Origin of the sequence: Sphingomonas sp. DC5200-1 (genome assembly GCF_049897245.1) — a bacterium.
GTDB classification, from domain to species: Bacteria; Pseudomonadota; Alphaproteobacteria; order Sphingomonadales; family Sphingomonadaceae; genus Sphingomonas; species Sphingomonas aquatilis.
Map to the genome: position 1 here is coordinate 1 of NZ_JAFCVW010000007.1, position 110,061 is coordinate 110,061.

123 protein-coding genes and 1 riboswitch (1 of these 124 only partly in view) are annotated in these 110,061 nt (G+C 65.1%); of the genes, 66 read left to right on the top strand and 57 right to left on the bottom strand.

The features are described 5' to 3' along the window. Positions 1-181: 181 nt before the first annotated feature. Positions 182-700 carry a hypothetical protein gene (locus tag ACP7A3_RS15270; RefSeq protein WP_231376781.1) on the top strand — a complete coding sequence of 173 codons (519 nt, stop codon included), beginning with the start codon at positions 182-184 and terminating at the stop codon, positions 698-700. Positions 701-740: 40 nt separating this feature from the next. Here the strand turns inward: ACP7A3_RS15270 and ACP7A3_RS15275 are convergent, their stop codons facing one another. Then, positions 741-1,145 (bottom strand): MerR family DNA-binding protein, encoded by a 405-nt coding sequence (locus ACP7A3_RS15275; protein WP_101750172.1) that lies wholly within the window; start codon positions 1,143-1,145, stop codon positions 741-743. Positions 1,146-1,217: 72 nt separating this feature from the next. Here ACP7A3_RS15275 and ACP7A3_RS15280 point away from each other — a divergent pair, with 72 nt between their 5' ends. After that, complete coding sequence (locus ACP7A3_RS15280; protein ID WP_017980773.1) at positions 1,218-1,985, top strand: glutaredoxin family protein; 768 nt, start codon at positions 1,218-1,220, stop codon at positions 1,983-1,985. Between the two features lie 21 nt (positions 1,986-2,006). Here ACP7A3_RS15280 and ACP7A3_RS15285 read toward each other — a convergent pair whose 3' ends face one another. The 13 genes from ACP7A3_RS15285 to ACP7A3_RS15345 form a co-directional block, all read right to left on the bottom strand. Further along, positions 2,007-2,333, bottom strand: coding sequence for a copper-binding protein (locus ACP7A3_RS15285; RefSeq protein WP_017980774.1), 327 nt, complete (start codon positions 2,331-2,333; stop codon positions 2,007-2,009). Further along, positions 2,333-5,470 (bottom strand): efflux RND transporter permease subunit, encoded by a 3,138-nt coding sequence (locus ACP7A3_RS15290; RefSeq protein ID WP_018251208.1) that lies wholly within the window; start codon positions 5,468-5,470, stop codon positions 2,333-2,335. Before ACP7A3_RS15290 ends, ACP7A3_RS15285 begins: the two co-directional genes overlap by 1 nt. Beyond that, positions 5,467-6,966 (bottom strand): efflux RND transporter periplasmic adaptor subunit, encoded by a 1,500-nt coding sequence (locus ACP7A3_RS15295; RefSeq protein ID WP_018251209.1) that lies wholly within the window; start codon positions 6,964-6,966, stop codon positions 5,467-5,469. Before ACP7A3_RS15295 ends, ACP7A3_RS15290 begins: the two co-directional genes overlap by 4 nt. After that, the gene (locus tag ACP7A3_RS15300) at positions 6,963-8,180 is read right to left on the bottom strand and encodes a TolC family protein (protein ID WP_426256571.1); all 1,218 of its coding nucleotides are present in this window, start codon (positions 8,178-8,180) and stop codon (positions 6,963-6,965) included. Before ACP7A3_RS15300 ends, ACP7A3_RS15295 begins: the two co-directional genes overlap by 4 nt. 897 nt (positions 8,181-9,077) lie before the next feature. Beyond that, positions 9,078-9,530 (bottom strand): DUF411 domain-containing protein, encoded by a 453-nt coding sequence (locus ACP7A3_RS15305; RefSeq protein WP_017980778.1) that lies wholly within the window; start codon positions 9,528-9,530, stop codon positions 9,078-9,080. 68 nt (positions 9,531-9,598) lie between these two features. Then, positions 9,599-9,964 carry a DUF305 domain-containing protein gene (locus ACP7A3_RS15310; RefSeq protein ID WP_018251211.1) on the bottom strand — a complete coding sequence of 122 codons (366 nt, stop codon included), beginning with the start codon at positions 9,962-9,964 and terminating at the stop codon, positions 9,599-9,601. Between the two features lie 160 nt (positions 9,965-10,124). Then, complete coding sequence (locus ACP7A3_RS15315) at positions 10,125-10,862, bottom strand: PepSY domain-containing protein (protein WP_017980780.1); 738 nt, start codon at positions 10,860-10,862, stop codon at positions 10,125-10,127. 25 nt (positions 10,863-10,887) lie between these two features. Then, complete coding sequence (locus ACP7A3_RS15320) at positions 10,888-11,472, bottom strand: c-type cytochrome (RefSeq protein ID WP_024310687.1); 585 nt, start codon at positions 11,470-11,472, stop codon at positions 10,888-10,890. 15 nt (positions 11,473-11,487) lie between these two features. Then, entirely contained in the window at positions 11,488-12,780 is a 1,293-nt protein-coding gene (locus tag ACP7A3_RS15325) for a copper resistance protein B (RefSeq protein WP_024310688.1), read from the bottom strand. Then, positions 12,777-14,810, bottom strand: a complete 2,034-nt coding sequence (locus ACP7A3_RS15330; RefSeq protein WP_018251213.1) for a copper resistance system multicopper oxidase — start codon at positions 14,808-14,810, stop codon at positions 12,777-12,779. Before ACP7A3_RS15330 ends, ACP7A3_RS15325 begins: the two co-directional genes overlap by 4 nt. Positions 14,811-14,877: 67 nt before the next feature. Then, positions 14,878-15,447 (bottom strand): RNA polymerase sigma factor, encoded by a 570-nt coding sequence (locus ACP7A3_RS15335; RefSeq protein WP_018251214.1) that lies wholly within the window; start codon positions 15,445-15,447, stop codon positions 14,878-14,880. A 10-nt stretch (positions 15,448-15,457) separates the two neighbouring features. Next, the gene (locus tag ACP7A3_RS15340; RefSeq protein WP_017980786.1) at positions 15,458-15,898 is read right to left on the bottom strand and encodes a periplasmic heavy metal sensor; all 441 of its coding nucleotides are present in this window, start codon (positions 15,896-15,898) and stop codon (positions 15,458-15,460) included. Then, a complete protein-coding gene (locus ACP7A3_RS15345; RefSeq protein WP_020486670.1) occupies positions 15,895-16,164 on the bottom strand; it encodes a hypothetical protein in 270 nt (89 codons plus the stop codon). The genes ACP7A3_RS15340 and ACP7A3_RS15345 overlap by 4 nt, the downstream gene beginning before the upstream one ends. A 127-nt stretch (positions 16,165-16,291) precedes the next feature. Here ACP7A3_RS15345 and copC point away from each other — a divergent pair, with 127 nt between their 5' ends. Genes copC through ACP7A3_RS15360 form a run of 3 tightly spaced genes read left to right on the top strand, consistent with a single transcriptional unit; the run spans position 16,292 to position 17,913 of the window. Next, the gene (gene copC, locus ACP7A3_RS15350; protein ID WP_026189136.1) at positions 16,292-16,660 is read left to right on the top strand and encodes a copper homeostasis periplasmic binding protein CopC; all 369 of its coding nucleotides are present in this window, start codon (positions 16,292-16,294) and stop codon (positions 16,658-16,660) included. A 4-nt stretch (positions 16,661-16,664) separates the two neighbouring features. Beyond that, entirely contained in the window at positions 16,665-17,591 is a 927-nt protein-coding gene (gene copD / locus ACP7A3_RS15355) for a copper homeostasis membrane protein CopD (protein WP_017980789.1), read from the top strand. A 52-nt stretch (positions 17,592-17,643) separates the two neighbouring features. Then, positions 17,644-17,913, top strand: coding sequence for a flagellar biosynthetic protein FliQ (locus ACP7A3_RS15360; protein WP_017980790.1), 270 nt, complete (start codon positions 17,644-17,646; stop codon positions 17,911-17,913). Positions 17,914-17,958: 45 nt separating this feature from the next. Here ACP7A3_RS15360 and ACP7A3_RS15365 read toward each other — a convergent pair whose 3' ends face one another. From ACP7A3_RS15365 to ACP7A3_RS15375, 3 genes are all read right to left on the bottom strand, one after another. Then, complete coding sequence (locus tag ACP7A3_RS15365) at positions 17,959-18,291, bottom strand: four-helix bundle copper-binding protein (RefSeq protein ID WP_017980791.1); 333 nt, start codon at positions 18,289-18,291, stop codon at positions 17,959-17,961. Positions 18,292-18,380: 89 nt separating this feature from the next. Then, positions 18,381-19,259, bottom strand: a complete 879-nt coding sequence (locus ACP7A3_RS15370; protein ID WP_017980792.1) for a DUF4396 domain-containing protein — start codon at positions 19,257-19,259, stop codon at positions 18,381-18,383. 70 nt (positions 19,260-19,329) lie between these two features. After that, positions 19,330-20,643 (bottom strand): type II restriction endonuclease, encoded by a 1,314-nt coding sequence (locus tag ACP7A3_RS15375; RefSeq protein ID WP_426256572.1) that lies wholly within the window; start codon positions 20,641-20,643, stop codon positions 19,330-19,332. A gap of 331 nt (positions 20,644-20,974) precedes the next feature. On the opposite strand from ACP7A3_RS15375, the gene ACP7A3_RS15380 reads away from it, so the two are divergent. Further along, positions 20,975-23,332, top strand: a complete 2,358-nt coding sequence (locus ACP7A3_RS15380; protein ID WP_371262954.1) for a heavy metal translocating P-type ATPase — start codon at positions 20,975-20,977, stop codon at positions 23,330-23,332. Further along, on the top strand, positions 23,329-23,712 hold the full coding sequence (cueR, locus tag ACP7A3_RS15385; protein WP_017980795.1) for a Cu(I)-responsive transcriptional regulator: 384 nt from the start codon (positions 23,329-23,331) through the stop codon (positions 23,710-23,712). The genes ACP7A3_RS15380 and cueR overlap by 4 nt, the downstream gene beginning before the upstream one ends. A gap of 52 nt (positions 23,713-23,764) precedes the next feature. On the opposite strand, the gene ACP7A3_RS15390 is transcribed toward cueR, so the two are convergent. After that, the gene (locus tag ACP7A3_RS15390; protein ID WP_017980796.1) at positions 23,765-24,286 is read right to left on the bottom strand and encodes a DUF6118 family protein; all 522 of its coding nucleotides are present in this window, start codon (positions 24,284-24,286) and stop codon (positions 23,765-23,767) included. Between the two features lie 212 nt (positions 24,287-24,498). On the opposite strand from ACP7A3_RS15390, the gene ACP7A3_RS15395 reads away from it, so the two are divergent. Continuing rightward, complete coding sequence (locus ACP7A3_RS15395) at positions 24,499-25,746, top strand: cytochrome P450 (RefSeq protein ID WP_426256573.1); 1,248 nt, start codon at positions 24,499-24,501, stop codon at positions 25,744-25,746. A 73-nt stretch (positions 25,747-25,819) separates the two neighbouring features. Here the strand turns inward: ACP7A3_RS15395 and ACP7A3_RS15400 are convergent, their stop codons facing one another. Next, complete coding sequence (locus tag ACP7A3_RS15400) at positions 25,820-26,236, bottom strand: MerR family transcriptional regulator (RefSeq protein ID WP_063690257.1); 417 nt, start codon at positions 26,234-26,236, stop codon at positions 25,820-25,822. Positions 26,237-26,298: 62 nt separating this feature from the next. On the opposite strand from ACP7A3_RS15400, the gene ACP7A3_RS15405 reads away from it, so the two are divergent. The 3 genes from ACP7A3_RS15405 (at position 26,299) to ACP7A3_RS15415 (ending at position 28,402) form a co-directional block, all read left to right on the top strand. Next, positions 26,299-26,715, top strand: a complete 417-nt coding sequence (locus ACP7A3_RS15405; protein ID WP_063690260.1) for a mercuric transporter MerT family protein — start codon at positions 26,299-26,301, stop codon at positions 26,713-26,715. Continuing rightward, entirely contained in the window at positions 26,715-26,936 is a 222-nt protein-coding gene (locus tag ACP7A3_RS15410; protein ID WP_078462360.1) for a GDCCVxC domain-containing (seleno)protein, read from the top strand. The genes ACP7A3_RS15405 and ACP7A3_RS15410 overlap by 1 nt, the downstream gene beginning before the upstream one ends. A gap of 263 nt (positions 26,937-27,199) precedes the next feature. After that, positions 27,200-28,402 (top strand): aspartyl protease family protein, encoded by a 1,203-nt coding sequence (locus tag ACP7A3_RS15415; RefSeq protein WP_338056400.1) that lies wholly within the window; start codon positions 27,200-27,202, stop codon positions 28,400-28,402. Here the strand turns inward: ACP7A3_RS15415 and ACP7A3_RS15420 are convergent. Next, positions 28,396-28,812: a MerR family transcriptional regulator gene (locus ACP7A3_RS15420; protein WP_004212867.1), complete on the bottom strand. Its 417-nt coding sequence runs from the start codon at positions 28,810-28,812 to the stop codon at positions 28,396-28,398. The two genes, ACP7A3_RS15415 and ACP7A3_RS15420, sit on opposite strands and share 7 nt — an antisense overlap. Before the next feature lie 78 nt (positions 28,813-28,890). Between ACP7A3_RS15420 and ACP7A3_RS15425 the strand changes: the two genes are divergently transcribed. The 21 genes from ACP7A3_RS15425 to copM all read left to right on the top strand — a co-directional run bounded on the left by ACP7A3_RS15425 (position 28,891) and on the right by copM (position 47,729). Continuing rightward, positions 28,891-29,517 carry a cation transporter gene (locus ACP7A3_RS15425; RefSeq protein ID WP_004212870.1) on the top strand — a complete coding sequence of 209 codons (627 nt, stop codon included), beginning with the start codon at positions 28,891-28,893 and terminating at the stop codon, positions 29,515-29,517. Beyond that, entirely contained in the window at positions 29,517-31,484 is a 1,968-nt protein-coding gene (locus ACP7A3_RS15430; protein ID WP_063690266.1) for an FTR1 family protein, read from the top strand. The genes ACP7A3_RS15425 and ACP7A3_RS15430 overlap by 1 nt, the downstream gene beginning before the upstream one ends. A 73-nt stretch (positions 31,485-31,557) precedes the next feature. Beyond that, positions 31,558-31,854 carry a hypothetical protein gene (locus ACP7A3_RS15435; protein ID WP_007406840.1) on the top strand — a complete coding sequence of 99 codons (297 nt, stop codon included), beginning with the start codon at positions 31,558-31,560 and terminating at the stop codon, positions 31,852-31,854. 59 nt (positions 31,855-31,913) lie between these two features. After that, the gene (locus ACP7A3_RS15440) at positions 31,914-33,191 is read left to right on the top strand and encodes a TolC family protein (RefSeq protein WP_017980803.1); all 1,278 of its coding nucleotides are present in this window, start codon (positions 31,914-31,916) and stop codon (positions 33,189-33,191) included. After that, positions 33,191-34,369 (top strand): efflux RND transporter periplasmic adaptor subunit, encoded by a 1,179-nt coding sequence (locus ACP7A3_RS15445; RefSeq protein WP_004212877.1) that lies wholly within the window; start codon positions 33,191-33,193, stop codon positions 34,367-34,369. Before ACP7A3_RS15440 ends, ACP7A3_RS15445 begins: the two co-directional genes overlap by 1 nt. Positions 34,370-34,372: 3 nt before the next feature. Beyond that, positions 34,373-37,618 (top strand): efflux RND transporter permease subunit, encoded by a 3,246-nt coding sequence (locus tag ACP7A3_RS15450; protein WP_017980804.1) that lies wholly within the window; start codon positions 34,373-34,375, stop codon positions 37,616-37,618. 53 nt (positions 37,619-37,671) lie between these two features. Further along, positions 37,672-38,160, top strand: coding sequence for a polyketide cyclase (locus tag ACP7A3_RS15455; protein ID WP_017980805.1), 489 nt, complete (start codon positions 37,672-37,674; stop codon positions 38,158-38,160). Further along, positions 38,157-38,531: a hypothetical protein gene (locus ACP7A3_RS15460; RefSeq protein ID WP_024310663.1), complete on the top strand. Its 375-nt coding sequence runs from the start codon at positions 38,157-38,159 to the stop codon at positions 38,529-38,531. The genes ACP7A3_RS15455 and ACP7A3_RS15460 overlap by 4 nt, the downstream gene beginning before the upstream one ends. Positions 38,532-38,576: 45 nt before the next feature. Then, positions 38,577-38,918, top strand: a complete 342-nt coding sequence (gene fliE, locus ACP7A3_RS15465) for a flagellar hook-basal body complex protein FliE (protein ID WP_017980807.1) — start codon at positions 38,577-38,579, stop codon at positions 38,916-38,918. A 31-nt stretch (positions 38,919-38,949) separates the two neighbouring features. Then, complete coding sequence (locus tag ACP7A3_RS15470) at positions 38,950-39,837, top strand: bestrophin family protein (RefSeq protein ID WP_024310664.1); 888 nt, start codon at positions 38,950-38,952, stop codon at positions 39,835-39,837. A gap of 5 nt (positions 39,838-39,842) precedes the next feature. Next, positions 39,843-40,226: a hypothetical protein gene (locus tag ACP7A3_RS15475; RefSeq protein WP_007406861.1), complete on the top strand. Its 384-nt coding sequence runs from the start codon at positions 39,843-39,845 to the stop codon at positions 40,224-40,226. A gap of 3 nt (positions 40,227-40,229) precedes the next feature. Next, entirely contained in the window at positions 40,230-40,916 is a 687-nt protein-coding gene (locus tag ACP7A3_RS15480) for a ZIP family metal transporter (RefSeq protein WP_426256574.1), read from the top strand. Then, entirely contained in the window at positions 40,913-41,521 is a 609-nt protein-coding gene (locus tag ACP7A3_RS15485; RefSeq protein WP_007406859.1) for a cation transporter, read from the top strand. Before ACP7A3_RS15480 ends, ACP7A3_RS15485 begins: the two co-directional genes overlap by 4 nt. Further along, the gene (locus ACP7A3_RS15490; protein WP_007406838.1) at positions 41,518-44,019 is read left to right on the top strand and encodes a heavy metal translocating P-type ATPase; all 2,502 of its coding nucleotides are present in this window, start codon (positions 41,518-41,520) and stop codon (positions 44,017-44,019) included. Before ACP7A3_RS15485 ends, ACP7A3_RS15490 begins: the two co-directional genes overlap by 4 nt. Further along, positions 44,016-44,765, top strand: a complete 750-nt coding sequence (locus ACP7A3_RS15495) for an HAD-IIB family hydrolase (protein WP_007406852.1) — start codon at positions 44,016-44,018, stop codon at positions 44,763-44,765. The genes ACP7A3_RS15490 and ACP7A3_RS15495 overlap by 4 nt, the downstream gene beginning before the upstream one ends. A gap of 113 nt (positions 44,766-44,878) precedes the next feature. After that, a complete protein-coding gene (locus ACP7A3_RS15500; protein ID WP_018251228.1) occupies positions 44,879-45,334 on the top strand; it encodes an MgtC/SapB family protein in 456 nt (151 codons plus the stop codon). Between the two features lie 119 nt (positions 45,335-45,453). Further along, a complete protein-coding gene (locus ACP7A3_RS15505; RefSeq protein WP_231731359.1) occupies positions 45,454-45,810 on the top strand; it encodes a hypothetical protein in 357 nt (118 codons plus the stop codon). 12 nt (positions 45,811-45,822) lie between these two features. Continuing rightward, positions 45,823-46,431 carry a DedA family protein gene (locus ACP7A3_RS15510; RefSeq protein ID WP_007406854.1) on the top strand — a complete coding sequence of 203 codons (609 nt, stop codon included), beginning with the start codon at positions 45,823-45,825 and terminating at the stop codon, positions 46,429-46,431. A gap of 245 nt (positions 46,432-46,676) precedes the next feature. Then, positions 46,677-47,027 (top strand): DUF3147 family protein, encoded by a 351-nt coding sequence (locus ACP7A3_RS15515; protein WP_018251229.1) that lies wholly within the window; start codon positions 46,677-46,679, stop codon positions 47,025-47,027. A 5-nt stretch (positions 47,028-47,032) separates the two neighbouring features. Beyond that, entirely contained in the window at positions 47,033-47,347 is a 315-nt protein-coding gene (locus ACP7A3_RS15520) for a hypothetical protein (RefSeq protein ID WP_206379108.1), read from the top strand. Then, positions 47,334-47,729 (top strand): CopM family metallochaperone, encoded by a 396-nt coding sequence (gene copM, locus ACP7A3_RS15525; RefSeq protein WP_050794225.1) that lies wholly within the window; start codon positions 47,334-47,336, stop codon positions 47,727-47,729. The genes ACP7A3_RS15520 and copM overlap by 14 nt, the downstream gene beginning before the upstream one ends. 21 nt (positions 47,730-47,750) lie before the next feature. Here copM and ACP7A3_RS15530 read toward each other — a convergent pair whose 3' ends face one another. The 4 genes from ACP7A3_RS15530 to ACP7A3_RS15545 all read right to left on the bottom strand — a co-directional run bounded on the left by ACP7A3_RS15530 (position 47,751) and on the right by ACP7A3_RS15545 (position 53,791). Next, positions 47,751-48,026 (bottom strand): hypothetical protein, encoded by a 276-nt coding sequence (locus ACP7A3_RS15530; RefSeq protein WP_143058621.1) that lies wholly within the window; start codon positions 48,024-48,026, stop codon positions 47,751-47,753. A gap of 121 nt (positions 48,027-48,147) precedes the next feature. Continuing rightward, on the bottom strand, positions 48,148-51,384 hold the full coding sequence (locus tag ACP7A3_RS15535; RefSeq protein WP_018251231.1) for an efflux RND transporter permease subunit: 3,237 nt from the start codon (positions 51,382-51,384) through the stop codon (positions 48,148-48,150). Further along, positions 51,381-52,535: an efflux RND transporter periplasmic adaptor subunit gene (locus tag ACP7A3_RS15540; protein ID WP_007406857.1), complete on the bottom strand. Its 1,155-nt coding sequence runs from the start codon at positions 52,533-52,535 to the stop codon at positions 51,381-51,383. Before ACP7A3_RS15540 ends, ACP7A3_RS15535 begins: the two co-directional genes overlap by 4 nt. Continuing rightward, positions 52,532-53,791 carry a TolC family protein gene (locus ACP7A3_RS15545; RefSeq protein WP_007406848.1) on the bottom strand — a complete coding sequence of 420 codons (1,260 nt, stop codon included), beginning with the start codon at positions 53,789-53,791 and terminating at the stop codon, positions 52,532-52,534. Before ACP7A3_RS15545 ends, ACP7A3_RS15540 begins: the two co-directional genes overlap by 4 nt. Positions 53,792-53,986: 195 nt before the next feature. Here ACP7A3_RS15545 and ACP7A3_RS15550 point away from each other — a divergent pair, with 195 nt between their 5' ends. After that, complete coding sequence (locus ACP7A3_RS15550; RefSeq protein WP_043058994.1) at positions 53,987-54,199, top strand: hypothetical protein; 213 nt, start codon at positions 53,987-53,989, stop codon at positions 54,197-54,199. Positions 54,200-54,351: 152 nt separating this feature from the next. Here ACP7A3_RS15550 and ACP7A3_RS15555 read toward each other — a convergent pair whose 3' ends face one another. Together ACP7A3_RS15555 and ACP7A3_RS15560 are read right to left on the bottom strand one after the other, a co-directional pair. Further along, positions 54,352-54,543, bottom strand: coding sequence for a DUF1289 domain-containing protein (locus tag ACP7A3_RS15555; RefSeq protein ID WP_037569978.1), 192 nt, complete (start codon positions 54,541-54,543; stop codon positions 54,352-54,354). Continuing rightward, complete coding sequence (locus ACP7A3_RS15560) at positions 54,543-55,667, bottom strand: nickel/cobalt efflux transporter (RefSeq protein WP_007406849.1); 1,125 nt, start codon at positions 55,665-55,667, stop codon at positions 54,543-54,545. Before ACP7A3_RS15560 ends, ACP7A3_RS15555 begins: the two co-directional genes overlap by 1 nt. A gap of 137 nt (positions 55,668-55,804) precedes the next feature. Between ACP7A3_RS15560 and ACP7A3_RS15565 the strand changes: the two genes are divergently transcribed. Both ACP7A3_RS15565 and ACP7A3_RS15570 read left to right on the top strand, forming a co-directional pair. After that, complete coding sequence (locus ACP7A3_RS15565; protein WP_007406864.1) at positions 55,805-56,074, top strand: metal-sensing transcriptional repressor; 270 nt, start codon at positions 55,805-55,807, stop codon at positions 56,072-56,074. Positions 56,075-56,142: 68 nt separating this feature from the next. Continuing rightward, a riboswitch (yybP-ykoY riboswitch) is annotated at positions 56,143-56,313 on the top strand. Positions 56,314-56,317: 4 nt separating this feature from the next. After that, positions 56,318-56,881, top strand: coding sequence for a manganese efflux pump MntP family protein (locus ACP7A3_RS15570; RefSeq protein ID WP_018251237.1), 564 nt, complete (start codon positions 56,318-56,320; stop codon positions 56,879-56,881). Positions 56,882-56,938: 57 nt separating this feature from the next. Here ACP7A3_RS15570 and ACP7A3_RS15575 read toward each other — a convergent pair whose 3' ends face one another. The 10 genes from ACP7A3_RS15575 to ACP7A3_RS15620 form a co-directional block, all read right to left on the bottom strand. Continuing rightward, positions 56,939-57,136 (bottom strand): hypothetical protein, encoded by a 198-nt coding sequence (locus ACP7A3_RS15575; RefSeq protein ID WP_018251238.1) that lies wholly within the window; start codon positions 57,134-57,136, stop codon positions 56,939-56,941. Continuing rightward, the gene (locus ACP7A3_RS15580) at positions 57,133-57,450 is read right to left on the bottom strand and encodes a DUF7673 family protein (RefSeq protein ID WP_018251239.1); all 318 of its coding nucleotides are present in this window, start codon (positions 57,448-57,450) and stop codon (positions 57,133-57,135) included. The genes ACP7A3_RS15575 and ACP7A3_RS15580 overlap by 4 nt, the downstream gene beginning before the upstream one ends. Before the next feature lie 20 nt (positions 57,451-57,470). After that, a complete protein-coding gene (locus ACP7A3_RS15585) occupies positions 57,471-58,124 on the bottom strand; it encodes a hypothetical protein (RefSeq protein WP_018251240.1) in 654 nt (217 codons plus the stop codon). Next, positions 58,121-59,056 (bottom strand): ArdC family protein, encoded by a 936-nt coding sequence (locus ACP7A3_RS15590; protein ID WP_042469543.1) that lies wholly within the window; start codon positions 59,054-59,056, stop codon positions 58,121-58,123. The genes ACP7A3_RS15585 and ACP7A3_RS15590 overlap by 4 nt, the downstream gene beginning before the upstream one ends. A 439-nt stretch (positions 59,057-59,495) precedes the next feature. Further along, a complete protein-coding gene (locus ACP7A3_RS15595; protein WP_056432825.1) occupies positions 59,496-60,119 on the bottom strand; it encodes a hypothetical protein in 624 nt (207 codons plus the stop codon). A 207-nt stretch (positions 60,120-60,326) separates the two neighbouring features. Next, positions 60,327-60,497, bottom strand: a complete 171-nt coding sequence (locus tag ACP7A3_RS15600; RefSeq protein ID WP_426256575.1) for a hypothetical protein — start codon at positions 60,495-60,497, stop codon at positions 60,327-60,329. 200 nt (positions 60,498-60,697) lie between these two features. Continuing rightward, positions 60,698-61,669 (bottom strand): ExeA family protein, encoded by a 972-nt coding sequence (locus tag ACP7A3_RS15605; RefSeq protein WP_007406337.1) that lies wholly within the window; start codon positions 61,667-61,669, stop codon positions 60,698-60,700. A 12-nt stretch (positions 61,670-61,681) separates the two neighbouring features. Then, a complete protein-coding gene (locus ACP7A3_RS15610) occupies positions 61,682-63,343 on the bottom strand; it encodes an IS481 family transposase (protein WP_007406365.1) in 1,662 nt (553 codons plus the stop codon). Then, positions 63,340-64,002, bottom strand: a complete 663-nt coding sequence (locus ACP7A3_RS15615; RefSeq protein WP_007406363.1) for a recombinase family protein — start codon at positions 64,000-64,002, stop codon at positions 63,340-63,342. Before ACP7A3_RS15615 ends, ACP7A3_RS15610 begins: the two co-directional genes overlap by 4 nt. Positions 64,003-64,185: 183 nt before the next feature. Next, positions 64,186-64,581 (bottom strand): MerR family transcriptional regulator, encoded by a 396-nt coding sequence (locus ACP7A3_RS15620; protein WP_007406344.1) that lies wholly within the window; start codon positions 64,579-64,581, stop codon positions 64,186-64,188. Between the two features lie 115 nt (positions 64,582-64,696). On the opposite strand from ACP7A3_RS15620, the gene merC reads away from it, so the two are divergent. From merC to ACP7A3_RS15665, 9 genes are all read left to right on the top strand, one after another. Further along, entirely contained in the window at positions 64,697-65,122 is a 426-nt protein-coding gene (merC, locus tag ACP7A3_RS15625) for an organomercurial transporter MerC (protein WP_133177339.1), read from the top strand. Then, positions 65,122-65,529 carry a mercuric transporter MerT family protein gene (locus ACP7A3_RS15630; RefSeq protein WP_158005333.1) on the top strand — a complete coding sequence of 136 codons (408 nt, stop codon included), beginning with the start codon at positions 65,122-65,124 and terminating at the stop codon, positions 65,527-65,529. The genes merC and ACP7A3_RS15630 overlap by 1 nt, the downstream gene beginning before the upstream one ends. Further along, a complete protein-coding gene (locus ACP7A3_RS15635) occupies positions 65,529-65,750 on the top strand; it encodes a GDCCVxC domain-containing (seleno)protein (protein WP_082450164.1) in 222 nt (73 codons plus the stop codon). Before ACP7A3_RS15630 ends, ACP7A3_RS15635 begins: the two co-directional genes overlap by 1 nt. 44 nt (positions 65,751-65,794) lie before the next feature. Continuing rightward, positions 65,795-67,141 (top strand): dihydrolipoyl dehydrogenase family protein, encoded by a 1,347-nt coding sequence (locus tag ACP7A3_RS15640; RefSeq protein ID WP_007406355.1) that lies wholly within the window; start codon positions 65,795-65,797, stop codon positions 67,139-67,141. Positions 67,142-67,640: 499 nt separating this feature from the next. Further along, complete coding sequence (locus ACP7A3_RS15645) at positions 67,641-69,176, top strand: DHA2 family efflux MFS transporter permease subunit (RefSeq protein WP_426256576.1); 1,536 nt, start codon at positions 67,641-67,643, stop codon at positions 69,174-69,176. Then, on the top strand, positions 69,173-70,633 hold the full coding sequence (locus ACP7A3_RS15650) for an efflux transporter outer membrane subunit (protein WP_426256577.1): 1,461 nt from the start codon (positions 69,173-69,175) through the stop codon (positions 70,631-70,633). Before ACP7A3_RS15645 ends, ACP7A3_RS15650 begins: the two co-directional genes overlap by 4 nt. Beyond that, entirely contained in the window at positions 70,630-71,079 is a 450-nt protein-coding gene (locus ACP7A3_RS15655; protein ID WP_426256578.1) for a hypothetical protein, read from the top strand. Before ACP7A3_RS15650 ends, ACP7A3_RS15655 begins: the two co-directional genes overlap by 4 nt. A gap of 72 nt (positions 71,080-71,151) precedes the next feature. Next, entirely contained in the window at positions 71,152-71,502 is a 351-nt protein-coding gene (locus tag ACP7A3_RS15660; RefSeq protein ID WP_426256579.1) for an SDR family NAD(P)-dependent oxidoreductase, read from the top strand. A gap of 40 nt (positions 71,503-71,542) precedes the next feature. Next, positions 71,543-72,082 (top strand): TetR/AcrR family transcriptional regulator, encoded by a 540-nt coding sequence (locus ACP7A3_RS15665; protein WP_426256580.1) that lies wholly within the window; start codon positions 71,543-71,545, stop codon positions 72,080-72,082. 79 nt (positions 72,083-72,161) lie between these two features. On the opposite strand, the gene ACP7A3_RS15670 is transcribed toward ACP7A3_RS15665, so the two are convergent. Both ACP7A3_RS15670 and ACP7A3_RS15675 read right to left on the bottom strand, forming a co-directional pair. Continuing rightward, on the bottom strand, positions 72,162-72,830 hold the full coding sequence (locus tag ACP7A3_RS15670; protein WP_426256581.1) for an IS5 family transposase: 669 nt from the start codon (positions 72,828-72,830) through the stop codon (positions 72,162-72,164). A gap of 131 nt (positions 72,831-72,961) precedes the next feature. After that, on the bottom strand, positions 72,962-74,524 hold the full coding sequence (locus ACP7A3_RS15675) for a DUF4403 family protein (RefSeq protein ID WP_426256582.1): 1,563 nt from the start codon (positions 74,522-74,524) through the stop codon (positions 72,962-72,964). A gap of 141 nt (positions 74,525-74,665) precedes the next feature. Between ACP7A3_RS15675 and ACP7A3_RS15680 the strand changes: the two genes are divergently transcribed. Further along, a complete protein-coding gene (locus ACP7A3_RS15680; RefSeq protein WP_298274866.1) occupies positions 74,666-75,238 on the top strand; it encodes a DUF4142 domain-containing protein in 573 nt (190 codons plus the stop codon). Positions 75,239-75,296: 58 nt separating this feature from the next. On the opposite strand, the gene ACP7A3_RS15685 is transcribed toward ACP7A3_RS15680, so the two are convergent. The 7 genes from ACP7A3_RS15685 to ACP7A3_RS15715 all read right to left on the bottom strand — a co-directional run bounded on the left by ACP7A3_RS15685 (position 75,297) and on the right by ACP7A3_RS15715 (position 82,447). Continuing rightward, the gene (locus ACP7A3_RS15685) at positions 75,297-75,728 is read right to left on the bottom strand and encodes a MarR family transcriptional regulator (protein WP_298274868.1); all 432 of its coding nucleotides are present in this window, start codon (positions 75,726-75,728) and stop codon (positions 75,297-75,299) included. A gap of 100 nt (positions 75,729-75,828) precedes the next feature. After that, complete coding sequence (locus ACP7A3_RS15690) at positions 75,829-77,256, bottom strand: efflux transporter outer membrane subunit (RefSeq protein ID WP_298808981.1); 1,428 nt, start codon at positions 77,254-77,256, stop codon at positions 75,829-75,831. Beyond that, the gene (locus ACP7A3_RS15695) at positions 77,256-78,782 is read right to left on the bottom strand and encodes a DHA2 family efflux MFS transporter permease subunit (protein ID WP_298280164.1); all 1,527 of its coding nucleotides are present in this window, start codon (positions 78,780-78,782) and stop codon (positions 77,256-77,258) included. The genes ACP7A3_RS15690 and ACP7A3_RS15695 overlap by 1 nt, the downstream gene beginning before the upstream one ends. Next, on the bottom strand, positions 78,782-79,984 hold the full coding sequence (locus ACP7A3_RS15700) for an HlyD family secretion protein (protein ID WP_298280165.1): 1,203 nt from the start codon (positions 79,982-79,984) through the stop codon (positions 78,782-78,784). The genes ACP7A3_RS15695 and ACP7A3_RS15700 overlap by 1 nt, the downstream gene beginning before the upstream one ends. A gap of 372 nt (positions 79,985-80,356) precedes the next feature. Then, positions 80,357-81,163, bottom strand: a complete 807-nt coding sequence (locus ACP7A3_RS15705; protein WP_298280166.1) for an NUDIX hydrolase — start codon at positions 81,161-81,163, stop codon at positions 80,357-80,359. 23 nt (positions 81,164-81,186) lie between these two features. Further along, positions 81,187-81,636, bottom strand: a complete 450-nt coding sequence (locus ACP7A3_RS15710) for a PaaI family thioesterase (RefSeq protein ID WP_046408747.1) — start codon at positions 81,634-81,636, stop codon at positions 81,187-81,189. Position 81,637: 1 nt separating this feature from the next. Then, entirely contained in the window at positions 81,638-82,447 is an 810-nt protein-coding gene (locus ACP7A3_RS15715) for an enoyl-CoA hydratase-related protein (protein WP_298808987.1), read from the bottom strand. 126 nt (positions 82,448-82,573) lie between these two features. Between ACP7A3_RS15715 and ACP7A3_RS15720 the strand changes: the two genes are divergently transcribed. From ACP7A3_RS15720 to ACP7A3_RS15760, 9 genes are read left to right on the top strand one after another with little or no spacing between them, the layout of a single operon-like run. Further along, positions 82,574-83,338 carry a FadR/GntR family transcriptional regulator gene (locus ACP7A3_RS15720; RefSeq protein ID WP_426256583.1) on the top strand — a complete coding sequence of 255 codons (765 nt, stop codon included), beginning with the start codon at positions 82,574-82,576 and terminating at the stop codon, positions 83,336-83,338. A gap of 46 nt (positions 83,339-83,384) precedes the next feature. Beyond that, on the top strand, positions 83,385-84,521 hold the full coding sequence (locus tag ACP7A3_RS15725) for an NAD(P)H-dependent flavin oxidoreductase (protein WP_046408745.1): 1,137 nt from the start codon (positions 83,385-83,387) through the stop codon (positions 84,519-84,521). Positions 84,522-84,550: 29 nt separating this feature from the next. After that, positions 84,551-85,723, top strand: coding sequence for a thiolase C-terminal domain-containing protein (locus ACP7A3_RS15730; RefSeq protein ID WP_298808991.1), 1,173 nt, complete (start codon positions 84,551-84,553; stop codon positions 85,721-85,723). Beyond that, on the top strand, positions 85,720-86,178 hold the full coding sequence (locus tag ACP7A3_RS15735; RefSeq protein WP_298808994.1) for a Zn-ribbon domain-containing OB-fold protein: 459 nt from the start codon (positions 85,720-85,722) through the stop codon (positions 86,176-86,178). The genes ACP7A3_RS15730 and ACP7A3_RS15735 overlap by 4 nt, the downstream gene beginning before the upstream one ends. 4 nt (positions 86,179-86,182) lie before the next feature. Beyond that, positions 86,183-87,403, top strand: a complete 1,221-nt coding sequence (locus tag ACP7A3_RS15740) for an acyl-CoA dehydrogenase family protein (RefSeq protein WP_426256584.1) — start codon at positions 86,183-86,185, stop codon at positions 87,401-87,403. Next, positions 87,404-88,498, top strand: a complete 1,095-nt coding sequence (locus ACP7A3_RS15745; RefSeq protein ID WP_298808998.1) for an acyl-CoA dehydrogenase family protein — start codon at positions 87,404-87,406, stop codon at positions 88,496-88,498. It begins immediately after the preceding gene. A gap of 17 nt (positions 88,499-88,515) precedes the next feature. Continuing rightward, on the top strand, positions 88,516-90,129 hold the full coding sequence (locus ACP7A3_RS15750; protein ID WP_426256585.1) for an acyl-CoA synthetase: 1,614 nt from the start codon (positions 88,516-88,518) through the stop codon (positions 90,127-90,129). Positions 90,130-90,134: 5 nt separating this feature from the next. Then, positions 90,135-91,730, top strand: coding sequence for a flavin-containing monooxygenase (locus tag ACP7A3_RS15755; RefSeq protein ID WP_298809004.1), 1,596 nt, complete (start codon positions 90,135-90,137; stop codon positions 91,728-91,730). Continuing rightward, on the top strand, positions 91,727-92,698 hold the full coding sequence (locus ACP7A3_RS15760; protein WP_298809006.1) for an alpha/beta fold hydrolase: 972 nt from the start codon (positions 91,727-91,729) through the stop codon (positions 92,696-92,698). Before ACP7A3_RS15755 ends, ACP7A3_RS15760 begins: the two co-directional genes overlap by 4 nt. Before the next feature lie 5 nt (positions 92,699-92,703). Here ACP7A3_RS15760 and ACP7A3_RS15765 read toward each other — a convergent pair whose 3' ends face one another. Further along, entirely contained in the window at positions 92,704-93,135 is a 432-nt protein-coding gene (locus ACP7A3_RS15765; protein WP_298809007.1) for a PaaI family thioesterase, read from the bottom strand. Continuing rightward, the gene (locus tag ACP7A3_RS15770) at positions 93,132-93,545 is read right to left on the bottom strand and encodes a PaaI family thioesterase (protein ID WP_298809010.1); all 414 of its coding nucleotides are present in this window, start codon (positions 93,543-93,545) and stop codon (positions 93,132-93,134) included. The genes ACP7A3_RS15765 and ACP7A3_RS15770 overlap by 4 nt, the downstream gene beginning before the upstream one ends. 113 nt (positions 93,546-93,658) lie before the next feature. Between ACP7A3_RS15770 and ACP7A3_RS15775 the strand changes: the two genes are divergently transcribed. The 4 genes from ACP7A3_RS15775 (at position 93,659) to ACP7A3_RS15790 (ending at position 97,861) form a co-directional block, all read left to right on the top strand. Continuing rightward, complete coding sequence (locus tag ACP7A3_RS15775; RefSeq protein ID WP_298809012.1) at positions 93,659-94,603, top strand: MlaD family protein; 945 nt, start codon at positions 93,659-93,661, stop codon at positions 94,601-94,603. 124 nt (positions 94,604-94,727) lie between these two features. After that, a complete protein-coding gene (locus ACP7A3_RS15780) occupies positions 94,728-95,405 on the top strand; it encodes a TetR/AcrR family transcriptional regulator (RefSeq protein ID WP_298809014.1) in 678 nt (225 codons plus the stop codon). Beyond that, positions 95,405-97,003, top strand: a complete 1,599-nt coding sequence (locus ACP7A3_RS15785) for an ABC1 kinase family protein (protein WP_298809015.1) — start codon at positions 95,405-95,407, stop codon at positions 97,001-97,003. The genes ACP7A3_RS15780 and ACP7A3_RS15785 overlap by 1 nt, the downstream gene beginning before the upstream one ends. Positions 97,004-97,183: 180 nt before the next feature. After that, the gene (locus ACP7A3_RS15790) at positions 97,184-97,861 is read left to right on the top strand and encodes a sigma-70 family RNA polymerase sigma factor (RefSeq protein ID WP_426256586.1); all 678 of its coding nucleotides are present in this window, start codon (positions 97,184-97,186) and stop codon (positions 97,859-97,861) included. 166 nt (positions 97,862-98,027) lie between these two features. On the opposite strand, the gene ACP7A3_RS15795 is transcribed toward ACP7A3_RS15790, so the two are convergent. The 3 genes from ACP7A3_RS15795 to ACP7A3_RS15805 are packed head-to-tail and all read right to left on the bottom strand — an operon-like array spanning position 98,028 to position 98,613. After that, positions 98,028-98,336 carry an SDR family oxidoreductase gene (locus ACP7A3_RS15795; RefSeq protein ID WP_426256587.1) on the bottom strand — a complete coding sequence of 103 codons (309 nt, stop codon included), beginning with the start codon at positions 98,334-98,336 and terminating at the stop codon, positions 98,028-98,030. Then, a complete protein-coding gene (locus ACP7A3_RS15800) occupies positions 98,234-98,449 on the bottom strand; it encodes a hypothetical protein (RefSeq protein WP_426256588.1) in 216 nt (71 codons plus the stop codon). The genes ACP7A3_RS15795 and ACP7A3_RS15800 overlap by 103 nt, the downstream gene beginning before the upstream one ends. Further along, positions 98,443-98,613: an SDR family NAD(P)-dependent oxidoreductase gene (locus ACP7A3_RS15805; protein WP_426256589.1), complete on the bottom strand. Its 171-nt coding sequence runs from the start codon at positions 98,611-98,613 to the stop codon at positions 98,443-98,445. Before ACP7A3_RS15805 ends, ACP7A3_RS15800 begins: the two co-directional genes overlap by 7 nt. A 137-nt stretch (positions 98,614-98,750) precedes the next feature. On the opposite strand from ACP7A3_RS15805, the gene ACP7A3_RS15810 reads away from it, so the two are divergent. Beyond that, entirely contained in the window at positions 98,751-98,909 is a 159-nt protein-coding gene (locus ACP7A3_RS15810; protein WP_298273798.1) for a hypothetical protein, read from the top strand. A 7-nt stretch (positions 98,910-98,916) separates the two neighbouring features. Here the strand turns inward: ACP7A3_RS15810 and ACP7A3_RS15815 are convergent, their stop codons facing one another. Beyond that, positions 98,917-100,719, bottom strand: coding sequence for a sensor domain-containing diguanylate cyclase (locus ACP7A3_RS15815; protein ID WP_298273873.1), 1,803 nt, complete (start codon positions 100,717-100,719; stop codon positions 98,917-98,919). A 223-nt stretch (positions 100,720-100,942) separates the two neighbouring features. Between ACP7A3_RS15815 and ACP7A3_RS15820 the strand changes: the two genes are divergently transcribed. The 3 genes from ACP7A3_RS15820 (at position 100,943) to ACP7A3_RS15830 (ending at position 102,711) form a co-directional block, all read left to right on the top strand. Continuing rightward, positions 100,943-101,107: a hypothetical protein gene (locus ACP7A3_RS15820; RefSeq protein ID WP_156477767.1), complete on the top strand. Its 165-nt coding sequence runs from the start codon at positions 100,943-100,945 to the stop codon at positions 101,105-101,107. Between the two features lie 201 nt (positions 101,108-101,308). Then, positions 101,309-102,067, top strand: coding sequence for a hypothetical protein (locus ACP7A3_RS15825; RefSeq protein ID WP_052814282.1), 759 nt, complete (start codon positions 101,309-101,311; stop codon positions 102,065-102,067). Then, positions 102,064-102,711, top strand: coding sequence for an RES family NAD+ phosphorylase (locus ACP7A3_RS15830; RefSeq protein WP_043061441.1), 648 nt, complete (start codon positions 102,064-102,066; stop codon positions 102,709-102,711). The genes ACP7A3_RS15825 and ACP7A3_RS15830 overlap by 4 nt, the downstream gene beginning before the upstream one ends. Positions 102,712-103,303: 592 nt before the next feature. Here ACP7A3_RS15830 and ACP7A3_RS15835 read toward each other — a convergent pair. Then, positions 103,304-103,882: a TetR/AcrR family transcriptional regulator gene (locus ACP7A3_RS15835; RefSeq protein WP_241769373.1), complete on the bottom strand. Its 579-nt coding sequence runs from the start codon at positions 103,880-103,882 to the stop codon at positions 103,304-103,306. A gap of 138 nt (positions 103,883-104,020) precedes the next feature. On the opposite strand from ACP7A3_RS15835, the gene ACP7A3_RS15840 reads away from it, so the two are divergent. From ACP7A3_RS15840 to ACP7A3_RS15850, 3 genes are all read left to right on the top strand, one after another. Next, complete coding sequence (locus ACP7A3_RS15840) at positions 104,021-105,010, top strand: zinc-dependent alcohol dehydrogenase family protein (protein WP_043061439.1); 990 nt, start codon at positions 104,021-104,023, stop codon at positions 105,008-105,010. Positions 105,011-105,111: 101 nt separating this feature from the next. After that, entirely contained in the window at positions 105,112-106,221 is a 1,110-nt protein-coding gene (locus ACP7A3_RS15845; protein ID WP_043061438.1) for an S-(hydroxymethyl)glutathione dehydrogenase/class III alcohol dehydrogenase, read from the top strand. Between the two features lie 394 nt (positions 106,222-106,615). After that, a complete protein-coding gene (locus ACP7A3_RS15850; RefSeq protein WP_043061437.1) occupies positions 106,616-106,879 on the top strand; it encodes a hypothetical protein in 264 nt (87 codons plus the stop codon). Between the two features lie 148 nt (positions 106,880-107,027). Here the strand turns inward: ACP7A3_RS15850 and ACP7A3_RS15855 are convergent, their stop codons facing one another. The 5 genes from ACP7A3_RS15855 to ACP7A3_RS15875 form a co-directional block, all read right to left on the bottom strand. Further along, positions 107,028-107,321, bottom strand: coding sequence for a putative quinol monooxygenase (locus ACP7A3_RS15855; protein WP_037093999.1), 294 nt, complete (start codon positions 107,319-107,321; stop codon positions 107,028-107,030). 111 nt (positions 107,322-107,432) lie between these two features. After that, positions 107,433-108,173 carry an SDR family oxidoreductase gene (locus ACP7A3_RS15860; protein ID WP_043061436.1) on the bottom strand — a complete coding sequence of 247 codons (741 nt, stop codon included), beginning with the start codon at positions 108,171-108,173 and terminating at the stop codon, positions 107,433-107,435. 18 nt (positions 108,174-108,191) lie between these two features. Beyond that, positions 108,192-108,368 (bottom strand): hypothetical protein, encoded by a 177-nt coding sequence (locus tag ACP7A3_RS15865; RefSeq protein WP_156477766.1) that lies wholly within the window; start codon positions 108,366-108,368, stop codon positions 108,192-108,194. Positions 108,369-108,378: 10 nt separating this feature from the next. After that, positions 108,379-108,675: a putative quinol monooxygenase gene (locus ACP7A3_RS15870; RefSeq protein WP_426256590.1), complete on the bottom strand. Its 297-nt coding sequence runs from the start codon at positions 108,673-108,675 to the stop codon at positions 108,379-108,381. Between the two features lie 71 nt (positions 108,676-108,746). Beyond that, complete coding sequence (locus ACP7A3_RS15875; protein WP_061780455.1) at positions 108,747-109,541, bottom strand: type 1 glutamine amidotransferase domain-containing protein; 795 nt, start codon at positions 109,539-109,541, stop codon at positions 108,747-108,749. Positions 109,542-109,654: 113 nt separating this feature from the next. On the opposite strand from ACP7A3_RS15875, the gene ACP7A3_RS15880 reads away from it, so the two are divergent. Continuing rightward, positions 109,655-110,061, top strand: the 5' portion of a protein-coding gene (locus ACP7A3_RS15880) for a LysR family transcriptional regulator (protein ID WP_043061434.1). It continues 529 nt past the right edge of the window; the window shows 407 of its 936 coding nt (coding positions 1-407); it begins with the start codon at positions 109,655-109,657; its stop codon lies beyond the right edge, outside the window.

Sequence of the window (110,061 nt, forward strand, 5' to 3'; positions counted from 1 at the left end):
ACCGTAGAACAGCGCGCCTTGCGCCACCTGCCGACCCATCATGTCCATACTCCCGCCGCCTGGCAGGAGTGAATCACGCCTTCCTCGTCGTCGCAAGCACGCGTTTTTCAACAGTCTCGAACGGTTTTGACACCATTCCTTGAGTAGCCAAGTCAGCTAATCGCTTAGTGACCTAGCCGTAATGGATAAGTTGAGTCACTGCTGTTTTCTGCTTTCGTTCTCCACGATACTGAATCATAGAATTGTTATGCCAATCGCGCGTGAACATCGCTGGCTCTACCCGATTGACTGGCGTGAACTATCTGCCTTCATCCGGTTTGGCCGCGCCAAAGGACGCTGCGAACATTGTCAGCGCCCGCATGGTCGTCATGTGCTGCATCTGGGCGATGGTGTTTGGTGGGATGAGGACATAAGCAGGTGGCGCAACGGGCAGGGCAGGTGCGTTCGCCGCCTGCCGCCGCCCGACGCCCTCTTATGCGCGCAACCTGGCTTCGTCGGCATTGATCCACCTTCACAAGTGCGGATCACGCGCGTGGTTCTTGCTAGCGCGCATCTGAACCATGATCCGAGCGATAACCGACCACGCAACCTCGCTGCACTCTGCCAGCGGTGCCACATGCGCCACGACGCCAGCGAGCATCGCCGACGTCGGTGGATCAACGCCTTCCGTATGCGTGCGATCGGCGATCTATTTGCCTGATCCGAAATCTCCTGCTGACCGCCTGGGAGCTAATCAAAGATCACTCAGTCGGTGAATCGAACGCTGTCAGGATTGGGCACGGCCCTGCCGATCCCGAGCCGCACTCGCTGGCAAGCCGACGCAGCGAAGCACGCGCCTGTTCAAGCTCGGCGATCTTCGCATCCAGCGCCGCCATCTGCTCATGGGCGAGCTGGCGCGCACGCGCGCGATCGTCGGTCGCATCCAGCGCCAGAAGCTCACCGATCTGCTCGAGCGTGAAACCGGCTGCCTGCGCCGAGCGGATGAAGCGAAGGCGGCGGGCGTCATCGGTGCCGTAGCGCCGGATGCCGCCTCCGGCGCCAGCCCCGGTCGGCCGGTCTGGCTCGTCCAGCAAACCGCGACGCTGATAGTAGCGCACCGTTTCGACGCCGACGCCGCCCTCGCGCGCGAGCGCCGCGATCGTCATGCCGGTCATGCCTTGACTCCGTACTATGGTACGGACCCTATATAGGCGGGGCGAGGATATTGGAGAAGCGGCATGGCGAGCGCCCCCGCCAAACAGGCGACGATCTACCGGATGGTGATGCCGGAACATACCTGCCCTTTCGGGCTGAAGGCGAAGGATCTTCTGCGCCGGGAAGGCTATGCGGTCGATGACCATTGGCTGATGACGCGGGAAGAAACCGACGCTTTCAAGGCGAAGCACGGCGTCAAGACGACCCCGCAGATCTTTATCGCCGGGGAGCGGGTCGGCGGCTATGACGATCTGCGCCGCTTCTTCGGCAAGATGGTCCGCGACCCCAAGGCCGTCACCTATCGCCCGGTGATTGCCGTGTTCGCGATGACGGCGCTGATGGCGCTCGCCGCCAGCTATGCGGTACTCGGCACGCCCTTCACGGTGCGGGCGGGTGAATGGTTCATCGCGTTCTCGATGTGCGCTCTGGCGATGCTCAAGCTCCAGAACGTCGAGAGCTTCTCGAGCATGTTCCTCAACTACGATCTGCTCGCGAAGCGCTGGGTGCCCTATTCCTATGTCTATCCCTACGCGGAAGGAGCGGCGGGCGTCCTGATGGCAGCCGGCGCGTTGACCTGGCTGTCGGTGCCCGTCGCGCTCGTTATCGGTACGATCGGCGCGGTGTCGGTGTTCAAGGCCGTCTACATCGACAAGCGTGAGCTGAAATGCGCGTGCGTGGGCGGGGACAGCAACGTGCCGCTCGGCTTCATCTCGCTCACCGAAAACCTGATGATGGTCGCGATGGCGCTGTGGATGATCGCTGCGCCGCCCGTGCTGGCGATGGCGCACTGACGCGAAGGTCGGCACGCGTCGTCAATGCGGGCTGATCGCCGTAACTTCTGCCGTCATACCCTTCGCCTTGGCGGTGAATGCGACCCGCTGCCCCGACCGCAGTCCCTTGAGCAGGGTCGGGGGGGATGCCCGGAAGGTCATCGTCATTGCGGGCCAGCCGATCGTCGGGATCGGGCCGTGCTTGATGGTTACGGTTCCACCTTTCGCGTCGACGGCAGTGATCGTCCCCGATCCGCTGCCGGATTTTACAGCCGATGCAGCCGGCCTGCTGCCTTGAGCAAGAGCGCTCGCTGCGATCGGCGTGACTAGTAGCATGAATGCGGCGCGCATGGAGAAAGTGGCTTTCATCAGATCTTCCTTTCGGGGCGGGTTGAAGCTCGCCGCCGCAAGAGCAAGTAGGCGGCTGGCAGGATGAACATGGAGAGGAAAGGGGCGGTCAGCATTCCACCGATCATCGGCGCGGCGATCCGGCTCATCACCTCCGATCCGGCGCCATGCCCGATCAGCACGGGGAACAGCCCGGCGACGATGACAGCGACGGTCATCGCCTTGGGACGTACCCGCAACAGCGCGCCCTCCCTGATCGCTTCCGATACTTGCTCGCCCGACGGTGACGGCCCGCGCTCGGCCAATGCGTGTTTCAGGTAGATCAGCATGACGACGCCGAACTCCGCCGACACGCCGGCGAGCGCGATGAACCCGACACCTGTGGCGACCGATTGCGCATAGCCGAGCAGCCATAATGTCCAGATGCCGCCGGTCAGCGCGAAGGGCAGTGTGCCCATGATAAGCGCCGCCTCGTCGAGGCGACCGAAGGTAAGGTAGAGGAGAAGGAAGATGATCGCGAGTGTCGCCGGCACGACGAGCATCAACCGAGCCTCGGCACGCTGCAGATACTCGAATTGTCCGGAATAGGCGATCGAGACGCCGGGGCTGAGCCGAACATCTTTGCCAACAGCACGGCGCAGATCGGCGACCGTGGAGGCCAGGTCGCGCCCGCGCACGTCGACATAGACCCATGTCGAGAGTCGACCATTTTCCGTCTTGAGCATCGGTGGACCTTCCGCGATCGACACGGATGCGACGGTGCCGAGTGTGATCTGCTGACCCGATGCGGTGACGATTGGGAGAGTTCGCAGTCCCTCCAGACTGTCACGCAGCTCGCGGGGGTAGCGGACGCTGATCGGGTAGCGGGCAAGGCCCTCCACCGTCTGGCCGATCGTCTCGCCGCCGATCGCGCCGGACACAATCTCCTGCACATCGGCGATGTTGAGACCGTAGCGCCCCGCGGTCACCCGATCGATATCGACATCGACATAGCGGCCTCCGGTCAACCGTTCTGCCAATGCCGAGCTGACGCCCGGCACGGTCCTGGCGACACGTTCGATGCTGCCGGCGATGCGGTCCAGCTCGGAGAGGTTGGACCCCGACACTTTCACCCCGATGGGACTCTTGATGCCGGTCGCGAGCATATCGATCCGATTGCGGATCGGAGGCACCCATACGTTCGTGAGGCCGGGCACGCGCACTGTGCGGTCCAGCTCCTCCACCAGCTTTGCCGGCGTCATCCCCGCGCGCCATTGATCGCGCGGCTTGAATTGGATGGTCGTCTCGAACATCTCGAGCGGTGCCGGGTCGGTCGCGGTCTCGGCGCGCCCGGCTTTGCCGAACACGGTTTTGACCTCGGGAACGGTTTTTATCAGCCGGTCTGTGCGCTGGAGCAGGGCCGAGGCGCTCGCGGCCGAAAGGCCGGGAAGCGCGGACGGCATGTAGAGCAGATCGCCCTCATCCATCGTCGGGATGAACTCGCCACCCAATCGGGTCAGCGGCCATGCCGTCGTCGCCAGTACCAGGGCGGCGATGCCGATCGCCGCCCAAGGCCGCGCCAACACGCGGTCGAGCGCCGGGCGATAGGCACGGGTGAGCACGCGGTTGATAATGTTGTCGTTCTCGGCCGGAATGCGTCCCCGGATCAGCCATCCCATCAGGACCGGCACGAGCGTTACCGACAGGATCGCCGCTGCCGCCATCGCATAGCTCTTGGTGAAGGCGAGCGGGGCGAACAGCCGTCCCTCCTGCGCTTCGAGCGTGAACACCGGCACGAACGACAGCGTGATGATGACGAGGCTGAAGAACAGCGCCGGCCCGACCTCGGCCGCGGCCTCGGTGATGACGCGCCAGCGTTCCTCGCCCGCCAGTGCCACGCCCGGATGGTCGTGTTCCCATCGCTCGATCCGCTTGTGCGCGTTCTCGATCATCACGATCGCGGCATCGACCATCGCGCCGATCGCGATGGCGATACCGCCCAAAGACATGATGTTGGCGTTCACCCCCTGCACACGCATGACGAGCAAGGCCGCGAGCACCCCCAGAGGCAAGGTGACGATCGCGACCAGCGCAGACCGGACATGCCACAGAAACAACCCGCAGATGATCGCGACGACGACGAACTCCTCGATCAGCTTGCCCGTCAAATTCTCCACCGCGCGGTCGATCAATTGCGAGCGGTCATAGGTGGTGACGATCTCGACGCCGGGGGGAAGGCTCGCTTTCAGTTCCGCGAGCTTGGCCTTGACGGCTTCGATCGTCTGCCGTGCATTCTTGCCCTGACGCAGGATGACGACTCCGCCCGCGACCTCGCCTTCGCCGTTCAGCTCGGCGATGCCGCGGCGCATCTCGGGGCCGATCTGGATCGACGCGACGTCGCCCAAGGTAACGGGGACGCCGGCACCGGCGACCTTGAGCGGGATCGCGCGGAAATCGTCGACGGTGCGCAAGTAACCTGACGCGCGCACCATATATTCGGCTTCGCCCAGCTCGAGGACGGACCCGCCGGCCTCCTGATTGGCGCGGCGAATGGCATCGACGGCCTGAGTGTGCGTGACACCGAATGCGGCGAGCCGCGTCGGGTCGAGCAGCACCTGATATTGCTTCACCATTCCGCCGATGCTCGCCACCTCCGCAACGCCGGGCAGCGTTTTCAGTTCATAACGTAGGAACCAGTCCTGCAAGGATCGGAGCTGCGACAGGTCACGGCGGCCGGTGCGGTCCAACAGCGTGTATTCATAGACCCAGCCGACCCCCGTCGCATCAGGACCCAGCGCGGCCTGCGCGCCTTGGGGAAGCCGTCCCTGCACCTGGCTCAGATACTCCAGCACGCGTGAGCGCGCCCAATAGAGGTCGGTCCCATCCTCGAAGAGGACATAGACGTAGCTGTCGCCGAAGAACGAATAGCCGCGCACGGTTTTCGCGCCAGGCACGGACAGCATCGTCGTGGTGAGCGGATACGTCACCTGGTTCTCGACGATCTGCGGGGCTTGGCCCGGCCAGCTCGTGCGGATGATGACCTGCGTGTCGGACAGGTCGGGGAGCGCATCGACGGGGGTGGCACGCATTGCGAACACCCCGGCCATGGCGAGCGCGATGGCCGCCAGGACGACGAGGAAGCGGTTCGCGACCGACCAGCGGATGATCGCGGCAATCATCGCCCAGCCTCGCGCGTCATGCGGCGCAGCGTTGGACCATCGGCGGGTTGATCAAAGCCGAACCGCACCCGCTCACCCTTGCGATACCCACGCACCAACGCGGGATCGGCGACGCGGAACGTCATTGTCATGGCCGGCCAGCCGATCGCCGGAACGGGCTGATGGGACAGGGTGACGGAACTGCGATCGATCGCCTCGATGCTGCCGACCGTCTCGTAGATCGACGCGGTGGGTTTCACGGCCGGCTTTGTTGCGGGTGACGCTTCGACACCAATCGGACGCGCATCGAGGCCAGCGAGGCTCGCTTCGGAGTCGATCAGGAACTGGCCCGACGCGACAACCTTCTCACCCTCGGTCAGGCCGGCGACTATCTCGGTTTTGCCGCCGCCTTCTGCGCCAGTGCGAACCTCGGCGGGTCGAAAGCGTCCACCCGGCCCTGCCAACATGACGAGTGTGCGCCGGCCGGTCCGGATCACGGCCTCACTCGGAACAAGGAGTGCATCGCGGCTCCCCTGGTCGAGCGCCACGCTGGCGAACATACCGGGGCGCAACCGGCCGGCACGGTTGGGGAGCTCGACGCGGATTGTGAGCGTGCGGCTCGCTGCCTCGGCCTGGGGCAGGATCGCAGCGATGCGGCCCCTGAAGCTTTCGCCCGGGAAAGCCGCCAGCGTGGCGATGACGGGCGTGCCGATCCGCAGGTTTCCTGCGAGGGCCTCAGGGACAGCCGCGTTCAGCCACACGGTGGCGAGGCCGTTCACCTCCGCCAGTGTCTGTCCTTGCGCGACCGTCATCCCCTGTCGGACGCCGAGCGTCTTGATGACGCCCCCCACGGGCGTGCTGATCGTCGTCACACCTTGCGGTCGGCCGCGCCACTCCGCCGATGCAATCGATCCGGCGGGCATCCCGAGAAGCAACAGGCGCTCTCGTGCCGCCCGCGTGAGCCCGGCATCCCCGGTGCGGCGCACGGCGAGATACTCCGCCTGCGCGCCCGCCCATTCGGGCACAAGGATATCGGCGAGCGGGGCGCCTGCCGGCACGACATCGCCTGGCGCGCGCGCATAGACGCGCTGAACGAAGCCGCCGCTGCGTGCCTGCACGACCGCAACGTTGCGGTCATTGAACTCGATGCTGCCGGTTGCCGAGGCCGAGTTTGACAACGATCCGCGTTCGACCGTGACGATCCGCGCGCCGACCCGCTGGAGGCTGGCCGGATCGATCGCTACGCCCGGTGCGGCGCTACCGCCTGCGCCCTCGTCGGCATAGCGGGGGATCAGTTTCATCCCCATCGACGAGAGACCCGGGCCGTCGTGCCGCTCCCCCGGGATCATCGGATCATACCAGTAGAGGATCTTCTTCTGCGGGGCTGGGGATGCCGTTTGATCGGCAGCCGAGGACGTGCCAAGTTTCGCGAGCCCGAAGCCCACGCCCCCTGCGACCAGCACCAGCGCGCTTACCGCGGTGACAAGGCGGGCGCGGGTAATGGTAGTGTCGCTCATCGATCGGCGCTCCCGAAGGTAATGGTGAGGCGGACAGAGTCTGCGGCGACGAGCGCCTCACGGTCGAGCACGGTCAGCTCGGCGTCGGCGAGCGCGGTCTTGGCTTCGATGGCATCCGCAAGACTCGCGCGACCGGCAGAGTAGCTCGCTATCTCCAGATCGGCTCGCTTCCGAGCGAGCGGAAGGAGCACGTCGCGCGCGCGCTGCCATTGGCTGTGATGCATTTGGTGGTCCGCCAGCGCGGCCTCCAGATCGACTGCCAATGTGCGCCGGGTTTCTTCGCGCGCGGCCTCGGCCTGCGCCTGTGCGGATTTGCGGGCTTCGATGCGCGGGTTCTGACGCGATCGAGCGAACAGCGGCAGGCTCATCGAAACTCCCGCCGACACCATGTCGCCATACCGGGGGTCACGGCGTTGATAAGCTACCTCTACCCCCCAATCGGGTCGCTTCTCCGCTCGCGCCGCATCCACGTCGGCCTGGGCGCGCTGAATACCGGCCTCGGCGAGAACCATGTCGGAGTGAAGGCTGAGCGCGTCCCGCAGCCGCGCCGGAGCCAGATCGATCGCGGGCATATCGCCGGCAATCTCGGGCGCCGATACGCCGGTCCAGCGAGCCAGCATCGCGCGGGCGCGCGCAACGGCGGCCATCAACTCGTCGCGGCGGTCGTCGAGTGCCGCGATCTCCTGATCGGTCGTCAGTGTCTGACCAGGGCGGACCGAACCGGTCGTCACGGCGGCCCGCGCAGCGGAAGGGAGAGATCGAAGGAATAGCAGAACGGTGTCGAGGGCAGCTAGTCGACGCTCGGCATAAGCAAGGTCGATCCATGCCTGCCCCGCTCCCAATCGCACCTCCCGGAGCTTGGTCGCTTGCGATGCTTCTGCCGTTGCGATCACGGCGCGTGCCTGCGCTTGCGCGGCATGACGCTTGGCAAGGTTGGGTAGGTCCTGTTGGAAACCGACACGCCCCATCGTCATGTCGTCTCTGGATAGGGAGAAGGCGGGTGGCCCAGAGACAGGATAATTCTCGATTCCGATCGACACACGGGGGTCCGGAAGGCTTCCCGCCGCACGTGCATCGGCTTGGGCGGCGCTGACCCCCGCGCGACCGGCAACCGCTCCCGGGGCGTTGGCAACCGCATCGCGCAGCGCTTGGTCATAGGTAAGTGTCTGCGCGTGCGCGGCGCTCGTCGTGAGCGCGGCGACCGCGAGCATCATGGATGCGCGCATCCCTCTAGTCCCTTCATGTCATAATGATGGCCGGGCTCCAAATGGTTGATCGGAGCCCGGCACCTGTTCAGGCTCGCCAGCTTAAGTTGACTGGCCGCCCTTCATTGACATGCAGGCGTCGCGACCGCGTTCCATCATCGGGCACACGCAGGCGCTCGACTGGGGAACGTCCGTAACCCATACGCGACGTGGGGCTTGAAGCGGCGCCCGCGGGCCCGGCTGGTAATTGGAACGCCACTCCCAATGACCATTGCTTTTATTTTCAGATGTGGCCGCCGTCGCTGCCGACGCGGCGAGGCTAGCGGCAAATACCGCCAAGATGAACGTTTTCATGTCACTTTCCAATTTGATCGAGATTTAAAATCGGCAGAGCCGCAACCGGCGAACGGCTGCAGCCTGACACGGCTTGACTCGATCAAACGGTAGGCGGTTCGGGCTCGGGAGCGACGTTGAGGCCGGCAAGTGCCCGGCTGGCAGGCCAGATAACGATTTGAGATGCGATCGAGCGCTTCAGCACTCTTGCCGGCTCCTCAAACGTCATGGGAACAACGCATCCCATTTGGGCGATACACGCCAGCGTCAGTCCTTTGCATGGGTGTTCCGATGACGGATCCGGGGTCGCCATACCCGCGCAATCCATGCGGGATGGGGTGACATGGCTCATCGCCATCTTGGGTGAGAGCGATGGGCCGGCCGCATACGCAATTCCTTGGCCCAAAAGGCCAAGCAACGCTCCAACAAGAAGCAAGAGAGAAAGACGAGCTTTCAACACCCGGATACTATCCCAATTGTCAACGCCGAGGTCAATACGGGTGGTTTGCCGGGTGCCGTAGTGCCGGCATGAAGCGCCGGGGAAGATTTGCCGCTCACAAGACAACTTGTCGTTTAGGCGCCGTGGCTAGCAAAGACACGCCGGCCAGCGGCACCGAACGCAATGACGTCATAGGGCTGGGTTCTCATGCCGGGCACCTCCATGCCCGGTGAGCCCATCGGCATTCCGGCCACGGCCAAGCCGCGCACGCCTTTAGGATGCTGGGCCAGCGCGCGCTTCATGTCCGCGATCGGGACATGTCCCTCAAACGCCATGCCGTCGATGATCGCGGTATGGCAGGACGCGAGGTCAGCGGGCAGGCCGATCTTACGCTGCAGCACCTCACGGCGATCATCGTCGATGATCTGGACCTTGCGGCCGAACTGCTGACGCACCTGCGCCGCCCATTTCTCGCAACAGCCGCAACCCGGATCGCGGTGCATGGCGATGTCGGCCGCGGCCGATGCGACCGCTGGGATGGTCATTAGCAAGGCGGCGACGGCGCCACGAACACCATTCTTCATCATCAGCTCCTAAAAGGAAATCCCCGCCCTGCCGGGGGGTAGGGGGATCGACAGGGCGGGGCAGCGCTCCCTTATTGCGGGCGCTTGCCGTGCTTGCTGAGCCACGCCTGCAGCTCGGCAATATCCTTTTCCTGTTTCGTGATCGTCATCTGCGCCATGCGCTTGGTCTCGGCGTCGCGCGCGTCACGCACCGCAACGCGCGACATGGCGATGGCGCCTCGGTGATGCTCGATCATCTTGCGCGTCCACATTTCGGCCGCGTCGCCCTGCTTGGCCGCCATCATCTTCTGATGCATGTCCATCTCGGCCTGGCCGTAGGGATTGCCGGCCATCATGCCCGCCATGTCGTCGTGGTTCATGCCGGCCATCTGACCGTGGTTCATGCCCTGCATTCCGCCGCTCTGCTGCGCGAGGGCGGGCGTGGCGAGCAGCGCCAAAGCTGCGAATGTTGGTGCGAAGCGCATTATTGATCTCCCTGGGTTCTAAGACTTCTACGCGTGCGAGGCGGCTATCCCTCACCCGGGGTGCTAGAACGCGCGAGAAATTGTCAGGAAACAGGACTTTATTTCCGAGGGCTACGCTCCTGAGCCGCGTATATTATGCCTCGATCACGATGTTGCGACGCCGCGTTTTGGGCCATCGCATGTAGAGAAGCACTGCCCCCCCTAACCAAAGCGCAAGCCCACCGATCGCGAAGGCGAGCAGCCAGGGCGTGTTGAAGTTCTCGTGATTCGTCCAATCCATGATGTGAAGGCCCCAGAAGAAGTCGTAGAGCCGCCAAGTGCCGGTTCGGACAGCCGAGATCCGACCGGTGTCGGCCGCGACAAAGACGCGGGTGGAATCGAGGTCGGCGAACGCGACGCGCCAGGCGGGGAGCGTGCCGCGATATTCGGGGCTGGCGCGCTCGATCCGCTCTACCTTCGCCGCTGGTCGAGCACCGCCACGCCATGCCAAACGCGCGATCTCCTCGGCCTCACGAGCCGTTGGTGCTGGCAGCGCTTGGCCCGTCGCGGCGTCGAACAGGCGCGTTCCCTTGGCTGTCGCGACCTCGGCGACCGGGCGGCCAAGCCACATGCGATAGGTGATGGCCTCGATGGGCGCATCTGCTGCGCCTACGATCGCCGATGGTGGGGCGAACGTGCTGCCGCGGGGAAGGGGCGCCGCGGCTTTGCGGTCAACGAGGTGATCGCCATGCACCCGATCGATCGGCAGGAAGCTCATCAGGGCGCCGCTTGCGAACCATAGCAGGAGCTGCGCGCCGATGATGATCGCGAGCCATTTGTGCGTGCGGCTCGCGAGTAGATGCAGCCTCAGTTTCGCGCTTTTCAGAACCACTCCTCCCTCAACCTCGTCGCCGGGGTCACTTCATACCCGGCATGTCCTTCATCATCTCGTCGTGATCGGCCGGGGCGCTCGCGACCAGTGCCTTATACTGTTCGGGCGTCATGCCGGGGAGCTTGCGGACGAACGCGACCATATTCCAAATTAGGGGGTCGGGATGCGTCTTGCCCCATGCCGGCATGGCGCTGAGCTTCACCCCGTGCTTGATGATCCAGAATTGCTGGGCGGGGGTGAGATCTTGAGCGCGCGCGAGTTCCGGCGCCTGTGGATAGAGGCCCTGGCTCATCTCGGATTTCTCGACGCCGGGGCCGAGATGGCAACCGGAACACATTTCTCCGTAAAGGCCCGCGCCGACTGACACGCGCTGCGCCGATGCCAGATCGGCCGGGGGTGTTATGCCGCGCGCGCGTGCCTCAATCGACCGATCGCGCAGGCGTTCGAGCATTGAATAGACCGCCGGCGTGTGCGGTTCGTCGGCCGCGATGTTATACACGCCAAGGTAGATAAACGCGGCTGCGCCCAGCGCCAGGACGATCGCCAGGGCGCCTACGAACGGCAGGCTCGGGAAGTGCTGCCTTATCGAGCGCCTGCCGTCTTGAGCCATCTGTTCCTCCATCGATCAGAACCAGACACGAACGCCGGCGACGATGCTCTTGGACGTTGCGCGATCCCCATCGGCGCGCGCGTAGCGGGCGGTGTCGCCGAAGCGGCGATCCCATGACACGCCGACATAGGGGGCGAACTCGCGCCGGATCTCATAACGCAGCCGCAATCCAAGCTCGGCGTTGGATAGGCCCGATCCGATCCGGTTTTCCGGCACGTCCTGCGCAGCGAAATTGAGCTCGGCGCGCGGTTGCAGGATCAGCCGCTGGGTGATGCGCTGGTCGTAATAGCCCTCAAGCCGCCCTAGCAGGTCGCCCTTGTTGGACAGGAATACCGCGCCCTCTAGCTCGAAGAAGCCCGGTGCCAGCCCCTCCAGCCCGACGGTCGCATAGGTGCGTTTCGGGGACGGCCCCAAATCCTGGCGGACACCCGCTTGTAGATTGAAATAAGGGCCAATGGTCCGGCTATAGAGCGCCTGCACCTCGGCGCTCTCGATGCCCTCGCGGAAGGCTCCCTCGCCCTCAGACTTGATGAAGAGGCGGTTGATGTCACCCCCGAACCACGCCTCGCCATCCCAGCGATAGCCGTCACGACCGTTGCGGAATTGATACTCAGCGAGGTTCAATAGCACCTGGCTGAAGTTTTGACCGCCGTGATGCTGCTGAAGGTGATGGCGACCCATCGCCATCGCGTCCGCGCCGTAAACGCTGTCGGCCGCATGGTCGGTCGGCAGGGGCGGGGCGGGGGCGTTTCCTGCGGGAAGCGCGGTGCCAGTCTGCTGCACCCCATCGGCCGCCATGCCTGGCATTCCGGCCATTCCCGACATGCCCTGCATGTCGTGGCCGCTGTGCTGGTCGGCTGGCATGGTCATCCCCGGCATCGCCGAATGGTCCATGCCCTGCATCGGCTGCTGGGAGCCCTGAGGGACCGTTTGGCCGTTTCCGGGCATCTGCATCCCCGGCATGGCTTCCATGCCCTGCTGTGAGCCTTGCGGAGCCGCATGGTCCATGCCGGGCATAGACGAGTGATCCATGCCCGGCATGGTCCCGTGATCCATACCATTCATGCCGGCCGTTGGCGCGGCGCGGCGTTTCGTCGTCGAAGCTGATGGTCGCCTCGCAGGAGCTGACCTAGTCTTGGCCGGCTTGCCTTTGGCCGTGGGCTTCACCACCGGCTTCTTTTTCGCAGGCATCGGCATGGTCATGCCCGGCATTGCCGAATGATCCATGCCCTGCATCGACTGAGCGGCGACAGGACCGGCGATGCCGAGCATGGTGGTGGCGGCGAGCGCCGCGGTCAGCCGGTTCATGCCGCCTCTCCCGCGAACGGGCGAACGGTGACGACGCGCATCATGCCTGCGGTCATGTGGTAGAGATTGTGACAGTGGAACGCCCAATCGCCGGGTGCATCGGCGGTCAGATCAAAGGTCATCTTGCCTCCAGGCGGCACGTTGACGGTGTGCTTGCGCGGCGCATGATTGCCGTGCCCCGTCACCAGCTCGAAGAAATGGCCGTGGAGATGGATGGGGTGCGGCATCATCGTATCGTTGACCAACGTCACCCGCGCCCGCTCGCCTTTGCGGAACGGGATGGGGTCGGCGGGATCGCTCAGCTTCTGCCCGTCGAAGCCCCACATGTAGCGCTCCATGTTACCGGTCAGATGGATCTCGAACTGACGCGACGGCGCGCGCACGTCGGGGTTGGGCGCGAGCGAAACGAGGTCGCGATAGGTGAGGACGCGGTGATCCAGGCCCTCCAGACCCTGGGGCGGTTCACCGCTACGGTCCTTCGGCATCGGGGAGATGGTCTGCACGCCCGGCCCCATCTTCACGCCCGGCGCATTCTTCGGGTCGCGCATGTTCATGTTCATGCCGCCACCCGACCCGTGGTCCATCCCGGCCATGCCGCCAGCCTGGCCCGATCCGCCCGACATGGCACTATGGTCCATGCCGGCCATGCCAGCACCGCCCGCTGCCATTTGGCTATGGTCCATCCCGGGCATTACAGCGCCGCCCATCTGGCTGTGGTCCATGCCCGACATGCCGGACATGCCCGCCATCGCTGCGCCTGCCGCGACCGTCCCGTGATCGGTCGGCCCCTTCCAGCCCGTCAGCTTCCAAAGATTGCGCGAGGCGTTCTGCATCAAGGTGGGGTCCGGCCCGCGCGTGGCGACCGGGCTCTCGTCCTTCATGCCGGACATGCCCTGCATCCCGCCCATGCTCCCCATGTCCATGCCCATATCGGTCATGGTCAGCAGCGTGCGCGGACGAAGCGGCGGGACCGGGGCGACCATCCCCTCACGCGGGGCGAGCGTCGCCCGGCCCATGCCGGAGCGATCGATAGCCTCGGAGACGAAGCTGTAGGCCCGGTCCTCGGGCGTCACGATCACGTCGAACGTCTCGGCAACGCCGATCTGGAACTCGTCGATCTTCACCGGACGGACATTCTGCCCATCGGCCTGCACGACGGTCATCGGCAGGTCGGGGATGCGGACGTTGAAGTTGGTCTGCGCCGCGGCGTTGATGATCCGCAAGCGGACCCGCTCGCCCGGCTTGAACAGCCCCGTCCAGTTGTCATACGGCCCGTAGCCGTTGACCAGGAAGGTATAGGTCGAGCCGGTGACGTCGGCGATGTCGGCGGGGTCCATTCGCATCTTTCCCCACTCGATCCGGTCCTTGAGCGGCATTTCCCGACCCGCGAGCAAGCCCGCGAGGGTCGGCCGCTGATAGTTGAAATAGGCGCCGCCCATCTGCTTCAGCTTCCGGAAAATCTGCTCGCCGGTCATCTGGCTGTGGTCGGACAGCACGATCACATGCTCGCGGTCGAACGCGATCGGATCGGCACCGGCCGGGTCGATCACGATCGGCCCGTAAAGTCCGCCCTGCTCCTGCTCGCCGGAATGGCTGTGATACCAGTAGGTGCCCGACTGGATGATCGGGAACTCGTAGATGAAGGTCGAGCGCGCCTTGATGCCGGGGAAGCTGATGCCGGGCACGCCGTCCATCGCGAACGGCACGAGCAGCCCATGCCAGTGGATCGAACTGTCCTCGTCGAGATTGTTGGTGACGGAGAGGCGGACCTTTTGCCCCTCCTTCAAGCGAATGAGAGGGGCCGGCACCGTGCCGTTGACGCCGATTGCGGGCGTCGACTTGCCGTCGACGGGAAGTCTGAAACTGTCGATCGTCAGCGCGATGTCAGTGCCCGAGACGGTCGGCAGCGGTTTGACGATCCCGCCCGAGACAGGCTGCGCCCACGCGGGCATATAGGCGGTCAGCGCCATGCCACCGCCAGCAAGGGCGGCGCCGCGAAGCATCTGGCGGCGATCGATAGTGCGGCTCATACGGTCCTCAAGGCTCTCGAACGGGAGTGTCCCTCTAGCCTTGATACGCAGCTCAGGGCGCTATCCCTCAGCGCCCGCCCAATCGCTCCAGCAACTTCGATCGCGCGCGATAGAGGCGGGTTTCTACCGCCTTTTCGCTGATCGACAACACTGCCGCGGTTTCAGCCTGGCTCAACCCCTCGATCGTGCGCAGCACCAAGGATTCCTTCAATGCGGTCGGCAAGCCCGCAATGGCGCGCGTCACGCGGTCGAGTTCCTGTCGGTCGCCCGTCGCGTCGTCGATCGCCACCTGGTCGTCTGCAATGGCTTCGGCTTCCGGGCCGATCGGTGCGGCGAACGCCAGAAAGCGCCGCACGGTGCGCTTGCGCCCCCAATCGCGGCACTTGTTGATCGCGATCGTCGATAGCCACGCGCGCATCGATCGATCGCCGTCGTAGCGGGGCAGGGCCTGATGCGCCGCGACGAAGGTCTCCTGCAGAAGGTCCAGCGCCTCGTCGGCCTCGCCGACGCACGCGCGCACCATGCGGAAGATTGACTGCCGATGGCGGCGCATGATCTCGGCGAAGGCGGCTTCGCGCCCGGCGATGCTGAGGGTCGCCAGCTCGCCGTCCGTAAGCGTGGTCCAGTCGAGGCTCACGCGCCGAACCTCAACGTGCGTCGTCGGTGAGCGCCTTCACCACGGCCTGATCGAACTGGCCGGTCTGATTGGGCCGCAAGAGCTGGCGCATGGCGAAGATGTGCGCCAGCGTCGCTTTCTGGAGCTCGCCCATGACGGCGTGGCTCTGGTCGACCGCTGCGGCGACGCGCGGCCCGTTGCCATGCTCGGCCTCGATCGCTTCAGCGAGCCGGGCATTGTTCGCCCGCAATTCCAGCTCGAATGCGCGCCGCTGCACGGCGAAACGCTGCTCCAGCACTTCAAGTCGCGCTTCCTGGTTGGCGTCCAGCGCCAGCTTATGATGCAGCACGTCGTGCAGCTCCGAGCCGGGCTGGGCACGTGGCGGAAGTAGCGCCCGCCCCACGAACACACCGATGATCGCGGCGATGAAGCACGCGACAATGCCAAGCAGAAGGCGGATGCGGCCGCTCATTGCACGCCGACGAGCAGCGTGGAGGGCGCGAGCGGCGACACCGGCCCCAAGGGCGATAGCGAAGCCGCGCTGGCTTCCTTCGCGGGCACACCGGCACCGAAGATGCCCATGACGAGCGCCGCAGCGATCGTCATTGCCCCAACGCCTAAGCCGGCGCGCGCCGCTGGACGTGCGGCGACCCGCGCCAGCACGCGATCTTCCATGCCATCAAGGCTCGCGGGCACGGGTGCTTGCGCCAGCCTCATCAATACTGCGTCGAGGTCCATGTCGTTCACTCCACCCCTCTAGCATGGATTACGCAAGCGACGCGCCCATCCCTCAAATCCATCCGTGAGGGGTGGTCGATCGGGGCGCGTAATGAAGGACAGGAACCCTCCTGTCGAAAGGCCCCCTATGCGCCGCCTATCCGTTCTGACTGCTGCTGCCGCTCTCGTCATGTTCGCCGGAACGGCGAACGCCCATCCTAAGCTGGTGTCGGCATCGCCGGCCGCCAATGCGACGGTCGCGAAGCCCGCTCGTATCGAACTTCGTTTCAGCGAGAAGCTGATGCCAGCCTTCTCCAAGGCCGATCTCACGATGGCAGCGATGCCCGGCATGGCAGCCATGAAGATGGCCAGCGCCTCCGCGCTCTCGTCCGATGGCCGGACCCTCGTCATCACCCCGAAATCGCCGCTCCCATCGGGTCGGTATAGCGTCGCGTGGAATGTCGTCTCGACCGACACCCACAAGGTCGCAGGAACCTACGTCTTCGCGGTGAAGTGAGGCGATGGGGGACTGGTCGCTTATCGGCGTCCGCTTCGCGCTCTACGTGACGCTGGCTGCGCTGTTCGGCCTTGCCGCATTCAGCCTTTATGGGCTGCGGGCGCGCGAGCGCGGCGACGCGCTCGCGCTGCGTCCCTGGTTCATCGCCAGCGCTGGCCTGAGCCTGTTGTTTTCAGGCGCCTGGGTCGTGCTGATGGCCTCCTCAATGGCCGGAACGCCGGCCTGGCCGATCGACCGTGAAGCAGTCGGCGCGCTGCTCACCGGCTCTGCGATCGGAGCAGCATGGAAGCTGCGCATGGTCATGGTGGCCCTCGCGGCGCTGGCAGCGCTGGTCGCGGGCGGGCGCGGCATCTGGCTGAGCATCGTCGCGCTCTGCTCGGCCGTGGCACTCGCAACGCTGGCGTGGACCGGACACGGCGCGATGGACGAAGCCGTGATGGGCTGGGTCCACCTCATCGTCGACATTCTCCATCTGATCGCCTCGGGCGCTTGGGTTGGCGCACTACTGGGGCTGCTCCTGCTCGTCTCCCGACCCGCGGCGCGCGTAGACGCGGCGCATCTGGGGCTGACGCACCGCGCGCTGCACGGGTTCGGCGCGATCGGGACGGTTGTGGTCGGCACGATCCTCGTCACCGGCCTGGTCAACGGCTGGATGCTGGTCGGGATCGGCAACCTCGCCACGCTTCCTGCGACGCTCTATGGTCAGCTCCTGATCGCAAAGCTGGCGCTGTTCGTCGCCATGCTAGGGCTCGCCTCGCTCAACCGCTTCCGGCTCACGCCGGCATTCGAGCGGTCGATCGCAGCGGACGATCACAAGGGCGCCCTCGGCGCGCTGCGGACAAGTCTGGCGATCGAAACCGCCTGTGTCATCGCGGTTCTCGGGCTGATCGCCTGGCTCGGGACGCTCGCGCCGCCTGCATCGGCGATGTGATGCGCGGCCGGGGAGCCCTCGCGGTCCCCGGCCGTTCACGGGGCCGCGCCTGATGGATCAGTCGATCCTGCTCGACGAGACGGGGAGGATGCTGGCCGTGGCCGGCCTGATCTGCGTGGTGCTGCTCGTGCCGATGATGATCGTCGGGCTGATAATCAGCATCATCCAGGCGGCGACGTCGATTAGCGAACAGACGCTGAGCTTCGTGCCTAAGCTGATCGCGCTAGGCGTATGTTTGGTGATTTTCGGGAGCGCAGCGACCGAGCTCCTGACCAAGTTCACGGCCGAGCTGTTCGCTGTGATCGCGAGCATGGGCCGTTGATATGCAGATAGCTGCGCGGGCGGGCGACCGCCCGCGCAAGCCCCGCTATGCCGCCATCCGATCGCAGGAATCGGCGCACTTCCGGCACGCTGCCACGCAATCCTCCATGCCGCCCAGGGCCTCGCAGCTCGCTGCGCAAGCCCGGCAGATCTCGGCACACTCGCGGCAGATATGCTGATGGTGGGCGGACTTGCGCGCCATGAAGTCGATCGCAACCGCGCAAATTTGCGCGCAGTCGGCCATGATCTTCATATGCTCGGGCGCGGCGTGCTGGCCGCCCATTTCGAGGCAATGGTTCATCGCCATGTGAAGACAGGTCACATGGCATTCGTGGCAGGCGTCCATGCACGCCTTCATGCCGGGGTCGATCTGGTGCATCGCATTATCTCCGTATGAGCCCCCGCCTGTTCCTAGATACGCGCGCCGCGCGATCACCCCTTGCCGCGATCTCCGTCGTTCGCGGCAAGTTACATGGCCCACCGACCGAACAGCGTCGCAACGATGATGCCCGCGCCAAGCATGATGAGCGTCAACACTGTCATCGCGGCGATCTGAGGTCCGGTCACGCGCGCGCCGGCCGCCATGCCGCTCATCCCTGCCATTGCGTCGTGTCCCATGTCCGGCATCGGCGTGGCCGATTGCCGGTCCGCGCCGACTTCGTGTCCGCCATGCCCCAGCGCGCGCACCGTGCCCATGCCGTGCTTCAAGCGCACGCCAACCAGCCAAAGGTTGATCGGATAGGCGACTGCGAACCCGACGAGTGTCGCCAGCGACATGACGCCCCAAAAGCGGAGCGAGCTGGCGTGCATCGCGGCCATGTCGCGGCTCATCAACACCACCATCGTCGGGATCATGCCGGCCATGACGGCATTCATCGACAGCCATTCGGGGATGAACGACATGCGAAGCGCGCCCCAATAGGAACCGCCCGCCATGTCGCGCATGAAAAGCGCCTGGAAAATCAGCAGTCCGAACGCGAAGCCGAACACATATTCCGCGATCACGTCCTGCCACATCGGCAGGCCGAGCGCCGTGGTGATCGCGGCTGCGGCGATGACGCCGGTTGCATCGCCCGCCATGCAATGGATGGCCGAGCCGAACGCCTGCTTCCAGAGCGGTCGAACGAAATCCTCGTGCCGCTCGTTCGCCGGCTCCTGGCAGGACAGGACATAGGCCGCGGCCATGATCGGGCCACCATAGAGCGTGACCAACAGCCACCCCCATTTCATCACGCGCAGCTCGGGGTTGCGGGTGAAGGCATCCCACGCGACGTAAGCGACCGAAAGGGCGGTCAGCACGAACCACCCGATCAGCACGGCGTCGAGCCAGGGGGCCGGGGATGGCATCGTCACGGCAGCACTCCTCTACATGCTAGAGGATACGCGGCTCTCCGGATCATCCCTTGCGCGGAGCGGGCTAGGCGAGCTTGCTGGAAACGGCCTTGATCGCTTTCAGTCCCGATCCGAACCGCGCGATGGCCTCCCGGTTCTTCTCCAGCTCGCCATAGGGCAGGTAGGATATGTCGAGGTCGGCTACGCGGCTGAACGCGGGCCGCTGCAACTGCGCGCGAACGTCCGTCTCGCGCGCGTCGGGCGCGACAAGGAACAGCCCCGCGGTCGCGTGAAGGTCGCCACCGCTCAAGGCCAGGTCGAGCATCCTGACGATGCCCGAATAGATCGAGGTCGAATGCTCCACCTCGAACGCCGCGGCGACATGATCGCCGGCCTTCTCAAGCCACAGCACGTCGATCAGCCGGATCGAGTCAGCGCCCTTCGACGTCGCGATCGTGTCGGGCAGGCGCTCAAGGCATCCTGCGCCCAAGGGTGATCCGTCGAAGGCGCGGCTGCGGTCGTTCGCGGCGATCCATACGTCATAGCCGAGCGCCAACCCTAGATCGCGAAGCCATGCCTGGATTTCGGTATGGGTGCGCTCGTTCTCGCCCTCGCGCTGAGCGGCCTTGCTGAGCGTGCGCGCTTCCTCGCGCGCCGCCTCAAGCCGCTGCCCCCAGCTCGCCAGCGTCGCGCCGCTCACGTCGAGGGGCGGAGCCGGATAGCGATCGGAGCCGATGTCGAACAACAGACCGCCGATCGCGCCTAAATCATTCGATAGCAGCTCGCGGAAGCGGTCGTTGAGATCGAGGATGCCGGTCCGCATCGCCAGAAAATGCTCCCAGCTCCCGAGCTTCACATTCGCCCCCGTCAGCGCGTTGTAGCCCTTAACGATTGCGGTGTTGAAGGGCGGCACCAGCGTCGGGTGAAGGAAGTAGAGGAGGTTGGCGACCGCCGGACCCAGCCCCTTGATCTTCAAACGGTCGATCGCGTGGATATGGCTGATGATCTCCTCGGCCGTGTCGCAACAGGAACAGGCGTCGAGCAAGCGGCCGAACGCGCGCTGATTGTCGGGGCTCTCGTAAATGTCGGGGATGCGGAGCTTCGGCTTCCAGATGTACGCATGGTCCGCGCCCTTGAAGATTTGCCGCTGCTCGGCGACGGAATGGACGACGGTTTCGAGCGACGATCCGCGGTAGGCGACGCCGAACGTGCCGCGCTCGATCTCGCCGACAACCTGGGTGATGCCGCGCCGGATTGATCGGAAGTTCTTCAACCGCTCGTCCCAAAGAAACCAGCTCCGATAGGTCGCGCCCTGATCGTCACGCCAGCGGGCAATTAAGCGGCGCACCAGGCCGTCATGGTCGGTGCCAGTAGAAAGACTGTCGATCTGCGCTGCCATATGTCCCCGATTGCCCCCGGCCCGCGTTTGGCGAGCTAGTAATAGACCTAAGCTGCGGCCCTTATGGCGTCGAGGGTGTAGAGCTGGCCCCCGCAATATGAGGGCAACGCCGCTCCCGCGCGTAGATTCAACATACACGCCAGCGGTGCCGACAGGGCCTTGACCCTAACACGGTGTCATACCCTACATGCTCTCGGGTCGAAGGAGTCTTGCCATGAACGACCCTCATTCCCATTCCCAAGCCGGGGGTTGCGGCTGTTCGAAGCCTGCGCCTGAATCGGTCTCCACGCCCTCATCCTGTTGCGGGGGCGGCTCGGCCGCTCCCGCAAAGATCGAGCACGAACATCATCACACCGAAGCGGGCGGCTGCTGCTCGGGCAGTAAGGACAACGATGCCGCAGCAGCAGTGATCGACGCGGTGTGCGGCATGACGGTCGATCCCGCAAAAACGACACACCATGCCGAGCACGCTGGTCATGCCTATCATTTCTGTAGCGCAGGGTGCCGGAGCAAGTTTGTCGCCAATCCTGACGCCTATCTGAGCGATAAGCCGAAACCGGAGCCGATGGCGACGCCGGGGGCGATGTGGACGTGCCCGATGCACCCGCAAATTCGCCAGGAAGGGCCGGGAACTTGCCCAATCTGCGGCATGGCGCTCGAACCCGAAGAACCGTCGCTCGACGATACTCCCAACCCTGAGCTGGTCGACTTCACGCGCCGACTGTGGGTGGCGGGCGCGCTCACGATCCCGCTGCTCGTCGTCTCGATGTTCGCGGAAATGTTAGGCCTGCATGTGGTTAGCCCTGCGGCCTCGCCTTGGGTCCAGCTCGCACTCACCGCGCCGATCGTGCTGTGGGCGGGCTGGCCGTTTTTCGAGCGGGGGTGGACATCGCTTCGTACCCGCCATCTCAATATGTTCACACTGATCGCGATCGGCGTAGGTGCCGCCTTCCTCTATAGCGTGGTCGCGACGCTCGCGCCGGGCATCTTCCCAGCGACCTTCCGCACGCATGGGAGCATGGTTCCCGTCTATTACGAGGCGGCCGGCGTCGTGGTGACACTGGTGCTGCTCGGGCAAGTGCTCGAACTGCGCGCTAGGGCGGCGACAGGGCGCGCGATCCGCGCTCTCATGGATCTCGCCCCCAAGACGGCGCGACGCTTGCAGCCTGACGGTTCTGAAGAAGAAGTCGGGCTTGCCGACGTGGCAACCGGTGACCGGCTGCGGGTCCGCCCCGGTGAAGCCATCCCGGTCGATGGCGTCGTGGTCGAGGGTCGTTCGTCGGTCGACGAAGCCATGCTCACCGGCGAACCCGCGCCGGTCCTCAAGGAAGTCGAGGCGATCGTTACCGGGGGCACCGTCAACGGGACGGGCAGCCTGGTGATGGAAGCCCGCGCGGTTGGTTCGGACACGATGCTCGCGCGTATCGTCCGCATGGTCGCGGAAGCGCAGCGAAGCCGCGCCCCGATACAGGCGGTCGCCGATCGGGTTTCAGGATGGTTCGTGCCGCTCGTCGTGCTGATCTCGATTGCGACCTTCATCACTTGGTCGCTGGTCGGCCCTGAGCCGCGCATGGGCCATGCCCTGCTTAACGCCATCGCAGTGCTGGTGATCGCCTGCCCGTGCGCGCTCGGGCTCGCCACGCCCATGTCGATCATGGTCGGCACGGGACGCGGCGCTCAGGCCGGCGTGCTGGTGAAGAACGCGGAAGCCTTACAGGGGCTGGAAAAGGTCGATACCCTTGTCATCGACAAGACGGGTACGCTCACGGAAGGCAAGCCCAAGCTGATCGCGGTCGAGACGGTCAGCGCGGTCGGAGAGAACGACATGCTCGCGCTTGCCGCGGCCGTCGAAGGCCAATCCGAACATCCGCTCGCGCACGCAATCGTCGTTGCCGCCAAAGAACGAGGATTGCAGCTCGGCACAGTCGCGGACTTTGCCTCGCAAACCGGGCTGGGTGTCAGCGCCACGGTGGGCGGCCGCTCGGTCGTGATTGGTAATGCGGTGCAAATGAGCCGGATCGGCGCTGATCTCAAGCCGGTCGACGCCGCGGCCGATCGTCACCGTGGCGAAGGCGCGGGCATCATCCTCGTCGCGATCGACGGGGCGCTCGCCGGTCTGCTCGCAGTCGCCGATCCGGTGCGCGCATCGGCGCGCGACGCTATTGCCGCGCTTCGCAAGGAGGGCCTGCGGGTCGTCATGCTCACCGGCGACAATCGTGGGACGGCCGATGCTGTCGCGCGCGCCGTGGGCGGTCTTGATGACGTGCGCGCCGATCTGCTGCCGGAAGACAAGGCGCGTATCATCGGCGAGCTGAAAGCGAGCGGCGCAAGGGTCGCAATGGCGGGCGATGGGATCAACGACGCCCCGGCGCTCGCCGCCGCGGATGTCGGCTTGGCGATGGGAACGGGAACAGACGTGGCGATCGAAAGCGCCGGCATGACGCTCACGCGCGGCGATCTCTCGGCGATCGTGCGCGCCCGCAAGCTCGCTCGCGCGACGATGCGAAATATCCGCCAAAACCTGTTCTTCTCGTTCTTGTTCAACGGAATCGGCGTGCCGGTTGCGGCCGGCGTGCTTTACCCGGTTGCCGGTATCCTGCTGTCGCCGATGCTGGCCGGTGCAGCGATGGCGCTCTCGTCCTTCACCGTGGTCCTGAACGCACTGCGGCTCAACGCGGTAAAGCTGTGAACATCGGAGCGGCGTCGGACGCCAGCGGCGTCTCCCAACGCATGATCCGCCACTATGAAAAGATTGGTTTGGTGCCCGCGCCGCCACGGCGCGGGAACTACCGGGACTACGCCGACGCTGACGTTCATCGGCTGCGATTTATCGCCAACGCGCGCGACCTGGGGTTCCCGATCGAGGAAATCCGCACGCTGCTGGGGCTGTGGTCGGATCGCGATCGGTCGAGCGCGGAAGTGAAGACGCTGGCGGAAGCCCGCGCTGCCGAACTGGGCCGCAAGGTCCGCGTCTTGGACGCCATGCGCCGCTCGCTTACCGGGCTCGCCCAAGCCTGTCATGGCGATGATCGGCCTGATTGTCCGATCATCGAACGCTTGGCTGAATAACTTGCGCGGCTAACTTTTACTCCACTTGAGCGTGATCGTGCGTCGCACCGTTTCACGCGTTTCGCGCTGCGGCTTTGCCGCACCCCTCGATCGCCGCGCGGTTGGCCGTCACGATCCTGTCGGCCCCGACGATGGCGCGGAACGCGGTGGGACTGGCGCTCTGGATCATACGCTGCCCGGCTTCCCAGCGGGGCAAGTCGAGCGTCCGCGCCGCCATGCGCTCGGGCCATTGCCAGCTCGCCGGTGCGATCTCGCGCGCGACCAGGCCCGGCACGATCGCCCATGCGAGGATGCCGGCCGCCACCCCACCCAGGGCAAACCATAGCTGCCGATTCTTCTGGTCGGCGCGTGTCCATGCGGACCCGGCGATGGCGCGAAGATCGGCCATGATGCGGGCCTTGTCCTCGCCCGCCTTGGCGAGCGCCGCCTGATCCTCGCGCCGGGCGGCGCTGCCCGCCGCGGCGATGCGCTGCGCCATCTGCTCCGGCGTCATCGCCAGCGCCGGGGCCGCTTTCAGGAATTGGCCGATGCGCGCGACGTTCTCGCCTGCCGTGTTCACGTTCTGCTGGAGCACGCCAAGCGTCTCGGTATGGTCGGGTATGTCGATCGCCGCGCTCGGCCGCCAAGCCCTCCACGGCGCAGCGCCAGCTCGCCGCGCATGGCCTCGAACGCCTCGGCCGCGCCTGCTCCGCCCTGATCGTCCTCGTTCGTCACCTGTCGTGAGCCTGCAACCCGTGATATTCCTCCGAGTTAATCAAAGGAGACCCAACAATCACCGGACCGGTCATGCCTAAGACACCACACACGAAAGGCCCGGACGAAACCCTTTCTCTCCTCGCCGATCCCTATCGGTTCATCTCCAGGCAGTGCCAGCGCCTAGGCGCAAACGCTTTTGAATCCCGTTTCCTGCTGAAAAAGACCAACTGCCTTAAGGGGGCCAAGGCCGCCGAAATCTTCTACGATACGACCCGCTTCGAGCGCGAAGGTGCCATGCCGGTCGCTATTCAGAAGACACTGCTGGGCCAAGGCGGCGTTCAGGGTCTGGACGGCGAGACCCATCGGCACCGCAAGCAGATGTTCATGGGCCTGATGACACCAGAGCGCGTGCGGGCGCTGGCGCAATTGTTCGAGGCCGAGTGGCGCAGGGCGGTGCCGGGCTGGACGCGCAAAGGAGAGATCGTCTTCTATGACGAGTTGCATGAGCCGCTGACGCGAGCGGTATGCGCTTGGGCGGGAGTTCCTCTTCCGGACGATGAAGCCGGCAACCGCGCGGGCGAGCTGCGGGCGCTGTTCGACGCCGCCGGCTCGGCGAGCCCAAGGCATCTTTGGTCACGGCTGGCCCGTCGTCGCGTCGACGCATGGGCGAAGCGGATCATTGAAGGCATTCGGGCCGGGAGCATCGGCTCGGGCTCGGGGACCGCGGCTTACGCGATAGCCTGGCATCGCGACCGGCACGACGATCTTCTTTCGCCGCACGTCGCAGCGGTCGAACTGGTAAATGTCCTTCGCCCGACCGTCGCGATCGCAGTATACATCACCTTCGTCGCCCACGCGCTGCAAACCTGTTCAGGGATAAGGGCGGCCTTGGCTCAGGAGCCGGACTATGCCGAGCTCTTCGTCCAGGAGGTCCGCCGATTCTATCCCTTCTTTCCCGCTGTGGTGGCGCGCGCGCGCCAAGATTACGAGTGGGAGGGGATGGCCTTTCCGGAAGGGCGTCAAGTGATGCTGGACCTTTATGGGAGCAATCACGACGCAGCGACCTGGGCCGACCCCCAGGAGTTTCGCCCTGAGCGTTTCAGGGCTTGGGACGAAGACTCCTTCAACTTCATTCCGCAGGGCGGCGGCGATCACTATCTCGGCCATCGCTGTCCCGGCGAATGGATCGTCCTCGCGATCATGAAGGTGGCGGCACACCTCCTCGTCAACGCGATGCGCTATGACGTACCGGACCAGGACCTGAGCATCGATTTCGCCAGGCTGCCAGCGCTTCCGAAAAGCGGCTTCGTGATGCGCAGCGTCCACATGGGTGGCTAGCGCCGCGTGCCGTGGTGATGGTGATCGGCTCCGTCATCGACCGTTTGCGCGGAACCGGCGCGCGATGCGACATCTACCCAGACGAAGGTTGGTCCAGCAAGTCGATCACGGCGCAACTCGCCGCCCCGTCGCCTTCGCAACGGTCGATGGTCGCAGCCAGCAGGCTTTCTAGTTGCGCCAGATCCTCCATCTTAGCGCGCACACGCTCTAGATGGTGAGCCGCGATCTCGCGGACCTCACTGCATGACGCCTGCGCAGAACCGCCAAGAGACAGGATCGCGCGCACCTCGGCCGGGGAGAAGCCGAGTTCGCGCGCGCGACGGACGAACCCAAGTGCGCGGACGTGACCGGTCCCATATACCCGCCGCCCGCCGCTTGTGCGGGGTGGCGTTGCGAGAACACCAACGCGCTCGAAGTACCGGATCGTCTCGATATTCACGCCAGTCCGGCGAGACAGCTCGCCGATCGCAATGCTTTCCTCAACGCGCATATACCGCTTGCTCCTGTAGTCACTACAGGATGCATAACGGGCTAACCCGCTAGAGGCGATAGATGAACCAAGAGAGCATCCCGCGTGAAACCCTAAGCGCACCAACGTCACGACGTCGCGCCGACACGGGGCTATCCGCCCTCGGCGCGCTTGCGAGCTTAGCCGCTGTTCTAGCTGCGGCGTCATGCTGCGTCCTGCCCCTCGCACTCGCGGCGCTCGGCCTGGGGGCGGGCCTGTCCAGCAACTTCGCCGCGCTGATGCCACTAAGGTGGCCGCTAACGGCGACCTCGCTCATCGGCTTGGCTGCTGGGTGGTGGGCCTACGCGCAGCGTCGGAGGTCCTGTGCTGGGGACCGGTCCTGCACAATGCCGCTGCCCTCGCGCGCGACACCTATCCTGCTCGCGATTGGAACGGTTCTGACGCTTATCGCGTTCGCCTGGGACCTCCTAGAAGCGCCGCTGATGAACGCGCTTTCCTGATGCAGCTCACCTCAACCCTGACCTGTCCCAAATGCGGCGGGGTGGCCACCGAAAGGATGCCCACCAACGCCTGCCAGTTTTTCTATGATTGCCGGCATTGCGCGGTGGTGCTGCGGCCCTTGGCCGGCGACTGCTGCGTGTTCTGCTCATTTGGCGATGTCCCATGCCCTCCAATCCAGGAGGCGAAAGCAAACGGGACTGTGACGGGCTGCTGCGGGTGAGGCGATAGCTTCACGTTCCTTCGTGAACTGGGGTCCTGCTCGCCCAAGGTCGCGCAAGCGGAAGTTGCCTACTTCGGTCTTATTCGACCGGTTCTGACCTGCCTCAACTGCTCATTTTCGAGAGGGCATTTGAACAGGATAGCATTTCGGGCGCTTAAAAAGCCCTTGCTCCTCCAGTGGCTGGAGCATGTAACCGCAATTTGCTCTCCTGCGGACGGGGGGCTGGAGGTGGCTTTTTGACGGCCCGTGCTGAAGCAATCGGTATGTCTCGACGCTCATTAGTGGCGCGGCTGCTGGCCTGTGGAACCGGCTTGGTGCTCGGTTCTCCAACGCTCGCGCGACGGACTTCCCGGTCTGCGGGCTCGTGGAACTTTGGCGCGGCTCACCTCGAATGGGAGCCGCTGGAAGTCGGCACGGGTGATACCCTCCTTGTTTTGGCGCAAGTGGGCGGCGTGCCGGTGCGGGCGGTGCTCGACAGTGGCAGCGGCGCGTCGATCATGAGCACGGCGCTCGCGGCGAAGCTCGGCTTGAACAATGGTGAGCGGCGCATGATTAGCGGGCTGAGCGCCAAGGCCCCGGTGCTGCTGGTCCGCGACATCGACGTACAGCTCGCCCGCGAAACCCGTCGTCTCCCCTTTGCTGTTGTCGGTGATCTAGGTGCTGTGTCGGCGGCCTTCGGACGACCGATCGATATTCTCCTCGGTGCCGATATGTTCACGGGCAGCTGCATCGCGCTCGATTTCGCGAACAGGCGTATGGCGGTCGTCAAGTCGGGGACGTTCCTCGCCGGCCCTGATTGGCGCGCTGCCGCGCTCGGGCGCGGTGCCAAGCAGGAGCTGTTCATCCGGGCCTCCGTCGAGGGCCTGTCTCCCGTGCCCTTGATGATCGATCTTGGCAGCTCGGCCGCGCTGATGCTCTCGTCGGCCTATGCCCGCGATCAAGGGCTGTTGAACGGGAAGCTCGTCTCGACCGCGGCGATCGGCGGCGTCGATGGCGTGCGAGTCAACGATGCTTTCACAACCCAGAACATCAACATTGAAGGGCTTGGCGTCTCGAACGTCCCCACACTCGGGATGAGAGCTTGGCTCTCCACCAGCACGGTTGGCAATGTCGGCCTACCGCTGATCGCTCAATTCGACGTGGTATTCGATGTGACGGCCGGGTTCGTGTGGCTCCGGCCGATCGATCCTCGTCACCGTCTGCCGATGCTGAAGGATCGTAGCGGTCTTGGCCTCGCAGCTTCACCAACGGCGCTTACCGTCGTTCATGTCGCGGCGAACAGTCCTGCGGAAAAGGCTGGCTGGGCGGTCGGCGACCGGATCGTGGCGGTGAACGGCCATTCGATCGATGCGAACTATACGCGTGGGGAGCTCTGGCAAGTGCGCTCCCGGCCTGCTGGCACCCTCGTAAAGCTGACGATGGCCTCGGGTGATGTGCGCGACCTCAGGCTAGCCGACTATTACTGATCGGCTTGAGGGTGGCCTTTGCCGATCGCCTTCATGATCCGACAATCGGCCATGCGCGCCTTGGTGCAGCTCTGGCTGAGCATTGCCAACTCATCCCGCAACACCGCGAGTTGCGCCAGCCTCTCCTCCACATCCTTGAGGTGCTGAGCAGCGATAGCTGAGGCGGCACCACAATCCTGGTCCGGGTTCTGCGCCAGCCCCATCAACGATCGTATTTCGTCGACCGAAAAGCCGAGCCGGCGACCGTTGCGGATGAAGTGCAAACGCTCGATGTCGCTGGCATCATAGGTTCTACGGCCCGACGCCGTGCGCGGGGCGGAGCGCAGCAACCCGATCGACTCATAAAACCGGATCGTCGTCACTTTTGTCGACGTCTCGCTGGCGAGCTGCCCAATCATCACCGGCTTCATCATGCCATCCTTGCTAATGCGAACGTGTCGCACATTTCGCTTGCTTCTACAGCGACTGGAGGTGGTAAGGAAGGCCGCATGAATGCTTCTACCGAAAGCTGCGGGTGCCACGGGGAGCCCGCGCGCGCGCAAACCGATCCGGCCTATCGCCGTGCGCTGCTGACCGTCGTGGTGCTCAACCTCGGCTTCGGAGTCGCCGAGCTGTTCGGCGGGTTCATCGCCGATAGCCAAGCGCTGAAAGCGGATTCCCTCGATTTTCTCGGGGACGGGTCGATCAGCCTTATCGGTCTTCTCGCGCTTGCCTGGTCCGCACGGGCGAGGGCAAAGGTCGCGCTGACGCAGGGGTTGTTTCTCGGTGCGCTTGGCGTGGGCGTAATCGGTTTCGCGATTTGGCGCGCCCTGAACGCAACCGCGCCGGATGCCGAACTGATGGGCACAATCGGCGTTGTCGCGCTCGCGATCAATGTCGTGTCCGCCTTGGTGCTTGCGCGTTTCCGGGAAGGGGACGCCAATGTTCGCGCGATCTGGCTGTTCAGCCGCAACGACGCGCTCGCCAATGTCGCGGTGATCGCCGCGGCCGGTCTGGTGGCGTGGACAGGAAGCGCCTGGCCGGACCTCGCCGTCGCCGGCCTCATCGCCCTCCTGTTCCTCCACTCCGCTTATGAAATCGTCACTGGCGCTCGGCGCGAACTGGGAGAGCGGTAGTGCGTCTGCTCACCTTGATCCGGGCAATGCTCTCGCTGCGGCTGCTCGCCGCGCTCGCTGCGCTGCTGATCCCTGCTGCGGCATTCGCCGAACCCGGCGACGTGCAAACCGCATGGCGGCTGCTCGACTATATGGCCGTCGATTATGGAGGCGCGGTCGCGAACGGTCGGATCAAGAGCGCGTCGGAATACGCCGAAATGAATGAGTTTGCCGCGTCGGTCTCGACACGGCTTCAAGGCCTGCCGGCGAAGCCGGAGCGCCAAGCCCTCATTCAGCGGGCCGCCAACCTCCAAGCGGTAATCGCGGAAAAGGGATCGACTGAACAGGTGGCAACACTGGCGCACGGGCTCGCGGCCGATCTGCTGCGCGCCTACCCGGTGCCGCTCGCGCCCGATAAGGCTCCGAACCTCGTCTCCGGCCATGCCCTGTTCCAACAATCCTGCGCGTCCTGTCACGGCATGACGGGCAACGGCCGTGGCCCCGACGCCGCCAAGCTCGCGACACCCCCGATCGCCTTTACCGATGCCGAACGTGCGCGCCAGCGCAGCGTCTTCGCGCTCTATCAGGTGGTGACGCAGGGCATCGACGGGACGGCGATGCAGAGCTTCGCCGATCTGCCGAACGATCAGCGCTGGGCGGTAGCATTCCGAGCCGGGAGCTTCGCCTTCACGGACGCGCAGGCGCGCGAAGGCGAGCAGCTTTGGAAATCCGACCCGACACTTCGCCGGCGCATTCCGGACCTGAAAGCCCTGGTCGCGCTCACCCCGGCCGGGCTCGGCGCGGCAATCGGCGGCGCCAAGGCTGAAGCCGTGCTCGCGTTCCTGCGTCGTCATCCCGAACAGGTGATGCAACAGGCTCCCGGCTCGCTCGTGGTCGCCCGCGCCAAGCTCGCCGAAAGCGTGGCCGCTGCCCGGCGTGGCGATGCGCGCATGGCGAAAGAGCTGGCGCTCTCGGCCTATCTCGATGGGTTCGAGCCGATCGAACCAACGCTCACCGCGCGCGACGCGACGCTGATGGGCCGAATCGAGGGCGCCATGGGGGAGTTCCGCGCCGCGATCGACCGGGGCGCATCGCCCGATGATCTCGCGGAGAAGGTCACGGTGCTGGGCGGCTTTTTCGATGATGCAGAAGCGGCGCTCGCGCCCGATGCCGCCACCGAGGCGTCCACGTTCCTGGGCGCGTTCACGATCCTGCTGCGTGAAGGGCTTGAGGCCCTGCTCATCGTCGTCGCCATGATCGCATTCCTGCGTAAAGCCGACCGCGGCGAGGCGCTGCGCTACGTTCATGGCGGCTGGGTCAGCGCGATCATCGCGGGCGGAATCACCTGGGCGGTCGCCACCTATGCAATCGGGATCAGCGGCGCGAGCCGGGAGCTGACCGAAGGGTTCGGCTCGCTGTTCGCCGCGGTCGTGCTGCTCTCGGTCGGGATTTGGATGCACGGTAAGGCGCAAGCCGATCAGTGGCAGCGCTATATTCGCGAGAAGATGTCGCGGGCGCTCTCGGGCGGGTCGGGCTGGTTCCTGTTCGGACTCGCCTTCGTGGTCGTCTATCGCGAGGTTTTCGAGACGATCCTGTTCTATGCCGCGCTTTCGGCGCAAGGTGACAACGGGATGCTTCTCGCGGGGGCCGGGTCGGCGATTGGACTGCTCAGCCTGATCGCTTGGGCCATGCTTCGCTACAGTCGCAAGCTGCCGATCGCGCAGTTCTTCCGCTATAGCTCCTGGCTCATGGCCGTTCTGACCGTCGTGCTTGCGGGTAAAGGCGTCGCCGCGCTTCAGGAAGCCGGCCTTATCAACATCGCACCGCTCGCGGACGTGCCACGGCTGTCGATGCTCGGCGTGTTTCCCACTTGGCAATCGGTGCTGGCGCAACTCCTGATGGCGGTCGCCATTGCGGTCGGGTTCGCCTGGAACGGGCGCGACCGATCCCGCTCGGGTTCCGGCTCAGTGACCCTTGGTTCGAATTAGTGCAATGACATGAAAACCCTTCCGTGATAGAGGCAAGCTAGTGCGAGCCTTTTTGCCTTTCCTGACATGCCTGATGCTGGTCCTGACCAGCTTCTCCGGCATGGCCCATGCCGCCGATCTGGCGGGGGGAAGCATCGCGGGCGTTGAGTTCACGGTCCATACCGCCGGTGACATCGATCAGGTGCCATCGGACTCGGACAAGAATGTCCCGCATCATCACAATTATTGTCACGGACACGACGTCGGCGCGCCTGCGCGCACGACGATGGAATATACCCCCGTCCTCACAGTGCCCAAGCCGACAATCTCCGCCTCTGCGTCGCTCGACGGCCGCACCGGCATGGTCCATTTGAGGCCCCCCCAAGCCTGACGTCCGATTTGGGCGTGCGTTGGCGCGCCCTGTCGATCATCGTCAGGAGTCCTATTTTCATGAATCGTATCCTCGCGGCCATGCTGGCCGCAGCGTCTTGCGCCACGATGGCGCAGGCGCAGGTCGGACCGTCCGCGCCTGTTGCGCAGGATGCGCCGGTCTACACGCTTGACCAAGCGGTCAGTGCAGCGGGCGGTTCGGCCCCTGCTGCGGAAGCGGCGACAGCTGGAATCGACGCGGCCCGTGCAGGTCGCACAGTCGCCGGCTTGCGGCCCAATCCGGTGGTTCAAGGCCAAGTCGAGAATGTCATCGGCTCCGGGCCGTATCGGGGGGTCCGCAGCGCGGAAACCACGGTCGGCTTTGCGATCCCGATCGAGCTAGGCGGCAAGCGCGGCGCCCGCGTCGCGGTCGCCAATGCGCAATTGTCCCGGGCCGAGATCCAGGCCGCGATCATCGCGGCGGATGTCCGGCTTCAGGTAACGCAGCTCTATGTCGAAGCGGTCGCGGCCGATCGCCGGGTAATGACAGCCCGCGATCAGGCCCGGATCGCCAGCGATGCGCTGCGGGCCGCGAGCGTTCGCGTGCAGGCAGGGCGGGCATCGCCACTCGAGCAACAGCGCGCGGATGTCGCGCGTATCAATGCCGACGCCAATGTGGAACGGCAGCTTCGCTTGGCCGAGGCGGCCCGCGCCAATCTGGCGCGTCGGATCGGACGGCCGATCGACGGCCTGCTCGATGACACGCTGCTCGATCGCCTTCCCGGTGTGAACGTCTATGGGCCGTTGGCACCGGTCAACACGACCGGCACACTCGCGCTGGCGGCAGCCAACGCGGATTTCTCCATTGCCGAAGCCGGCGTGCGGCTCGCGCGCGCCAATCGCGTGCCTGACCTGAACGTCGGGCCGTCGATCCGCCGCCTGGAAGCGACCAACGACATGGCGGCGGTGTTCAGCGTGTCGATCCCGATCCCGGTGTTCAACAATGGTCGCGCCGCGATTGCGCAGGCGACCGCGCAGCGGACCCAGGCGGATGCGCAGCGCCGCGTGACCGCGCTCGACATCGAACAGGCGATCACGGACGCGCAGGCGCAGGCGGCCAATGCCGCAACGACGGCTCGTGCGGCGTCGGGGCCGGCGCTGGCGGCTGCACAGGAGGCCGCCCGCATCGCGCGGATCGGCTATCGCGAGGGCAAGTTCGGCCAGCTCGAATTGCTCGATGCTGAACGCACGCTCGCCGAAACGCGGGTCGCCGCGATCGACGCGCTTGCCAATTACCAGAATGCCCGCGCGCAAGTGGAGCGACTGACCGCTCCTGCGCCCAATGGGGGGAATCAGTGATGAAGAGCTTTTATCTCGCGGGCGCGGCGTCGCTCGCCCTGCTCTTGGCTGCCTGCGGCGGCAAGGATGGCGGAAACGAGGCAACTGCCGAAGGCGCAGCTGCCAATGAGACGGCAGCGGGCACGGAAAAGGGCGGTGCTGAAGGCGGTCATGCCGGTGAAGGCGTTGTCACATTGGGTGCCGACCAGATCGCCACAGCGGGCGTCCAGGTCGGACGGCCGATCATCGGCGGGGCCGGGACGATCGAGCTGCCCGCGATCATCGAGGGCGACCCACAGGGAACGCAGGTCGTCTCGGCCGCAATTGCGGGACGCGTGGTCGCGCTCACCCGTAACCTCGGCCAATCGGTCGGACGCGGCCAGACCATTGCTGTCATCGAAAGCCGCGAGGCGGCGCAGATCAAGGGCGAGGTCGAGGCGGCGCGGGCGCGGCTTCAGCTCGCTAATTCGAACCTCGCGCGCGAACAGCGGCTGTTCGCGCAGAGAGTCTCCCCTGAACAGGATCTGATCGCCGCCCGCACAGCGGCGACGGAGGCGCGGATCGCCCTGACGCAGGCGCAGAGCATGGTTTCGGCGGCGGGTGTCGGCGGCGGCGGGCTCAACCGGCTCGGCATTGCCGCGCCGATCTCGGGCCAGATCATTGCGCGCCCCGTGACGCTGGGACAAACGGTCGCGGCGGATGCCGAACTCTATCGCATCGCCAACCTGAGCCAGGTGTCGATCGCGCTTAATCTCAAGCCCGAGGATGCGGGCCGGGTGCGTCCCGGCAATACGGTGCTGGTGAAGGCGGCAGGCCGTCAGGCGACCGCCCGCGTGACCTTCGTGTCGCCGGCGCTTGATCCGCAGACGCGGCTCGTGCCGGCGCTCGCCACGCTCGACAATCGCGGTGGCGAATGGCGGGTCGGCGAGCCTGTGACGGCAGCCGTGCAGCTCACGGGCAGCGGCGGGAGCGGGGCGGTCCGCGTGCCGACGACGGCGGTCCAGAGTTTCGAGGGCAAGTCGGTCGTGTTCGTGCGCACGCCCACCGGCTTCAAGGCGACCCCGGTCCAGCTCGGCGATGCGTCGGGCGACACGGTGATCGTCCGGTCGGGCCTGACCGGCAACGAACAGATCGCCACCACCGGAAGTTTCACGCTCAAGGCCGAGATCGGCAAGGGCGAAGCGAGCCACGAGGATTAAGCCATGATCGCCCGTATCGTAACCTGGGCGGTCGAGAAGCGCTGGCTAGTCCTGCTCCTCACCGTCATCGTCGCCGCCATCGGCGCCTTTTCCCTCTACCGGCTACCGATCGACGCGGTGCCGGACATCACCAACAATCAGGTCCAGATCAACGTCCGCGCGCCTGCCCTCTCGCCCGAGCTGGTCGAGAAGCAGGTGTCGTTTCCAATCGAAACCGCGCTCGCCGGCACCCCCGGCCTGGAATATACGCGCTCGTTGAGCCGCAACGGCTTCGCGCAGATCACGGCGGTCTTTTCGGACGCGACGGACATCTATTTCGCCCGCCAGCAGGTGGGCGAGCGTCTGCGGGGCGTGCAAGAGAATCTGCCCGACGGCGTGAACCCTGAAATGGGTCCGATCGCGACAGGCCTGGGCGAGGTGTACATGTACACCGTTCGTCTCGATCATCGCGAGGACGACAAGCACAAGCCCGGTGAACCGGGCCAACAGCCCGATGGCAGCTACATCACGCCAGAGGGCGAGCGACTGACGACCGAAGAGGACAAGGCGACCTACCTGCGCACCGCGCAGGACTGGATCGTGACGCCGCTTCTGAAGACCACACCGGGCCTCGCCGGTGTCGACTCGATTGGCGGTTACGCCAAGCAGTTCCTCGTCGTGCCCGACGTGCAGAAGCTGGCCTCGCTCGGCATCACGCTGACGGACCTGGGAAATGCGCTGGAGCGCAATAACACCAGCGTCGGCGGTGGCTTCGTCAATCGCAATGGCGAAGGTCTGGCTGTTCGCTCGGATGCGCTCGTTCGCAATGCCAGCGAGTTGGCCAGGACCGTGATCGCGACACGTAACGGCGTGCCGATCACGGTCGAACAAGTTGCGACTGTGAAGACGGGTCAGGCGATCCGCATGGGTTCGGCATCGGAGAACGGTACCGAAGTCGTCGTCGGCACGGCGATCATGCGGATCGGCGAGAACAGCCGCATCGTGTCGACCGCGGTCGCTGAGAAACTGAAGACGATCAACGCTTCGCTGCCTCCTGACGTCGTAATTCAGCCGGTGCTGAACCGCACCGAGCTAGTCAATTCGACGATCAAGACGGTCGCGAAAAACCTGTCCGAAGGCGCGGTGCTGGTCATCGTCGTGCTCTTCCTGCTGCTCGGCAACTTCCGTGCGGCCCTGATCGCGGCGCTGGTCATCCCGATTACCATGATGCTGACCGGCTTCGGGATGCTGCGTGCCGGTGTCTCCGCCAATCTGATGAGCCTCGGCGCCTTGGACTTCGGTCTGATTGTCGATGGCGCTGTCATCATCGTCGAAAACGCGCTGCGCCGGCTTGCCGAGCAACAGCATCATGAAGGACGATTGCTCAGCGTCAAGGAACGGCTCGCGACCGTGGCTTCCGCTGCGCGTGAGATGATCCGTCCCTCGGTGTACGGGCAGGCGATCATCATCCTTGTCTATGTGCCGCTGCTCACGTTGACCGGCGTGGAGGGCAAGACGTTCGTGCCGATGGCGCTCACCGTCATCATCGCGCTCGCCTTCGCCTTCATCCTCTCTCTCACCTTCGTGCCGGCGATGATCGCGATCTGGCTATCGAAGAAGGTTGAGGAGAAGGACGGCCGCATTATCACGTGGCTGAAGAAGCGCTACGAACCTGGTCTTGATCGGGCGATGAAGCGTCCGACCGTGACGATCGGGGCGGGTGTCGCGAGCCTTGTGGTGGCGGCGCTGGCCTTCACCACGCTCGGCTCGGTGTTCCTGCCGCAGCTCGATGAAGGCGATTTGCTGATCCAGTCGCTCCGTATTCCGGCGACGTCGGTCCAGCAGAGCCAGGCGATGCAGGTGCCGATCGAGCGAATGATGTCGAAGCAGCCGGAGGTGCAGTTCGTCTATTCCAAGACGGGCACCGCCGAGCTGGCGGCCGACCCGATGCCGCCGAACGCAACCGACATGTTCGTTATCCTGAAGCCGCGCAAGGATTGGCCGAATCCTGAGCTTCCCAAGGAGGAGCTGGTGAGCCGGATCGAGGGTAAGCTCGCGAAGATCCCGGGCAATGCCTACGAGATCACCCAGCCCATCCAGATGCGCTTCAATGAGCTGATCGCCGGCGTGCGCGGTGACATCGCGGTGAAGGTGTTCGGGGACGACTTCAACCAGATGAACCGGACGGCCGAGCAAATCGCTGCGACGCTGCGTAAGACGCAGGGTGCCGCGGACGTGAAAGTCGAGCAAACGACAGGTCTTCCCATGCTCGACATCCGCGTCAATCGTGACGCGATGGCGCGCCTGGGCGTCACGGCGCAAGACGTGCAGGACACCGTGACTGCCACGATCGGCGGGCGGACCTCGGGCCAGATCTTCGAGGGCGATCGTCGCTTCCCGGTGGTGATCCGCCTGTCTGAGGCGCAGCGCGCCGACATCGGCCTGCTCCAGCAGGTGCAGGTGCCGGTCGCAGGCGGCGGCTATGTGCCGCTGTCCAGCGTCGCCGAGATCAAGGTGGTCGACGGTCCCAACCAGATCAGCCGCGAGAACGGCAAACGGCGCGTGGTGGTGCAAGCCAACGTGCGTGGCCGCGACGTCGGATCGGTGGTTGCGGATGCGCAGGCAGCGATCGCCAGCCAGGTTCGGCTGCCTGCCGGTACCTATCTCGAATGGGGCGGCCAATTCGAAAACCTGCAATCGGCAAGCGAGCGGCTGAAGCTGGTTATTCCGGCCTGCTTCATCCTGATCCTGTTGCTGCTCTATGGCGCATTGGGATCGGTCCGCGATGCCGCGATCGTCTTCACCGGCGTGCCCTTCGCGCTGGTGGGCGGTGTCCTGCTGCTCTTCTTGCGAGGCATGGACTTTTCGATTTCGGCGGCGGTGGGCTTCATCGCCCTGTCGGGCATCGCGGTCCTCAACGGCCTCGTGATGGTCAGCTCGATCCAGGATCTGATCCGGTCGGGGCTATCGCGCGAAGAGGCGGCCCATGTCGGCGCAATGCAGCGTCTGCGGCCTGTCGTCATGACCGCGCTTGTCGCCAGCCTCGGCTTCGTGCCGATGGCGCTTGGCGAGGGCGCGGGCGCGGAGGTGCAGAAGCCCTTGGCGACCGTCGTCATCGGCGGCCTGATCTCGGCGACGCTGCTGACGCTGTTCGTTCTGCCGACGCTCTATGCCCGGTTCGGGCAGAAAGTGATCGAGAATCCCGAGCACTACAATGAGGAGCATGAAGGGGACGACCACGGTCAGACCTTCGTGAACAACTTGGCCTGATGGGTGAGCGGGGCGGTCCGCGATCGCCCCGCTCATCTCTGGGAGATGGGGATATGCCTCGCACCATAACCAGCTCAATGCTTCACGGCGGGCCACTGCGGATCTGGTCGGCGATCACCGATCCGGATCATCGTCGGGCTTGGAGTCCGCTCGCATTCCTCGACAACCCGTGCCTGCTTGGCGAGACGGAATGTACCTTCGCGATCCAGGGCATCACCCGGCCAATTCGGACGCCGGCCCGGGTCGATCAATTCGATAAGCCGCACGCCTTCGCTTGGTCCTGCGGCATCCCTTATCTGTTCACGCTCGAAGAGCGGTACGAGCTGGCAGGGGACGATGGTGGCACCAGGCTAACACATAGCTGCACGCTGCGCGGGGCGCTCTCTCTGCCGTTCGCGGCGATGATGTTGCGCCGCCTGCGGTCCCTGATGATCGAGGCCGACGACCGCCTCGCAACCTATCTGCGCTGGCGGGTGGGTCAGCCTGCCCGTGAGATCAATCGTCAGCGCGTCCCCTCCCGCTACAGGAGGAAGGCGCGATGATGCCTGGGATCCGGGTACTACCCGCCCTCATCCTCGTTGCCGGGTTGGCAGCTTGCTCGGAAAGCAAGCCGCCGGCTCCCCCAACGGAGCAAGAAATCCATTCGTCCGACAGCGCTGTGGCGACTGGGGAAATGGGGCGACACCCCTATCGCTGTTCCGACCGGGAACCGCTGTTCGTCGATTTCAAGGACAACGGCCTGCAGATCGATTTGCGGCGTTCTGGCAGCGGGACGCCCGTGACACTGACCGCTCCAGCGCAGGGCCTCCAGTATGTCGGCGAGACGGCCACCGCGACCTTCAAAGGAACGCAGCTCACCATCGTGGAAGGCGATGGCCGGACCCGGACCTGCGAACGGGAGGGCGCCAGATGAACCGTCCTGTCTTCCGACACGTCGCGCTGCAACGGGAGAGAAGCGATGTCTGACACGTCGATCTCGAATGTGATGGTCATTCGCGCCGAAGTGATCGCGCGAAGCCGCGCTTTGCGCGAGGCACAGCCGACGGCACCGCCCGGCGTGACGCCCACCGCTCCGGCGTCGAACTTCGCCGACACCCTCAATGCCGTGGTCGCGAAGGTCAACGAGACCCAGGAGCAAGAGGATGTCGTCACGGAAGCATATGAGCGTGGCGAAACCACCGACATTGCAACCGTCGCGCTCATCCAGAGCCGCGCATCCATAACTTTCGAAGCGACCCTGCAAGTCCGGAACAAGCTGCTGTCCGCTTATCGGGACATCATGAACATGCCGATTGGATAACGATCGCAAAGGGATTTAGGGCAAAGTTGATATGATTGTTGGCGCGAGACCACGGTTTAGGCAGATCATTGTCGAGGTTTGGAAGCCGCTCACGATCTTGTTCGTGTGGGACGTAGCCGTGACGGCATTCCACATAATGACCCCGATTAAGGAACCGCCTTTGCCGACGGCGCTTTTCGGCACTGCCATCGCGCTCTTCATGGGGTTCCGCACCAACGCTGCTTATGCTCGCTGGTGGGAAGCGCGAACCCTTTGGGGCGCGCTCATCAATGCGTCGCGCAGCCTGGCCCGGATCACGCGCAGCCTGACCAAGGGGGAACCCGAGGGCAGTGAGATGCGGCACAACATCATTCTGCGGCAGATCGCCTTTGCGCACTCGATGCGCTGCCAGCTTCGCCGACAGTCGCCCTATGAAGAGATTGCTCGGGTCGCCGGAACGGACGTCGCCGATATGGCGGTCGGTCGCCTGAACCCTGCCAACGCGCTCTTGGAAGACATATCGGGCATCTACGCCGACGCGCTCGCGGAAGGTCGGACCACTGAGATCCAGCAGGCAACTGTCGAGCGCGTCCTGATCGACATCGCCAATGCCCAAGGCGGCATGGAGCGGATCAAGAACACGCCGCTGCCTAATGGCTTTAGGTTCTTCCCGAACCTTTTCACGCGCGTGTTCTGCGTGCTGCTCCCGATCGCGCTGGTCGAATCTCTGGGCCTTGCCACGCCGATCGGATCGACGCTGATCGGACTCGTCTTCCTCGCGGTGCTGAGCATCGGCGAGGATCTGACCGATCCGTTCGCCAATAGCGTCCACGATGTCCCGCTCACGGCCATGTGCCGCACGATCGAGATCGACCTTCTCCAAACCGCGGGACTTCCGGCCCCCGAGCCGCTGACACCTGATCACGGGGTGCTGTGGTGATGGGCATGCGCGCCTTGCTGCATCTGCCCGGGCTCACGATCGCGCGCGTTGGCGCCGTTCTCGTCACCGGCGTGATTGTAGGGGCGTGCAACCCGGCTCCGAGCGAACCTGTCGAACCGGCTCATGACAAGCGTGTGACGCCAAGGCTGATCGCGCAGCGCATCATGTATTGCGACGACGGCACCCGCGCCGATGTCGACTTCATCGACGACGGCCTGAAGATGGCCGTCACCTGGCTGCCGAAGGGCAGGACCGAGATCCTGCGCGCCCAGCGAACCGGTGATGAATTTCGCGGCAACCAGTCACGGGCGGTCGTGGCGGGCGGGGCGATCGCCTTCATGCGGCGCGGGAAAATCCACGTCTGTCACCGAACCCCGGAGGGATCATAGGATATGCAGGCACTGCTTTACACGCTTGCGCCTGTGCTGGCGGTCGTAATCGGCGCGATCATCGCGAGCCGCACAAAGTTAAATCCTGGCCTCGTGGCGGGGCTACAGCATCTTGCTGCCGGCGTCGTGTTCGCGGCGGCAACGACTGAAATCCTGCCGCAGGTCAAGCATGAGGCTTCGCCCAGCGCGACGTTGATCGGCGGGGCGGCGGGCGTCGTAACGATGCTGGGTCTCAAGGCTTTCGAGGCCCGCTTCAAGGGGCCGATGGCGCTGCTCGCCGCGATCGGCATCGACATCCTGGTCGATGGCCTGGTGCTCGGCCTTGCGTTCGTCGCGGGCGAGAAGGCGGGATTTCTGCTGACGATCGCGCTGACACTCGAAGTGCTCTTCCTGGGTCTGACACTGACCAACGAGCTGGCGGAAACCTATCGCTCGCGCCTGCGCATCATCGTGATCGTCTCGGCCTTGGCGCTGCTGCTGCCGATCGGCGCGCTCGCTGCCGTTCCTGTCGCCACGCTCTCGCCGGTAATGGTCGCTGGCTTCCTGAGCTTTGGGCTGATGGCGCTGCTCTACCTCGTCACGGAAGAGCTGCTGGTTGAGGCGCACGAGAAGCCTGACACCCCGCTCATCAGCTCGATGTTCTTCGTAGGGTTCCTCGCCCTCCTGACGCTCGAGGAGATCATGGGATGAATGCGAGCAACGACAACGCGGGCACGCAGGAGCGTCGCACGCTCTGGATCGTGCTGCTGCTGAACGCAGCAATCGCAGCGGGCTTTTTCGTATCCGGCGCGTTCGCCGATTCAAGTGCGCTCATCGCCAACGGCGTCGACAATCTGTCCGACACCGCCGTTTACGCTCTCAGCCTCGTCGCGCTGACCCACGGTAAGACGTGGAAGACGCGCGCCGCGATCGCATCGGGGGTAATGCTGCTGATCTTTGCGGGCGGCATCCTGATCGATGTCGGGCGACGCTATGTGCAGGGGAGCGAGCCGATCGGACCGACCATGATGGTCATGTCGGCGATCGCCGGCGTCGTAAACTACCTCTGCCTGCGGCTGCTCCAGCGGCTCAAGGATCCGGACGTTAACCTACGGGCCGCCACCACCTTCAGCTTCAATGACTTCATTTCCAATGGCGGCATCCTGATCGCGGGCGTGCTGGTGCTGTGGCTGGGCACCAACTGGCCGGACCTTCTGGTCGGCTTCGCTACCGCCATCATCGCCATCAAGGGCGGTGTCGAAATCCTGCGCGACGCGCGCGCCGAAACCAAGAAAAGCGAAAGGAGGTCGTCATGAACGACAAGCTCGAACTCGATATTCCAGTATTGTTGCCGGACCTTCCTGACGCGGCCGACGCTTGCCTGGACCGTCTCGTATCAACCCTGTCAAAGCGCGAAGGCGTCGAGCGGGCGCATGTGATCTGCCTCGACGGCGACACGCCGGCGGCCCTGTGCATCCATTTCGACGCTGCCAAGCTGCCGCTGCCGCGCTTGCGCGAGATGGTGCGCGCCGCGGGCGCCGAAATCACCGAACGCTACGGCCATGCGATCTGGCAGGTGACGGGGATCAGCCACGAGCGTCGGGCGCGCACCGTCAGTGACGCGCTATGCGCGCTGCCGGGCGTGGTGCAGGCGAGTGCCAGTACCAGTGGGTCTGTCCGGGTTGAATATGACCGCCGCGAGACCACCGAAGAGGAGGTGCGTTCGGCGCTTCGCAAGTTGAAGGTCCGGGTGGGCAAGCGGGTCGCCGCCGACGACCATGCCGGCCATGACCATGGTCCCGGTGGGCACGGGGCGGGCGAGGAGAAACACGGTCCTGGCGACGGTCACGACCATAGCCATGCCGATTTTCTTGGTCCCAACACCGAGTTGATCTTTGCGCTCGCTTGCGGCGCGCTGCTGGGAATTGGCTACGCGATCGAGAAGCTGGCCACCGGTGCACCGGACTGGCTGCCGACCGCCTGCTACATCGCAGCCTATTTCTTCGGCGGGTTCTTCACGCTGCGCGAGGCAATCGACAATCTTCGGCTGAAGAAGTTCGAGATCGACACGCTGATGTTGGTTGCTGCCGCCGGCGCCGCTGCGCTGGGCGCATGGGCCGAAGGCGCGCTGCTGCTGTTCCTGTTCAGCCTTGGCCATGCGCTTGAGCATTACGCGATGGGACGCGCCAAGAAGGCGATCGAGGCGCTGGCGAAGCTCGCGCCCGAAACCGCGACCGTGCGACGTGACGGGCAGACCAGCGAAATCCCGGTCGAGGAGATGGTTGTCGGGGATATTGCTATCGTCCGACCAAACGAACGCCTTCCCGCCGATGGTTTCGTCATCACGGGCACGAGCGCGATCAACCAAGCCCCGGTGACCGGCGAGAGCATCCCGGTCGACAAGGTGCCGGTCGCGGACGCGGCAGCCGCCCGCGCCAAGCCCGATGCGGTCGAGGCGGAGAGCCGCGTCTTTGCCGGCACGATCAATGGCGGCGGCGCGATCGAGATCGAGGTGACGCGCCGATCCAACGAGTCCGCGCTCGCCAAGGTGGTGAAGATGGTGAGCGAGGCGGAGACGCAGAAGTCGCCGACGCAGCGCTTCACCGATCGGTTCGAGCGCATCTTCGTGCCCGCCGTCCTGATCCTGTCGGTGCTGCTGCTGTTCGCCTGGGTGGTCATCGACGAGCCGTTCCGCGACAGCTTCTATCGCGCGATGGCGGTACTGGTCGCAGCGAGCCCTTGCGCGCTCGCGATCGCGACGCCGAGCGCGGTCCTGTCCGGCGTCGCGCGCGCGGCACGTGGCGGTGTGCTGGTGAAGGGCGGTGCGCCGCTCGAAAACCTCGGCTCGTTGAAGGCGATCGCCTTCGACAAGACCGGCACGCTGACCGAAGGGCGCCCGCGCATCACCGATGTCGTGCCCGTCGACGGCACCGACGAAGGCGAGCTGCTGTCGCTGGCCGTCGCTGTCGAGGCGCTGAGCGATCACCCGCTGGCCCAAGCGATCGTCAACGACGGCCGCGAACGCCTGAATGGGCGCCCGTTGCCCACCGCTGGCGACCTCAAGAGCCTGACCGGTCGTGGCGTCACCGCGAGCGTGGATGGCGAGACGGTGTGGATCGGCAAGGCCGAGATGTTTGGGGGCGAGGGCATACCGGCGCTGGGGCAGGGGGCGCAGGACGCGATCGCGAAGCTGCGCGAGAACGGCCGCACGACGATGGTCGTCCGCAAGGGAGACCGCGACCTAGGCGCGATCGGCCTGATGGACACGCCCCGCGAAGCGGCCAAGACCGCGCTGCGCCGGCTGCACGAGATGGGTGTGTCGCGGATGATAATGATCTCCGGCGATCACCAGAAGGTCGCCGAAGCGATCGCCAACGATGTCGGAATCGATGAGGCGTGGGGCGACCTCATGCCCGAAGACAAGGTGGCCGCAATCAAGAAGCTTGCCGGCGAGGACAAGGTCGCGATGGTCGGCGACGGCGTGAACGACGCGCCCGCGATGGCGAGCGCCACGGTCGGCATCGCAATGGGCGCGGCGGGGTCGGACGTAGCGCTCGAGACGGCCGACGTAGCGCTGATGGCCGACGACCTGGCGCACTTGCCGTTCGCGGTCGGCCTGAGCCGTCATACGCGCGGCATCATCCGTCAGAACGTGTTCGTCAGCCTGGGCGTCGTCGCCTTCCTCGTGCCTGCCACCATCCTCGGCCTCGGCATCGGGCCAGCGGTGGCGGTCCATGAGGGATCGACACTGCTCGTCGTCATCAACGCGCTCCGGCTGCTCGCCTACCGCGACCCGGCGGGGAACGCGGCATGAAGTGGCTGGTCGCTTTCGACCTCGACGGCACGCTCGCGGAGAGCAAACGCCCGTTATCGGAGGATATGGCCGCGATCATCGCCCGGTTGCTCGCCGTTACCGATGTGGCGGTGATCTCGGGCGGGGACTGGCCACAATTCGAAAAGCAGGTCGCGTCGCGCTTGCCTGCGGACGCAGCGCTCGACCGCCTCTGGTTGATGCCGACCACCGGCACCAAGCTCTATCGCTTCATCGATGGGGCTTGGTGCGTGGTCTATGCCGAGCTGTTCGACGATGCGGAGAAGGCGAAGATCCGCGCGGCCTTCGACCGGGCGCTGGCCGATGCCGGCCTCGCCGATGAACGCATATGGGGCGAGCGGATCGAGGATCGCGGCAGCCAGATTACCTTTTCGGGGCTGGGGCAGGCGGCGCCGCTGAAGGAAAAGGAGGGATGGGACCGGGATCGGAAAAAACGCACTGCATTGCAGGCGACCTTGCGCGCAGTGCTGCCGGGCCTCTCGATCAATCTTGGCGGTACGACATCGATCGACGTGACGAGGGCAGGGGTCGACAAAGGCTACGGCCTGAAGCGCCTGAGCGCCGAAAGCGGCGTGCCGCTCGACGGCATGTTGTTCATCGGCGATGCGATCTTCCCCGGTGGAAATGACTATCCCGCCGTCGAGATCGGCCTCGACACGGTCAGGGTGCGCGACGTTGCGGAAACCGCCGCCGTCGTGGCCGCCATCATCGCATGTCTGCACCGGTAGGTTCGCAGATGTTCACGATCCTCGCCTTAATCACGAGCGCCTTCAAGGCGCTCGGCCCAACATTCGTTTTTAACCTCCGATTTGGAGCGATCGCGTAGAACAGGCAGGCCGGCATGTTTCAAAGCTCATGGTGGGAGATAACCACCCATATCATCAGTCTCGCCGTCGCCTACGCGCTTGCCCTTCCGGTTGGCTGGGATCGCGAGAAGGACGCCCGTAGCGCAGGCATCCGCACATTCCCGTTGGTTGCCATCGCCAGTTGCGGCTTCGTGCTGGTAGGCATCGCGATCCTCGGCCGCACGTCCCCGGCGCAGGCCAGGTTGCTCGAAGGTCTGATTACAGGCGTCGGTTTCATTGGGGGCGGCGCGATCCTGAAGAAGGGTAGCAAAGCCTCGGGTACGGCAACAGCGGCCAGCCTGTGGGCGACTGGCGCGCTCGGGGCGGCCGTCGGCTACGGCCTATACGATATCGCCTTCATCCTGAGCTGCACCACCTTCCTGACCCTGCGCTGTTCTCGTCCGCTCAAGCGCGCTACCAATGGCGACGCCTGTACTCCGGCAAGTCCATGACGACCTCTCAGGCGAGCCGATGGACACATCCAGTGCAAGCCCTCACCCGACGTTGGGCGCCGGCGCGGACTATCCCGGCGCGGGACCGCCAACACCGCTTGCTGCGCTGGGCGACGCTGTTGGAGCGCAATCCTCACCAGATCATCGGCCTGCTGCCTCCCTCTTGGGCAGGCGGTGACGCGCGCGGCCCGATGATCGATCGGCCGAGCGCGATCGATGTCGCATGGGACGATGTGGTGCTGCGTGTGATGGGGCTGGCGGGTCGATCGCGCCGTGAAGCCAAAGCATTCTTCGGGCTGTCGGACGCGGAATTGGATCGAATTGTCGCTGGGTCGTGGCGGTGTCCGATCCGCCCCGCTTGGCAGGTCGCCGCGCGGATCAGGAACGTCGAGTGCCCGCGACTGGAAAACGCGATCGTAGGATCGGTCCTCGCCCTCATCCTCGTGTTCTGCGCCATCTTCTATTGGATCATCTGACGAGGCTGTCTTGTGTTCGACATCATAACATCGATCCTATCGGCACTCGGCGGCTTTGGCGTCTTCCTGCTGATGCTGGCCGAGAACGTCTTTCCGCCGATTCCATCGGAAGTGATCCTGCCCCTTGCGGGCTACACGGCCGCGCAGGGGCGCGGCTCGCTGTGGGTGGTCGTTATCGCTGGCACCCTCGGATCGGCCGCAGGAGCGATCCTATGGTACTATGTCGGGCGCTGGATCGGCATCGATCGGTTGAAGCGCTTTGCTTCTCGCCACGGTCGATGGCTGACGTTGACGGCGGACGAGATCGATCATGTCGATCGCTGGTTCGACCGCTATGGCCGTTGGGCGGTTCTGTTCGGACGAATGGTCCCGGGAGTCCGGACGTTGATTTCGGTGCCAGCAGGGGTCAGCGGAATGCCCCTCGGTCCGTTCCTGCTTTCCACGCTTGCCGGCTCGGCAATATGGACCGTGATCCTCGTGCTAGCCGGCTACGAGCTGGGCGAACGCTATAATCAGGTGGCGAGCGTCATCGAACCGGTCAGCAACGCCGTGCTCTTGCTGGCCGTCATTTGGTATCTCTGGCGGGTCGCGACCTTCGGGCGATCCGGGGATCGCCATTGATGAATGTCAATGGCTCGTCTCCCGTTTTTCCCGCCGGACTTTGGCTTACGGCAGCTTCGATGCTGGTCTTCGTCACGCGCTACGCCAGTGCCCTTGGCCTGGTCCCGCGAGGAACCACGTTCATTCTCATCAAGTGGATCGGGAGGCTTTACCGCATCGGGTTTCGCGCATGGCGTCGCAACGGGGGGAAGTGGCGCTGGGCCGCATCATCAAGATCCACCGCCACAAGGTAAGCGAAGCATCCTATGTACTATCTTGCAGTCAAGGCCATCGTCTCGGGCATACTAATCGCGGCAGCGTCGGAAGTGGCGAAGCGCTATCCCGGGTTCGGAGCGCTGATTGCGTCGCTACCGGTCGTCTCGGTCCTTGGCATGATATGGCTGTGGCACGACCGGCCTGATGCGATGAACATGGCGGCCCATGCGCAGGCGACCTTCTGGTTCGTACTCCCCTCGCTGCCGCTATTCCTACTGATACCAGTCCTTTTGCGTCACGGAATTGGCTTTTGGCCAGCCTTGGCCGCCGGATGCTGCCTGACCGTCCTGCTCTATATCGCGATGGTTCTCGCACTCCGGCGCTTTGGCATCGCTTTGTGATTTCCATGAACAACGAGCGGGTGAACAGAATGACAAACCTCAAGGAACGCGCGCTCATTGCCGCTGTCGCGACCATCGCTCTGACTGGATGCGGACTGATTAAACCACGGGATGCTGGCTATTTCCGTTTCCACGCGGAAGAGGCGAGGCTGGTTGTCACCCGCTGCGAGCGGGGCCAGGAAACCGGCAGCGACTGCGAGGCCGCGGCCCAGGCCGTGGCCGAGCTCGATGCGGCTGCGCGCCGGCAACCTCCGGCCAGAGCCGGACGCCAGCGCGGACATGATGCTACACTGGAGAAGGAACGTGATGATCGGAATTAACGGCACGCTCGCGCTGATGGTCGCAACGGCCGCTGGACTGACGCCACCTGCTGCGAGCGCACAGCACGCTCAACACGGTACGAGCGTGACCCGGGGAGCTGATGCGGGAAAGCGGGCCGACACGCCCGCAACCAGAGCCTACCGGGCCGCGAACGCCAAGATGCATGGCGCTATGGACGTGGCCTTCACTGGTGATGCCGACGCCGACTTCATGCGCGCGATGATCCCCCATCATGAAGGCGCGATCGCGATGGCCGAGATAGAATTGAGGTACGGGCGCGATCCCGCTGTTCGCCGGCTTGCAGCCGAAGTAGTGGCGACGCAGCGGCGCGAGATCGCCGAGATGCGGGCGTGGCTTGCCCGGCGCGAAACCCGCAAGTAGCGGCCCGAAGCCTTACCGCCGTCAATGATGGCGGCGGTAATGCCTCGGACGGGAATGACGATCATAGTGCCGATCGCGCACGTAGTGGCGAGACTGGTATCGCGGAGAGTCGGCATAATAGCCGCCACCATAATAGGGCTGCGCATAGCCATAGCCGTGATTTGACACGACCACACGTCCATGTCCGCCGTAGCTACCATGACCTGTGGAATGACGGCCACCATGGTGCTGCGCCATCGCAGTACCAGGGACCAACGAAGCCAGCAGCCCCGCTGCAATCCAAAATGTCTTACGCATGTCTACTCTCCTACCATCGGACGATAGGATCGAACGACGGCGTATTTGATATTAGGGCTTCTACTTGAACCGACACTGAACTTGATGCCGGTCAACGATACCAGAACGTGCGCATGTAGACTCAAATCTGGGCCTTTGTGGTGCCGACAGTCGAACCTTGTGCCTTTGAGCCTCTCAATCGCATGGACAACGCTGTGATGGCTGGCAGGACAAGAAGGGTCAGGATTGTCGATGTTATAAGCCCCCCGATGACGACCGTTGCGAGTGGGCGTTGCACTTCTGCTCCTGTGCCGGTCGCAAGCGCCATCGGCACGAAGCCAAGAGACGCGACCAGCGCGGTCATCAGCACCGGACGGACGCGCTCCATTGCGCCGCCCACGATCGCATCGTCGTCGGCCGCACCGTCTTCGCGATACTTTCCGATCGCACTCATCATCACGAGGCCGTTGAGGACGGCAACGCCCGATAGGGCTATGAACCCGACCGCTGCGGTGATCGAGAAGGGGATACCGCGCAGCAGCAGCGCAAACACGCCCCCTGCGAGCGCCATCGGCACCGCCGAGAACACGATCGCCGCCGACACGAAGCTGCCGAGCGCCATGTAGAGCAGGGCATAGATCGCGATAAAGCAGATCGGCACGACGATCAGCAGGCGCAACCGAGCCGATTGCAGGCTCTCGAAGGTGCCGCCCCACTCAGTATACATGCCGGCGGGAAGCTGCATCTGGCCGATCCTCGCCTGTGCTTCGTCGACGAACCCGCCAAGATCGCGCCCGCGGACGTTGATCTGCACGACCACCATCCGCTTGCCATTCTCGCGACTAACCTGGTTCAACCCCTGCGTGTAGTTGAACCGGGCGACCTGGCTGAGCGGGATCGAGCGCGCCACCTGACCCTCGGCAGTGGGCAGCATCACCGGGATCGACCCCAGTGTCTCAAGGTCATCCCGTTGCGCATCGGGGAGGCGGACCACGACGTCGAACCGCCGGTCTCCCTCGAACAACAACCCGGCCTCGCGCCCGCCAAGCGCAGCCGAGACCGTGTTCGCCACCTCCTCAACCGACAGGCCATAACGGCCCGCCGCTTGCCGATCGATCTGCACGTCGAAGGTCGGCGCGCCGGACGTCTGTTCGGCACTCACGTCACCAGCGCCCGGGATGGTGCGCATGACGGAAGCGATGCGCCGCGCCTGTTCGCTCATCGCGTCGAGGTCATCGCCGTAGAGTTTGATCGCGACGTCGGCGCGAACGCCGGCGATCAGCTCGTTGAAGCGCATCTGGATCGGTTGCTGAATCTCTGTTCGGTTGCCGATCAGCGGTTTCATCCGCTCCTCGATGCGGCGAAGGATGTCCTCCTTGCTCTTAACCTCCGCCGGCCACTCGTCCTCTGGCTTTGGAATCACATAGGTATCCGACGCATTGGGCGGCATCGGATCGGTGCCGAGATCGGCGTTGCCGTTCTTAGAGAAGACCAGCGCCACCTCCGGCAGCGTCTTCAATGCATTCTCGATCTGAAGCTGCATCTGTGTCGACTGATCGATCGACGCCGATGGCACGCGGAAGTTGGTGACGGTTATGTCCTTCTCGTCGAGCTGCGGCATGAACTCCTCGCCGAGCAAGCCAAAGCTCAGCACTGCCGCGACGAACACGCCGACACCGCCCAGAATGAAGGGCATCGGCCGAGCTACGCCCCTGCCCAGCACGGGGGCGTAGCGTTCCTTGAACCAGCGGATCGGCTTCACTTCCGTCTCGCTGACCCGGCCCTTGACGACGATCGCGATCATCGCGGGAACGAAGGTCAGCGACAGGACGAAAGCGGAGGCGAGCGCCACCATCAACGTGATCGCCATCGGCGCGAACGTCTTGCCCTCAACGCCCTGGAAGGTGAGCAGCGGCACGAAGACGAGGAAGATGATGAGCTGACCATAAACGGTCGGCCGCACCATCTCCTTGGCCGCGAGTGTCGTTTCCTCCATCCGCTCGTCGCGGGTGAGAAGCCGGCCTTCATGCTCCTGGCGCTCGGCGAGGCGGCGAAGCGCATTCTCGACGATGATGACGGCGCCGTCGACGATCAGCCCGAAGTCGAGCGCTCCAAGGCTCATCAGGTTGCCCGATACGCCCAGCCCGTTCATGCCGGCGGCCGTCATCAGCATAGTGATCGGGATGACCGCAGCGGTGATGAGCGCGGCGCGGATGTTGCCGAGCAGCAGGAACAGCACGACGATGACGAGCAGCGCGCCTTCTGTGAGGTTCTTTTCGACCGTCGCGATCGTCGCGTTGACCAGCTTGGACCGGTTGTAGACCGGCTCGGCGAACACGTCGGGCGGCAGCGCCTTGTTGATCTGCGTCAGCTTCTCGGCGGCATCGGTCGCGACGATGCGGCTGTTGTCGCCCACCAGCATCAGCACGGTCGAGATGACCGCTTCCGATCCCATGCGACTGCCGGATCCGGTGCGGACCGCACCGCCGATCACGACCTGGCCCACGTCCTTGACGCGGATGGGAACGCCGTTCCGGGTTGCCACGACGGCTTCCTGAATGTCATCGATCGATTTGAGGCGAGCATCGGCGCGGACAAGGAAGCTCTCGCCGGCACGGCGGACGTAATTGGAGCCGGCAGAGAGATTGGCCCGCTCCATCGCGTCCGCCAACTCCGTCACCGACAGCCCATAGCTAACGAGCGCGTTCAGGTTTGGCTCGATCAGATATTGCTTCACATAGCCGCCGTTGGAATCAACCCCGGCGACGCCGCGCACGGCGCGCATCTGTGGGCGGATGATCCAATCCTGCACCGTGCGGAGATATGCCGCCTTCGCCAGCTCGGTGGTCAGGCGTTCGCCCTCGGGCGTGAGATAGCTGCCGTCCGACTGCCAGCCCGGCTTCCCATCGACCGTCTTCAAGCCCTTGCCGTCGGGGTGACGGAAGGCGACCGAATAGAAGAAAATCTCGCCGAGCCCGGTGCTGAGCGGTGCTAGGATCGGCTGCGCGTTGGAAGGCAGGCTGTCGCGCGATTGTGCGAGCCGTTCCGTCACCTGCTGGCGCGCGAAGTAAATGTCGGTGCGGTCGGTGAAGACCGCCGTTACCTGGCTGAAGCCGTTGCGCGAGATGGAGCGGGTCATCTCAAGCCCTGGGATTCCGGCCAGCGCCGTTTCCACCGGGAACGTCACCTGCTTTTCGATGTCGACCGGCCCAAGCGTCGGGGCGAATGTGCTGATCTGGACCTGTCGGTTGGTGACGTCGGGCACAGCGTCAATCGGCAGCTTGGTGATCTGCCATAAACCAAAGCCAATGACGACGAGGGTCAGGACGGCGACAAGCCATCGCATCCGGACCGAAAGGGAGAGGATGCGGCCGATCATTCCGCCGACTCCTTCTCGATCTCCGCTTTGAGGAGAAAAGCGTTGGTGGTGGCGATCTGCGTGCCGGCGGCGAGGCCGCCGGTGATCGCCACCATCCCGCCTGATCGGCTGCCGACCTGAACCGGCTGTGCGCGGAAGCCTTGGCCGGTGCGGACGAACACTACGGTATCGCTGCCAAGCGTCTGCACCGCGTCTTGCGGCACCATCACGCCACTCTTGGCGGCCCCGCCGCTGGCGAGGATACGAGCCTGCACAAGCTGGCCCGGGGCGAGTGTGCTGCCGCCAGAGGTCGGCGTGATGACGACGGTCGCGGTCCGCGATTGCGGATCGACGACGCCGGTCGACGAACGTACGCGGCCCTCGATCTTGCGGCCATCGGTGGTGGTCAACTCCACCCTGTCACCTTCTCGGACCCGGCCTGCATCGGCGGGGGGAACGCTAGCCGTGATCTGAAGCCGGCGCGGGTCGGCGACGCGGAACAGCTCGGTTTCAGCCGCGACGAACTGGCCGAGATTGGCACCAGCATTGGTGACGCGCCCCGAGACGGGGCTGACGACCGCAACCGATCGGCCGTCACCTGATACGCGGGCAGCGCCTGCGGCGGCGCTAGCGCGCCGGGCATCGGCCTGGGCGACCGCCAGATTGGCTTGTGCGGCTTCATAGTCAGCGCGGGGGGTGACGCCCTGGGCAAGCAAACCGCGTTCGCGTTCGAGCTGGCGAGCGGCGAGAGTGACGCGCGCGGACGCGGCCGAGCGATCGGCTGCGATCTGCGAAGCATCGCGGCTCTCGACCAGAGCGAGCGTCTGGCCGGCTCGCACAAGATCGCCGATGCGGACCATGATACGGCTGACCGTGCCCGGTGCGCGCGCGGTCAGCACCGCCTCGGCGTCGGGCGTCGCCTCGACCGTAGCGGAGGCAAGGATCGCGGCGTCCAGCTCGCCGGAGGCCGCCGGGGCTACAGTGATCTGCGATGCCGAAAGTGCCTGCTGCGTCATCGCGACCGTGTTCGACGGCTTGGCTGGCGCTGCGGCCTCCGTAGGAGCAGGGGCAGGGGCGGGCGATTGGGTGAGGCGCGCAGCGCCGAATCCAAGCGCGGCGGCAGCGACCAGGCCAATGGCGGCGCCGGTGTAGAGGCGAGTTTTATCGGTCATTGCACCGCTTCTCCGGTGATGGTGAGGCCCTGCAGACGGGCGAGATTGGCGCGGGCGTCGAGGCGCGCTGCGGCGGCATCGAGGATGAGGCCGCGGGCGACTCCGAGATTTTGACGTGCGGCGAGCAGTTCGATCAGCGGGCTTTTACCTGCCTCGTAAGCGATGCGGGCGAGGCGGTAGCCTTCTTCGGCGGTTGTCAAAGTCCGCTGCGCGGCAGCGGCACGAGCGTCGGCTGCCTCGACCAGCGCTAGACCGGCGCGTGTCCCGGCCTCGGCTTCGAGCCGGGCCGCGGCGGCGCGCGCTTCTGCTCCTTGCAGCTCAGCGCGTGCCGCCGCGATGTTGCCCTGGTTGCGATCGAAGAAGGGGAGCGGGACCGATATGCCGGCGACTAGGGCAGGGCCGCTCGCGACGCGGAGTTGACGCACTCCAAGCTGCGCAGTGACGTTCGGAATGGCGAGGCGCTGTTGCACCGTCACCGCCCGCGCAGCGGCGTCTTGTTCGGCTTCCGCGACCCGCACCGTCGTCGCCTGCATCGCGTCAATGGGACCGAAAGCCGGCTTGGCATCGAGCCGATCGAGGAGTGACTCCGAAAGACCGGTGAAGGGGGTGGTCATACCGGCGAGCGCCGAAAGACGTGCCAGCGCGACCGTCTTGAAAGCGCGCGCGTTTTCGAGGTCGGCCTGAAGCGTGTTCAGTTCGGTTTCGGCCTGCACTTGCCGGAGACGGGCTTCCTTGCCGGCGCCGACCAAAGCGCGGGCAACCCTCAAGACATCGGTCGCCTGTTTAACCTCTTCTTCGGCGATGGTGATGCGACGATCGGCGATTTCGGCACCAGCATAAGCGCGCGCCAGCTCAGTCGCAAAGACGAGACGGCCGTCACGATCGCGCGCCTTTGCCGCAACGATCCCGGCTTCACCGGCGGCGATCCGAGCGGATCGCTTGCCGCCCAGTTCGACAGGCTGATCGACCTGGAAAGTCGTCTGTTGTTGATTGCGCGCATTGCGATCGTGGTCGCCCACGAAATTCTCTGCATAGACATTGATCGAGGGGTTCGGTCGGGCGCGCGCTTGTAATGCCAAGCCGCGTGCTCGGGCGACGTCTGCTTCTAGCGCCAGGACGCGCGGCACATCACGCGTCTGATTTAGAAGCTGTGCAAAGGGGGGTGCGGTCTGCGACCACGCCGCACCTACGGGCGATAGCGCCGCAAAGGCGCCGGTCAGCGCAACGGTGCGCGACCGGCGAAAACTGCCGTTCATAGTGCATGATCCTCTAGGGTAGTCAGTCGACGCGCGCGGCGTCGGCGAGACTCAACCGCGAGGCGGACGCAGAAGCTTAGATGGGTCGATCCCGCTGGGGAGCGATGGAGTTAATATCGACCACACGCGAGCGGCGACGATGGCCGCAACCGGCGCAGCCCTCGCGCCATCGAAAGCAACCCAGTGGCCTGCGGCGTGGGCAAGAAGGTGAGCTGGCCCGTCGCCGTCGGCCTGCTTTGCCGGAGCCTGATCGTCATGATCGATCATAACCGCATGGTCGTGATCGTCATCAGAATGGGTATCGACCATGGCGACTTGAACCGGGCCGTGATCGTGAACCATGGCGCTATGCCATCCCGATACTGCGACAAGCCCGAGGACAGCGGCCAGCGCCAACACGACTCCTAGGATCGCAACAGAGGAACGCTGCACCGCCATCATTTGCAGCGTAAGCCGACGCAAAAAACGGGGCAAGGAAATCACTTGCCGGTCAATTCGAGCGTTCACGCTATTTCAGCCTGCTCGACATTATACCAGCGCCTTGGCGGCGAGACACGACATCAGGACGTGCCCCCCTTTGCGGAACGGTCGGTCAGCTTTGCCAAGCGGTGTGGCAGGTCGCTCATGACGCGGCGTGCATCACCAGGTCGCAGGTTACGCCAACGCCGGACCTCGTCGCGCGTGCGGCCACACCCCCGGCACCATCCGGTGCGGGCATCGAAACCACATAGATCGACGCAAGGCGATCGCATCAGATCGCGCCGATCCGACTGAGGCCTTGCAAGCCGGAATAGGCCATGTAGCCCGCGATCACGAGCATCAGGCCCGCCGACGCATAAGGCGCCTTGCGCGCGAAGTCGCCGAACCCTGACCAGCGCTTGCGGATGTGCGTGACGCTGAGCGATGCGATGACGCCGGCGCTGACCATCGTCACGGCAAGGCCGACGCTGAACGCGCTCACCAGCACGACACCGAGCGCGAGACGCTTGAGCTGGAGGCAGAGCAGGAGGACGGTGACGGCTGCGGGGCAGGGGATCAGCCCGCCCGTCAGGCCGAACAGCGCGATCTGGCCGGTCGTTACCTGACGATCGGCGAACCGGCGGCTGATATCGGCGGCGTGGGCGCGCTCATGCGCGTTCATGTAGGCATCGTCGCCCGTGACCTTCAGTCCATCATGCCCGTGGCCGTGATCGTGCCCGTGTTCGGCGAATGTGAGGTCGTAGTCATGGCTGTGGCCGCCGTGGCCCAGCGAGACGCGCGCGTTGAAGGCGTGCGGTTCCGGGATCTCCTCGACGCTTTCGATGTAATCGCCCCGATCGACGAAGCGGAATGTCTGCGAACGGCCTTCGCCGCGATCCGTTGTGAGGATAACATCCGCCGCTTTCCAGCCACCCTTGGCAAAGCTCGCCCGCCAGCGCGGCGGCACGCCATCCTCGAAAATCTCCAGACGCATCATGCCGTGGCCGGTGTCGATCGTGCGGATCTCGTCCTCGCCGTGATGGTGGTGGTGATCGTGCGCGGCTTCGGCCTTCTGATCGGCACGCGTGCGCCAAATCATCCATAGACCGATGCCAAGAACGATGACGGCCGAGCCGAGCAGGAGGTAAGGCTCGGTCGTTTCGGTGTTGATGCCGCGCCCGAGATATTGCCCGCCAAGCGCGATGCCCCACACGATCGCGGTGTGCGAAAGCGCCGCGCACAGGCCGAGCAGGACGGCTTGGCCAACAGTGCCACGCACTGCGATAATAAACGCAGCCATCATGGTCTTGGAATGGCCGGGCTCCAGCCCGTGCAGCGCACCGAGCAGCAGCGCGGTCGGGATGAACAGCCAGAGATTGGAGCTGCCCTGTTGAACGAGTTCGGCGAAAGAGGTCATGGTGCGTCCCGGCAAGCCCGGCGGTCGCGACCGATCGGACGTGAAGTTCGGGCAGGTCCATATCCCCCCATGGGGATAGAGTCTATCCCCCCGGGGGGTTGCTCGACAAAGTTCGTCCGTTTGTCTTATAGGGTGACATGGCCCATTACGATCATTCCAATCATCCCGCGATCATCAAGCGGCTCAACCGTGCGACCGGGCACCTGAAAAGCATCGTCGGGATGATCGAAGAGCAACGGCCGTGCGTCGATATCGCGCAGCAGCTTCAGGCGGTGGAGAACGCGATCGCCAGCGCCAAGCGCGCGCTCATCAACGATCATATCGATCACTGCTTGGTTCACGCCGAAGAGGGCGAGGGGACAAAGGTGGCGGTGGAGCAGTTCCGGGCGATATCCAAATACTGGTGATCGCCTAATCGGACAGGGTTGATCGGATTCGGCTTGTACATATGCCCCCCAGGGGATACGGGCGTCTCACTCTTGGGGAGTAGCTACCCGCTGTTGCGGGGCCATCGTCAACATCCTTGAACCTTCCGGTTCGTGGCGATGGCAGCAGATTTTGATCTGCCCGGCGAGACCAACGATGCGCTACCTCTCTCGTGGCCGGAGGTGGATTGCGTCGTTCGGTTGACGGCCCTTGGACGTATATCAATGACGGGTTTGCTAACGCTCGGCGCTCTTGGCGCCAGCTTGTCGGTCGACGCCTTCGCTGCGGCGGTGGGGAAGGGTGCGACCAATCAGCGCAATCGTTGGCGCGATGCCTTACGTGTCGGCGCCGTGTTCGGCTTCTTCGAGGCGATCACGCCGGCGATTGGCTGGGCGATCGGCCTGGCGCTGAGCACTTGGATCGCGGCAGTCGATCATTGGATAGCCTTCTTCCTGCTTTTCGGCGTCGGCGGGCATATGATCCATGCAGCGACGAAAAGCGACGTGGACGCGGGTCAGCGCGCTCAGACCGGCGTGTGGCGACTGGTCGTTACCGCGCTCGCCACCAGCATCGATGCAACGGCGGTGGGTGTCAGTCTCGCGGTCATGCAGGTCAATATCCTGACCGCGTGCCTCATCATTGGCGGGATCACCACGGTCGTCGCCACGATCGGCGTCATGCTCGGCAAGCACGCGGGACGGTATATCGGCCGCTATGCAGAGATGCTGGGCGGGCTGACGCTCATCCTCATCGGCGGCACGATCCTCTACCAGCACCTCACCGCCTGACCTCAAACCAGCGCGCCGCTTGCTCGCTTGGCGGGGAAGCGGCGCGCGATTTCGCAGCTAGTCCGCGATAAAGCTGCCGCGTCCTCCCCGGAACGCGCCGACGACATTGCCACGATCCCAATGGCCGGACAGGATGCCGCGCCGGGGGATGCTTCCGACCGGCTTGCGGCGCGCGGCGAGTAGCCGCGCGCGGCGTGTATCGCGATCGATGGGCAAGCCCGTCATGATGTCGATGGCGGTGCGCAGCGGGGTCATGCGGGCCGCCACTGCTCGACCAGCGCCGCCATCGCGTCGCGGTAGCCCCAAGCATCGGGATAGACGGACGGCTCGGCCGCCAGATGCGCCATGACGATGAGCATGTCTTCCGAGATGCCGGGATCGCAATTGCAGAGGTGAAGGACCGGAAAATGGCCCCATGCACTGCCGTCCCACCATGCCAACAGGAAGTCGGCCGCACGCGAGGCTTGGCCGGTATCGGACCCGGCGACGACGATCAGGCGGGCAATGGCCTCGCCAACGTCCTCGAAGCTGACAGCCCGGATTGCGGGGCGGCGTTGGGGTGGGCTCATGACTATTCGCTTCTGCTCCTTCAAGCGTGGAAGGGGACGGGGACCAACAGCGCATCATCGATCGGCTCGACGTCGCGCAGCTCCACCATCACGATCTTCTCTACCCGCTCGGCGCCGGTCGGATCGAGATAAACATAGGTGTGGCCTGCAAACACCGGGCTGCACAAGCGCCAGATCACGCCTTTCCGACCGATGCGGCGTTCCGCGCGCCCGTCATAGGATGCGAAAGCGCCCGCAATCCGGACCCGCTGCGCGATCCGCAGCCAATTGGCTGCGCCGTCGATGACGACGGCCAGTTCCTCCGGCGAAAGAGCCGGTCGGCCGATGCCGAACGTCGCTTGGGGATCGCGCGCGATCCGGGACAGCTTCTCCTCGACCGGTTCCGGTTTCCAGTCGCTGACTGGCCCGGGGGCGGCCTTGTACATATGCGTTACCGGCTTCCCGCCGAACAGGTCGGGTTGTACGCCGACAAGGCGGCGGTGGAACATCGCCTTGTGATAGTCGCGCCGCCATTGCGCTTCGGGGGTCAGCGGCTTCGCATTTGGGCCATCGCGCATGATCGCGACCAGCTCGTTAAACTCCTCCTCGCTCACCGTGGCGACGCTCGGGTCAAAGACAATGCGCGCCGCCACGCCCCGGCCCCCGTCGGGGCCGGGATCGTCGGCGGCGGTCACGCCGCCGCCTCCAGTTCGGGCGCTGTCTCGACCGCCATGCGGCTCAACAGCCAGTCGGACGCGTCCTGCGCGAGCCGTGCGGCGGTGAAGATGCACTTCTTGTCGTTGCGGAGCGCTTGAAGCCAGTTCGCCAGATAGGCGGCGTGGTCCTCGCGATCGTGGAGCTTGATGCCGATGGTGGCGCTGACGAACGCGGCCCCAAGCTCGGCGACCAGTTCCTCGCGAGCATAGTCCTCGCGCTTCGTGGAAATGAGGGAGGGGCGGGCAAGGCGGTCAACGTGCCCCGTCGCATGGCAAAGCTCGTGCGCTAGGGTCGAATAATAGTCGTCGCTGGTGTGGAAGTCGGCAAACTGCGGCATGACGACATGATCGCCGCTCGGCTGATAATAGGGCTGGGAACCGAAGTGCTTGAGGGTGACGGGCACGCGGGCAAAGAGCGTGTCCAGTTCGGCGTCGCGCTGGTCGGGATTGGTCGCGGTGATGACGGGCAAGGGGGCAGGATATTTCGCCTCGATGCCGTCGATCTGCTCGGCATTGAAGACGGTGTAGCGCTTGAGGAACGCCACCTGACGCTTGCCATCCTCGCCTCGCTCTGCGCCCTCCTGTGCCTTGCTGTCGGCGTTCACCTCGATCTTGTTGGCATAGACGACGGTTGAGCCCTTCTCGCCCTTGCGGACGCAGCCGCCGAGCGCGAGCGCCTGCTTGAAGGTCAGCCAATGCGGGGAAGCATAGCCCTTCGTCATGGCGGCAACCCAAAGGGTCAGGACGTTGATGCCGCGATAGGGAACCCCCGTCGAGCGCAGCGGGATGGTGGGTGCGGTGCTGCCGTTCCACGATTTCGACCAAGGCCGGGTGCCCGCCTCGATCATGGCGATCATCTGATCGGTGATTTCCTGATAGATGTCGGCCCGGTTGTCGGTGATCCGTCCCATGATTGTCTTCCTTTCCTCTGAGGCTGAAAGCCGGTCGCAACAGCAACCGGCTCTGCCTTTCCGGCGAGGAACGGGATGGGGAGGGAGGGCGAGAATCTACCGCTGGCGCGGGCGAGCCGCCCTAGCGTGGCCGACGCCCTGCAGGGCGTCGAGTGCCACGCTTGGCGGATTACACGGGCGGTCGATTGTCGTTCGGGAACGAAAGGGCAGCCGCCCTTGGTGTTCCCCGGCGCTGGATGGCCTCCGGGGGAGGGCAGCGGCGCGAACGGGCTTACGCCGCGCCCTAGGCGCTTCGATCAGGTGTGCCACGTGGCACACCTTTCACGCGAGGATCGTCACCCAATAGGGCCGAGACGGCGGTACGGCGGCTTGGTCGGCGCAGAGAGCGAAAGGAGCGGTGCTTGCAGGGTCGCACCCGGCTTCACGCTGATCCTAGACGTTAGCGTTCTGTAGCAACCCTGTTGAATAGAGCGCCATCTATAAGCTGGATCTCTGCCGTTTTGAGGGGCCGCACACCCTCTTTGGTGAGAACCCATGTCATGTCGTTGGATTGCCCCAGCGTGATACCTGACACCTGCTTTCCTTCGAGATGGTAAATCCACACCTCCCCTCGGGTGATGTTACCTATGCGGTCTTTCGCTCGGATCGTACCTGCAACATGGCCAGCGGCGACCACAATGAGGATGACAATGGTCCCGCACCCCACCCGAGCCATAAACAATGTCAGAGGATCAAAAAACGGCGGCCTATGCGATGCAGCCCTGGCGCGGTCGAAGAGCTTGCCGGCAATCAAAGTAAGCGCCGTCACGATCAGCAGCGGCAGGATCGCTGTAAGCCACGCGCCGGTTGTGGTGATAATGGCACCGAGGCCCTCCACCGCAACTGCAATGTTCGAACCGCCAAGATTGGTCGGATCGATGGCAAAACGGCCGAAATAGGCCTGTCTGTAGGTCCACCCGGCAAAATAGATGGCCGCTAATATGGTGGCGATCACGAAGGCGGAGTCAAACGCCTTGGTGACGAGTTCACGCGGTGAGGAAGATGTTCCAGGGCCTGCGGGCATTTGTCCTCCTTACGGGAATGGCTTTGCGAAGCGGCGTATAGATCCCACGTACACGGGTGGCTGGATCGTCGAGCTGACGAACGCGGCCCCAGCTCGGGAACCAGTTCCTTGCTGGCGTAGCTGTGCCACGTGGCACACCCCTCTTCATCGCTGGAACGATGCGTCCGACCCGGCCGAGTGATATGCCGGCGGATTGACCCGCCGGAGTCAGGCCGGCGTGTCGTCGTTGCCCGGTGCAGGCTGTGCGAGACCTGTATCGACGACGGCGGGTAGGGCTTCCACCGTTTCGACCTCGGTAGCGGCCGTTTGCAGGCGGATCGAGCTTCGCACCGATGCCGCGTCGAGCCGGTCCTGAAAGTAGGTCTGCGACCAAGCCATGTCAGCCCATTCGTCGGGGCGCGCCTGATAGGTGTAGCGGCCTGCAATGATGGTCGGCCCGGCGCGAGATTATAGGTCTATTCTGGCGCACGCTCCGTGAGACCGAAGCCGTGCTCTAGCGCACTATAGTTGAGAACGGGCGCACCTCGGGTGAAACGGACGCGAGACGCAGGCCACGCGACGCACGCTACGTGAGACGTTCATATTGGCAGTCCCGCGATGCGCATCTCGTCCGTTAGTTCGGTCGCCCGTGTACCCTCCAGCTCGCCGCGCATGAGCTTCCTGATCTCGGCGGGCTTGGCGTCGAACTGGTCGCACAGCGCCTTCACGTCGTAGCCGTGCCGGTTCAGCTCTGGCTCTATGTCGTCGAGGCGGCGCGACAGCACGCCGTCAACGATGGTGCCGTCGATCGGCTTGGCGCCGATCCCGAACCCCGCCTCGAACGCGCGGACGAGGTAGCGGCTGAGCTGGAGCGGCGTCTTCAGCCGCGCGGCGAGCAGCGTCGCCGCGTCGTCGGTGATGACCTCCTCGGGCTCGACGCCCTCTTCCAGCGAAGCCCGGAGCACCCAGTCGATGAAGTCGCGCTGCCGGTCGCGCAGCCCTCCGAACTCGAACAGCGTCGTGCGGTCACCCACCTCCTCCATGGTGGGGCGACGCAGGTCGTTCTTCAGACGCGGGTAGCCCAGCATGACGACCGAGAGTTGCCCGCCACCCTCCTGAACCAGCTCGACCAGACGCTTGAGCGCCTTCAGTGTGTTGGCGTGGAGGTCGTGCGCGTCGTCGACGAAGAGCGCGACCGGCTTCTTAGCCTTGCGGAACAGCTCCTGGAGGTCGCGCTCGCGGCGCTCGGCTTGGCGCGAGATGGTGGGTAGCTTGTCCGGGCTGAGGTCGTAGAACAGCGCCGACACGAGCAGCGGCACCGTGATCTTGGCCTTCTCCAGGCTGAGCGCGCGCGACACGATAACGCGGTTCTCGCGCTCCAGCGCCTCGCGCAACCTGCGCACCAGCAGCGACTTGCCCGACCCGATCACGGCCGTGAGCGCGATCAGCCGGCCCGCCATGATCGTCGTACGCAGGTCGTGAACGATTTGCTTGTGGTGCTCAGTCTCGTAGAACCCAACATCGACTGGCGGTCGGGCAAGCCGGTAGTGGTGCATGACTTCGGTCAGCATGGGGCAGGCTCCTCATCCCGCATGGGCGCGGCCGGGCGGGAACCGTTCGCGGATGGCGACCATCACCTCCGCGCGGACCAGCGTGCGGGCGAGCAGGTCGGCGATGAATTGGAGGTCGTCCGCGCTGAGCTTGCCGAGCGGCACGCGCAGCTCTTCCGCGATCGCCGCGCGCGCCTTCAGCGGCGTGGCGAACGCCAACTCCTCGAACCGGTCGGGACCGTCGAATGGGCGGGTGGCGAGCATGGCGCGGTGCGGCTCGCGCGCGATCAGGTCGGGCTCACCCGACAGCGCGGAGCGCGGGATGGAAATGCGGGTCGCGAGTTCGGCGACGCGGTCCTGGCGGACATCGCGCCTGCTCTTGCGGTGCTTGCGGTAGCGATGGAGCGGTACGGGGCCGCCCACGGGATCGAACGGACCGTAGCGCTCGTCGCCATGCTCGGCGAACAGCTCGGCGTCGAACAACCCCCACCACAGCACGACCGCCTCGCCGGCAAGCTCGGGGTCGAGCTCGTAGGTGACCCCCGCGACCGACACCCGCGCGTCCAGCCCGACCATGCGCCGCTCGGGCTCGCGCGCGAACGAGCAGAACCGCTCCCACGCGCACATCGCGCGGACCCCGCCCTCGGGCTGGCGCTCAAGCCAGTCATCGACGCGCGAGTGAGCCTCGTGCCGGTGATCGCGCGCATTTTCGCGATCGACGAACCGGGTCAGCCAAGCGTTCGCCTCGGCTTCGGTGTCGGGCTGGTGATGATGGTAGAGTGTCTCGTGCGCCTCCTTCACCGTCCGGAACGGCCGCTCGACCTTGCCCTTGGCGCGTGCGGTCGTGCGCGCACCGTCCGATCCGGCCGGCATGTGCGGAGTGACGATCACGTCCAGGCTCTCCATTACCCGCTTGAACACGGCTGACTTCGCGACGGGGCCGTTGTCGAGGTGGAGTTGCTTGGGGATACCCTGGAGCGGGTTGGTCGTGCCGTCCGGCTTGGCCGACATGGCGCGGAACAGGAAACCGAGCGCCGCCTCGACATCCTCACCATATACGCAGTGGTATTCGAGGTAGGCGAGCCCCGACCGGTCATCGACGACCGAGAACAGCATCAGCGTGGGCGCGCCGCCCCGTTCCAGGTCGACCCAGGGCGGGGGAACCGCGAGTTGCTTCAGGTCGGACGGGCTCAGGTCGAAGTGCCACAGGTCGTTGGCGTGCTCCGCCTGGAAACGGACGGCCGCGGGCTCTCGTGTCAGGCGCGCGTGGTCATACCCGAGCCGGCGCATATGTCGGTTGAGGGTCGAGATGGTGAGCAACCCGGGCGCGAGCTTGCGATGGCCATCGGGCGTGTGGACCCCATGCTCCTCGACCAGCCTGAGCGCCCGCGCGGTCGAGAGGTGGCGGCCCTTCCTGTTGGTGGTGCTCTTCTTCACCGCAGCGACGATCTCGCACCAGTGTTCGATCTCGCCGTCGCCCATGACGCGCGCGTGCCCGCGATCGGAGCGGTGCGCGTCGCGGGGACGGTGCTCGCCGCGTAGCGCACGGTACAGGGTGGCGCGCGACACGGCGTAGAGCCGGCAGGTCGACGCCATCATCTCCTTGCGGTCGGGGTGCCGGGGCGGCAGCGCCGCGAGGCGTCGTTTCAGGGTCGCGAGCGCCTCGGCTGGAACGGGCGCTCGCCAGACGGTCACGCCGCTTGTCGCTCTTCGCGAGCCCGGGTGGGAGGTTTGGGCATCGCCTTCCCGTCGAGGAGCGCCTGGCCGGGGGCCTTGGGCGTGCCGTCGCCGTTGATGTAGTGGTAGAGCGTCGTGGTCGTGATGCCGAGCCGCTTGGCCACCTCAGCCGCGACCGCCTTCCGGTCGCTCATCGCCGCCATTGCCATTTGCAGCGTCGAGCGGTCCATCTTGCGCGGGCGCCCGCCCAACCGGCCCCTGGCGCGCGCTGCAGCGAGCCCGGCGCGCGTACGCTCGGTGATCAGCTCGCGCTCGAACTCGGCAAATGCGGCGAAGATGCCGAACGCGAGCCGGCCATTGGCGGTCGTCGTGTCGATCTGCGCGCCGGCACCCGTCAGCACCTTCAGCCCGATCCCGCGCGAGCGCAGATCCTCTGCGGTGATGACGAGGTGACGGAGATCACGGCCGAGCCGGTCGAGCTTCCAGATCACCAACGTGTTGCCGGGCTGGAGCGCCTTCAGGCACGCGGTCAGGCCAGGCCGAGCATCGTGCCGACCCGATGCGAGGTCCTCGTAGATGCGGCTCGGGTCGACGCCGCCCGCGAGCAGCGCGTCGCGCTGCGGCTCCAGCGTCTGGCTGCCGTCGGCTTTCGAGACGCGGACGTATCCGATCAGCATGAGAAGGCCGGTTCACCCGCAAGGAAAGACAGCTACCACCCTGCATTCTGACGCTGGTTTCCGCAACGGCTTTTCTCGTTCTGAACGGCCGCGATCGGGTGGCCGATTGCGACCACAAGGAAACCGGACGTATTTCTTGCGAGCCGCGCGCGCTGTTGGGAGAAGCGGTAATGCACTGCCGTCTTAGGCAGGAGACAGGGCTTCAAGGATGCCGCACTCGGCAACGGTGCCGTGTCCGCATCGGTCGATGATACGCGCCAGCTCGCCATCCAGGGCTGCCAAGTCGGCGATCTTGCGCTCGATCGCCGCCCTGTGCTCGCGCGCGATCGTCTCGACCGCGGCACAGGACCAATCGCTATGGTCGGCCAAGCCCAGCAGCTCTCGCACTTGGTCGAGACTGAAACCAAGGCCGCGCGAGCGGCGAATGAATGACAGCCGGCGAAGGGTCGCCGAAGCATAGGTCCGGTAGTTGCCTTCGGTGCGCGCCGGCGCGGGCAGCAAGCCGATCTCCTCATAATAGCGGATCGTCTGCACCTTTGTGCCGGTCGCCTTGGCGAGGTCGCCGATTTTCAGAGCCACGGCCCTTGACCCTACAGTTGCTGGAGGGTGCATATAAGGTTTCGACTATGATCCTGTCGAGGAGCCAAGGCGAGCGCGGTGAGTCGCTGCGGCGGAGCGGGTGAAAGGAACGGCTGTGCCTACTGAGGACTCCCTAACGCGAACGGCCGATAAAACGGGTGTGATCGGCGCGATCATCGCCTCGTTCGGCTGTGCGGCGTGCTTTCCCGCCCTTGGCAGTCTCGGTGCCGGGATCGGCCTGAGTTTTCTGAGCCAGTATGAAGGCCCCTTTATCCGATACGTTCTGCCGCTCTCCGCGCTCATCGTATTGGCGGCGAACCTCCGCACCGGCCTTCGTCACAAGACCTGGCTGCGCCTAGCGTTAGGCGTCACTGGACCTGTGCTTGTTCTCATCGCCGCCCTGCTGATGTCGCTTCGCGGCGTTCGGGCGGAATGGGTGCTGTATGCGGGGCTGGTGTTGATGATCGGGGTGTCGATTCTCGATCTTGTTTCGCCTCCGGGGCGGCGGTTCAGCAATCCGATCCCATCGAGGAACAGATAATGACGGATACCGTCGCAAGGCAACCCTCAACACCGGGTGGGCCGCCCGTCCGGGGTGTCGCATCAATAGCGGCTGCGTTGGGCCTGGGCGCGGTCACGGCCGCCGCGGCCTGCTGCGTTCTGCCACTCGCGCTCGCCTCGCTCGGCGTGGGTGCTGGGCTCGCCGGCAGCTTCGTAGGGCTGGCGAGCATTCGCGCGCCGCTTCTGGTGCTGAGCGCGGTCGCGCTCGTGGTCGCTTGGGCCATGTGGTGGCGCAAGCGCGAGACGGCCTGTGCGCCGGGGGACGCCTGTGCGGTTGATGTCAGGTCGCGCCGGATCGTCGGCCTCCTGATTGCGGCAACTGTGCTGGTCGGCCTGGCCGCTATCTGGGGCTCGATCGAGCCTATCCTCATGAATTGGGTGTTGTAATGCTGCTCACCTCCACGTTGACCTGCCCCAAGTGCGGCCACCAATCGACCGACACCATGCCGACCGATGCGTGCCAGTTCTTCTACGACTGCAAAGGCTGCGCCGCGGTGCTTCGCCCCAACGCCGGGGACTGTTGCGTTTATTGCTCCTTCGGTGACGTGCCCTGTCCCCCGATACAGGAAGCGCGCGCGTCGGGATCAACGGCGAGCTGCTGCGCCTGACGGCACGCCAGCCGGGGAACCTGAACCACGCCAAGGAGAAGCTCGTGCCCGACACCTATGATCTGGTCGTCATCGGCGCGGGAACTGCCGCGCGGGTAGCGGCCATGCGCGTTCGCAAGGCCGGCAAGAGCGTCGCCGTGATCGACTGCCGACCCTATGGCGGCACCTGCGCCCTGCGCGGCTGCGATCCGAAAAAGATGCTACGCCACGGGGCCGCTGTGATCGACGACGCGCGCCGGATGCGGAGCAACGGCGTGGTGGGAAAGGACTGCATCGACTGGCGCGAGTTGATGGCGTTCAAGCGCACCTTCACTGATCCGGTGCCGGGGAAACATGAACGAAGCTACCATGAGGCCGGGGTGGATACCTACCACGGCCCGGCTCGCTTCACCGGCGCGAACAGCCTCGTCGTGGAGGGAAAGACGCTGGTTGGCGGCCATTTCCTTGTTGCCAGCGGTGCCGAACCGGTCCCGCTCGGCTTGCCCGGCGAAGAGCACGTCATCGACAATGAGGCGTTCCTGGCGATTGAGAGCCTGCCCCGGCGCATCGTGATCGTCGGGGGTGGATACATCGCGGCGGAGTTCTCTACAATCGCGGCGAACGCCGGGGCGCAAGTGACCATCCTCCAACGCGGGCCGCGCATGTTGACCGGCTTCGACCCCGATCTGGTCGGCTGGCTGATGCCCCGCCTGCGCGATGCGGGGATCGACGTGCAGCTCGATACGGAGGTCGAGGCGATCGACAAGACAGGCGACGGCTTCTCGGTTCGCGCCTCCACGGGCGGGGTGAGCAAGAGCTTCGCGGCCGATCTGATCGTCCATGCTGCCGGGCGACGCCCGGCGCTCGAAGCACTCGACCTCGATGCGGCGGGGATCGCACACGAGCGGGGCCGCCTCACGCTCAACGAGCATCTGCAAAGCGTCTCCAACCCGGCGGTGTATGCTGCCGGCGACGCGGCCCAGATGGGGCCTCCGCTGACGCCGGTATCGAGCCATGACGGCAAGGTCGTCGCCGGCAACATGCTCGAAGGCAACCACCTCCGCCCGGACTATCGGGGTATCCCCAGCGTCGCCTTCACGCTTCCTCCCATCGCTTCGGTCGGGCTCAGCGAAGCCGAAGCGCGCGAGCGGGGCCTGCGCTTCCGCGTGAAAAGCAATCTGGTCCCCAACTGGTACTCCGCGCGGCAAGCGGCCGAACCGGTTTATGGGTTCAAGGTGATGGTCGATGAAGGCGACGACCGGGTGCTCGGGGCTCACCTGGTCGGACCGCATGTGGACGAGGTCATCAATCTGTTCGCGCTCGCGATCCGGCATGGTCTGACGGCCGACGATCTGAAATCGACCATGTTCGCTTATCCGTCCGGGGCTTCGGATATCGGCTACATGCTGTGATTAAGCGGTCCAATGAACACCAATTCAGTGGGTCCGAAGGCGATAGCCGCTAACTCGGCGTCACATCAATGGGGCTCTCACGATCGTAACATGCGCACAGTCCAGCGACGGATGCGCGTCGCCGGTGCCGATTTGAAGGTCTCACAAAGCGTGCGCTGACTGATGACCGTCTCGCGTCCGTCTCAAAGATCGTACGCTGGTTCTCGAATAACGTGCGCCCAAGCACCTCGACGGTCTCACAGACTATGCGCCAGAGTGCGCCCTTTATCTCGCGTCGAACCGATCATCATTGCAGGCCGTCACACATAGACAGTTTCCAGGCCGGGTCGGGCGCACAATTCTCCGCCCTGCCGCCACAGAATGCGACGGGCAATTGGGTCAAGACGGTGCAGCGCGTGCCTGTGAAGATCCGCTTTCGCCGCGACGCCTTCCGCGAGTTCCCGGCCTATGCCGACGTGGTGCCCGGCCTGTCGGTGTCGGCGAGCGTCAAGGTGATGCCGTGAGCGACACGCCGCGCTCGGCTGCTAGGCCGGGTGTGCCGCCGCTGGCGATCGCCGGGCTGGTCAGCTTCGGCACGCTGTTCGAGACGATGAACTCGACCGGGCTTGCCGTTGCGCTGAACACGATCGCCGGCAATCTCGCTTCCTCGCCGGAGTCGAGCGACACGATTCTCACCGGCTATCTGGTCGCGCAGGCGGCGATCCTGCCGCTGTCGGGCTGGGCTTCGCTCTATTTCGGCCGCAAGCCGTTTTATATCTTCTGCGTCGCGGCGTTCACTTTCGCCTCGCTGCTGTGCGCGATGGCGTGGAGCATCCAGAGCCTGATTACCTTCCGTATCCTGCAGGGCATGGCGGCTGCGGGGAACGCCGCCAGCGAGAGCTCGATCATCGCCGATACGCTGCCGGCCGAACAGCGAGGCCTGGGCTTCGCGCTATACGGCATGGCCGTGGTGCTGGGGCCGGCGATCGGTCCGGTCTATGGCGGCTGGGTCGCGGAGAACTTCAGCTGGAATTGGATCTTCTGGATCAACGTGCCCACCGGCATCGCCGCGGTCACGGGGTGTATCCTGTTCCTGAACGATCCGCCCGCGGTGAAGAAGCGAACCAAGCAGCGGCGAGCCAAGGGCCTGCGGCTCGACTGGTTCGGCTTCCTGCTTGGTGCGGTGGGTCTTGGCTGCATCTCCTATGTGCTGGACCGAGGCCAGACCAACGACTGGTTCGCCTCGGCCCCGATCCTGTGGGCGACCGTGATCGGCTGCACGTCGCTGCTGCTTTGGCCTGCTTGGGAACTGCTAGCGCGCGATCCGGTGGTGAGTTTCCGGCTGTTCCGCAACCGCAACACGGCCATCTCCGTAACACTGATCTTCGTGACGGGTGCAACCCTGTTCGGCACGCCGGCGATCGTGCCTCTGCTGCTTCAGCAGCAGCTGGGCTACAACTCGACAACTGCGGGCATGGTGCTAGGTCTCGGTGCATTGCCCGTGCTGTTCCTGATGCCGGTGACCGGCTTCCTCACGGGCAAGATCGAGACTCGCCACATGGTCGGCATAGGCTTCGTCTCGGTGGGGATCGGGATGTACCTGTCAGGCCACATCTATCCCGACATGAGCTTCTGGCAAATCGTGTGCTTCAGCATCGCCCAGCAGCTTGGTGTCGGGCTGATCTACACGCCGCTGCAAAGCCAGTCGTACATCGGCGTTCCGGGCAAGCTGCGCGAGCAAGCCGGTACATTCATGGCAATCGCGGTGAACATGGGCGGCTCGGTCGGCACCGCTCTGGCCGTCACCATGCTGGAGCGCGGGCAGCAGAGCTTCCGCGAGCAGCTGATATCCTATGCCTCGCCGTGGCGTGACGAGTACCAGCAAGCGCTGCGGCGATACGGCTCGCCGGAGCAGTTCAGCCAGGTGATCGACGGCCAGGCGTCGGTGCTATCGTTCCAAGCGGTGTTCTTCACCGTCGCATGCGTGATCGCCGCCTGCCTGCCGCTGCTCTTCTTCCTTAGGGGCAAGCCCAGCCCGGAGGATCAGGAAGCATGAAGCGCCTCGCATTCCCTACCGTGTTCCTCCTGTCCGCCTGCGCGACCGGGCCGCGCTATGCCGAGCCCGCGCCGCTGCCGGCGCTCGCCCGACCCTACGCCAATGCGCCGCTGCCGGCGGCGGTGCAGGCCGGTGCGCTGGAACAATGGTGGACGCAGCTCGGCGACCCAACGCTCGATGCACTGGTCGCCGACACGCTGGCGCGCAACCTCGATCTCGACATCGCGCGCGCACGGTTGCGGCGGGCGAGGGCGCAGCGCGGAGTCACGCGCGCGGCCAGCCTGCCCACGCTGGACGGAACCGGCGCGGCCCAGCGGCAGGAGAGTGGCAAGGGAAGCGCCGAGCTGAACCTGCAGGACGCCGGCGGCGGTGAGGAGATCAAGATCGACGACATTCCCAGCTCCGCCTTGGAGCTCTATCAGGCGAGCTTTGATGCGACATGGGAGGTCGACCTGTTCGGCGCCAACCGCGCCCGCATCCGGGCCGAGGACGCGCGGGTCGCGGCGGCGGCCTTCAACATCGAGGACGTGCGTACCAGCATCGCCGCCGAGGTCGCGCGCGACTACCTGGTGGTCCGCGAGGTACAGGCGCGACTGGCGGTGCTGCGCCGCAACCTGGTGATCGCGCGCCGGACACAGGCACTGGCGTTGGAGCAGGAGCGCGCCGGCCTGGTGACGGAGGCGGACACAGCCCGCACCGATGCGCAGGTGCTCGGCATCGAAACGCAGATCCCGCAACTCAAGCTGCAGGAGACGCAAGCTTCTCAGCGCCTGGCGGTGCTCGCCGCACGCGAGCCGGCAGCGCTTCGCGAGACGCTCGCGCCGTTGCGGCCGGTCCCCGCGGCAGCTGCCGTGGCGTCAGGGCTGCCCTCCGAGCTGCTGCTGCGTCGCCCTGACATCCGTGCCGCCGAGCGGCAGCTGGCCGCGGCAACCAACGGGGAGGCCGCAGCGGTGCGGGACCTGTATCCCAGCCTATCGCTCAACGCTTCCTATGGCGGGCTGCGCACCGGAGGCTTGCTGGAGTTCGCAAGCACTTTGTTCACGCTGGGAGCGAACATCACCGCGCCGATCTTTGATGGCGGTCGCCGGCAGGCGCAGGTCGAGGCGCAGCGCGCGCAGGTGGATGAAGCGCTCGCAACCTACCGCCAGTCGGTGCTCACTGCCTTTCGCGAGGTGGAGGACGCGCTGGTCGCTTCCGCGCGCAACCGCGAGCGGCTGGAACTGGCGGAGCGGACGGTGGAGCGCCGTCGGCGTGCCCGCGCGGTGCTGAACGAGCAATATCGAGCCGGTCTGGTGGGGCTGCTGGATGTGCTGACCGCCGAACGCGATCTTGCCGAGGCCGAGGTGTTGGCGACCAACGCGCGCGCGCAGGTAACGGTGGACTGGGTCGCTTTGCAGAAAGCGCTCGGCGGAGGCTGGCAGGTGCCGGCCGCCTCGGCAAAGGAGAAGGGTGCATGATGGCGCGACGCTTGCCGCTGGTGCTGCTAATGGCGATCTCGGCCTGCTCAGACCCGCTGGATGACGAGCCCAAGGGCCAGACCATCCCTACCCATGCCGACCTCGCAACCCGCTACGCCGCCGGAAGCGGCCCGGCGCAGGGGGGCGGGGGAAGCGGGGGCGGCATGATGAGTTCCGCCAACGGCGCCGCCGGCGGGCAGGGCGGTGCAATGGGCGGGGAAGGCGGAAGGACGATGGGCGGCATGCCGAGCCAGGGCAGTGGCCTCGTCTCGGGCGCACAAGGTGGAGGCGGGGCAAGCACATCCGGCAGCGTTCCCCCGGCGGGCCTGCAGTCCGGGCCATCGGGCAACGCCGGCCAGGCGGGCCAGAGCAGCGCGAGCGGCCAGGGCGGCACGTCCGGTGCGGGAGCGAACGGCGGCGGCGGTAGCGGGGGCAGCGGCGGCTGAGTTCCACGACAGCGAGGACCGATCGGTGACCACTTCCGGCAACACCATCCTGATCACCGACGGTGAGCGCGGATGATCAACGTCTCCTCAAGCCTCGCCTTCGTGCCCGACGCGTCCGTGCCGCCCTTTTGTGCGACTAAGGCAGCCGTTCATTCCTATAGGATCAGCCTGCGCGAGCAGCTGCGCGGCAACCTGGTCGCCGTGATCGAGGTCGCACCACCGCTGACCAAGACTGACCTGATGCCCAGAGAAGCGGACAATTCGGATGCCACGCCGCTAGGCGACTTCATTGACGAGCTGATGCCGCTGCTGGACCGCGGCGATGACGAGGCGATCGCGGCGGCGACGCGCCCGTTCCGCGACGCCGAGCGGGAAGGGCAATACGACGAAATGGTCCGGTCGCTGGCGCAGGCGACGACGTGACGGCTGCCCGCCTCGACGGCCGCGAGGAGTAACGAACATCGTGCGCAGAGATGCGGCAGCAAATCGTGAGCGCTTGATCGAGGCAGGCCAGCATCTTCTCCGTGAGCAGGGCGGCGATTTGCCGATGGAGAGTTTCTGCGAGGCTGCAAACGTCACCCGCGCCACCTTCTACCGACACTTCGCGGATCGGGCGGCCCTCTACCATGCGGTACTTGACCAGGAACTGGCGAACATGGCGGCTCAGCTGGCCAATCCGCAGATCGAGCCTCTAGCATTTCTGCGGATGCTGGCGGATATGTCCATGATCTACGATCGGTTCATGGCTTCTCTGCCAGATCTGCCCGAAGGTTTCCGCACGCTGAAGCAGGAGCAGAAGATCCATGCTGTGATCGCGGCTCCACTTGCACGAGCCCAGGCGCAAGGCGCGATCCGTTCTGATATCACCTGCGATGACGTGATGGTCGCCTGTCGCATGATCGGCTGCAGCTGGGGCCTCGATCGACAGCCCTCGCGAACGGCTGCACTCGACCGTAGATTAGCCCTGATCCTGGACGGACTGAGAACGCTTCGCTCATCGTAAGGCAGATCCCGCCTTGCCACTTCGTCGTCCGCCCGCGATCCGCGGCACGTACAGCCAGCGGCTAGGCGACGTGGACAAATTAGAGCCAGTTTCGAGCGGTGGCGAGGTGAACCATGCCGGGGAAGCTGTTGGGCAGTTGGTCGTAGCGGGTAGCGATGGCGCGGTTGATCTTGAGGCGGCCGAACATCCGCTCGATGCGGTTACGTTGCTTGTAGAGCGTGCGGTCATGCTCGATCTTCACCCGGCGGTCTGATCGGCCGCGGATGACGGGCCCGATATGCCGTTTGGAAAGGTCGGCACGGATCGCATCGGCATCGTATCCCTTGTCTGCCAACAAGGCGTCGGGGATGCGCTCGGGCAGAACGATCAGGGCATCATACGCCTTGCAGTCTGCCGCCTCGCCACCCGTCAGATGAAGGGCGAGCGGTCGTCCGAGGGCATCGGCCAAGCAGTGAAGCTTAGAGGTGAACACGCCCCGCGAGCAGCCAAGAGCCGTCGATGAGCTCCCCTTCTCCGCCTGCCGCTGAGACATGGGCGCGGACGGCGCTGCTGTCGATGCTGTAGTGGCCGGTGCGCGGACATAGGTGAAGATGGCGTCGACGGTCGTCTCAGACGTCAGCAGGAAGGTTGCGACCGGCGGTGACACGAGCGCCGTCACCCCTGCGATTGCCGTGTCGGAGATCGGACCAAGACCAGAGAGCATGCGCGCCACCAGCCCGAGCGCATCGGCGCCCGCCGCGATCGCCATCCTGGCTTCGTCCGCTGAGGCAATGCAGCATATCTTGCTTCGCGTTCTTATGGGATCAGGATTTGGCGCCATGAGCATTGGAGGGCAATGCGCCGGTCTGTGCAGGGTGCAGTCGCGACCTTCGGCATCTTCTATCGTTTCGCAAGGCTGATGGTGGCCGTGCCGCGTCCCCACACGGGCAGGTACACGCCTTGCCCCGTGGCCTTCAGCTGGCCTGTGCGCACGTCCGTAATATGCGCGTGCACAACCACGTCGCCGATCCGCTTTTCATCAAGCGCCCGGCCGACCTTCCCGAGCAACTCGGCAAAATCCTTCTCGAAGTTCTGTGTCAGCGCGGCGGACACGGTGCTGGATATGCCGGGTGCGTTGGCGAGCTTCAGGAGCAGACTCGTCCGGACCGAGTCGGTCACACCGGCAACGGTGAGATCGTCGAACGCGACGCGGCGATCGTTGACGGCATTGCGCGGCGTGGCGGTAAGCCAGACCGTTCCTCGCGAAGGCTCCTCGGCTTCGGCTGCCGCGCTGAAGCGCAGCCCGACCGCGATCTTGCCGCCCGTCGTGCCATAGATGGTCACCTGGTGAAACTGCGCACGCACGGCACCGACCCCGGGCACTTCGAAGGGGCGGCGGGAACGCTTCACCAATGCCTTGGCGAGGACCGGCTCCAGCTGACGATAGTCGGCGATGACGGGGATGGCGAAAAGGATGCGGCCGGGTCCGGGCTCCTTGCGCGACATGGCGGGGAGCGGTTGGCGCTGCGGATCAGGGGGCCGATCGCCGACAAAGGTCTCCGTTCCGGCCGTAAGTCCCAGCGCCAGGTTCAACCGATTGCGAGAGATGGTGTATCCTCCGTAGCTCAACTGCCGGGGAGTGATCCGCATCCACACCGGCGGGTTCGCCCGGTTCAATTCAAGGGAGGTGAACGCCGCGGCCCAGACCTGCGCGACCTGCTCGCGCAACTTTAGCTTGACGAGTTCCTGCGGCAGTGTGCGCTCCAGGCGCGCGACGACGTCGGCGAGCTTGGCGTCGGCCTTGCTGGTGAATTCGATGCGCTGGCCGAGAAAGTCGACGTGCGGCTCGTCGGTCCAGTCGTAAGCAATCGACACCGTACCGCGCGGCGACCAGTCGCGAGCGATGTCGAGCCTTACCGCGGCCCTGACGCGGGCGTCCGCCTCGGCCGTTTCCCGGCTGAGCACGCCTCCCACATCCCGGGCGCTGATCGCGGCGTGAAGCGGCATGGTAACGGTGATCGTTTTCCCCGAACCCTCCAACATCAGCGGCCCCCGGACGACAGTACCGGTAATGCGGCACCGGATGGTGGGCGTCTTGATCTTGGCGAAGAGGATCTTGACCTGCTTCGGCGGTACGCAGGTCTGCCCCGGCTTGTCGATCGACCAGAGACGACGCGGAACCGCCTGTTCGAGGCTTGCCGCAAGCTTGCCCAGGTCCGCGACAATAGGCACGTCGATGGTGGACGTCTGCGGGGGCACCCCGATCGTGTCCGTTGCTCGCGGCGGCGCCTGGCGAGGAGTTCGATCGCAGCCGGCGAGGTAGGCGACGCAGAGCAGGGCGAACGCGATCGAGACACTCGAGACTTCGCGCCTGCGCAACGAAGACCCGACGATTTGGCGCGGCGCTTCAGCTTCCGGCTCGACCCGCATGGGAACGGTTCCCGAAGCCATCGTGTTCTCCATCGCCGTGCACTCCAGACGTCAGAGCGGCCGCTCCCCCAGTAGAATCACTGGGGCAAGGTTTGTAAAGGGAACCGTTCCGTTTCGTTATTGTTCGATCCGCTAATCTCGGTCAATGCCAAAGACCACCAATGGAGGATCTCGATGAAGACTGCGATAGTTGCTGCGCTGCTCACCTTGGCGCCGGTACCAGTGTTGGCGCAGGCCGTTTCGCCCGCCACGTCCGGAACGATGACGAGCGCCGACGTCGGCGTCTCGCCGATTGCGAGCCAGAGCGGACCCAATTACGTACTCGCCGCGGCCGACGCCAACCTCTACCAGATCAAGGCGGCGCAGCTCGCCGCGACGCGTGCGCAGCGTGATGACGTCAAGGCCTATGCGAAGCGGGTGCTGGCCGAAACGCAAAGCAGCCACAAGGCGCTACTGGCGGCGCTGAAGAACGATCAGCGCACGATCAAGGCGCCTTCCTCAACCCTGTCCGCCGACCGCGCCGCCCTGCTCAAGCTGCTGCAGAAGGCACCGAAGAGCGCGTTCGATAACCTGTATCTAACCCAGTCGGCGCAGGTGCAGCAGGCTGCTTGGGCCATTCACAAGGGCTACGCGCAGGACGGTACCGACCCGGCACTGCAACAGGTCGCCGGTACTGCGGTCCCGGTGCTGGAGAACGAGCTCACCACCGGCAAGTCCCTCACGCCCTCCGGGCTTGCAGGTCGGTGATAAACGCCGGGCCAGGTCGATGAAGCCCTCCTTCGATCTGGTCCGGCACCTGTTTGCATCACTGCCGCGAATGCAGACGGCCAAATTGCGTGCGAGCTTCGCTCCGCATCAGGTGCTGCATCACTACCCAATAGCCTGTTACGGCGGACTCTCCTGCAGCTGAGTAGGCGTTTGCCATGTTTCGCCGGAGATCCTCGAACAGCGCGTTCTCGAGCGTTCGTCCTTCATCCGTCAGCGAAAGCAGCTTTTGACGACGATCCCGTTCCCCGACGCGTCCGCAGACGAGCCCGCGATCCATCAGATCCCTCATGACCCTACCAAGCGACTGCTTGGTGACACTGAGAACGTCCAGGAGTTCACTGACCGAAATCTCCGGATACCTTCCGAGGAAATATAGAACCCGGTGATGCGCCCGCCCGAGGTTCTGCTTGGCCAGCTCAGCGTCGGCGTTAGCCAAATGGGACCGGTGAGCGAAGAACATCAGGTCCATCCCACCCCTGATCGCGTCATCACGCAGATATTGGGCAGGTGGCGGCAGAAGCGGCGGGGTCACGCGGTCGAGGCCCCTCCCTGGCATGGTTGCAAGACCGTCACTGCTGGCTCCATCCAAGTCCCATCGCCTTTTGCAGCGCGACAAATGCACGATCTAGTTCACCCGTCGCTTCGAGTAACGACTGATCAGCGGAAAGCGCCGCGCGTTCGGCATCAAGTGACGTGGTGAGTGGTGTCGCTCCCTGCTCAAAGCGCTGCACGGCGTAGGTCGCCGACTGTCTGGCACCGTTCCGGCTCGCGATTGCCGAAAACAGATTTCGGCGCTGGTTGCCGAAGCGGGTCAGGCTGGTTTCCGCATCGGACAGCGCGGCGAGGACAGTTTTGCGATATTGCGCCTCCGCCTCATCGCGATCTGCCCGGGCCTGCTCGACGCGGGCACGATTGCGGCCGAAGTCGAGGAAATTCCAGCTGATCCGCGGTAGGAGAAGGCCCGCGACGCTGCCGGGATCGACGACATCGGTGATATCGGGACCGCCCAGGCCGATGATCCCCATGATGCTGACTGACGGGAACTGTCGGGCGACGTTGACTCCGATCTGCGCGTTCGACGCCGCCAGCTGCCGCTCGGCCGCGCGAATGTCAGGTCGTCGTCGCAGCATCGCGGCAGGATCGCCGATCGCAACCGTCCTTGGGATCATCGGGATCGGCGCCGGTGTTGACAACAACGCATCGTGTGCACCGGGCTCGTCGCCAGTGAGCAGGGCGAGTTGGTCCAGCGTGGTCGCGATCTGTCCCTCGAGCGGCAACAGCCCGGCCTCCGTGCGGGTCAGCTCGGTCGTCAACCGCACCACCTCGTCGCGGGACGACGCACCGCGCTGCTCGCGCTGTTGCAGCAGGGCGAGTGATCGCTGCTGAAGCTGCGCGGAGCGGCGGGCGAGGATCAGGCGCTGCTGGAGTTCGCGCAAAGTCACATAGTTCTGGGCCACCTCCGCCGAGAGACGAACCTGCGCATCAGCTCTGTTGGCTTCGGCCGCCTGAGCCTGGGACTCGGTACCTTCGGCCGCGCGGCGCCGTCCGCCGAACAGATCGATCTCCCACGACGCATCAAGGCCGGCGTTGTAGAATTCGGCTCTGATACGATCGGATTGCTCGCCCTGCGTCGGCAACGCGAGCGAGCCTGCGGGAAGATCGGCGACGATCGCCGTGCCTGACGCCGATACGGTGGGAAGCTGGTTCGCGCGTTGTTCGCGCAGGCTCGCGCGCGCCTTGCGGATGCGCGCCTCCGCGATCGCCACGTCTGGGTTCGCGGCGAGCGCGCGGTCGATCAGAGCCGTGAGCTGCGGATCGCCCATGCCCTCCCACCAGCGTGCGATCGGAGGCTGTGGTACCGTGATCGCCTGATCCGCACGGCGGAACGTCGATCCGGGGCGCTCCCCGCTCGCGATGCTCGGCGGGCCTCCGTAATTGGGTCCGACAACGCATCCGGTCAGCAGAAAGGGGAGAATGGTCCAGCTAAGTCGTTTCATCAGTGCATCGCCATCTGCGTGCTGGAGGAGATCGGGCGGAGGAACAGCGCCAGCGGCGTGGTGATCGCGATCGCGATGCCGAGCGCGAAGAACAGGTCGTTATAGGCCATGACCGTCGACTGCTCGAGGAGTTGACCCGCGAGCTGCCGATAGGCGCCGGCTTCGCCGGAGGGCATGGCCATGGCCTTCGCGAACCATTCCTGCGTGGTCGCCGCGTTGGCCGACACCGTTTCGCCCAGCCGGTTGAAATGGAGAAAGGTCTGCCGGTCCTGAAGGGTCGCCATCAGCGCGAGGCCGATCGATCCGCCGAGGTTACGTCCCGCGTTGAACAGGGCCGACGCATCGCCGGCATCCTCTGGAGCCACGGCGCTGATCGCGGCCTGGTTGAGGAACATCATGGCAAAGATCTGCCCGAAGCCGCGGACGAGCTGTGAGTCTGTGAGATCGCCCCCGGCAGACTGCGCGGTGAGATGCCAATCCATGGCGCAACTGACGCCGATCAGCGTCATGCCGACAAAGACCGCCAGGCGGACATCGAGATATTTGAACGCGAGCGGCAGGAACGGCATCAGCATGAGGGCGGGGATGCCGGAGACGAAGACCACCTTTCCCGATTGCAAGGCGCTGTAATCCGCCATCGAAGAAAGGAATTGCGGGATCAGGAAGGTCACGCCGTAGAGCACGACGCCGATAACGAGGCTGAGGACAAAGACGCTGCCGAACGACCGGCTGAAGATCAGCGACAGCTTGAGAACCGGATGCGCGGAGCGGACCTGTCCGATCGTGATGAGCGCAAAGCCGAACACCGTTGCGATCGCGAGCTTCACGATCATCGCGGACTCGAACCACATCTCGCGCTGTCCCTCCTCCAGCATGACGGTGAGCGCTCCCAAGCCGATCGCGAGCCCCGCGATCCCGAACCAGTCGGCATGGCGCAGCTGGTCGAGCCGCAGCTTCTCGTGCTTGAGCCCGAACAGCAGGAGCAGGACGAGCCCGGCACAGACCGGCACGTTGAGGAAGAAGGCATAATGCCAGCTGTAATTGTCGGTGAGCCAACCACCGATGATCGGCCCGAGCACCGGGCCGAGGATCGCGGTGCCGCCGAACGCGGCGGTGCCGATCGGCTGCTGTGACGGGGGCAGCCGCGTCGCGATGATGGTCATGGCAGTCGGAATCAGCGCACCACCGGTAAAGCCCTGGCCCACACGGCCAGCGATCATCATCGGCAGCGTCGTCGAGATGCCGCACACGACGGAAAAGCCGGTGAAGCTGATCGCCGCGCCCAGCAGGAAGTTGCGCAGACCGAACAGGCGCACCAGGAAGGGGCTTAGCGGGATCATGACGATCTCCGCCACGAGATAGGAGGTCGCGACCCAGGTGCCCTCGGTGCCGCTCGCGCCGATTTCGCCCTGGATTGTGGGCAGGGCCGCATTGACGATCGAGATGTCGAGAAGCGCCATGAACGACCCGATCGTGCCTGCAGCAACGGCAAGCCAGTCGCGCAGGCCGGCGCGTTCCGCCGCCATCAGCGCGCGCCCTGCGTCTCGCCGCGCTTCAGCCGCTCGGTTTCCTGCTTTATTCGTTCCCGGCTTCCCTTAGCGCCGATCGTGTCGACCGTCACCTCCACCGACAGTCCGGGACGTAGCACCCGCCGCGCCTCCGGACCCGCCTCGATGCTGATCCGCACGGGCACGCGCTGGACAATCTTGGTGAAGTTCCCGGTCGCGTTCTCGGGCGGGATGAGGGAAAACTGCGCGCCCGTCCCCGGAGAAAAACTGGCGACCCGGCCTCGCAGTTCGGCACCGTCCAGTGCATCCACCTTGATGGTCACGGGCTGCCCGACGCGCATCAGCGCGACCTGAGTTTCCTTGAAGTTCGCCTCGATGTAGAGTTGATCGACTGGCACCACCGACATCAGCCGGGTCGCCGGCTGGACATATTGCCCAGCCCGGACGGCCTTGTCGGCGACAACGCCGTCGATGCTGCTGCGGATCTCGACGGCCCCGAGGTCCGTCGAGGCGCGCGCAAGCTGCGCCTGCGCGGTGCCACGCTGCGCCTCCGCCTGACCGATGCGAGCCGCTTGGGTTGCAACACTGCGACGGGCGGCGAGGTAGGCCGCTCGCTGCGCGCGCAGCTCCGCGGCAGCCCGGTCACGCTGAAGCACCAGGCTTGCCAGCCGCTCACGCGATTCCGCCCCTGTCCGGGTGAGCGGTTCGTAGCGTCTTACCTCGTTCTCTGCCGCTGCGGCGGCAGCCTCGGCGCTCGCGACCTGGGCGGCCGCCTGGGCGACCGTGGCCTGTTGCTCATCAAGTGTCCGGCGCGCAGTGGTGATGTTGGCGCCGGCTGCGGCGATCTGGGCTTGCGCCTCTTCGACATTGGCGCGGTAGTCGCGAGGATCGAGCACGGCGAGCAGCTGACCGCGACGGACAGGCTGGTTGTCGGCGACGAGAACACGCTCGACATAGCCGCCCACCTTCGGCGAGACGGTCACGAAGTCCGCGCGCACATAGGCGTTGTTGGTCGACTGCAGGAACTGGCCGCTCGCGCGATAATTCATGTACCAAACGATAGCCGCGATGATGCCGGCGACAAGCGCGGCGATGAGGACGTAGCGAATGATGGGGTAGCGCTCGAGAAGCGACGGCTTCTTTTCGCCATTCTTCTCCTCGGAACCGTCCTCCGACCTGGATTCTGGGTGAAAATTCGCGTCCGGGTCCTCATGTCTCACTTTGTTTTCGTGGTTCTCAGCCCGATCGTCAGCCACCCTGCCGTCCCGTCAAATGTAAACCGAACCGTAGCATAGTCGGAGCTCGAGAGTAACGCTACAGACATTCTGGGCGTCGCACATATGACGCCCGAATGAGTCGCGTCGCGAAGCTAATCCGACGCTGGCCAAACCACGTTTGAATTGTGTCTCGCCGCCACCCAAGATGTGACGGTCGGTATGTGCAGATCCTGATCTCGATCTGGCCGGGCGCCAGCCGACGCGAAACGTCGGCCTTCGGCAACTTACAGGTGTCAGGCCAAAGTCCCAAGAAAAGGCCGCTCTGTTTTGCCAGAGCGGCATGGGGAGGTTCTGCAATAGTCGGAACCTGGGATGTCAGGCCCTGAGCTCAGCCAAACTCTGTGTGACTTCACCATAGCCAGCATCGAGCGGAATGGTCAGAACACGCTCTCCGTCCCGTGTCTCGACCTGCGGGAGCACGGTGACCAGCGGACGTGCCTCCGCTCGGGCGAGGCAATCTGCTGCGCTCTCGGCCTCGGCCAGCAGCTTCACGTTCATCAAGGTGGGGAAGATCACGGTTCGGGCGCCGCTTCGGGCGAGGTCCAGGACCGACTCTGGCGCGATCCACTCGGCATCGACCGTTTCATGTCCGTCGCAGATCGCGACCTGGTCGGCCGGAGCGGGGGCAGCGTAGAACCAGGTGTCGAACCGCTTCGGCATCATTTCTGGAGTGATCCAGCGGGCGAAAACGGTCAGGGCGGTCAGCGAGAGCTTCACCCCCAATCCGGCGACGACATCGAGGAAGGCGAGTTCCCCGGTATCGACCTTCCGGCGGGCCTCGGCGTCGCATACACTGGAGAAGCCGCGGCCGTCGGGATAGTTGGCCAGCAGGATCCCCGCTTCCTCGAACGCCTCGCGGATGGCGCCGATGCGCAGCGCGCGCTGGGTCGCGTCGATTTCGTCCCACCCGGTTACGTGATCGCGCCAGCGCGGATCGTCGTCACCGGGGTGCATCTTGCCTCCCGGGAACACCAGCGCTCCCGAGGCGAAATCGATCTGGTGGTGTCGTCGCACCATGAGCACCTGATATTCGGGCACATCCCGCAGCAGCAGGATGGTGCCGGCCGGTCGCGGCTCGGCCGGAGTGCGCCTGGCGTCCGCCGACGCGGTCTCGATGCTCATGATCTCTCCTATTCTCTGCACAGTCATGTCGCGATGCCGCCGTCCCGCATGAGATACGAACCGCGACCGCTGGCGAGCAGCACGTCGTCGGGCGAGCGCACCTCGCTGTCCGCGACCGACAGCGTCCGTCCTATCTTCACGACGCGCGCGTGGATGTGAAGCGGGCCGCCGCTTGCCGGACGGTGATAATCGACGTGGAGCGACGCGGTGGCGCTGACCGCGCGCGTCCTCGTCAGCAGGACATACATGCCGGCGAGATCGATCAGGCTGGCGAGCACGCCGCCATGCACGGACGGGATCCGCGGATTCGATACGATCTCGTCGCGCCACGGCATGCTGAGGTGAAGGACACCGTCTGTCACGTCCTCGACGCGAAGCCCGAGCCAGGCGTGGAACGGCGCGATCGAGAGCGCGCCTTGCAATGCGGCGCCCGCCAGCCCGTTCGCGATACCCGAGGATGCCTCGTCAACCATCTCAACGTCCCTTGAAAACGGGTGTACGCTTTTCCATGAAGGCGCGCGGACCTTCGCGCGCGTCTTCAGTTCGGAACACCGGCGCGGCGAAGCCCGACTCGAGGTTCATGCCTTCGCTCTCCGGCCGCCCGATACAGGCGCGCGCCGACGCGCGGATCGCCTGCACCGCGATCGGGCCGTTGGCGGCGATCCGTCGCGCGAAGTCGAGCGCCGCAGGCAGCACCTCCTCCGGCGCAACGACGCGGTTGAGGAAGCCATAGTCGAGCGCGGTTCCGGCATCGATCAGATCGCCGGTGAGCAGCAATTCCATCGCGCGCGCAAAGGGAAGCTGGCGCGGCAGTCGCACCGTCGATCCCCCGCCCGGGAAGATCGCCCATTTGACCTCCTGCACGCCGAAGCGCGCGGCGCTCGATGCGATCCTGAGATCTGTACCCTGGACCAGTTCCATGCCGCCTGCGATCGCATGCCCGTTGATGGCGGCGATCACCGGCTTGACGACGTCAAATGTGCGCAGCAGCGCGGTGCCGAGAATATCGCGGTCAGCGAGCACGCGGCGATCCCACTCGTCCTCCGGCGGTCGCCCGCCGCTGACGAGCGGGATAAGGCGGCCGAGGTCGGCACCTGAGCAGAAGGCGTCGCCGGTGCCGGTCACGACCGCGACGCGGATCTCGGCGTCGTCGCGCACCCTGCTCCAGCAGTCGGCCAGTTCCACCAGCATCTGCGGATCAAGCGCGTTGCGCGCCGCGGGTCGGTTGAGATGGATGATGGCGATATATCCATCGGTTTCCATCCAGGCTGCGTTGTCGGTCATCAATTCCCCTCCCGCGCTTTAACATTATACCCTTTTAATAGCCTTGCAAGCCGGCGACGGCAGCAATTTGCCGCTGGACAAAGATAAAGGAGTGGAGCAACATAAAACCATGATAAGGATTTATTGATGCCGGACGTGGATGAGCAGGGCGAGGCGCTCTCGTTCGCAAGGGGCAAGCGCGCGCTTCGCGTGGCGCAGGCGATCGTGCACGACATCGAGGCCGACGCACGCCAGGTCGGCGACCGGCTGCCTCCGGAGCACGACATGCTCGCGCGGTACGAAGTCGCCCGCGCCACATTGCGTGAGGCGCTGCGTTTTCTGGAACTGCAGGGCGTGCTCCACCTGCAGCCCGGTCGAGGCGGCGGGCCGGTGGTCGCGCGGCCGCAGATTGGCGATTTCACGAGTTCGCTTGCGCTCGTACTGCACTTCGTCGGCACCGACCTGCGCGCGCTGATCGAGCTGCGCGAGGCGCTGGCCCCGCGGGCGGCCTCTCACGCTGCCCGGCGCGCAACGGCGGCGGATCTGATGGCGCTGGCAAGCTGCTTCGCCGAGCTCGAGCAGCAGGTGGAATCGACGCTGTTCGAGGAAACCAACCGGCGCTTCCACGACCTTCTGGCATGGGCGAGCGGCAATCCGCTTTTCGGGTTGCTCACGTCCGCGCTGCATCTGCTGACCCGCGACCTTTCGCGCCAGCTCGGCTATTCCGAGCACGAGCGCGAGAACCAGGTTCGTCGCCTCGCGCGCGTCGTCCATGCGGTGCGGCTGCGCGACGCGGTCACGGCGCGGCGCGAGATGGAACGGCTCGTCGAGGGATCGGCGGAATATCTCGGGCGGCGCAGCCCCGACCTGATGGATCAGAAGGTGCGCTGGACCCAGGCGTTCGAGGCGTAGCCGCCGGAGTAGATCAGCAACGAGAACGATGTGGGAGAGACGGACAATGGCCCTGAACAGCCGAATCTGCGGGATGCTCGGCATCGACTATCCGATCGTCCTGGCCGGCATGGGCGGGGCAAGCGTCCCGCGACTGGCGGCGGCGGTCTCCAACGCGGGCGGGCTGGGCGTGCTCGGCGCGGCAGCGTGCTCACCCGAGCAGCTCCGCGCGTGGATCCGCGAAACGCGCGCGCTGACCGACAAGCCGTTCGGCGTCGACACGCTCCTGCCCGCCTCGGTGCGGCGCGGCTCGGCGCCGCAAACCGGGGCCGCGCCGGCGGACCCGCGCGCGGTGCTCGCCGACTATCAGGCGTTCACGCGCGACTTCATGGAGCGCGAGGGGCTGGAGATCGTCGCGCGTGATTCCGGCCGCGCCGTCACGGAGGGTGCGGCAAACGGCGGCGCGGCGCTGTTCTCCAAGGAGTTCTTCGAGGCCCAGATGGAGGTCGTCGTCGAGGAGAAGGTGCCCGTCTACGCGGCGGGGCTCGGCAATCCGGGGCCGTGGATGGATCGACTCCACGCCAACGGCACGGTCGTCATGGCGGTCGTCGGCAAGGTGAAGCACGCGCTACAGGTGGTGGAGTCGGGCATCGACGTGATCGTGGCCCAGGGGCACGACGGCGGCGGGCATAATTCGCCGATCGGCACCATCTCGCTCATCCCGCAGGTGGTCGATGCTGTGGGGGACCGGGTGCCGGTGCTCGGCGCTGGCGGCATCTCCGACGGGCGCGGTGTGGCCGCGGCCTTCATGCTGGGCGCCGAGGGCGCCTGGGTCGGCACGGCGTTCCTTGCGACGGAGGAGGCGGGGATCGAGGACTTCCAGAAGGAAGCGATCGTCGACAGCGGCGATGCCGATACCGTGGTAAGCCGCTCGATCACGGGCAAGCCTGCCCGCATGATCCGCAGCAAGTGGGCCGACGCCTGGGTGGCGGCGGGCAAGGAGCCGCTACCGATGCCATACCAGTCGATGATCGCCGGTCCGGTGATGGCGTCGGGCATCCGTGCGAAGCGCAAGGACATCATCCCGGGCTTCGCCGGGCAGGGCATGGGGCTGATCCACGCCGTGCGCCCCGCCGCCGAGGTGATGCGCGACCTCGTCGCCGATGCCGAGCGCGCGCTCGGCCGCGCGGCGGGCCTCCGCTGAGGGTCGCGGCTGGTACAGGAGGGACAGATATGACCTTCTCGGACAAGGCGGCGATCACCGGCGTCGGGGAAACCGATTTCGTCAAGGGCACCGAGCGCACCGCGGTGGACATGATGCTGGAGGCGTCGCGGCGCGCGATCGCGGACGCGGGGCTGCGCCCGTCCGACATCGACGGCATGGTGCCGCCGCCCATCTACACCACGTCGGAGGAACTGGCGGCGAACCTCGGCATCGATGTGCTGCGCTACGCCGCGACCGTCCACATGGGCGGCGCGAGTCCGACGACCGCGCTCCAGCATGCGGCGATCGCGATCGCGGCGGGGCTGTGCGACCACGTGCTCGTCACGCTCGGCTGGAACGGCTTCTCCGCGCTGCGGCCCAAGCCGGGCGCTCCGCCCACGCGGCCGATGAACATGAACACGCTGACCAACACGATTCGCGGGTATTACATGCCCTATGGCGTGTTCCTGCCGGTGCAGATGTATGCCTGGCTGGCGACCCGGCATTCGCAGCTCCACGGCGTCGGTCCGGAAGCCATGGGGGCGGTGGCGATGGCGTGCCGACGGCATGCGCAACTCAATCCGAAGGCGTTCACCTACGGCCGGCCGCTCGACTGGCAAACCTACCACGACGCGCGAATGGTGTCGGAGCCGTTCCGACTCTACGACTGCTGCCTTGAAACCGATGGCGCGTGTGCGGTCGTTGTCTCGCGCACCGACCGCGCACGCGACATGCCGCATGTGCCCGTCACCATCGCAGGCGCCGCCGAGGGGCATCCCTATCCCGCGGACGACATCCCGTCTCGCCCGGACCCGTTCAAGATCGGGCTGAGCTACGCCGCGCCCAAGGCCTTCGAAATGGCCGGCGTGCGCCGCGAGGAGATGGATTTCCTTCAGGTCTACGACTGCTTCACCTACGTCGTCCTGCTCCAGCTCGAGGCGATGGGCTATTGCGAGCCGGGTGGCGCGCTCGACTTCGTGCGTGACGGGCAGATCGAGCTCGGTGGCCGCTATCCGCTCAACACCCACGGCGGGCTGCTGAGCGAGGCGCACGTTTGGGGGCTCAACCACGTCGTCGAGGCCGTGCGGCAGCTGCGGCACGATTGCGGGGAACGCCAGGTGCCGGAAGCACGGACAGGGCTCGTCACCGGCTGGGGCGACCTGGGCGACGGCAGCATCGCCATCCTGCGGAGGTTCGCATGAACGACGACGACATTCCGCCCAAGCTCCGGGCGCCCGCCGCCTCGCCCCCCAAGCCGTTACCACACCCGCAGGATCCGGTGGAGCAGGAGTTCTGGCAGCGCTGCCAGGGCGGCACGCTCCATTTCCAGCGGTGCGGCGCGTGCCGGACGTGGCGCCATTTGCCTCGCTACATGTGCGCGCGCTGCGGTTCGCCATCGTTCTCCTGGGAGCCGAGCAGCGGTCGCGGGCGGCTGTTTTCCTGGACGGTGACGCATCAGGCGCTTCACCCCGCCTTCGCGGCCGACGTGCCGTATGTAGCGGCTGTGGTCGAGCTGGACGAGGGCGTCCGCATGGCGACCCGGCTGACCGGCGCCGACCCTGCCACGCTCGCGCTCGACATGCCGGTGGCGCTGGCCTTCGAAACGATCGGCGACGGGTTCCGGCTGCCCGTCTTCACACCAGCTGCAGGAGCGTGAACCGATGGACCTGAGTTACGGCCCGGAATACGAGGCGTTCCGCGATGAGCTGCGCGCGTTCATCGCCGAGAACCGCCACCGTGCCCCGGCCGCGCCCGGCGCGGCGCAGCGCGCCGGGGCGGACGCGGTCGCGTGGCAGCAGCTGCTGCTCGAACACGGCTACACCGCGCGCACCATTCCGCGCGAATATGGCGGCTTCGGTGCCGAACCCGACATCCTCACCTCGCGCATCATCGCCGAGGAGTTCGCCGCGGCGGGCGTGCCGGGCGGGCTGTCGAACCAGGGCATCTCGATGCTCGTTCCGACGCTGCTCGAGCTCGGCACGGAGGAGCAGAAGCGCCGCTGGATCGCGCCGACGCTGCGCGGAGAGATCGTCTGGTGCCAAGGGTATTCGGAACCGGGCGCGGGCTCTGATCTGGCGGCGCTGCGCACCAGCGCGCGCGAGGAGAACGGCGAGTTCGTCATCAACGGGCAGAAGATCTGGACCAGCACCGCGCATCAGGCGGACATGATCTTCTGCCTCGTGCGGACGGAAGCGGACGCGCCCAAGCATGCGGGGATCAGCTACCTCATCTTCTCCATGAAAGCACCCGGGATCGAGGTGCGCCCGCTGCGCACGATGACGGGCCACGCCGAGTTCAACGAAACCTTCTTCACCGACGTGCGCGTGCCCGTGGACCAGATCGTCGGCCAGCGCGGGCAGGGCTGGATGGTGGCCAACGCCACGCTCGGTTACGAGCGTGGCATGCTGGGCGACCCGGCGGCGCTGGAGAATCGCCTCGCCGCGCTCGTGCAGCTGATGCACGATGAACGGATCGACGGCGTGCGCGCGATCGACAACGCGGCGTTGTGCGACCGGCTGGTGGCGCTGCAGGCCGAAGTCGCGGCGATGAAGTTCAACGGCCTGCGGCTGCTGTCCAATTCGCTGAAGGGCGAACCCGGCGGCCTCGCCAAGCTGATCGTCAAGCTCCAGTCGTGCGAACTGGCGCACCAGATCTCGGCGCTGGCGATCGACGCCATGGGGGAGCTCGGCCTGCTGTACGGCGGCAGCCGGCGCGAGCGGGCGGGCGGAAGCTGGCAGTGGAACTACATGTTCCAGCTCGGCCTCATCATCGGCGGCGGCACCGCGCAGATCCAGAAGAACATCATCGCCGAGCGGGGGCTCGGCATGCCGCGCGAGCCGAAGCTGGAGCACGCGCGCGCACCCAAGGCGGAGGCGGCATAGATGGATTTCGGTCTTTCCCCCGAGCAGCGGATGCTGCGCGACGCGGTCGATCGGCTGCTGCGCGAACATTGCCCGCTCGATCACGTCCGCGAGGTCGCGGAGGGCGGCCATGCCGTCAGTGCGGCGGTGGTGGCGGCGCTGTCCGAGCTTGGCCTTTCCGGCATCATGGTGCCCGAGGAGCACGGCGGCCTCGGCCTGGGCCTGCTCGATGCCTCAGTAGTGGCGGAGGCGCTCGGCGCAGCGGTGGCGCCGGTGCCGTTCGTGGCGCGCTGCGTCCTCGCCCCGCTTGCGCTGCGTCTCGCCGGCTCGCCGGCGCAACAGGCGCAATGGCTTCCGCGCATCGCCGATGGCAGTGCCCGTTTCGGGGTGGGACTGACGGAGTTGGTCAGCCGACGTGATGGCAGCGGCGTGACGGCGGACAATGGCACGCTACGCGGCACGGCGCTTTTCGTACTCGACAGCGCCGACGCCGACGCCTTCATTCTTGCGGACGAGGATGGATCGTTGCACTTGGTCACCGGCCACGCCGACCGGCTGGAGTTTGTCGCCCTACCCACCATCGACCTCACCCGCGCCGTCGGCGAGCTGCGCCTGGACGGTGTCGCAGCCGAGCCGCTCGGCAACGATACTGGCGACGCTGCCCGCATGCTGGTCGCGGCGGGCCGGGTGCTGCTCGCCGCCGACGCGGTGGGGTCTGCGGACGCCATGATCGCCAAGGCGGTCGCCTACGCCGGCGCGCGCGAGCAGTTCGGGCGGGTCATCGGCAGCTTTCAGGCGGTCAAGCACATGTGTGCCGAGATGGCGGCGCGGCTAGAGCCTTGCCGCTCTCTCGTCTGGTATGCTGCGCACGCGTTCGACGCGGTGCCCGAAGAGGCGCTGCTGATGGCCTGCCATGCCCAGTCGCATACCGGTGAAGTGGGGCGCTTCGTTGCGCGCACCGCCACGGAGGTTCACGGCGGGATGGGTTTCACCGACCTTCTTGGTCTCCACTACTGGTTCAAGCGGATCGGCTTCGACCGGCAAGTCCTTGGCGGTCCGGAGATCGTGCGCGCGGAGGCTGCAACGTTGCAGGGTTGGGATGCGCGCGCCGCCTGAGGACAGGAGAGGAAGCCATGACGCAGTGGAACCTGGGCGATATCCTCGACGCGATCGAGCCGGTGATGCCCCACGACGCCCCCGCGCTGATCCACGGCGACCGGGTCATCACCTGGCCCGAGATGGCGCGCCGTTCAAACAACATCGCGCGGGCGCTGCGTGCGCGGGGCGCGGGACCGGGCACCAAGGTCGCCTTCTACATGCGCAACCGGCCCGAGTATGGCGAGCTGATGGCGGCGTGCTTCAAAGGTCGGCTGACCCACGTCAACATCAACTATCGCTATCGCCCCGACGAGGTGTTCTACATCTTCGATGACAGCGACAGCGAGGTGGTGGTGTACAGCGCCGAGTTCCGCACATGCGTCGACGAACTCCACCCGCGGCTCAGCAAGGTTCGCACGTTCGTGGAAATCGGCCCTGAGGCGGAGCGCGCTTCGTTCGCGTCGTCCTATGAGGCGCTCGCGGGCGACGGCGACGGCGCGCCGCTCGGCATCGCGCGCTCGCCCGACGACGAGTTGTTCATCTACACCGGCGGCACGACGGGGATGCCGAAGGGCGTAATGTGGCGGCACACCGACATGCGCGAGGCGCAGCTCGATGCGCAGCGGCTGATGGGGCCGACGCCCGCCGACCTCGCCGAGACCGCGGCGCTGATCGCGCGCGATGGACCCGGCCGGCGTACGATGCCCGCCTGCCCGATGATGCACGGCACTGGCTTCATCACATCCATCGGCACGCTGATGAGCGGCGGCTGCATCGTGACGCTCGGCGGTGAATCGTTCGATGCCGACGAGTTGTGGCGATCGGTCGATCGCGACCGCGTCGAATCGATCGCGATCGTCGGTGACGCTTTCGCTAAGCCGATGCTGGCCGCGCTGGATGCCGCGCGCGGGCGCTACGACACGTCCAGCCTCGTCACGATCGTTTCATCCGGGGTGATGTGGAGCCGCGAGGTGAAGGCCGGGCTGATCCGGCACATCCCGCAGGTCGTGCTGATGGACAGCTTCGGCGCGTCGGAAGGGCTGGGGTTCGGCCTGTCGGTCACCAGCGCGGCCGGCGAGACGGCGACCGCACGCTTCACCATCGGCGGGCTGTGCGACGTGTTCGACGAGCATGACCGGCCGGTCGTGCCGGGCAGCGGCACGCCCGGTTTCATCGCGCGTAAGGGCGCGATCCCGATCGGCTACTACAAGGATCCGGAGAAAAGCGCGAAGACGTTCCGCACCATCAACGGCGTCCGTTACTCGATGCCTGGCGACTGGTGCACCGTCGCCGCGGACGGGACGCTGACGCTGCTCGGGCGCGGCAGCGTGTGCATCAACACGGCGGGTGAGAAGGTCTATCCGGAAGAGGTGGAGGAGGTGCTGAAGACGCATCCAGCGGTCGCAGACGCGCTTGTGGTCGGCGTGCCCGACGAGAAATGGGGCCACGCGGTAACGGGGGTGGTCCATGCCGCACCGGGGGCGACAGTGGACGAGGCGGCGGTGCGCGCTCACGTGCGCGCCGCGCTCGCCGGCTACAAGACGCCCAAAGCGATCGTCGTCACCGACCAACCGCTGCGCGCGCCGAACGGCAAGGCGGATTACAAGGCGGCGACCGACATCGCCGTCGCGGCAGTCGCTGCGCGATGACGGGCGTGCCCGACATCGACGCGCTGGTGATCGGCGCGGGCTTCAGCGGGATCTACCTGCTCGGGAAGTTGCGCGAGAACGGCTTCAACGCTCGGCTGGTCGATGCGGCGGCGGAGCCGGGCGGCATCTGGTACTGGAACTGCTACCCTGGCGTGCGAGTCGATTCGCATGTTCCGATCTACGAGTTCTCGGACGAGCGGGTGTGGCGCGACTGGACCTGGTCGGAACGCTTCCCAGGCTGGCGCGAGTTGCGTCGCTATTTCCGACATGCCTGCGACGTTCTCGACCTCTGGCCTGCAATGACGCTCGGCGTCAGGATGCGCTCCGCCGTGTTCGACGAACATGCCGGCTTCTGGCGAGTGGAACTCGCCGATGGAGAGCGGCTGACCACCCGCTATCTGCTACCGTGTACCGGCTTTGCGGCCAAGGCGTACATCCCGTCACTTTCGGGACTCGACAGCTTTGCCGGCCCGGCCCACCACACCGCCCACTGGCCGCAGGAGGGCATCGACTTTGGCGGCAAGCGCGTCGCGATCATCGGGACCGGCGCGAGCGGTGTGCAGGTCGCTCAGGAGGCGGCACGCGAGGCTGCGCAGCTGACGATCTACCAGCGCACACCCATCCTGGCTCTGCCGATGCGCCAGCGCCCATTGACCGCGGCTGAGCAGGAGCAGGCCAAGCCCGGTTACCCCGAGATCTTCCGTCAACGCCGACTGAGCAGCGGCGGGTTCGAGATCCTGCGGCTCGACCAGTCCGCGCTCGAGGTGTCAAGCGAGGAGCGCACCGCAGCGTTCGAGCGGTTGTGGGCGGCGGGCGGCTTCCACTATTGGGTCGGCAATTACGCCGACATCCTGGTGGACGAGCGCGCCAACCGGCTGGTTTACGATTTCTGGCGCGACAAGGTGCGCGAACGAATCACCGATCCCGCGTTGCAGGAGAAGCTCGCGCCAAGCCAGCCGCCGCATCCGTTCGGGGTCAAGCGGCCGTCGCTCGAGCAGACTTATTACGACATCTTCAACCAGTCGAACGTCGAACTCGTCGACCTGCGGGAAGAGCCGATCGAGCGGATCCTGCCCGACGGCATAGCCACGAGCGTCGGTGAGCGCCGACACGACGTCCTGGTGCTCGCGACCGGTTTCGACGCGGTGACGGGAGGGCTGATGCAGATGGACATTCGCGGGCGCGGCGGGGCGACGCTGGCGCACGCGTGGGGCGAAGGCGCACGCACGCATCTCGGCTACGCGGTTTCGGGCTTCCCTAACATGGTGTTCCTCTACGGCCCGCAGAGCCCGTCCGGCTTCTCCAATGGTCCGACTGCCGCGGAGGTGCAGGGTGACTGGGTCGTCCGGTTCCTCGAGCATCTGCGCACGGGCGGGTGGTCCCGCTTCGAGGCCGAGCCGGACGCGCACGCGGCATGGGCGCGCCACATCGACGAGATCGCCGCCATGACGCTCTTTCCCAGGGCCGATTCCTGGTACATGGGAGCGAACATCCCAGGCAAACCGCGTCAGCTACTCAACTATCCGTCTGTGGTCGGCTATGCCGAGATCTGCGATGCGGTCGCCGAGGCGGGCTATAGCGGTTTCCGGCTGTCGGCATGAGCGCCGCCGAGGCTACCGGATCGTCGGACATCGACCCGATATGGGCCGAGGACGGGTCGCACCTGCCGGACTGGTTCGTCGATGCGCTGGCCGTTCCGCGGGAAGAAGGCTTCGTCACCGTAGAGGGCGCGCAGATCCACTACCTGCGCTGGGGCGACCGCGCAAAGCCGGGCGTGCTCATGGCGCACGGCTTTCTTGCCCATGCGCGCTGCTGGGCGTTTATCGCGCCGTTGCTCGCCGCGGACTACCATGTGGTCGCCTATGATCTTGCGGGCATGGGCGACAGCGACGCGCGCGCGGGAATCGACGGTGACGGCCGCGGGCGCGAGATGATCGCGGTGGCGGAGGCGACCGGGCTGTTCGACGGTGATGCGCCGCCCGTGATCATCGGTCACAGCTTCGGCGCGGGGGTCGCGGTGACCGCGATGACGATCGCGGCCGAACGGTTCGCGGGCGCGATCATCTGCGACCTGATGATCATGCGACCCGAGGCGCTTGCGGCCTATTGGCGCGGCGGACGCGGCAGCCCCGGCTCGGGCGACGCGAACAAGCCCACCAGCCGGTATCCCGACTATCCAACCGCACGCGCGCGCTACGTGCTGGCGCCGCCACAGCCCGCGGGCCAGCCGTTCCTGCTGGACTACATGGCCTATCATTCTCTCCGGCGGGACGGGGACGCTTGGACGTGGAAGTTCTCGCCCGCGGTGTTCGCGCGCGGCAACTCTGCGGACGAATGGATGACGATGGGTCGCCGTGTCGCCGCGGCGCCCGGTCGGCTGGCGATCGTCTACGGCGGGCACAGCGCGCTCTTCGGCAGTGATTCCGCGGCATATCTGCGCGAACTGGGAGCGGGGACGATCCCGATCGTCGCGGTGCCCAACGCGCGCCATCACCTGATGCTGGACGAGCCACTCGCCTTCGCGACGGCGCTCAGAAGCATCCTTGCTCTCTGGAGATCGGCCCGCTGAACCAATCAGGAATGTCGGGTGTGATCCTCGTCTCCGGAGGATTGTCCGACGGCGAATTCCAGCTGCGCAAGGCACAGTTTTCCGGTTCCGTTTCGCTCGACGCCTTCGGCATGCACCACTGCGACACGACGCCCTACGCGCACCAGCGTCGGCGTCGTGCTGACTGCGCCCAGTCTGACCGGGGCGAGAAATTGAAGGTTCATGCTGATCAGCCGGCAGGACTGCCCTGGCGAGAGTGTGCGGGAGAGAGCAAGCTGTGCGGCCAGCTCAAGAAAGGACGCGATCGCGCCTCCATGCAAGGCGGGCAGAATGGAATTCCCGACAAGCTCCTCCGTGGGGATCAGCGTGAACGTTTCACCGCTTTGCGTCATCATGGTACCGAGTAGCTTCGCAAAGCCGTTCCGCCCGGTACTGGCCCCGATCGCGCCTTCGTTCATGGGGCGACAGCCCGATTGATCGAAAAGACGCCTTGGGCAGTCGCGATCAGGTGAGACGGATCTGTATCCCAGACTTCGGCGCGTACGAACGCACGGTGCTCGGTCGCGTCGTAGCAGTGAGCCCACGCCGTCGCGGGGCATCTCGCCTCGGCGGATCGCACATGGTCCACCTTCAGGTTAAGGGTGGAGATCGCCAGCCGTCTGCCCAATCGGGACATCACGGCAACGCCGCAGGCCTGATCGATGAGGCTCGTCAACACACCGGTCGCGAGCGCCTCCTCCTCGTCCGCCAGCTCCGCGTGCCAATCGACCCGGAGCGAACTGAGCCCGTCGCCGATCGAAACGAGCTCAAGGCCCAGCCGATTGCCCCACGGTATGTCGCCCGGTCGCAAGCTCAAGTCTCCAGCCATAAAACCCCTTCCTGCCCAGACGATTCCTGTTCCCCGCCGCGCCCATAAGCCAACCATGCGAAAACGGTACGGTTTACTTACTAGGGTTCCCGCTTTAATGGCTGCTGCCTGCGATGGAAACGCGATCCAACAAATTCCTTGTGCTCGCGGTCACCGGCCTTCTGCTGAGCACGCTTCTCGTCTTCACCCTTTGGCTTTTCGATGCGCGAAGTGGAGACGGAAACCCGTATCTCATCCGTTTCACCGGGAGCGTCGCCGGCCTGGAAAAGGGATCACCAGTGACGTTCTCGGGCGTCCCGGCGGGCCATGTCACGTCCATACGGTTTGACGGCGCTGATCCCTCAGCGGTTCTCGTCACCATCAGCCTCGAACCGGGAACCCCCATCGTCACAGGTGTCAAGGCAACGATCGCGCGATCCGCACTGGCAGGGACGGCCAACATCAGTCTCGACGGCGCAAAGTCCGGTGCATCCCCGATTGTCACGACGAGGGACGGTGAGCTTCCCATCATCCCCGCCAAGGAGGGTGGGCTTCTTGGCGGGGGAGGGGATCCAGTCGCGCTCGTGGACAAGATCAGCCGAACTGTGGACTCAGTTTCGCGCAACCTTGATGCCGCACAACAGCAGCGGGCCAGCGATCGGCTGGCGGCGCTCGCGGAGAGTTCCGCAGGCTGGGCAGACAAGGCTGGAGCGGCATCTGACGCGCTTACCGGCGCCCGCGGGCGTGTCGTGGCCCTGGGGGACGCCTTGCAGCGATCCGGCGAAAGCGCCGAACGGTTGGAGAGCGCTGTGGTAGAAAGCCGCGCAACCGTCCTCGCCAGGGCGAACCGTGCGTTGCTGAATGCCCGTGGCGGAGCCGTGCGTCTCACGGCTCGCGTCGAGGCTGTTCGACCCACGATCCGCAGCGCGACCGCGAAACAGGCCCAACTGCGTGAAACCGTTCGTTCAGCAAGGAAGAAGGCAGGCGCTGTCAGAGATACGGCCGTTCGCCTCGATCAGGAAGGGCTGGGTGTGGGTGCACCGTCCCTCCCGACCTACAAGCCGGGGTCGCGGCAGTGATCGACCGCGACACGATAGGACAACTCTGGTCGGAGAGCGGGCTGGCAGGCGAGGAACCGACCGTCCCGGCGTGATCCTCGTCAACGGGTCCGGATCGCGCTACCCTCGCTCCAGGAGAACGAGATTGAGCGATGACGAGAAGAAGAGCCGGCGCCCAGGGAAGATGGGCAGACCGACGACCGAGGACGCGCTCCGACTGACTTCGCATATCCTCAAGAGCGCCCGCGAGCTGTTTTTCCAGCACGGATTCGACGGCGCCAGTGCCGACATGATCGCCGAACAGGCGCGCATCTCCAAGCGAACCCTGTACGCCCGGTTCGGCAGCAAGGCTCGCGTGTTCGAGGCGGTCATCCTGGACGAGATCGACACGCAGCTGCGCGCGCTCGAACCCTCCGGCAGCGACGAACCCGACATCGGGTCGCGACTTCGCGTCATCGCCGATCGCCTGCTTGAGTGGCTCCTTACCCCTCGGATCGCCTCCATGGAGCGCGTCGTCATTGCCCAAGCGGTGCGTTTTCCTGCACTCGCGGCGAACATCCACGACTTCGGCTATCAGCGGGCTGTCAAGTGGGTGGCCTCCATCCTCGCCCATGCCGATGCCAAGGGCGAGCTGTCGCTGGCGGACCCGGTGTTCGCTGCCGAGCAGTTCGTCACGCTCGTCGTCGTCGCGCCCATGCGCCGCGCGGCGCTCGGGCTGTCTCCTCCCGCGTACGACGATGCAGCTCGCGAACGTATCTTGCGCGTGATTGATCTGTTTATCGACGGCTGCCGTCCGCGGCACGTCGACAAAGGGGCCATGTGATGCTCGTCAAAAACGACGAGCCTCAGCTCGGTGAGCGCGCGCGCCTTGCCGAACTTATTCAAATCATGGGCCGCCACGGGCTGAACGGCTTGGCCGCTCGCCTGGGTCTGCTGCCAGGTCGCTCGGAGCAGCCGGCAGACGTCGGTACGCCCGAGCGGGTCGTCGCGCTGCTGCGGGACCTTGGACCTGTCGCGGTGAAGCTGGGGCAGGTGCTCGCGACCCGTGAAGACCTGCTAGGGCCGGAATGGGTGCGTGCGCTGTCAACGCTGCAGGATCGCGTGACACCGCTGCCGTTCGAGGTGCTGGAGCCGACGATTCTGGCTGCGCTCGGCTCCCCGATCGAGGATGTGTTCGCGCGGTTCGACCGCGAGCCGATCGCCGCGGCCTCGATCGCACAGGTTCATGCTGCCACCCTGCGCGACGGAACCGAGGTCGTGGTCAAGGTACGCCGGCCGGGAATCGCGGAACGCGTCGATGCCGATCTGCGGCTCATCCGCCGCATCGCGCGGCTTGCGGCTAGGCACTCACCGGAGGTCCGCCGCCTCAAGCCAGACGAACTGCTCCGGTTTTTCGCGGAGAGCCTCTCGCAAGAGATGGACCTCAGTGCCGAGGCGGCAGCCTGCGAGAGCATCGGCGCCTTTCTGCAGCCGCTCGGAGTTCGTACGCCGGCCTTTTACTGGGATCAGGTCGGCCGCCGAATCAACGTGCAGGAACGGCTCAACGGCATGCCGGTCCGCGCCATTCTCGACGGGGCGGGGGAGGGCGGTGCGGACGTCGCCGGCAGATATGCCGATGCGGTGCTCCGGATGATCATCTTCAACGGCCGGTTCCATGCGGACCCGCACCCCGGCAACGTCTTTGTCCTGGCCAACGGGTCGTTGGCGTTCATCGACTTCGGCGCGGTCGGCGTGCTCAGCCCCGCCCGGAGGAACGAGGTGGTCACGCTCGTCCTTGCCATCGCTGGCGAGGACACGCGATCGGTGACGGATGTGCTGCTGCAATGGTCGGGCGAGACCGACGTCGATCGCCAGGCTCTGACGCGGGACCTCGACGCGCTGATCGGGCAGTTCCGCGGCGCGGTGCTCCAGCAGATCGAGCTTGCCGACATCTTCGGACGTGTTTTTGCTCTGCTACGAACGTACCGGCTAGCGCTGCCGCCCGATCTCGCCCTGCTTCTGCGAACCCTGCTGATCGCGGAAGGCTTTGTGCGACGGCTCGATCCCGGCTTCGACATTGCGGCACGAGCCGCACCGATCGCGCGCGAACTGCTGCGGGAGCGGATCGGGCCGGCTGGCCTCAAGCGGGGCGGACGCCGGCTGGCGACGAGCCTTGGCCGTCTGGCCGCGGCGTCGCCTGAGCTGGTGACTTTCGCCGAGCGGGTCGCGCGGTCGGGCGCGCTGCCGATCGAGTTGCAGGGAGGCGCGGCTCCCTCAGGGCCGGCTTCACCCCGTCGCGCCGATCCCAACATTCTGTCTGCCGGTCTGCTGGTCACCGGCGCGATCCTTCAGCGCGACCATGATATCATCGGCGCGATGCTGATGGCGTCCGCGGTGCTGCCCGCCGGCTTGGCTTGGTTCGCGAGTAGGTCGAGGCGCTGATGCCCTGTGGCCCAACCTCCCGCGTCCTCGGTTTCCGCCCATCATCCATTGCGCGCTTGTTCCGCCGCTAGGGTGTCATCGCCGAAGCTGTGGAACAACCCAAGGGAGGCGACGTTCTCTAATAAGTAAACCAGCCGGTGTATAAACGGCGGTCCGGTTCCATCGAATAAAGGTCGTTGCGTGTACGAGCATCTGGAACACCAACCGCATACACCGCCTGAGGAGTGGTCGGATTTTGGTGCCGCACTTAGCGACCTGATGCCCAAGCTGGCGAGCTATGCGCGATCGCTGGCCCGGAACCCCGATGCTGCGCAGGATCTCGTTCAGGAAACCGTGCTGAAAGCCTGGCGCAGCCGCGCGTCTTTTGAGGCCGGTACAAATTTAAAGGCGTGGACATTCCGGATTCTTCGTAACTCGTTTCTGTCGCAGGTTCGTCGTCGAGGTGCGGTACAGGCGAGCGAGACCGCCGAACTCGTCGATATTCCGGTGGCGTCAAATCAGGAGTCGGTCGTGACGTTAGGCGATGTCCGCCGCTTGTGGCCGCGCCTGACGCCCGAGCAGCAGCGGTGCATCCAATTCGTAGGCATCGAGGGTCTGAGCTATGAGGAGACAGCCACGATCGAGCAGGTGCCTGTCGGCACGATCAAGAGCCGCGTGGTAAGAGGGAGGCAAATGCTGCGTGCGCTACTGGATAATGCGAATAGCGGTGTGGGGCACGGTTCGGAAGCGCAGGTTGTGACATCGAATACAGTTAGTCAGGCTGAACCGTCTACGATCGACGAGGTACACGAGAGACAGATCGAGCTGCTTCGTATCTGGCGAAAAGAGCGCGCGGCTGCTCGCTATCTGGCAGGCTGAAATCGGCCCGGTCGGTTCATCCCGGTCTGGTGGCGCCAATCTGATATCAGATCGACCAGCAGTCGTCTTGCCGCTGGCGACAGCGCACAAAAGCACGAGGCGACCGCGGTTGGTCGAGCGGATTTAGCCTCATGGCCTGTCCTACCAGCCAGCATCCTCCAGAGCATCATGCGCTACCTGGCTTCCGATCTGCTCCTCCTTCCACTTCTTGGCATCCAGGCGTTTCCCCGTCACCGCCACGGCAGCGTCGGAGCAGAGCCAGAGCAGCGGCGGCACCACGATCTCGGGTGACAGCAACCCGTGGCGTGCGCTGTCCGGCAATCCTTTCGGGGATCATGCCGGTCATCGTCGCTCCTCCTGGCAGGAGCGCGTTCACGGTGATGCCGCGGTCCGCAAGGTCCTGCGCCCAGATCGCGGTCTCCGATTCAAGTGCCGCTTTGGAGGGGCCATAGGGCGAGAAGCCGCGTCGCCGCATCGTCTCGCGGGCATTGAAATGTTGCCGATCCGGCCGCCTCCCGTTTCCAGCATGGCAGGGACCGCGGCACACGCCATCAGGAAGGGGCCGTTGACGTTGGTGTCGATCACCATGCGCCAAGTGTCAGGGCTACCTTCCAGAAGCGGGTCGGCTCGGTCATAAAAGTGTCGCTCACATATTTCGTGCCGCGTCCGGCATTGTTGACCAGAATATCGAGCCTGCCGAACTGCGCGACCGCCTCATGCACCACCGCGGCACAGTCCTCCGCCCGCGTCACGTCCGCGAGCAGCAGGCGTACCCGCGCCTCGCCGCTTGCCCGCTCGGCTTGTCGTTGAGGACTGTGCCCGGTTCATCTCGTCCGCCGCCATCAAGGCGCAGCGGCTGGCACTTGTCCTTGGCCCTGGACTGGCCTGGATGCAGGCGAAGCGCATGATCGTCCGGGAGAGGGTCGCGGCGTTCGACGATCCGGTCAAAGCTTCCGCCTGGTTGCTTTCAGGCGAGCCGATGCTGGAGCGCCCGATCGATGAGGTACTTCTCGCAAAAACGCGGCAGGCCAGGCACGACCTGAGATGATCATCGGTCAGGCGGCAAGCCTCAGAACATTCCGCCCTTCGCGCTTTGCGACATAAAGAGCCTGATCCGCGCGATTGAGCAGGCTTTCGCATTGTTCACCGGTTGCCAACTCTGCTACCCCGACGCTGATCGTCACACGCGGGTTGGTGCCACCCGCCTCGATCGCGGCTCGCACGCGCTCTGCGACCATCATCGCCACCGCCGCGGTGGCGTCGGGCAGTACGATCACGAACTCCTCGCCGCCGAATCGTCCGATCGTATCGGCACTGCGCAGCTCTCCGCCCGCGTCGGCCGCGACGCGCTTCAACACTTCGTCGCCGGCCTGATGGCCATAGGTGTCATTGATCCGCTTGAAGTGATCGATGTCGAACATCGCGACCGCTACCGATCGGCCGCTGTCGCATGACGCCCGCACCGCCTCTTCGAGCGCGAAGGTCGTTCGGCGCCGATTGGCGATCCCGGTCAACTGGTCGGTTTCGGCCATGATCGTCGCCTTCGCTGCGGCATCCTCCGCGCGTTGACGGGCTTCCTCCAGAGCCGCCTCATGGGCGACCTGTGCTGTGATGTCCTGGATGATGCCGAACAGAGCCGGAGTGCTGTCGTCCGCAGCGCCGTCGATCTCGCCCCTTGAGAACACGTGCCGTACCTCGCCGTCCGGTCGCACGATGCGGGCCGTGAAAGCGAAGCCGTGCTTGTCTCGGATCGCTTCTTCCAGACGCTCCGAAACGAGTGCCCGATCATCGACGTGGTACGCCTCGATCGCGGCATCCAAGGCGGGCGGGACGTCGCCGTCGACCCCGTGAATGCGAAACACCTCACGCGACCAGGTGATTGTCCCACTCGCAGTATCAAGCCGCCAGTGCCCGACCTGCGCGGCGCTTTCAGCGAGCTGGAGCAGCCGCATCTTCTCGGCCACCTGCTCGGTGAGCCTGCTGCGGACGGCGAGGAGAGTCGCTACCGGCAAAGCCGAAGCAAACAGGGCAAGAAGGTAGAATTGCATAAACAGGCTGCGTGCGAGCGGCCCGGCATCGACCAACACGTGCGGACCTGATCCGGTACTGATCGCGACCGTGCTGACCCCGGTCACGATGAGCACCCCTCCGGCTGCGCCTAACGGGCCGAGACGGAAGGTAGCCGCCAGGACCGCCATCATCGGCACGAACAGGAGGGGATAGCTGGATTGAGAGAAGGTCAGCTCGGCGACGATTGCGACCAACGCGAACATACCTGTGGCGTCGAGGACGGCCTTGCCCGTTGGCCGACCACTGCCCCCTCGGACGATCCGATCGAAAATCAAGATCAAAGGAGTTACGATCAATATGCCCAAGAGATCAGTCGTGAACCACGAGAACCAGAAGCTGACCGATGGCACGGGTGTCAGGATAACCGCGACGGTCGCTGCTGCGATCGTCGCGACCAATGCAGCCAAGCAGAAGTGGGTCAGGCTGCCGGGATCGACGAAAGATACGCGGGAACGGCTGCGTGTCCGCAACAGCCACGCGGCTAGAACCGATTCGCCCATGTTGGCGACGGTGAAGCCCACCGAGGTCGTAAATGCATTGCCGGCGTGGAGATTAGCGACGAGGCTTCCAATCGCAGCAGCCACGACATGCCACGCGATCCGCTGGCGCGGTGTTGCCAACAGAACTGCGAAAAAGATGCCGCTCGATGGCCAAAGCGTTGCGATGCCATCGGTGCCGCGGGTGAGGAAAAGCGAAACGACGCCGGCCAGATAGTAGGCGACTCCGGTCAGAGCCGGGGTGAGAAGTCGACGCAGTGGACCTGCGACGTAGGCGGCAGCGCGAACCATCGGCAAGGCATAGAGCCGATGAGTTAACGACTGGTTGGTTGGACCTCCGCGACGGCCAGTCAGGACCTACGCCCTACAACCGATCCGCGTCAAACTTTACATAATCATTATTATCGGACTAGCAAATCTGCTCTGCGGCGGAAGCACTTAGGCCGCTCTACCGGCACTCACCCGATCAGCGACACCCGCTCGCGCTGGCGTGCTTCGGCTCGGCGAGCCACGCATGAAACTGCGCCAGAATGTCGGCAACGTCCAGTCCCATTTGCCGATGGTGCATTGGCCACGAGCGCGCAGCGGCGCCAACCAGTCCTTGCAGTTCTGGATCAACATCGCCTGGACCCATTTCGGCGTGCTAGCGAGCAGCCATTCCAGTGATGGCCAGTCATAGGCGGGCCGTACCCGCAATTAGGCGGCTGACCGGCTCATCCGAAGCAGTGCGATATCCAGCGTCCCGTTTCAGGAGAACCAACACGCGCCCTGCCCGGCCACTCTCTTTTTCCAGGAAGAGGGGTTACCGGAAAATACAATGAGGGTGACGAAGCCGGTTAGATCGCTTATATGTTAGCTAGACTAACCGTAGGAGCTGCTCATGGCGACCCTCGCCAACGCCGTTGATCCGGGTGCCTTTGCCAATCTGGTGTTCGCCAGCTTGGTCGAGACCGCACGCAACAAGCCAGCCAAACAGCGTGGATCCGAGCCGGCGCCTACGGTCGACGAAACCTTATATATAGCGCCCACGGTTGAGGGCTTCTCCGCACAATATCGCACCGCCGTCGATCACGCGCTGGAGCAGCTAGCTGAAGCCGGTATTGCAACTGATCCGGATCGGCAGGCGCTCTACGCCATCGTCGACAAGCTGCTGCCCGACATTCGCACCCGACACCTCGAGCGCAAGATCGAGCAGCTCCTCGATGTGTTGGCCGACACGCATGACCCGATGGCGGAATTTCACACTGCGGTCGCGGCCGATAACACCGCGATCCGGCAGCGCTTCCTTCAGGAGGTCGAGACGCTTACCTCGGTCGAGGTTGCCGCGCGCGCCGGGCACGAAGCCAAGAACCGCCACCAGACGGCCGCGCGCTGGAAGGCGCAGGCCCGTGTCTTCGCCGTCCCCTATCAGGGGCAGGATCGCTTTCCCGCGTTCCAGTTCGATGCCGACGGCAAACCCCTTCCGCTAATCCGGCAGGTTCTCGCGGCCCTCCCCGCGAACCGCACGCCATGGCAAGTTGCTTTCTGGTTCGTATCGTCCAACTCATGGCTTGGTGGTCCCGCACCCATTGAGCGGTTCGACGAACCAGCAGCCGTTCTCGAGGCGGCAGCCCACGAAGGTGATGAGATCAGCGGGTGACGGCCCTCGCTCCGACAGGCATCGTTGCGAAACCGCCGACCGCCTTCCCGACCCACGTTACCGACCTACCGGTGGGGACGGTGCTTTGGCGCATTCACGCCGAGAAGCTTGCCGGAGACGCGTTCAATCCGGGTTTCGGCGCTTCGCGCTTCGCGCCGATCGGCCCGGTGCGCAAGCGGGTGCCGACGGCCTATGCCGCAGACGGGTTTGAGGCTGCGGTGTACGATACGATCTTCCACGATCTCGATTCCACGCAGACCTTCAAGACCTTTGCGCTGAGCAGGCTTGCCGATGTTCGCTGCTCGGTACTCCGGGTCGCCAGCCCGCTGGTGCTTCGCTCCTTTCTCGCGCCCGATCTGATGAAGCTGGGCGTCGCCCGTACCCAGCTGATCGACACGCCCGCGCGCGAATTTCCGGACACGCGGCGCTGGTCTGCGGCACTGCATCGCAAAGACGCCGCCACGCATGGGATGGTCTGGGAGTCTCGCCCCTATCCCTCGTCGCAGGCGATGATGTTGTTCGGCGATCGCGTGCCGCCTGGTGCGCTAAGCGTGGTCAGCACGTCTGGCATCGATGGTGATCCGGGGCTCGCCATGCGCTTCAAGGCGCTTGCCGATCGCTCCGGCGTGACCCTTGTCGCGTAAGATGGGAGCGAAATTTGCGGTAAAATAACGCCGTGCTGACGCTCCCGCAGGTGGGGTATCGTGGTATATGTATCTCCTAATCGACGCGTAGCGCCGGCTGCCAAGATCAGGAGCACGGGCCGTCGCGTTCCGGCCTCAAGGCCTCGTGTCCGTCACCAAGGTGGCGACCTTAAAATCGGATTGGCCTGTGGGCACACATCAAGGCGCGCGCGACACGTAAGTTCTTGCGATCAACCACCGTCTGAGCTCAACTTGCTTCTAAGAATGCATTGAGGGGGCGAACCAGTGGCGACGAATCCTTCCGAGAGGGTAGAAGCAGACCGATCTGTGATCCTGCGAGACCTCGCCGAAGACGCCTTGGCGACGTTCGAGCGGATCGTCGAGGCGGCTCTAGCTCGACACCGGCGCGTAGCTCGGCGATCTCATCGGATCGCCGCTCAGCACGTTCACCCATCTTCCAGGTGCCTTGACCCATTGAAGGAACCACTTCCCCGCCGAGCAATGTCACGTGTTTCATGTGCTTTCGTCCAATGAGATGAGTTCGACTGTTCGGTCGCGGGAGGCGGATTGGCAGATGACCACCATGTAACGATCATATCGCGGCCGGCCATCGATCGAGTGCCATTTTGGCGATGGAGAGCAGTTCGTTGATCGTAGCGCCGTCGCGCGCCTGAACGGACATGCCTTCCATGACCGTATTGATGAATTTGCCTAGCACGGCCGGATCGGTGTTGGCCGCAAGCTCGCCCTGCGCGGCGCCGCGTTGCAGACGCTCGATCAGGAGAGCCTCCGCCGCGATACGCTTGTCGCGCAGCAGGCATTCGATGGCGGCGGACGCCGGCGAAACGGCTGCCGCTGCCGAATACATGAAGCAGCCGGCCGGCGTTCCAGGTTCCGAGAATGATGACGCCGCTCGTTCCAGCAGGCCTTTGACGGCCTCGTAGGTGGACAACGCCGGATCGTTGATGGGTGAATAGAGGTGGACGCTGAACGTCGCGGCGTAGCGCTCGATCACCGCCGCAAACAGCCCCGCCTTGTTGTCAAACGCTGCATAGAGACTGGCAGCGGCGACGCCAGTCTCCGCCACCAGATCGGCCATCGATGTCGCCTCGTAGCCGCGCTGCCAGAACAGCCGCACCGCCTTGTCGAGCGCAGCGTCAGTGTCGAACACACGAGGGCGACCTGCGCGGCGACGGGCTTTCGTCTCTGTCATCTTTCGTGCACGATATGGAACGATCGATAAATAATATCTTGAAACGGGTGGTCCGTCTCCTTACAGAACGATCATTCAATAATCAAGGATTTTACAATGAGCCGCATCGTCCGCATCCACGAATATGGCGACGCCAGCGTCCTCAGGATTGAAGATGTGGCAGTCCCCGCGCCCGCGGCCGACGAAGTGCAGATCGCGGTGAAGGCGATAGGCATAAACCGCGCCGAGGTGATGTTCCGCAACCATGCCTACCTTCAGGAAGCCGAGTTCCCGAGCCGCCTTGGCTATGAGGCTGCCGGCACTGTCGTTACGGTCGGCGCGGACGTGACCGGGTTTGCGGAAGGCGAAGCCGTCAGCGTCATCCCCCCGCTCGATATCGCGCGCTGGGGCACTTATGGCGAGGTCGCCAACGTGCCCGCCCGCCTCGTCGTCAAGCATCCGGTGGCGCTGACGTTCGAGGAAGCGGCGGCCGTGTGGATGCAGTATGTCACCGCCTGGGGTGCGCTGGTGGAGCAGGCGAAACTCGGCGAGGGCGATTTCGTCATCGTCACTGCTGCCTCCAGCAGCGTCGGCCTTGCTGCCTTCCAGATTGCGCGGATGGTCGGCGCGACGGTAATCGCGACGACGCGTACCGGCGCCAAGCGCCAGGCCCTGATCGATGCCGGTGCACATCATGTCGTCGCGACCGGGGAAGAGGATCTGGTAGCGAGGGTGATGGAGATAACCGATGGTCAGGGTGCGCGCGTGGTGCTCGATCCGGTCGGAGGCCCGTCGTTCGAGCCGCTGACCGAGAGCATGGCACGCGGCGGCATCCTGCTCGAATATGGCGCGCTCAGCGGCGAACCGACGCCGTTCCCGTTGTTCTCCGTGCTGGGCAAGAGTCTCACGCTCAAGGGGTATCTCTACAGCGAGATCGTCTCGGACGATGCCGCCCTCGATCGCGCCAAGGCGTTCATCGTGGCGGGTCTGGAATCGGGCGCGCTCAAGCCGCGGATCGCGCGCACTTTCCCGCTCGACGCGATCCAGGACGCTCACCGCTTCCTCGAATCGAACGACCAGGTCGGCAAGGTCGTCGTTACGGTCTGACCTGCATACCGGGGGGAGTGAGCGATCGCTCCCCCACGAATTTGCGCTGACGCGACGGCCTCGCACCAGCAATCGGTTTAACTCAACGAGGGTATCCCAACATGAAATCTCGCGCCGCTGTAGCCTTCGAGGCGGGCAAGCCACTCGAAATCGTCGAGATCGATGTCGCCCCACCCCGGAAAGGCGAAGTCCTCATACGGGTGACGCACACCGGTGTGTGCCACACCGACGCGTACACGCTGGCGGGGAGTGATCCGGAGGGTGTTTTCCCGGTGGTTCTGGGCCACGAGGGCGCGGGCATCGTTGTCGAGGTCGGAGAAGGCGTCACCAGCGTCGGACCGGGCGATCACGTGATTCCGCTCTACACCGCCGAATGCGGCAAGTGCGACTTCTGCCTGTCGGGCAAGACCAACCTGTGCGTCGCTGTCCGCGAAACGCAAGGCAAGGGCTTGATGCCCGATGGGACCACGCGCTTTTCTTACAATGGTCAGCCCCTCTATCATTACATGGGCTGTTCAACCTTCAGTGAATATACTGTCGTCGCCGAAGTCTCGCTCGCCAAGATCAATCCCGAGGCAAACCCCGAACATGTCTGCCTGCTCGGCTGCGGCGTCACGACCGGCATCGGCGCAGTCCACAATACCGCCAAGGTCCAGCCGGGAGACTCGGTCGCCGTGTTCGGCCTCGGCGGCATCGGCCTCGCGGCGATTCAGGGTGCGCGCCAGGCGAAGGCGGGTCGCATCATCGCCATCGACACCAATCCATCCAAGTTCGAGCTGGCACGCCAGTTCGGTGCTACCGAGTGCATCAACCCCAAGGACCATGACAAGCCTATCCAGCAAGTGCTGATCGAGATGACGGGCTGGGGCATCGATCATACCTTCGAGTGCATCGGCAACGTCCACGTCATGCGCGCCGCGCTTGAATCAGCGCACCGTGGCTGGGGTCAGTCGATCGTGATTGGCGTTGCCGGCGCGGGCGAGGAAATCTCCACCCGCCCATTCCAGCTCGTCACGGGCCGCGTATGGAAGGGGTCCGCTTTCGGTGGCGTCAAGGGACGGACACAGCTCCCCGGCATGGTCGAGGATGCGATGAGAGGCGATATCGATCTGGCCCCATTCGTAACCCACACGATGGGTTTGGAGGAGATCAACGAGGCCTTCGAACTGATGCACGAAGGCAAGTCGATCCGCACGGTCATTCACTACTGACCCGCCGATCCGAAGCGGCGCGAGGCGCTCGGATCGACAACTCGGCCGTCATCATGGCCCGACCCCGGCCATGATGAAGCGCGCTCTGGCAAATGGGCAACGCGTCGCGATGCGGTAACAAGCGCCGAAGTACGGTCGTTACATGCCGATAGCGGCACGGACCAGGGCCGCCCAGCCCAGGCGCTTACCAGCGGAGTGTGTGTGGCCTCGTCGCGCGACCCAACAGGGAAAATGGTTTTATCGTAACCTTTGTCCACTGCTGGAAAAATACTTCAAAGGTGCCGAATATCGGGCCAGCCTGACCTTTGGATGTATTGAGTCGGAAAAGCATTCATCTGTTCCCCGACTGTGATGAACCACGGGCCGCACGGGCGGATAGGGCAGGAAGACTGAATTGAAGAGCAAGGATATTCACGCGACGACGCCGGCCACCGATCATGGGCATACGGGGCTGCCCGCTTGCGTGCAGGTTCGCGGCGCGCGCCAGAATAACCTCAAAAATATTGACGTCGATGTACCGCGCGACGCCTTCGTGGTGTTCACCGGCATATCGGGCTCGGGCAAGTCATCGCTCGCGTTCGGCACCCTCCCGCGAACGAATGGTGCCGTCACGTCGCGACCCATCAACGGCGCCTTATCGTTAAATTCAGAGATATGATAAGTGCAGAAGACAAGGTCATCCACTATTGCGGATGACCTGCCATATTCATCTATTCATTTCCCGATACGGCCGGGCCACCCATTCCGGATAGAAACACGAACCTTACCCTGCAGTCAGACAGCAGCTTAGGGTGCCGACCGCTCGGCTATTTCGCGGCCAGCAGGGTGAACTTGTGAATTTGCGGCGGTTCAGAAAAAAGTTCTTCTGCCTTGTCCATCAGTGCGGCGGCAACCTTGCCGTCGAGATGGGCTTGCCGATCCTCCTCTGTGTCGAACGTATCGAAGATCGCGTACGCACCGGGACCTTCCTCGATCGCATACCAGGTCAGAGTGCCCGCCTCAGCTTGAACGAGCGGCAATGCCGAGGTCAGGAAATTGGCGACATCACGCTCTTTTCCGGGCTTGGCCTTCAGTGGTACATACAGGGCAAGTTTGGGCATAAATGACTCCTCAAGTGAAACCGACAGTCATTATTCGGCAGAGTAACGGAAGAGCGGGCCGCTACGTTCCCCATGAGGCGGAGCAAACGCGGCCCCGCCTCCTCGTCGAAATCAGAACTGCTGTGCGGTCGGCCGGATGACGATCGCGTTGACGTCGACGTCATCAGGTTGTTCGACAGCGAACGCGATAGCACGCGCCACCGATGCCGCCGGGATGGCCTGCTTGTAGAAGTCCAGCACCGTCTCAGCAGCCGTACCCGACGTCGTGAACTTCAGGTCGCTCTCGACGGCTCCGGGCTCGATCGACGTGACGCGGACCTTCTCGCCCACCTCCTGGCGAAGACCTTCGCTGATCGCGCTGACGGCGAACTTGGTGCCGGAATAGACCGTGCCGCCCGGGGCGAAGACCTTGATGCCGGCGACCGAACTCAGGTTGATGATGTGGCCGCTGCCCTGCTCCAGGAAGCCGGGAAGAGCCGCGGCGATGCCGTAGAGCGTGCCCTTCAAATTGACGTCGATCATCTGGTCCCACTCGTCGGTGTTGACCTCGGCCATCGGACGGATCGGCATCAGACCGGCGTTGTTGATCAGTACGTCGAGACGGCCGAAGTCGGCGACGATCGCGGCGACGACGGTCTGGACCGCCGACTTGTCGGTGACGTCGAGCGCATAGGCGCGTGCCGTTCCGCCGTTCTCGGCGATCTGCGCGACGACCTCGTCGAGCTTGTCCTTGCGCCGTGCGGCGATGGCGACCTTCGCACCGCGTTCGGCGAGAAGACGCGCGGTCTCGGCGCCGATGCCGGTGCTCCCGCCGGTGATGAGAACAACCTTGCCTTCGATACCTTTGGTCATGACTGTGTTTCCTTCACTTCAGATGTTGATTTTTCGCTGCGTCGCGGCCCCGCGCCAGCGGTAGCCGCGTGGATGAACGAGGCCGATAAGGCCCGCGCGAAGCGCAGGTGCCAACAGGCCGATCATCCGCAGCTCCTCTATGTAGAACGGTTGTGCCAGCAGCGCCGACCCCACCCATTCTTTAAGCTTGCCCATGGCAGCACCCTTAGGTCGCGGAGACGGGGTTGAGGACAAACGTGGCGCGCTCGGCCAGATCGCCGATCTGAGAGAGGTAGTTTTGGAAGTGGGGCGTCGCGCGGTGGGCGGTAACCGCATCCGCGTCCGCGTACAGCTCGTCGAGGACGAAGCGGTTCGGATCGCTCTGGTCCTGCCAGAGATCGTAGCGCAAATTGCCCGGTTCGGCACTGCTTGGCTTTAGCATGGCGTCGAGCAGAGCGCGCAGGCGGTCGACGGTATCCGCACGGGCGGTTAGGACGGCGACGATCTTCACGTTGGCGGTCATGGCACCATATCCTGTCCTGGTTATATCCGAAGCGGGGCGCATCCTGAGCGCCCCGCCCGTCATCCTGGTACTCACGCAGCGGCGCGATCGAGGGCTTCGATCAAAGCGTCGGCCATGGCTTGGTCCGACGCCGGATTCTGACCCGTGATCAGCTCCCGGTCCACGACGACATTCGAAGCGAAGTTCTTGTCGGTGACAGAGACGTCGCCACCGGCCGACCGCAGCGCCTTTTCCATGTCGAAGAAGAGCTCGCCCTTCAGCACTTGCTCCTCAGCGATCTTCTCCTCGCTCGCCGAGAAGACGGTCATGCGGTAGCCTGAGTAGATCCAGTCTCGCGCCAGGTCGGCCGCCCCGGCGTCATCGCCTTCCTCCAGCGCCTTGCGGAAGGCCGGAGCATCGTCGAGCGTAGAAACAACGACCACCGGTCCGTGGCAGAGGAGCGCGGTCGGCTTGGCCGCCGCGTGGAAGTGACGGAGGATCGTGCCCGCATCGCGGTCCTGCATCAGATCGACGATGGGCGCGTGACCTCCCGGCACGAACACGCCAACGAAGCCGTCCAGACCCTCGTCGACGACCGATTTCAGCGTGCGGACGTCGTTCATGGCCGGGTGGCTGGCGAAGAAGTCCTTGGCGCGCTGGTATGCCGCCTCATCACCGCCAAAGTGGTCCTTCGTGTCGGAACCGGCATCGATGTGCGGCTTGGTCCCATTGGGCGTAGCGAGAACAATATCATAGCCGGCGTCGAGCAGTGCCAGCGCGGGGACTGCCGTTTCGTTGAGATACTGACCGACCGTTGCGGTACTGCCGCCACGCAGACCGAGCTGTGTCGCGTTCGATCCAAGAACGAGAACCTGACCCTTGCTCATCTGAACCTCCATGTTCGCGGCGCCCGTCGCCGATGGATGGGAAATGGGCCTAGTTGATATATTCTAGAAGTTTATCTTTCTAATGTCAGATATACGTCTGACAGGATGACTGCGTGCGCTACGATCTGAACCTGCTGCCGATCTTCGTGGCGTTGATGGAGGAGCGCAGCGTCACGCGGGCCGCCGAGCGAATGGGCATGACACAGCCCGCCCTGTCTAATGCCCTATCGCGTCTACGACTGATGCTTCAGGACCAACTGTTCGTCCGCGAGCGCTACGGCATCCAGCCGACCCCGATCGCGCTTGAACTCTCACCGCTGATCGCCGAGGCACTCGCGCAGCTTGACGACGCGGTCCTCGGTCAGCAGGCCTTCGATCCCGCACAGGCCGAACGGCTCTTCACCATCGCGCCGAACGGCTATGTCGAGTTCGTCCTGGTCCCCGCTGTCGTGGCGCGCCTGGAGAAGGTCGCGCCCGGCATCAAGCTCCGCCTGACGCCCTACGGCAACGATCTTGTGGA

Coding starts and splice junctions, on each gene's coding strand:
- ACP7A3_RS15270 (WP_231376781.1), top strand. CDS start 182: ATGGATAAGTTGAGTCACTGCTGTTTTCTGCTTTCGTTCTCCACGATA.
- ACP7A3_RS15275 (WP_101750172.1), bottom strand. CDS start 1,145: ATGACGATCGCGGCGCTCGCGCGCGAGGGCGGCGTCGGCGTCGAAACG.
- ACP7A3_RS15280 (WP_017980773.1), top strand. CDS start 1,218: ATGGCGAGCGCCCCCGCCAAACAGGCGACGATCTACCGGATGGTGATG.
- ACP7A3_RS15285 (WP_017980774.1), bottom strand. CDS start 2,333: ATGAAAGCCACTTTCTCCATGCGCGCCGCATTCATGCTACTAGTCACG.
- ACP7A3_RS15290 (WP_018251208.1), bottom strand. CDS start 5,470: ATGATTGCCGCGATCATCCGCTGGTCGGTCGCGAACCGCTTCCTCGTC.
- ACP7A3_RS15295 (WP_018251209.1), bottom strand. CDS start 6,966: ATGAGCGACACTACCATTACCCGCGCCCGCCTTGTCACCGCGGTAAGC.
- ACP7A3_RS15300 (WP_426256571.1), bottom strand. CDS start 8,180: ATGATGCTCGCGGTCGCCGCGCTCACGACGAGCGCCGCGCACGCGCAG.
- ACP7A3_RS15305 (WP_017980778.1), bottom strand. CDS start 9,530: ATGATGAAGAATGGTGTTCGTGGCGCCGTCGCCGCCTTGCTAATGACC.
- ACP7A3_RS15320 (WP_024310687.1), bottom strand. CDS start 11,472: ATGGCTCAAGACGGCAGGCGCTCGATAAGGCAGCACTTCCCGAGCCTG.
- ACP7A3_RS15325 (WP_024310688.1), bottom strand. CDS start 12,780: ATGAACCGGCTGACCGCGGCGCTCGCCGCCACCACCATGCTCGGCATC.
- ACP7A3_RS15330 (WP_018251213.1), bottom strand. CDS start 14,810: ATGAGCCGCACTATCGATCGCCGCCAGATGCTTCGCGGCGCCGCCCTT.
- ACP7A3_RS15340 (WP_017980786.1), bottom strand. CDS start 15,898: ATGAGCGGCCGCATCCGCCTTCTGCTTGGCATTGTCGCGTGCTTCATC.
- ACP7A3_RS15345 (WP_020486670.1), bottom strand. CDS start 16,164: ATGGACCTCGACGCAGTATTGATGAGGCTGGCGCAAGCACCCGTGCCC.
- copC (WP_026189136.1), top strand. CDS start 16,292: ATGCGCCGCCTATCCGTTCTGACTGCTGCTGCCGCTCTCGTCATGTTC.
- copD (WP_017980789.1), top strand. CDS start 16,665: ATGGGGGACTGGTCGCTTATCGGCGTCCGCTTCGCGCTCTACGTGACG.
- ACP7A3_RS15360 (WP_017980790.1), top strand. CDS start 17,644: ATGGATCAGTCGATCCTGCTCGACGAGACGGGGAGGATGCTGGCCGTG.
- ACP7A3_RS15365 (WP_017980791.1), bottom strand. CDS start 18,291: ATGCACCAGATCGACCCCGGCATGAAGGCGTGCATGGACGCCTGCCAC.
- ACP7A3_RS15370 (WP_017980792.1), bottom strand. CDS start 19,259: ATGCCATCCCCGGCCCCCTGGCTCGACGCCGTGCTGATCGGGTGGTTC.
- ACP7A3_RS15375 (WP_426256572.1), bottom strand. CDS start 20,643: ATGGCAGCGCAGATCGACAGTCTTTCTACTGGCACCGACCATGACGGC.
- ACP7A3_RS15395 (WP_426256573.1), top strand. CDS start 24,499: ATGCCTAAGACACCACACACGAAAGGCCCGGACGAAACCCTTTCTCTC.
- ACP7A3_RS15400 (WP_063690257.1), bottom strand. CDS start 26,236: ATGCGCGTTGAGGAAAGCATTGCGATCGGCGAGCTGTCTCGCCGGACT.
- ACP7A3_RS15405 (WP_063690260.1), top strand. CDS start 26,299: ATGAACCAAGAGAGCATCCCGCGTGAAACCCTAAGCGCACCAACGTCA.
- ACP7A3_RS15410 (WP_078462360.1), top strand. CDS start 26,715: ATGCAGCTCACCTCAACCCTGACCTGTCCCAAATGCGGCGGGGTGGCC.
- ACP7A3_RS15415 (WP_338056400.1), top strand. CDS start 27,200: ATGTCTCGACGCTCATTAGTGGCGCGGCTGCTGGCCTGTGGAACCGGC.
- ACP7A3_RS15420 (WP_004212867.1), bottom strand. CDS start 28,812: ATGAAGCCGGTGATGATTGGGCAGCTCGCCAGCGAGACGTCGACAAAA.
- ACP7A3_RS15425 (WP_004212870.1), top strand. CDS start 28,891: ATGAATGCTTCTACCGAAAGCTGCGGGTGCCACGGGGAGCCCGCGCGC.
- ACP7A3_RS15435 (WP_007406840.1), top strand. CDS start 31,558: ATGCTGGTCCTGACCAGCTTCTCCGGCATGGCCCATGCCGCCGATCTG.
- ACP7A3_RS15440 (WP_017980803.1), top strand. CDS start 31,914: ATGAATCGTATCCTCGCGGCCATGCTGGCCGCAGCGTCTTGCGCCACG.
- ACP7A3_RS15445 (WP_004212877.1), top strand. CDS start 33,191: ATGAAGAGCTTTTATCTCGCGGGCGCGGCGTCGCTCGCCCTGCTCTTG.
- ACP7A3_RS15450 (WP_017980804.1), top strand. CDS start 34,373: ATGATCGCCCGTATCGTAACCTGGGCGGTCGAGAAGCGCTGGCTAGTC.
- ACP7A3_RS15455 (WP_017980805.1), top strand. CDS start 37,672: ATGCCTCGCACCATAACCAGCTCAATGCTTCACGGCGGGCCACTGCGG.
- ACP7A3_RS15460 (WP_024310663.1), top strand. CDS start 38,157: ATGATGCCTGGGATCCGGGTACTACCCGCCCTCATCCTCGTTGCCGGG.
- fliE (WP_017980807.1), top strand. CDS start 38,577: ATGTCTGACACGTCGATCTCGAATGTGATGGTCATTCGCGCCGAAGTG.
- ACP7A3_RS15470 (WP_024310664.1), top strand. CDS start 38,950: ATGATTGTTGGCGCGAGACCACGGTTTAGGCAGATCATTGTCGAGGTT.
- ACP7A3_RS15475 (WP_007406861.1), top strand. CDS start 39,843: ATGCGCGCCTTGCTGCATCTGCCCGGGCTCACGATCGCGCGCGTTGGC.
- ACP7A3_RS15480 (WP_426256574.1), top strand. CDS start 40,230: ATGCAGGCACTGCTTTACACGCTTGCGCCTGTGCTGGCGGTCGTAATC.
- ACP7A3_RS15485 (WP_007406859.1), top strand. CDS start 40,913: ATGAATGCGAGCAACGACAACGCGGGCACGCAGGAGCGTCGCACGCTC.
- ACP7A3_RS15490 (WP_007406838.1), top strand. CDS start 41,518: ATGAACGACAAGCTCGAACTCGATATTCCAGTATTGTTGCCGGACCTT.
- ACP7A3_RS15495 (WP_007406852.1), top strand. CDS start 44,016: ATGAAGTGGCTGGTCGCTTTCGACCTCGACGGCACGCTCGCGGAGAGC.
- ACP7A3_RS15500 (WP_018251228.1), top strand. CDS start 44,879: ATGTTTCAAAGCTCATGGTGGGAGATAACCACCCATATCATCAGTCTC.
- ACP7A3_RS15515 (WP_018251229.1), top strand. CDS start 46,677: ATGTACTATCTTGCAGTCAAGGCCATCGTCTCGGGCATACTAATCGCG.
- ACP7A3_RS15520 (WP_206379108.1), top strand. CDS start 47,033: ATGAACAACGAGCGGGTGAACAGAATGACAAACCTCAAGGAACGCGCG.
- copM (WP_050794225.1), top strand. CDS start 47,334: ATGATCGGAATTAACGGCACGCTCGCGCTGATGGTCGCAACGGCCGCT.
- ACP7A3_RS15530 (WP_143058621.1), bottom strand. CDS start 48,026: ATGCGTAAGACATTTTGGATTGCAGCGGGGCTGCTGGCTTCGTTGGTC.
- ACP7A3_RS15535 (WP_018251231.1), bottom strand. CDS start 51,384: ATGATCGGCCGCATCCTCTCCCTTTCGGTCCGGATGCGATGGCTTGTC.
- ACP7A3_RS15540 (WP_007406857.1), bottom strand. CDS start 52,535: ATGACCGATAAAACTCGCCTCTACACCGGCGCCGCCATTGGCCTGGTC.
- ACP7A3_RS15545 (WP_007406848.1), bottom strand. CDS start 53,791: ATGAACGGCAGTTTTCGCCGGTCGCGCACCGTTGCGCTGACCGGCGCC.
- ACP7A3_RS15555 (WP_037569978.1), bottom strand. CDS start 54,543: ATGCGATCGCCTTGCGTCGATCTATGTGGTTTCGATGCCCGCACCGGA.
- ACP7A3_RS15560 (WP_007406849.1), bottom strand. CDS start 55,667: ATGACCTCTTTCGCCGAACTCGTTCAACAGGGCAGCTCCAATCTCTGG.
- ACP7A3_RS15565 (WP_007406864.1), top strand. CDS start 55,805: ATGGCCCATTACGATCATTCCAATCATCCCGCGATCATCAAGCGGCTC.
- ACP7A3_RS15570 (WP_018251237.1), top strand. CDS start 56,318: ATGACGGGTTTGCTAACGCTCGGCGCTCTTGGCGCCAGCTTGTCGGTC.
- ACP7A3_RS15575 (WP_018251238.1), bottom strand. CDS start 57,136: ATGACCCCGCTGCGCACCGCCATCGACATCATGACGGGCTTGCCCATC.
- ACP7A3_RS15580 (WP_018251239.1), bottom strand. CDS start 57,450: ATGAGCCCACCCCAACGCCGCCCCGCAATCCGGGCTGTCAGCTTCGAG.
- ACP7A3_RS15590 (WP_042469543.1), bottom strand. CDS start 59,056: ATGGGACGGATCACCGACAACCGGGCCGACATCTATCAGGAAATCACC.
- ACP7A3_RS15595 (WP_056432825.1), bottom strand. CDS start 60,119: ATGCCCGCAGGCCCTGGAACATCTTCCTCACCGCGTGAACTCGTCACC.
- ACP7A3_RS15600 (WP_426256575.1), bottom strand. CDS start 60,497: ATGGCTTGGTCGCAGACCTACTTTCAGGACCGGCTCGACGCGGCATCG.
- ACP7A3_RS15605 (WP_007406337.1), bottom strand. CDS start 61,669: ATGCTGACCGAAGTCATGCACCACTACCGGCTTGCCCGACCGCCAGTC.
- ACP7A3_RS15615 (WP_007406363.1), bottom strand. CDS start 64,002: ATGCTGATCGGATACGTCCGCGTCTCGAAAGCCGACGGCAGCCAGACG.
- ACP7A3_RS15630 (WP_158005333.1), top strand. CDS start 65,122: ATGACGGATACCGTCGCAAGGCAACCCTCAACACCGGGTGGGCCGCCC.
- ACP7A3_RS15635 (WP_082450164.1), top strand. CDS start 65,529: ATGCTGCTCACCTCCACGTTGACCTGCCCCAAGTGCGGCCACCAATCG.
- ACP7A3_RS15650 (WP_426256577.1), top strand. CDS start 69,173: ATGAAGCGCCTCGCATTCCCTACCGTGTTCCTCCTGTCCGCCTGCGCG.
- ACP7A3_RS15655 (WP_426256578.1), top strand. CDS start 70,630: ATGATGGCGCGACGCTTGCCGCTGGTGCTGCTAATGGCGATCTCGGCC.
- ACP7A3_RS15660 (WP_426256579.1), top strand. CDS start 71,152: ATGATCAACGTCTCCTCAAGCCTCGCCTTCGTGCCCGACGCGTCCGTG.
- ACP7A3_RS15670 (WP_426256581.1), bottom strand. CDS start 72,830: ATGGCGATCGCGGCGGGCGCCGATGCGCTCGGGCTGGTGGCGCGCATG.
- ACP7A3_RS15675 (WP_426256582.1), bottom strand. CDS start 74,524: ATGGAGAACACGATGGCTTCGGGAACCGTTCCCATGCGGGTCGAGCCG.
- ACP7A3_RS15680 (WP_298274866.1), top strand. CDS start 74,666: ATGAAGACTGCGATAGTTGCTGCGCTGCTCACCTTGGCGCCGGTACCA.
- ACP7A3_RS15685 (WP_298274868.1), bottom strand. CDS start 75,728: ATGGACCTGATGTTCTTCGCTCACCGGTCCCATTTGGCTAACGCCGAC.
- ACP7A3_RS15690 (WP_298808981.1), bottom strand. CDS start 77,256: ATGAAACGACTTAGCTGGACCATTCTCCCCTTTCTGCTGACCGGATGC.
- ACP7A3_RS15695 (WP_298280164.1), bottom strand. CDS start 78,782: ATGGCGGCGGAACGCGCCGGCCTGCGCGACTGGCTTGCCGTTGCTGCA.
- ACP7A3_RS15705 (WP_298280166.1), bottom strand. CDS start 81,163: ATGAGCATCGAGACCGCGTCGGCGGACGCCAGGCGCACTCCGGCCGAG.
- ACP7A3_RS15710 (WP_046408747.1), bottom strand. CDS start 81,636: ATGGTTGACGAGGCATCCTCGGGTATCGCGAACGGGCTGGCGGGCGCC.
- ACP7A3_RS15715 (WP_298808987.1), bottom strand. CDS start 82,447: ATGACCGACAACGCAGCCTGGATGGAAACCGATGGATATATCGCCATC.
- ACP7A3_RS15720 (WP_426256583.1), top strand. CDS start 82,574: ATGCCGGACGTGGATGAGCAGGGCGAGGCGCTCTCGTTCGCAAGGGGC.
- ACP7A3_RS15725 (WP_046408745.1), top strand. CDS start 83,385: ATGGCCCTGAACAGCCGAATCTGCGGGATGCTCGGCATCGACTATCCG.
- ACP7A3_RS15730 (WP_298808991.1), top strand. CDS start 84,551: ATGACCTTCTCGGACAAGGCGGCGATCACCGGCGTCGGGGAAACCGAT.
- ACP7A3_RS15735 (WP_298808994.1), top strand. CDS start 85,720: ATGAACGACGACGACATTCCGCCCAAGCTCCGGGCGCCCGCCGCCTCG.
- ACP7A3_RS15740 (WP_426256584.1), top strand. CDS start 86,183: ATGGACCTGAGTTACGGCCCGGAATACGAGGCGTTCCGCGATGAGCTG.
- ACP7A3_RS15745 (WP_298808998.1), top strand. CDS start 87,404: ATGGATTTCGGTCTTTCCCCCGAGCAGCGGATGCTGCGCGACGCGGTC.
- ACP7A3_RS15750 (WP_426256585.1), top strand. CDS start 88,516: ATGACGCAGTGGAACCTGGGCGATATCCTCGACGCGATCGAGCCGGTG.
- ACP7A3_RS15760 (WP_298809006.1), top strand. CDS start 91,727: ATGAGCGCCGCCGAGGCTACCGGATCGTCGGACATCGACCCGATATGG.
- ACP7A3_RS15765 (WP_298809007.1), bottom strand. CDS start 93,135: ATGAACGAAGGCGCGATCGGGGCCAGTACCGGGCGGAACGGCTTTGCG.
- ACP7A3_RS15770 (WP_298809010.1), bottom strand. CDS start 93,545: ATGGCTGGAGACTTGAGCTTGCGACCGGGCGACATACCGTGGGGCAAT.
- ACP7A3_RS15775 (WP_298809012.1), top strand. CDS start 93,659: ATGGAAACGCGATCCAACAAATTCCTTGTGCTCGCGGTCACCGGCCTT.
- ACP7A3_RS15785 (WP_298809015.1), top strand. CDS start 95,405: ATGCTCGTCAAAAACGACGAGCCTCAGCTCGGTGAGCGCGCGCGCCTT.
- ACP7A3_RS15795 (WP_426256587.1), bottom strand. CDS start 98,336: ATGCGGCGACGCGGCTTCTCGCCCTATGGCCCCTCCAAAGCGGCACTT.
- ACP7A3_RS15800 (WP_426256588.1), bottom strand. CDS start 98,449: ATGGTGATCGACACCAACGTCAACGGCCCCTTCCTGATGGCGTGTGCC.
- ACP7A3_RS15810 (WP_298273798.1), top strand. CDS start 98,751: ATGCAGGCGAAGCGCATGATCGTCCGGGAGAGGGTCGCGGCGTTCGAC.
- ACP7A3_RS15815 (WP_298273873.1), bottom strand. CDS start 100,719: ATGGTTCGCGCTGCCGCCTACGTCGCAGGTCCACTGCGTCGACTTCTC.
- ACP7A3_RS15820 (WP_156477767.1), top strand. CDS start 100,943: ATGAAACTGCGCCAGAATGTCGGCAACGTCCAGTCCCATTTGCCGATG.
- ACP7A3_RS15825 (WP_052814282.1), top strand. CDS start 101,309: ATGGCGACCCTCGCCAACGCCGTTGATCCGGGTGCCTTTGCCAATCTG.
- ACP7A3_RS15840 (WP_043061439.1), top strand. CDS start 104,021: ATGAGCCGCATCGTCCGCATCCACGAATATGGCGACGCCAGCGTCCTC.
- ACP7A3_RS15845 (WP_043061438.1), top strand. CDS start 105,112: ATGAAATCTCGCGCCGCTGTAGCCTTCGAGGCGGGCAAGCCACTCGAA.
- ACP7A3_RS15855 (WP_037093999.1), bottom strand. CDS start 107,321: ATGCCCAAACTTGCCCTGTATGTACCACTGAAGGCCAAGCCCGGAAAA.
- ACP7A3_RS15860 (WP_043061436.1), bottom strand. CDS start 108,173: ATGACCAAAGGTATCGAAGGCAAGGTTGTTCTCATCACCGGCGGGAGC.
- ACP7A3_RS15865 (WP_156477766.1), bottom strand. CDS start 108,368: ATGGGCAAGCTTAAAGAATGGGTGGGGTCGGCGCTGCTGGCACAACCG.
- ACP7A3_RS15870 (WP_426256590.1), bottom strand. CDS start 108,675: ATGACCGCCAACGTGAAGATCGTCGCCGTCCTAACCGCCCGTGCGGAT.
- ACP7A3_RS15875 (WP_061780455.1), bottom strand. CDS start 109,541: ATGAGCAAGGGTCAGGTTCTCGTTCTTGGATCGAACGCGACACAGCTC.